We start from the raw sequence: 115,343 nt of genomic DNA, 5'->3' as shown, positions 1-115,343 counted from the left end.
ACCGTGTCGGCGATGTTCCACGGCCTGATCGTCGAGATCACCACGTTCCGCGCCGACGCCTACGACGGGGCGTCACGCAATCCCGAGGTCACCTTCGGCGACACACTGGACGGCGACCTGGTGCGCCGCGACTTCCGCTGCAACGCCATCGCCCTCGAACTCTCCGCAGACGGCGGCCACGAGCTCCGCGACCCGCTGAACGGGCTCGACGACCTCGTCGCCGGAGTGCTCGACACCCCGGCCGCCCCCGAGCAGTCCTTCCACGATGATCCGCTGCGCATGCTCCGCGCCTGCCGCTTCGCCTCCCAGCTGGGGTTCACCGTGGCCGACCGGGTGCGCACCGCCATGACCGACATGGCCGACCAGATCGGTCGGATCACCGCTGAACGGGTCGCTGCCGAGCTGAACAAGCTCATGCTCGGTGCGGAGCCGTGGACGGGCCTGGACATGATGGTCGACACCGGGCTCGCCGACCACGTCCTGCCGGAACTGCCTGCCCTGAAACTCACCCAGGACGAGCACCGCCAGCACAAGGACGTCTACGCCCACTCACTCCAGGTCCTGCGTAACGCGACGGAGCTGGAGGGGCGCATGGGAGACGCCTCGGAGGTCTCGGACGCCGACCGGCTCGTGCTGCGGTGGGCCGCACTGATGCACGACATCGGCAAACCCGACACCCGCGAATTCACCGACTCCGGTGCGGTGACGTTCCACCACCACGAGGTGGTCGGTGCCCGGATGACCCGTCGGCGCCTCAAGGCGCTGAAGTACCCGAAACGGCAGATCCAGGACATCGGTCAACTGGTATTCCTGCACATGCGTTTCCACGGTTACGGTGACGGTGCATGGACCGATTCGGCGGTGCGGCGCTATGTCGCCGACGCCGGCGACCTCCTCCCCCAGCTGCAGGTCATCGTCCGTGCCGACTGCACCACCCGGAACAAGCGCAAGGCCGCCCGCCTGCAGCGCGCGGTCGAGGACCTCGACACCCGCATCGTCGAACTCAAGGAACAGGAGGATCTCGACGCCGTCCGGCCCGACCTGGACGGCAACGAGATCATGACCATCCTCGACCTGCCGCCCGGACCCGCGGTCGGCAAGGCGTGGGCGTTCCTCAAGGAGCTACGCCTGGACCGTGGCCCCATGGAACGGGACGAGGCGATCGCCGAACTGAAACGCTGGTGGGAGAACCAGACGTGAGCCCTTCCGCCACGGCGGAGTTCAGGAAAGGGATCCAGGACAGCTGGACCGTGGCCCTGGGGCTCATCCCCCTGGGGCTGGCTTTCGGACTCCTGGTCACCCAGACAGGTTTCGCCTGGTGGTGGACGCCGGTGTTCAGCATCGTGCTCTACGCCGGGTCCATGGAGTTCCTGGCGATCACCCTGGTCACCGGTGGTGTCGCGCCTCTTTCCGCTGCGCTGTACGGCTTCCTGGTGAACTTCCGCCACGTGTTCTACGGATTGAGTTACCCCGTGGAGGCGGTGACCTCGCCGGCGGCGAAGGCCTACGGCATCTATTCGCTGACGGACGAGACCTACGCGATCCTGTCCACGAAGCAGAAGTCCGTGTGGACACAGCCGCGGGTCATGGCGGTGCAGATGTTCTGCCAGTCCGCCTGGGTGGTCTTCGGCGTTGTCGGTGCCCTGGTCGGCTCCGCGCTGCCGTTGGATCTGGTGGGCCTGGACTTCGCGTTGACCGCGCTGTTCGTGGTGCTGGCGATCGAGGCGTTGGACGTCAGCCGGGATGTGTGGCTCCCCGTTGTCGCCGTCGTCGCAGGGGCGGTCGGTTATGCGGTGAGCCGGGAGCAGATGCTGCTGATCGGTCTCTCGCTGTACTTCGTGTACCTGGTGGGACGGTTCCTGTGGCCGCCGAGGTCACAGCGGCCACAGGGGCCACAGGGGCCACAGGGGCCACGGGGATCACACGGAAAGGGGTCCGGCGATGAGTAGCGGCCTTCCCGCCGGTGTGGACCTGACCAACACCCTGCTGATCCTCGGCGGGGTCGGCCTGGTGACCCTGCTACTGCGCGCCCTGCCATTCGCGGCGATGCGCTACTTCCGCGAGTCGGCCCTGGTCGCGTGGCTGGGGATCGCCATGCCCGCCGGTGTGATGACGGTGCTGGTGATGTACACCCTGGTCAGCTCCACGGAGAATCCCGGGGGTGTCGGCGCGGCCGTGATCGCTGTGGTGGCGACCGCGGCACTGCACCTGTGGCGTCGCTCAGCGACGATGTCGATCCTGTTCGGCACGGTGATCTACATGCTGCTGGTGAATCTGGTGTTCTGAGACGCTCCGGGAATCCTAGCTCGTGACGTCCTCGAGCTTCGGGGTGATCTGCTCCAGCGCCCACAGCACGGAGTCCGGGGAACCGAGAGAGAACGCCTGGGACAGGTCATCGTCGGCGACGATGGCGTGGCCCTCCTTCACAGCGCCGAGACTCTTCCACGGGCCCAGGTCCTCGAGCTCCTCCTGGCTGATGCCGATCGGGAAGCCCACGACGACATCCGCGTCGGCGGTGTCGAGGTTCTCGTCGGAGAGCTGCGTGAAGAAGGTGTCCGGCGTCTTCTCCACGTTGCCGGTTTCGGTGAATCCGAGCGAGGTCAGCAGGTCCATGCGACCGTCGCCCTCGAAGTACGCGGCCCAGCCTTCACCGTATTTCGAGACAACGGAGACCGTCTTCTCGGCCCACTCCGGATGGTCGTCCCGGACGCGCGCGATGGCGTCGTCGACCTCCTGGTTGATCTCGTCGCCCTCGGCGGATTCGCCGAGCGCCGTGGCGATCATGTCGACCTGGGTGTCCCTGGCCACGGTGTAGCCTTCGTCGCCCTCGGGGGCGGAGATCGTCGGCGCGATCGCGGACAGCTGGTCGTAGGTCTCCTGGTCGCTCGCGGACTTCACGTTGAGGATGAGGTCAGGTTCGAGCGCTGCGATCTTCTCGACGTCGACGTCCTGGTTGCCGCCGCCGGAGAGGATCTCGGGTGAGTCATCGTAGGTCTCCTCGTTCCAGGGGCTCACGCCGTCGCCGCCGAACTCGAGGAAGTCGCTGGCACCGACCGGTTGGACGCCCAGGTTGAGGGCGATGTCGGCGTCGCCCCAGCCCAGTGCGACGATCCGTGTGGGCTGTTCGGGGATCTCGATGTCGCCGAACGTGGTGGGCACCGACACGGGGAAGGTGTCGGTCGCGGTCGAGGTGGCGGCACCGGAAGCGCCGCCGTCCGTACCCCCGTCGTCGGAGGTGCAGGCGGCCAGTGCAATTCCCGTTGCCAGGGCGGTCGTGGCGGCGCCGATGCGCAGGAGTGAGCGTCTCATGGAGGTAAAGGTACCGTAACCTCGGTCCGGGGAACAGCGCCGCGGCGTCGCGGGTATTAGACTCGTCTGCCATGGGTACCCCGTCTTTTATTTCCGAGCTCCGCGACAAGGTCGGCCACGCACCACTGTGGTTGCCGGGAGTCACCGCTGTCGTGGTCCGGGACGTGGCGGCGGACGCGCCGGTGTTCGCCACGCCGGACGTCCTGCTGGTCAAGCGGGCAGACGACGGCCGTTGGACGCCGGTGTGCGGCATCATCGACCCGGGTGAGGAGGTCGCGGAGGCGGCTGTGCGCGAGGTCGCCGAAGAAACGGGCCTGACGGTCGAGGTTGACGCGCTGATCGGCACGGGTGCGGTCGGCCCGGTCACCTATCCCAACGGGGACGTGTGCAGTTTCATGGACACCACGGTGCGGTGCGTCCTCACCCCGGACAGTGCCGGTGAACCGCGGGTCAATGACGAGGAGTCCGTTGAGGTCGGATGGTTCCCGGTTGCCCAGCTGCCGGCGATGGACCCGAGGTTCCGGCTGGTCATCGCCGACTGTGTCGCGCAGCTGAAGCATCCGGCGGGCTTCCGGCCACGGATGGGGTACGTGAAGCGGTCTCGCCCGGTCGCCGGCGACATCCGCGGGATATAGTCCTTCCGACCATGGAACCAGCAGGGGACGCGCCGGGCCGTCAACGTGCACTTCCCCGTGATGTCGCAGAGGCCCTCGACCGGATCCTGGACGGGGCGGTGGCGGATGACCTGGAGTCCAGCGTCCTGGATTTCAAGGAGGATCCTGCCCACACCCCGACGCGTCGCCCGGACGAGAAGGCCGCCGACATGCTGGTCAAGACCGCGTGCTGCTTCGCCAACGGTTCGGCGGGACGGGGTTTCATCGTCTTCGGCATCGCCGACCGGACACCGGGGCCCGATGCCTTCAACGGCACCGACCGCGACCCGGCGGAGATCGCACACCTGATCTTCACCGGTACGCGCCCCCACCTGACGGTGGACGCCTGGGACGCCTACGCGCATGGCGCACGGATCATCGTGATACGCGTCCCGGCAGGGCTCGCGGTGCACACCGGGCCCGACGAGATCGTCCGGCACCGCGTCGGGGACGCCTGCCTCCCGCTCGAGGGCGAGCCGAAGGAACTCCTCGCACGGGCCCGCGGAAACCCCGATTACACGGCGGAGCCGTCGTCGGTACCTCTGCAGGACTATGACGTGGAGGCATTGGCCGCCGGCCGTGAACTGCTGGCCACGGCACAACGCGCCGGCACGCTGCCCAACGGCGACGGCAGCACCGGTACAGGCCTGCTGGCGAAACTGGACCTGCTGACCGACGGGGGTGCCCCGACCGTCGCGGCAGAACTCCTCTTCCACCGGGCGCCGGGGGCCCGGCACCTGTACCGGGCCGGCGACACGGAGTCGGCGCACCCGCCGACCGAGACACTCCTGGACCTGCCGTTGGTGCTGTCGGCGACATCGTTGCGTGACCTGGTCAGGGCACATGACGACTCCTCGATCCCGGCGGCCGCCGCCGACGAGGCGATCACCAACGCCCTGGTGCACCGGGACTGGTCACGTCCTGAGCCGGTGGTGGTCTTCCAGTCCCCCCAGATGATCCGGGTCCACTCCCCCGGCGGTCTGCCTGGCGGAAACACCGCCGACCGACTGTTGTCCGGCCCCTCGCAGCCACGTAACCCGGCTCTGCTCAACGCGATGCAGCTGTTGGGGCTGGAACGGTGGTCCTCCCGCGGTTTCGACCGGATGTGGTTGGCGATGTTGTCGGCGGGGTTCGAGCCGCCGGTCGTCGACGCGAAAGAGGACGCGGTGGATGTGACCCTGTTCAACGGTGAGCCGGACATGGAGTTCGTCTCGTTGCTGAGCGCCGTGCGTGCCGAGTACGGCCGCGGCGTGGCCCGCGACGCGGCGACACTGGTGGTGCTTCGTCATCTGATGGCCGCCGGGACCGTCGATCTCGAGCTGGCGGCCCTGCTGCAGCAGGCCGGCGAGGCGGACGCCCGGTCGCTGATGACGTGGCTCGCGCAGCGTGGGGTAGTGCAGCGTACCGCCCGACGTCGCGACGAGTGGCGGTTCTCCGACCGGGTGGCGGCACTGGTGCCGGGGAGTGCAGCGGAGTAGTGAGCCCGTAGGAACCGGTCGCCTACCAGGTGTTCTCCGGAGACTTCGCGGCGTAGGTGGCCGCACGTCCCGAGCAGATCATCAGCTGGATCTGGTGGAAGATCATCAAGGGCACGATGATCAGGCCCGCGCCACCGCTGAAGAGCACGGCCGCGATCGGTAGGCCGGACGCCAGGGACTTCTTCGTCCCGCAGAACTGGATCGCCACCTGGTCCTTGTAGTCGAAGCCGAGGCGTCGTCCGGTCCAGGAGGTCAACCACAGCATCGCGTAGACGCCGACCACGGAGCCGATGCAGATACCGACGATGGCGATCCAGGACACCGAACTCCACACGCCCATCACGATGCCCTCGGAGAACGCCACGTAGACGACCAGTCCGATCGAGATCTTGTCGACGTAGCCGGTGGGTTTCGCCCCGGCGATCGTCGCCACCCCGGGGACGTTGCGCATTACCTGGCCCAGGATGAACGGGGCGAGCAGCTGCAGGGCGATGTCGACGAAGACGGAGGTGTCGATGTGCAGCCCGCCGTCGGTGCCGCTCATCAGCAGAAGGACCAGCAGTGGCGTCACGAAGACGCCGATGAGATTCGACGCCGACGCACTGACGATCGCGCCGGGGATGTTGCCCCGGGCGATGGAGGTGAAGGCGACTGAGGACTGCACCGTGGACGGGACCAGGGTGAGGAAGAGGATCCCCTGGTAGAGGTCGTCGCCGATCGCACCCTTGAGTGGCATCAGGGCCAGGCCGACGAGGGGGAAGACCACGAAAGTGAACGCCAGGATCAGGAGGTGCAGACGCCAGTGCTTCAGTCCGTTGAGTGCCTCACGGGTGGACAGGCGGGCGCCGTAGAGAAAGAACAGCAGGCCGATCGCGATCTTCACGACCCAGTCCATGACGTCGGCCAAACCGTCGCGGGCAGGGAAGACGAGCGCGAGGACGACGCCGAGGACGATCAGCACGATGAGAAGATCGGGGCGGTATCCCACGATACGGTTAATAAAGTTCCTCATAGTGAGACACTATAGTTGATGATGTTCCTCAGTCCACGGCGAGTCCGAGAACAATGTGAGAATCTCGTCCCGGCCGGCGTAGGACGGTGCGGCGCCTCGGCCGCGTACCGCCAGGCTCCCCGCCGCGGACGCCAGGTGTGCCGCCGCGACGAGGTCCTCGCCTTCCGCCAGGGCGGCGGCGAGCGTCCCGCAGAACGCGTCGCCCGCGCCGGTGGTGTCGACGACGTTGTCCGCGGGCACCGGGCCGATGTCCGTGCGTCCTTCCGCGGTGACCAGGACCGCCCCCTGGGCGCCGAGGGTGATGAGCACGGACATCGCGACGCCGGCATCTACTGCGGCGACAGCGGCGTCGGCGACGGCGGTGGCGTCCGACGTCGTGCTGAAGACCTCCGCCGCCTCAGACTCGTTGAGGATCAGCGGATCCGCTGTGGCAAGCAGGGCAGGGTCCCGGGTGGTCACCGGAGCCAGATTCAGGACGAACCGGGCTCCGAGACGCTGCGCCAGCTGTGGCAGGGCCGCGGAGTGCTCCGGGGTGAGTTCGCCCTGGGCCAGCAGCACGGCGGCGGCGGTGTCGGTGGTGTCGTGGGTGATGCCGTCCTGTGTCGCCGGGACGGTGTACTCGTTGGCTCCGGAGGTGACCACGATGATGTTCTCCCCGTCCGGATCGTTCATGATGAACGCCTGACCGGTGGGGGCGTCCTGCGGCGCGCGAGCGACGGCGGACACGTCGACACCGTAGTCGGTCAGGGTGGTCAGCGCGGCGTCGCCGTCTGCGTCCGCACCGACCGTGGCCTGGAAGATGACCGTGCCGTCGAGGTAACGGGCCGCAGCCACTGCCTGGTTGGCTCCCTTGCCGCCCAGGGCTTTGCCGTTCGGCGAGGCGATCGTCGTCTCCCCCGCCGTCGGAAACCGGTCGACCCGCACGAAAGTGTCGACGTTCAACGACCCGCAGACCACGACGACCGGGGTGGACTGTGCAGGAACAGACGCGGCGCTCATGGTGCTTCAGCCTAGTCGGCGGTGGTACCGAGCTCCCACAGTGCTGAGACCGGCATGCCCCAGAGGCGGTCACCGAACGGAACAGGGTCCTGCGCCGTCGACAGGACGATCCCGGCGATGAACCGGTCCCCCAGTTTGTCCCGTAGAAACGCCAGATGACCGAAGTACGAGGACCGCAGAGTCGATGACGCCTTGACCTCGATGGCGATGATCCGGCCGTCGCTGAGTTCCACGAGACAATCCACCTCACGGTCATTGCTGTTCCGGTAGGAGTACAACCGGAAATCGGCGTTCGACCAGGACTGCTGGCGTCGTAGCTCTGCGGCGACGAACCCCTCGAGCAGTTGCCCGAAGTATTCGGAATTCGTCGCCAACTGACCCTGGGTCACCCCCGACAGGTGCATCGCCAGAGCACTGTCCGGCAGGAAGACCTTCGGACGCCCGATTTCACGCCGGGCGAGGTTCGCCGTCCACGGTGGAAGCTCGTCGATGAGGTAGAGGCTACGCAACAGTGAGATGTAGCTGGTGAGCGTACTTTCGGGGATGCTTGTCTGCTTCGAGAGACGGGCCCGGACGAGTTCGCCAGCCTGATTCGCTGCGAGGAGCCGGAGCACTGATGACACGCGAGCCGGGTCCGTCAGCCGCATCAGTTCGGCGATATCGCGGTTGACCAGGCTGGACACATAGGCGTCGAGCCAGACCGAACGCATCCTCTCGGGCAGGACCCGGAGTTCCGGGAAGCTGCCGGCCGCGAGGACGGAAGCGTAGCCGTTTCTGTCCGTTGTGCTGGGGTGGGGTATGGCACCGTCCACCACCGCCGAGACGAAATCCTCCGAGACACCGGCGAGTTCACCCTGACTGAAGCCGCCGAGGTTCACCGAGACGCTTCTGCCCGCAACTTCACCGTGGATTTGCAGGCACCTCCACCGTGGATTTGCAGGCAGTGAAATGCCAGCTCAGAATAGAAAATAGCAACGTGATACGAACTGCACCGTGGATTTGCAGGCACCACCACCGTGGATTTGCAGGCAGCTACCGGGGTCGCAGCGACGCACGCCGCCACAACCCGGGGGTCTGAGGCCCCAGAGTCTGTTTGCTCGGGCTCGTCTCTTCGGGGAGTTAGGGCTAACGGGAGTCGCGTGCGGCCGCGGCCCGGCGGGCGGCGTCGAGGTCCAGTTCGACAGGCGTGACGCTGTCGTGGCCGCCGCAGCCGCCGTCACAGTCTCCGCCGCAGGAGCTGTCGGACGATGACCCCGACGAGCAGCAGCCTGCCGCGGCCCGCTGCTGTTCAGCCTGCTGAGCCTTCGCATGGTCGATCTTCGCCAGTGTCTGTGCCGCCAGCGCGGCACCCATGCCGATCAGGAACAGCGCACCCACCACCAGCAGTCCGGAGACGATCCAGAGCCATCCGCCCTGGAGCCCGACGGCGCCGGCGGCGATGAGCGCGACGCCCGCTCCCGTCCAGGTCGGGCCGGCGATACGGTGGCCGGTGTCCCACATCTCCCGGTTCTTGCGCACCTCCGGGACACGCAGCCCCACCCACCTGTTCCCCGGCAGTTTCGCGGTGACGGCAAGCACACCGGTGACCAGCACGGCAGCGCCCAGGATGAACAGCAGGACAGAGAGAACGATCATGCACACCAGTCTATTACAATGGCTGGACATGACTAACCCTCGGAGCGAATCTGGCGAGTCCACGTCCCACCGCTACACCCCGGAACTCGCCGGCGACATCGAAAATCGCTGGCAGAGGTACTGGCGTGACAACGGCACCTTCAATGCGCCGAACCCCGTCGGCGACCTTGCAGACGCAGGCGCACCGGAGACGCCCGCCACCGACATCCCCGAGAAGCTCTTCGTCCAGGACATGTTCCCCTACCCCTCCGGCGTGGGACTGCATGTCGGACACCCGCTGGGGTACATCGCCACCGACGTCTACGCACGCTTCAACCGCATGCTGGGGCGCAACGTCCTGCACACCCTCGGCTACGACGCCTTCGGCCTGCCTGCCGAGCAGTACGCCGTGCAGACCGGCACGCACCCGCGCACCACCACCAGCGCCAACATCGAGAACATGGAACGTCAGCTGGGACGGCTGGGCCTGGGGCACGACCGCCGCCGCGTGATCGCCACCACCGACACCGACTTCTACCGCTGGACACAGTGGATCTTCCTGCAGATCTACAATTCCTGGTTCGACACCGAGGCGGAGAAGGCGCGCCCGATCAGTGAACTGGAGGCGAAGTTCGCGGCCGAACGTCCCGACTGGGCTGACCTGACGCCTGCCGAACAGCAGGCCGAGCTCGACGAACACCGGCTGGTGTACCGCTCGAACAGCACGGTCAACTGGTGCCCCGGTCTCGGCACCGTCCTGGCCAACGAGGAGGTCACCGCCGACGGACGCTCCGAGCGCGGCAACTTCCCCGTCTTCCGTAAGCGGCTGTCCCAGTGGATGATGCGGATCACCGCCTACTCCGACCGGTTGCTGGACGATCTCGAGGACCTCGACTGGCCCGAGAAGGTCAAGTCCATGCAGCGCAACTGGATCGGACGGTCCCGCGGCGCCGAGGTCGACTTCGCCAGCGACGCCGGCCCGATCCGGGTATTCACCACCCGCCCCGACACGCTGTTCGGAGCGTCCTACATGGTGCTCGCTCCGGAGCATGAACTTGTCGACGCACTGGTCACGGATCTGCCTTATGATGCCGACACCGACGAACGCTGGTCCTACGGCGAGGCCACACCGGCCGCCGCCGTGGCGTCCTACCGTGGGGCGATCGCGGCGAAGACCGACCTGGAACGGCAGGAGAACAAGGAGAAGACCGGCGTCTTCACCGGGGCGTACGCCACCAACCCCGTCAACGGCGCGCAGGTCCCCGTCTTCATCGCCGATTACGTGCTCACCGGGTACGGCACCGGCGCGATCATGGCGGTGCCGGGCCACGATGAACGCGACCACGAGTTCGCCACCGTCTTCGGACTGCCGGTCACCGAGGTCGTCTCCGGCGGGGACGCCCCGATCGCCGAGGCCGCCTACACCGGGGACGGCGTGCTGGTGAACTCTGCCAATGAACGGGGGCTCGACCTCAACGGCATGAACAAGGCCGATGCGATCGAGACCACCATCGCCTGGCTCGCTGAGCAGGGCGTCGGTGAAGAGAAGATCCAGTACAAGCTGCGTGACTGGCTCTTCGCCCGCCAGCGCTACTGGGGCGAACCCTTCCCGGTCGTCTACGACGCCGACGGAGTCGCCCACGCGCTGCCGGAATCCATGCTGCCTGTCGAACTCCCCGAGGTCGAGGACTACAGGCCCGTCAGCTTCGACCCGGACGACGCCTCCTCCGAGCCACAGCCTCCGCTGGCCAAGGCCAGGGAGTGGGTCGAGGTCACCCTCGATCTCGGCGACGGCGAGCGGACCTACTGGCGCGACACCAACGTCATGCCGCAGTGGGCCGGCTCCTCCTGGTACCAGCTGCGCTACATCGACCCGACGAACAGCGACGCGCTCGTCGACATCGAGAACGAACGGTACTGGACCGGGCCGCGTGAGGGCGCTCCCTCGGGCGGTGTGGACCTCTATGTCGGTGGTGTGGAGCACGCCGTGCTGCACCTGCTCTACAGCCGTTTCTGGCACAAGGTGCTCTTCGATCTCGGCCATGTGAGCTCCTACGAGCCCTACCACCGGCTCTACAACCAGGGCTACATCCAGGCCTACGCCTACACCGACTCACGCGGGGTCTACGTGCCTGCCGCCGATGTCGAGGAGAAGGACGGCACCTTCTACTACAACGGCGAGGAGGTCACCCAGGAGTACGGCAAGATGGGCAAGTCCCTGAAGAACGCCGTCTCCCCCGACGAGATCTGCGACAACTACGGCGCAGACACTCTGCGGGTGTACGAGATTTCGATGGGACCGCTGGACACCTCCCGCCCCTGGGCGACGAAGGACGTCGTCGGCGCCCAGCGCTTCCTGCAGCGCGCATGGCGGCTGGTCGTGGACGAGGCCACCGGTGAGCCGGCGGTGTCGGACGCGGAACTGAGTGACGACGATCAGCGTGCACTGCACCGTACCGTCGCGGGCGTGCATGACGACTACGCGCACCTGCGGGACAACACCGCCGTCGCCAAGCTCATCGAGTACGTCAACCACCTGACGAAGGCTCACGCGGGGGCGTCGGTGCCCCGTGGCGCTGTGGAGCCACTGGTGCTGATGATGGCACCGGTCGCTCCGCACATCGCGGAGGAGCTCTGGTCACGCCTGGGCCACGAGGGTTCTCTGGCCCACGCACCCTTCCCCACCTGGGAAGAGAAGTGGCTGGTCGACGACACTGTCGAGCTGCCCGTCCAGGTGATGGGCAAGGTGCGTGGCCGGGTGACCGTGGCTGTGGACGCGGCGCGTGAGGATGTTGAGGCCGCGGCGCTGGCGGAGCCGAACGTGGCGGCACATGTCGAGGGCAAGACCGTCGCGAAGATCATCGTGGTCCCCGGCAAGATGGTGAACATCGTCGCGAAATAGGCGAAACGGGTGGGGCTCCTCCCCCACCCGGCACGTGACGGTGCTCAGTGCCCGATGATCAGCGGGACCGGCAGCGTGGTGAAGATGATGAGGAAGAAGGGGATCAGCCACCACAGTGTGCCCATGAACGGCTGCCACCACTGGTAGCGGCGCCATTTGCGGAGTACGACGAGGCCGGCGACGATCGGGCCGAACATGGAGATCACTGTCGGGATGATCCGGGTGACGGCGGTGTCCCCCACCGTCTGGTCGAGCACGATCCAGGCGACGATGGTGACGACGGGGAAGGCGACCGCCAACTGCCAGGCCTGGCGCACGGACGTACGCCGGTCAAGGTCCTCGAGGCGGTCGAGAGGATCGGGATTCTCTGAACTGTTGGGCTGAGCGGACATGATGTCTCCGAGTCTAGCCCGTGTGCCCCGCTGGCCGGCTACCGCTGGACTCTAGACCGGGCTGACGAGAACCGGCGCAGGTGAGTGCGCGAGAAGCTGGTTGGTGGACGGGCCGATGAAGACCCGGTTGAAGGCACCGAGGACGGAGGACCCGACCACGAGGATCTCGCCCTTCTTCCAGTGCACGTCGTCCATCGCGCCGCTCCACCCGGGACCGGAGCCCACTTCGGTCTCCACACGCAGGTCCGGGTGACGCTCCTCGGCACGCTCCCTGCCGCGGGCGAGGATGTCGAGCGCCTGGCCGCGCCAGCGTTCATCCGCTTCGGCGGCATCGGGAAACGGTGTGAGGGTGGGGTACATTGACGCGCCGGTGGGGCTGAAGGCCACGAGTCGGAGGGGGACGCCCCAGCGCGAGGCCAGGTCCGCCGCTTTCCGGAGGGCCTGGTGGGACTGCTCGTTGTCGACGTAGGCACAGCTGACGCGGGTGACGCCGTGCTTCGACAATGTCGGTGTACGCGGCACGGTGACCACAGGCAGGGGTGCGCAGTGCAACAGTGCATCCGCGGTCGACCCGGCCCGGAAGCGTCCGACGGGGCCACCGGAGGTCCCGAAGCGGGAACCGACGACGATGAGGTCCGCGCCGAACTCCTCGGCTGACCGGATCAGCGCCGTCGTCTCCGAGTGACTGTGGAGCAGCTCGTCGCTGTCGTCGATCATCGAGTCCGGCACTCCGGCCTCGATGAGGGCGGTGCGGGCCGCAGCGTGGCAGGCGGCCGACTCCGCGGCCGCCCACTCCTCGAACCGTTGCACGGCGGCGGCGTCGGAGGCGTCGACACGGTCGACGCCCTCAGGCCAGATCCGCGGGATGACGGTCACCGGTTTAACGGTGATCTCGGCGGTCCTGGAGAGCCAGGAGACGAATGCCGCGGTGTCGGTACCGGTGTTGGTGTCAGCGCCGTCGGGATCCCCGTCGGGCCGCCAGGCCAGCAGCACTCGCAGCGGAGTCACCGGCTACTTCTCCCCCATGCGACGGGAGTCGAAGACCTCCATGCCGGCCTCCAGGGTCGGGATGAACTCCTCCACCTTCTCCAGCTGCTCCGGGTCGAGGACGGCGAGGATGTTCGCCATCTGCTTGTCACGTTCCTCGCCGATCCGGGTCAGTTCGGTCTTGCCGAGGTCCGTGAGCTTCACACGCACACCGCGACGGTCGCTCACGTCGCGGACGCGGGAGACCAGGCCCAGCGACTCAAGGTGGTTGATCGCGTTGGAGGCGGTGGGCATCCGGATCGACTCCAGATCGGCGATCTGGCTGATGCGCAGAGCACCGTGGGTCTGGAGGTTCATCATGATGGAGAGCTGCGCGGTACTGATGCTGGACTGCGTGGTCTGGCGGAAGTACAGGAGGTACATCCGGGTGACGACGGGCCGCAGGCGCTTCGCGACTTCAGACGGGGTAGCGGTCATGCCCACCAATCTACCGTGCTTTGCTCCTGAAAGGTATACTCGCACCACTTTTAGGCCAGTGAAGTTCCTTAACCTGGCAGGTCAGAGGGATATCACCGACCTACAATTGGGGTGATCAGGACCCCGAGGTGCCCGAGATGAAGGACTCGAGATCGGCACGGCCCTTGTCGTCCGGCTGCTGGATCCGGGGGGACTTCATCAGGTAGGTCGACGCGGGGTCGACGGGTCCTCCGATTCCACGGTCCTTGGCGATCTTCGCGGCACGTACGGCGTCGATGATGATACCGGCGGAGTTCGGGGAGTCCCAGACCTCGAGCTTGTACTCCAGGCTGATGGGCGCGTCGCCGAAGGCACGGCCTTCCAGGCGGATGAAGGCCCACTTACGGTCGTCGAGCCACTGCACGTAGTCGGAGGGGCCGATGTGGACGTTGCGGTCGTCGATCTTGCCCGACAGGGATCCGGTGAGGTTCGATGTCACGGCCTGGGTCTTGGAGACCTTCTTCGATTCGAGACGGTCGCGTTCCAGCATGTTCTTGAAGTCCATGTTGCCGCCCACGTTGAGCTGGTAGGTCCGGTCGACGGTCACGCCGCGCTCCTCGAAGAGCCGGGCGAGGACGCGGTGGGTGATGGTCGCGCCGACCTGGCTCTTGATGTCGTCGCCGACGACGGGGACCCCGGCGTTCTCGAACTTCTTCGCCCACTCCGGGTCGGAGGCGATGAAGACCGGGAGGGCGTTGACGAAGGCCACCCCGGCGTCGATGGCGCACTGGGCGTAGAACTTGTCGGCCTCCTCCGACCCCACCGGCAGGTACGACACGAGGACGTCGGCGCCGGTCTCCCGCAGGTGGGCGACGACCTCATCATGGGTGGCGTCGGGTTCGGTCGACTCCTCGATGGTCTCCCGGTAGTACCTGCCCAGGCCGTCGGCGGTGTGACCACGGCGGACGGTGATCCCCAACTCGGGGAGGTCGCAGATCTTGATGGTGCAGTTCTGGCCGGACTCCGTCGCGACGGAGACGTCCTTGCCGACCTTGTCGGCGTCGACGTCGTAGGCGGCGACGAGCTCGATGTCGCGTACGTGGTAGTCGCCGAACCGGACGTGCATGAGGCCGGGGACGGTGTCGTCGTCCGGGGTGTCCTTGTAGAACTCCAGGCCCTGGAGCAGTGAGGTGGCGCAGTTGCCGATGCCGGCGATGGCCAGCTTGATGGAGGTGTTGTCCTGTGAACTCATGGCTCCGGACGTTAGCCCTCCGTGAACTGAAAAACACGTCCTGACGTGGGGTGGAAAGCAACTTAACCGGTCAACGTCCGGTCTTGACCGATTCACCCGGGGCGGGAATCCGGATAGAATGGCCCGCATCATGTCGACCCCAGTGCAGCCCGTCCACACCGTCTCCCATGACCTGGACCGTCAGCGGACCCTGCGTGCGCTACGGCAGGGCGACCGGCGACGTTCCGACGTCTGTGACGCCGACCGCGGCCTGATGTCCTCGGCAGAGGTGCTGGGTTACCGTGTCGACCGCCCCTGCCCTGTCTGTGGCGCTTCGGATCTCCGGGAAAGCCTGTGGATCCACGGTGCGGCAATGGGGGAAAAATCGGGAACGGCGCGTAGTCTTTCGGAGATTGGCGCTATCCTCGCTACCCTGTTTCCTGACGGCGTCGGACGGTCTGCTACGGAACGTCCCGGCGCAGCCCCTGTCGGAGAATCCGGGAGCGGGGTGGCTGTCCACACGGTGGAGGTCTGCCTCCGCTGTGGATGGAACCATCTCATCAGGGAAGACATGTACGGTGCCGGTAGATCCAGTACGGAGAGAACAGCCACGTGACTAACGACTCGACCACCCCCAACGACTCCACGAAACGGCAGCGCACGCGCACGCGCAAGCCGGTGTGGCGTCGGCTCTTCGCCTCAGTGGCGGCAGTTCTGGCCGTGCTGATCGTGGTGCCGCTGGTGACGTTCTTCGCCGCCTACTCGGTGACCAAGGTTCCGCAGCCGGAGGAACTGGTCAACAACCAGATCTCCCAGATCTTCGCCAACGACGGCACCACCGAGCTGGCCCGTATCGTCCCGCCCGAGGGCAACCGGCAGAACGTCGACATCGAGGAGATCCCCGAGCATGTGCGCAACGCCGTCATCGCGGCGGAGGACCGGGACTTCTACGACAACCCCGGGTTCTCGATCACCGGTTTCGGACGTGCGGCCCTGGGGCAGCTCACCGGTGAGGACGCCGGCGGCGGATCGACCATCACCCAGCAGTACGTGAAGAACGCCGTCGTCGGTGACGAACGCAGCCTGGTCCGTAAGGGCAAGGAGCTGGTGATCTCGTCGAAGATGTCCCGTGAGTGGTCGAAAGACGAGATTCTCGAGGCCTACCTGAACACGATCTACTTCGGACGCAACGCCTACGGAATCTCCGCAGCCTCCCGCGCGTACTTCAACAAGCCGCTCCAGGAGCTGACTCCTGCCGAGGGTGCGGTGCTCGCCGCCTCGATCCAGCGGCCCAGCCAGCTCGACCCGTGGACCAACCGTCCCGAGGCCGAGCAGCGGTGGAACTACGTCTCCGACGGCCTGGTCGGCATGGGCACGATCAGCCAGCAGGAACGTGACGAGATGGTCTACCCGGAGGTCATTGATCCGGCACAGGTGGATTCAGGATCTGTGGCCGAGGGGACCAACGGCCTGATCAAGAGCCAGGTCCTCGCCGAGTTGAACGCCAACGGCATCACCGAGGAAGCCGTGAACACCGGTGGTCTGAAGATCACCACGACCATCGACGCCAACCACCAGCGGGCCATGGTGGAGAATGTCCACAATGCGATGGACGCCCAGGCGGACACGGTCCGGTCTGCCGGCGTGGCGATCGACCCCAAGACCGGTGGCGTCCGCGCCTACTACGGTGGCGACGATCCCACCGGGCTGGACTGGGCCAATGCCGGTCTCCAGACCGGCTCCACCTTCAAGATCTTCACGATGGCCGCGGCGGTCGAGCAGGGCATCCCGACCTCGACCCCCTACGACTCCTCCCCCGTCACCACCGGTGCGACCGAGGTGAACAACGTCGAGGGTGAGTCCTGTGGCACCTGTTCGATGGCCGAGGCGCTCAAGCGCTCGCTGAACACCTCCTTCATCCGCGTCGCCCGTGACCTCAACGGTGGTCCCCAGGACGTCGCCGACATGGCACACCGCCTCGGCGTCGCCGAGGAACTCCCGGGCATCGGCGAGACCCTGCGTGAGAACGGCGGCACCCCGTACGAGGGCATCACCCTCGGCCAGTACCAGTCCCGGCCGATCGACATGGCTTCCGCGCTGGCGACGCTGACCAACCAGGGCCGTTACATCCCCGCCCACTTCGTCTGGAAGGTCGAGACCTCCGAGGGCGAGATGCTGATGGACAACACGGGGATGGAATCCACCCAGGTCGTCCAGCCGGAGGTCGCCGACGAGGTGATCGCGGCCATGGGGCCGATCGCCGCCTACTCCAACGGCCACTCGTTGGCCGGCGGACGCCCGAGTGCTGCGAAGACCGGTACCGCCCAGTTGGGCGACACCGGGCAGAACAAGGACGCCTGGATGATCGGTTCCACCCCGCAGCTGGCGACCGCCGTGTGGATCGGAGACACCGACGGTCAGCCGCTGATGGACGGTCGGTACGGCGGTTCGATGTACGGTTCACAGTCGCCGTCGGACATCTGGCAGGGCTTCATGAACGAGGCACTCGTCAACGACGAGGTCGAGCAGTTCGCCAGTTCGGTTCCCGTCGTCCAGGACCCGCAGGCAGGAAACGCCTCCAGCAGCGGCTCCGCGGAGATGCAGGGTGGCGGTGCCGGCGGTGGCGCCGGTGGCGGCGCTGCCGGAGGAGGCGAGGACAGTGACAGCGGCGCGTCGAACGATGTCCCCGACACCGGGGCTGACACCGGTAACGGCACAGGGCAGAACCCCGACATCGGACGGATGATCGACGACTTCCTCAACAACCTCTGATCTGCGGCGGACATGTCCAGTACAGAGCTGCTGATCACGATGGGCAGCGTCTTCATCGGGTTCCTGCTGTTCGGCGGATCCTTCGCCAGTTTCATGGCGAAGCGTCGCCCTGCGGTGATCTGGGGTCTGTTCGGTGCGGCGATCGTCTTCATCACCGTGGTCCCCGTCGTCGTCGCCGTGTTCTGGGCGACGGCGGGGCCTGCGTCCGGATAACTTGGGTACACCGCGTCCGGCGTGTATCCTGATCAGGTTGCTGACGCAACGAACCCTCCTGCCGTAACCACTCCCGGATACGGCCGAAAAAACACTAGACCACAGGAGGTGATGAGGTCCGTGCGTCAATACGAGATGATGATTATCATCGACCCGTCACAGGATGAGCGCACCGTTTCCCCGTCCCTGGACAAGTTCCTGGAGACGGTCCGCAAGGACAACGGTACGGTCGACAAGGTTGACATCTGGGGCAAGCGTCGCCTGGAGTACCCGATCAACAAGCAGGACGAGGGCATCTACGCCGTCGTCGATCTGAACTGTGAGTCGGCCACCGTCCAGGAGCTCGACCGCGTTCTGAACCTGAACGACATCATCATGCGCACGAAGGTGCTGCGCAAGGACGCCAAGTAAGCGTCCTCGCGGCATCTGCATCAACGTCGAACCGACACTGACACCGACTGACAGGAGAAACTGACATGGCACAGGGAGACACCCCGATCACCGTCGTCGGAAATCTCGTCGCGGACCCCGAGCTGAGGTACACCCCCAGCGGTTCCGCCGTCGCGAACTTCCGTGTGGCGTCCACGCCGCGCCGGTTTGATTCCCAGTCGAATCAGTGGGTGGACGGCGAAGCACTGTTCCTCCAATGCAATGTGTGGCGGCAGGCGGCCGAGAACGTGGCGAACTCGCTCACCAAGGGTGACCGGGTGATTGTCACGGGTCGACTGCGGCAGCGCTCCTTCGAGACCCGTGAGGGCGAGAAGCGCACCGTGTTCGAGGTCGAGGCCGATGAGGTCGGCCCGTCCCTGAAGTACGCCACGACCCAGATCACCAAGACCCCCCGCCAGGGTGGGAACTTCGGTGGTCAGCAGGCCCCGCAGGGCGGCGGCCAGGCCGGTAACCAGGGAGGCTTCGGTGGTAACCGTGGCCAGGGTGGTTTCGGTGGTCAGCAGGGAAACCAGGGTGGTCAGCCCAACCAGGGTTACGGCGGTAACGCCGGTAACCAGGGTGGGTTCGGCGGGCGTAACGCCGCGCCGGACGATGACCCGTGGAACTCAGCTCCGCAGTCCGGTTTCGACGGCGGCGACGAACCGCCGTTCTGATCTGCCGTGTGAGTAACCCCCGGATCCCTCGGGATCTACCGAAACCATGAAAGGCTACGGATCATGAAGCTGATCCTCACCGCCGCCGTCGACAACCTCGGTGTCCCCGGTGACATCGTCGAGGTCAAGGCCGGCTACGGACGCAACTTCCTGCTGCCGCGCGGCTACGCCATCACCGCCACCCGTGGCGCTGAGCGTCAGGTGGAGAACATCCGCCGTGCCCAGCAGGACAAGGTCATTCGCGACCTCGACCACGCCCGCGAGGTCAAGGGCGAGATCGACCGCCTGAACAACGTCACGGTCTCCGTGCGCACCTCGGAGCAGGGCAAGCTGTTCGGCTCCGTCACTGCCGAGGACGTCGCCGCCGCCGTGAAGGCTGCCGGCGGTCGCGAGCTCGACAAGCGCACCATCGTCCTCAACCAGGGTGACGTCAAGGCGACCGGTTCCTACAATGTCGACGTGAAGCTGCACCCGCAGGTTGTCGCGTCGCTGAACTTCAAGGTCGTCGCAGAGAAGTAGTTCTCTCCTCGCCTCCCCCGTCGCAGGAACCCGCGACGGTTCTTCGGACACCCCCGGCCTAGACACCCGGGGTCCGGCCTAGACAACCGGTGTGTCCGCAGGCCGGGTATCCACGCGTCGGCGGCGAAGAACGCCACCATCTGTAAGACAACAGCATCGCCAGACAGGCCCGCCCCGGTCGTTCCGACCGGTCGGCGGGCCTGTGGCATTTCCGGGGGACGTGGGTTCCTGCACACCGTTGTGCACAGTGGCTCAACGCCCTGTGGACAGTTGTGGACAACTCGGGATAACTTTCTCTGATATGCGAGAATTATGCGCATATTTAGTTATGGCGTGACCTCGGATAACGCTGCACGGCCGTCATCTGGCCTGCGCGGACACAAGTTGTCCACGGCGGATTGCCGTTTATATTCTTCATCTTTACCCCTCTGACCTGGGAATTCGTCGATAACGGCAGGTCAGGGCATTCTCTGTCCACACGTTATCCACAAGTGGAACTGCGCAGATGCCGATTGGCGCACATTTCCTCCACAGTTCACCCACACGGCCTGTGGATAACTCCCGGGTGCGAGCGCCTCGAGTAAGGTTGTCCGGAGGCCGATGAAGTCCGAGGAGGGGGCTAGAATCATGGACATGAGCACACCGGAACGGGCACGCGACAGCTTCGCCGACGACATGGGGGACGCGCCCCTGCCGCCGGAGCCTGACCAGTGGGACAGCGGCGCTTTCGTGCCGGCTCAGCAGAACCCTCAGGGTGGTGCCGGCGGACGGGGAGGCTACAAGCGGCGGGACAACGCCACCGCTGCCGGAGGTGCATTCGCTGAACCGCGGCAGATGCCGCAGAACACCGAGGCTGAGATGGGCGTGCTCGGTGGCATGATGCTGAGCAAGGACGCCATCGCAGACGTCGTGGAACGCCTCCGTCCGGACGACTTCTACCGCCCGGCGCACCGGACGATCTACGAGACCATGCTCGAGCTCTACGGCGAGGGTATGGAGGTGGACCCGGTGATCCTCGCGGGGCGGTTGGACAACAACGCCATCCTCGACAGCGTGGGTGGGGCCCCGTACCTGCACGAGTTGTCCTCCAAGGTCCCGACCGCGGCCAACGCCGGCTACTACGCCGATCTCGTCGCCGAGAAGGCCGTCCTGCGTCGTCTGGTGTCCGCAGGGACCAGGATCGTGCAGTACGGCTACTCCGGCCTGGAGGGGAACGAACTTGAGAGCGTCGTCGACCGGGCGCAGCAGGAGATGTTCAACATCACCAACGAGTCTGCGTCGGAGGACTACATGGTCCTCCAGGACCTGCTGGAGTCCACCATGGACGAGCTGGACGCCCTCGAGAACGGTGACGGGCAGGGTGAGGGCGTTCTGACCGGGTTCAGCGAACTCGACGAGATGACCAACGGTCTGCGCGGCGGTCAGATGATCATCGTCGCCGCCCGTCCCGGCGTGGGCAAGTCCACGCTGGCCATGGACTTCATGCGTTCGGTGTCGGTCCAGCAGAACCGCGCCTCGGTGCTGTTCTCCCTGGAGATGAGTAAGTCGGAGGTGATGATGCGTGTCTTCTCCGCGGAAGCGGAGGTGCCGCTGTCGGTGATGCGTGGCGGCAAGATGGTCGATTCGCAGTGGGACAAACTGACCCAGCGGGTCACGGCCATCGAGAATGCGCCCATCTACATCGATGATTCGCCCAACCTGACGATGACGGAGATCCGCGCCAAGGCCCGACGGCTCAAGCAGAAGCACGATCTCGGTCTGATCGTCGTCGACTACCTGCAGCTGATGAGCTCGGGCAAGAAGGTGGAGTCGCGTCAGCAGGAGGTCTCCGAGTTCTCCCGTCAGCTGAAGCTCCTCGCCAAGGAGGTTGACGTGCCCCTGGTGGCGATCTCGCAGCTGAACCGTGGTGTGGAGTCTCGTGGTGACGACGCCCTCCCGCGTGTGTCGGACCTGCGTGAGTCCGGTTCCCTGGAGCAGGACGCCGACATCGTCCTGCTCATCAACCGCCCGGACGCCCAGAACCGGGACCATGAGCGTGCCGGGGAGGCCGACCTGATCCTGGCCAAGCACCGTGGCGGACCCATCGGCACGGTCCAGGTCGCCCACCAGCTGCACTACTCGAAGTTCTCGGACCTCAGCAGGGGAGTGTGACTACTCCTCGAACTGTTCGGCCAGGGTGGCGAGGATCCCGCGGAGGTCGGCAGCCTGCTCGTCGCTGAGCACGTCGAACATCATGCGGCGCACCGAGGTCACGTGGGAGGGTGCCGCATCCCGGATGGTCTCGAGACCGTGGTCGGTGAGCACGACGAAAGCTCCACGGCCGTCGGAGTTGCAGGTCTCCTTGCCGAGGAGTCCCCGGTTCATCATGCGGGTGATCTGGTGAGACAGGCGGGAACGGTCCCAGGTGAGCCGGTCGGCGAGCACCGCCATACGCATCCTGTGCCCGTCAGCCTCGGAGAGGTTCACGAGGACCTCGTAGTCGGGCATGGACAGGCCGGTGTCGCGCTGGAGGTCCCGTGCCAGGGCGGAGTCCATGCGCCGGGCCACGGACAGCCAGGATCGCCAGAGGCACTGTTCGGACTCGGTGAGCCAGGGGGTCGTCTTGCCGTTCGTCATGTTTCCCATTCAACCACAGTAATGAGGTAGTTGACACATCAACTACCCGCGTCTACTCTGGCTCCCGTATCGCACCACACCAAGGAGAACATCATCATGAGCAGCATCAACGACTACAGCGGCACCTACACCATCGACCCGGCACACTCCGAGATCGGCTTCACCGCGCGCCACGCCATGGTCACCAGGGTCCGTGGATCCTTCACTGACTTCACCGGATCAGCCTCCACCGGCAACGGCCTGGAGAATGCGTCGATCACCGTGGAGATCCAGGCAGGATCCATCGACACCAGGAACGCCGACCGTGACGGCCACGTGAAGTCGGCCGACTTCTTCGACGTCGAGACGTACCCCATGATCACCTTCGCCTCGACCGAGGTCCGTGCCGACGGCGATGACACCCTGGTCGTCACCGGCGACCTGACCATCAAGGACGTCACCAGGTCGGTCACCATCGAGTTCGAGTTCGACGGGGAGGTCACCGACCCCTGGGGCAACAGCCGCATCGGTTTCGAGGGCTCCACGGAGATCAACCGCACGGACTTCGGGCTGACGTGGAACGCTCCGCTGAAGAGCGACGGCGTGCTGGTGTCGGAGAAGATCAAGCTCAACTTCGATATTTCGGCGACGAAGAACGCCTGACCACCTGACTATTCCGGTCAGGTGTTCTAGCATCACGGACATGACTTCAGTTGTGTCCACAGGGGAGCAACGCCTTTTCGGTGCCCTCGTCTTCGCCGGGGGAGCCCTCGGCGCGTTCCTGCGGTGGGTCTTCACCGTGGACACCGGCGTCGCGGGGTCGCTCTGGCCCCTCCTGGTGGTCAACCAGGTCGGGGCCTTCGCCATGGGGATTCTCGTCGGAGCGCTGCCGTTCGTACGGGACACCGGACGGGACGGTTCACCCGGCCGTAGGAACAGGATCCGCGTCTCCCTCGGCACCGGGCTGCTCGGGGGGTTCACGTCGTACTCCGCGATCGCCGCTGCCACCGTGCAGGATGCCGGCGGCGTGCTCGGCCCTGTCGTCTACGTCGTGGGGACGGTCGTACTGGGGCTGCTCCTCGCACGTGCCGGCATCTGGTGCGGCGAGCGACTCGTTCCCGGTGGCCGGGGCGTCGAGGGGGAGGACGCATGACCGGCGACATCTCGTTGGTGGCGGCACTTCTGGTCGCCCTCGGGGGTGGCGCCGGTGCATGGCTCCGCTGGCGCGTCGACTCGGCGATCACACAGCGCACCCGGAGTGACCTGCTCGTCAGCCTGCTGGTGATCAACACCGTCGGTTCGCTGGTCCTCGGCGTGCTCTACGGGCTGATGGACAGCTGGTGGTTGATCGCCCTCGTCGGCACCGGCCTCTGCGGCGGCTTCACCACGTTCTCCAGCGCTTCGGCGGATGCGGTCCTGCTGTTCCGCCGCGACCGGGCGCTACCAGCGCTCATCTCCGTGGTCGGGATGGCGCTGCTGGCGGTGGCCGCCTTCGCCCTCGGCCACTGGCTGGTCAACTGGTGATCAGCTCTTCTTCGCCGAGATCCACACGTCAATCTCCGCGTGGACCGGTTCATTGCCTGCGTCGTCGATCAGTGCGATGGCGAGCGTCACCAGTTGCCCGCCGGTCTCGCGGGTGATGGTGGAGAAGTCGGGGAAGTCTGCGGTGGCGGTCACGGTCAGTCCACCGGTCGACTTCGTGGGGTAGTCTGCGCGCATCCCGCGGGGCAGCCAGCGGTGGGAGGTGGGGACCGTGGACTCGCAGAGCATGCCCATGGCTGCCTCAGCCCCGTTGAGTGCGGCGATGACGTGGAACGTGCCGATGTGGTTGCGCACGCCCCACCAGTCGCCGATACGTACGACCGCGCGGCCCGGTTCCGCGACTCGGATGCGGGGGAAGACCGTCCGGAAATAGGGGGCCTTCAGACTGAATCCCAGGGAGAACAGCCCGCGGCCCGGTGCGCTGCCGTTGAGCTTCTTCCACAATGTGTAGGTGCCGGTGGCGGAGCCGTGTCCGGAAGCATGAGTAGTCATGTATCCAGACATTATCCCAGCAGGTCCGCCGCCACAGGCGAACGACGGTAGCGGCGACGCATGTCGGCGAACACCGGTACCGTGGGTAGCGGTAACAGCAACGGTGGAATACCTGCCGTCCCCGACGACGTTGTACGGGGTGCGGAACGAGAGCAAACCAGCAAGCGAACCAACAGTCAGGAAGGTGCGGCCATGGCCACCACGACGATCACCAGCGAGAACTTCCAGGACACCATCCAGGGCGACGGCATTGTGCTGCTCGATTTCTGGGCGGAATGGTGCGGGCCCTGTAAGCGGTTCAGCCCGGTCTACGAGAACGTGTCCGAGAAGTACCCGGACTACACGTTCGGCAAGATCGACACCGAAGCCAACCAGGACATCGCTGCCGCACTGCAGATCCAGTCCATCCCCACCCTGATGGCGTTCCGTGACGGCATCCTCGTCTACCGTGAGGCCGGCGCACTGCCGCCGAAGGCCCTCACCGACCTCATCACCGAGGTCGAGGGCCTGGACATGGACGACGTCCGCAAGAAGGTCGCCGAGCAGAACGGCTAGGGGCGGCGACCGGGGGACTGCCCAGGGGTGGCGTCTCAGATGGTGTGGGCGTCGATCACGGCGCGGTAGCGCACCTCTGAGCCCAGGACGCGCCGGTAGGCGTCGTTGACACCGTCGGCGGCGACGAGCTCGATGTCGGCGGTGATGCCGTGCCCGGCGCAGAAGTCGATCATCTCCTGGGTCTCGGTGATACCGCCGATATTTGATCCGGCGACGCTGCGTCGACGACCGGTGAGCTGGTTGGCCCGGATGTTCATGCCTTCCGGGGGAAGGCCGAGCATCACCAGGGTCCCGTCCGGTGCCAGCATGCTGACGTACCGGTGGATGGGCAGCGCAGCCGAGACGGTGTTGAGGATCAGGTCGAATTCATCAGCGTGGGCCTTGTGGAAGGTGTCTGCGGCGTCCCCGCCGGTCGCCACGTAGGACGAGGCACCGAACCGGAGCCCGTCCTGCTCCTTCGACAGACCGTGGGAGAAGACCGTCACCTCGGCACCGAGTGCGGTGGCGATCTTCACTGCGACATGGCCGAGGCCACCCATGCCGACCACGGCGACGCGGGAGCCCGGGCCGACACCCCAGTGCTTCAGGGGCGAGTACGTGGTGATCCCGGCGCACAGCAGCGGTGTCATCGCCGCCATCGTCTCGCCGTCCAGGCCGCCGGCGACCTCCGGCATCCGGATGAGGAAGTCCTCCCGGCAGACGATGTGGGTCGAGTATCCGCCTTGGGTGATCGACCCGTCGTGCCGGTCGACACTGTTGTATGTACCGGTCATGCCGTTGAGGCAGTAGTTCTCCTCCCCGGCGGCGCAGGAGGCGCACTCGCCGCAGGAGTCGACCATGCAGCCGATACCGACGACGTCGCCGACGGCGTAGCGGGTGACCTCTGCACCGGTGTCCAGGACGGTACCGATGATCTCGTGGCCGGGCGCCATCGGGAAGTTGTCGTGGGGCCAGTCGCCGTTGACGGTGTGGATGTCTGAGTGGCAGATTCCGGACCAGCGGATGTCGACGAGACAGTCGTCGGGGCGCAGATCGCGGCGGGTCACGGTACCTTTCGTCAGGTCAGCGCCGGCGGAGGGGGCTTCGATACAGGCAGCGGTGGTAGTCATGGTCTCCGATGGTAACCGTCCTCCCCGCAGCGGCGGGACGCGCGAGCAGAAAACCCTTTATGCTGGGAACAGACCGGACAAGACATTGTTAGGAGCACCGCCATGGCGAACCCTTTCTCCAAGGGCTGGAAGTACCTGATGCAGTCCCTCGACACCACCATCGAGGAGAACGCGGACCCGAAGGTCCAGATTCAGCAGGCGACCGAAGCCGCCAAGAAACAGCACCGTGAGGTCACGGAGTCTGCCGCCCGCATCATCGGAAACCGCAATAAACTGGAGATGACGCTGAACCGTCTGGTCAAGGACCAGGAGAAGCTGCAGAACAATGCCCGCACGGCACTGCAGCAGGCTGACAAGGCGAGCTCCGAGGGGGATTCCGCCGCGGCAACCGAGTACACCAACACCGCCGAGATCTTCGCGACGCAGCTTGTCACCGTCGAGCAGGAGATCGAGGACACCAAGAAGATGCATGCCCAGGCGACCCAGGCCGCAGAGCAGGCACAACAGCAGCAGCGGCAGTCGGAGGCCCGGCTCAAGGAGCAGATGGGCCAGATCGACCAGCTGCGCGCCCAGGTGGACCAGGCGAAGATGCAGGAGAGCTCCAACGAGGCGCTGGAGTCCATGCAGGGTATCCAGGCGGATGACAGTGTCCCGACCCTCGACAGCGTCCGCGACAAGATCGAGGCCCGTTACGCCACAGCACTCGGCGCCCAGGAACTCACCGAGAACAGCGTGCGCGGCAGGATGGCCGAGATCGAGACCAGCGGGCGGGACATGGCGGCCTCGTCCCGGCTGGAACAGATCCGCGCGGAGCTGGCCGGTGGCGGTGCCGCCGGTGCCACCGGTGAGATCACTGCCGGACAGGAGGGCGTTGCGGACGACGGTGCGGGGGATGCCGAGGCCTCACCCGAACCGTCGTCTGACGCCGGGTCCGGGAGCGACAAGCCGGGGGCGTCGTCCGGCCAGTAGGCCCCGTAGGTTCTGTGTCCTGGAGAGTTGCGCCGGGCCCCCGCGCCCTCTACGATGGCAAGGCTTGAGCACGGGAGCGTGGTGTTCCGCCGAGGGCGGCCCCGGGCACTCCGGATACTTGTGACAAGGCCTCCGTACGGAGGTCTTTTTGGTTGCCTTCATCCCGAGCCAATCGCTGCGACGTGTCATTCGCCGTTGCAGCCCACCGGTGACGACGTCTCCACGGCTGACCCGTGCCCTAATGTCGCCTTGCATCTTTGGGAGGACCTCCATGCCAGACACCAGAACCACGTCCGACTCTCGCCCGGACACCTCAGGCGTCAACGTCGGCCTGTTGATCGGCATTCTCGTTGCCGCGGCGTTCGTCGCGATTCTCAACGAGACCGCGCTGTCGAATGCGCTGCCCAGCCTCATGCGCGAATTCGAGGTGGGGGAGGACGTGGCCCAGTGGCTGACCACGGTCTTCATGTTGACCATGGCCGTGGTCATCCCCACGACCGGTTACCTGATGCAGCGGCTGACGCTCCGGACGATCTACATCGCGGCACTGTCGCTGTTCCTGGCCGGAACCGTACTGGCCGCCGTGGCACCGATCTTCGCGGCGCTGCTGGCCGGTCGCGTACTGCAGGCCGCAGGTACGGCGCTGATCATGCCGTTGCTGATGACCACGATCATGATCCTCATCCCGGTGGAGCGGCGTGGGTCCGTCTTCGGCCTGGTCACGATCGTGATCGCGGTGGGCCCGGCCCTCGGGCCCACATTCGCGGGTCTGGTTCTCGAGCTCGCGAGCTGGCGCTGGATCTTCCTGGTCATGATCCCCCTGGCCCTGCTGGCGCTCGTGATGGGTGTCTGGCAGATCCGCAACTTCGAGGAGCCGAGTCGCCCTCCGTTCGACCCGGTGTCCGTGCTGCTGTCTGCGGTAGGCTTCGCCGCGGCGATCTACGGTCTCTCCGGTCTCTCCACGGCTGCCGAGGAATTTCCGACGGCGGCGGTCGTGTGCCTGGTCATCGGTGCCGTCGTGCTGGTCGTCTTCTTCCGGCGCCAGGGCACCTTGATGCGTGCCCAGGCGGCCGGTGAACACCGCGCGCCCCTGATGAACACCACCCCACTGAAGATCCGTGAGTTCTCCTGGTCGCTGGGCCTGATGCTGCTGTCGTTCGGTTCACTGTTCGGTTTCATCATCATCATGCCGATCTTCGGTCAGAACGTCCTGGGCCTCTCCGAGCTGCAGACCGGCCTGGTCACCCTCCCCGGCGGCATCATCATGGGGGCGATGGGCCCGATCGTCGGACGGCTGTACGACGCCCACGGGACGCGACCGCTGATCATTCCCGGTGGCGCGCTGCTGGTGGTCGCCATGGGTCTGCTGCTCATGCTCGACGAGAACAAGACCTTCTGGTACCTCGCCGGGATCGCCGTGGTGCTGAACATCGGTCTGTCACTGCTGATGACGCCGTTGATGTCGAATGCGCTCGCTGCGGTCCCGAATGAGATCTCCTCGCACGGTTCGGCGATCCTCAACACGCTGCAGCAGCTCGCCGGCGCCGCCGGAACCGCGTTGTTCATCGCCGTCATGGGTATCGGTTCGGCGAACTCCACTGCCGGGACGCCCACCGGTGCACTGGTGGACGGTGTCCACGTCGCCTTCTACCTGGGGTCCGGCATCGCCGTGCTCGTGTTCGTGCTGACCCTGGTGCTGCGGATCGATGCGCGGAGCATGACCGCCACCGCCGATGAAGATCAGCGGGATGAACAGAACGCCTGACCGGCGGGTACTGACCGTCGTCATTACGCTGCTCGTGGCACTGGTCGCGGTCGGTGTGGCGGTGGTGTGGTGGTACGGACAGTCGTACCTGGAGCGCGCCGGGGGACTGCGTGAGTCCGAGGCCCGTACCCACTGCGGTGACGAGGTCCGGTGGGAGACCGGGTACGGCGGGGACGCCGAACTGGATCTGTGGGGGGCCAGGACCGACCAGGACGGTGAACGGTGGGTCATTGACGGCCAGGTGTTCGCGGAACACCTGGACGGGGTCGAGGTGACGCAGGGCGCGCGTACGGACGGGGAGCAGTTCCGTTGCCTGGTCTCCGCGGACCGGGTCGTCGTGGAGATGGTGGACTGACCCGGGAGGTCAGCCCCGACCGCCGACGTAGCCGAAAGCGCGGAGTCCGGCGTCGCGGTAGTTCTTCAACGCCCGCAGGTAGTGCGGGTCGGACGTGACCACGATCGCGGTCCCGCCCCGCTCCCTGATCATCTCGGCGGTGTACTTCACGTTCTGCAGGGTGTTGCCGGCCTCTTCCTCGAGGATGATCTCGTTGCCGACACCCATGTCTGTCAGGGCGTCCTTCATCGCGGCGGCTTCCGAAGGACAGTCCTCACGGGTCTGTCCACCGGTGACGATCACCGGGTTCTCCGGGTGCTCGGCGAGGAGTTCAGCAGCGGCGTGCAGCCGGTCGGTGAGCACCTGCGGTGCGGAGCAGTCCTCCTGCAGTTGTGCGCCGAGGACCACGACGGGTGCTGTCTCGATGCGCCGGAGAATCGAGTGCGCCAGGGGAGTGCGGACGAATTCGGAGTCCGTGATGTTGTAGACCTGCTGTTTGGCTGCGGCGACGAGGTCATCGACGACGGAGACGGAACCGGACACGGCGCCTGACCCTGAGATGCTTCCACTGGAACCGAGGGAACCCGAGGAAGATCCTGGCGTATCTGCCGTGGCTGGTGGGGCAGTCGCGACGCCGGTTGCCAGCGATCCGGCGAGGACAACGGCGGACAGGCGACGTCGCCGTTCCCGGGTGGACAACGACGGGCGAATCGGCACAGGTCACTCCAGTTGGTTCGGCTCTTCTCGACGCAGTGGCGCGGAGTAGTGATAGCAGCATAACCGACTCCGGTAGGCGCGGGAAGCCCCCGGGAACTGTGGGCCTGGTCTACTTGGTCGAGCTGCCCTCAGCGGGGGTCACGGGCCTCCCGCGACGACGCCACGTCATCGACGATCTCGACGATGTGCTCGAGACCGGTGATCATCGTCCCGTAGACGGGCCAGTGGCTCGTCGGCAGGTTCTCGTCGTCCGAGAGTGCCTCGGTGAGCTGCTTCAGCCGATCCGACAGCGACTCCACTTCGGCGTCCGGATCCGCCACCGCACGGCCCGCGTCCCGGGAGATCGAGGCCCATTCCTCACGGAAGCGGGTGTCCCACTCGCCCTCTGCGTAGGAGGCCTCGCGCAGCGTCCTGGCGAGGTTGCGAAGGTGGGATGCGCCCTCGTCGGCACGTCGCAGGATGTCCTCCCAGCTGGCCTCCCCCGGATCCGGCGTCTCCTGGTCGCGCGCCCGCGCCCGTCGCAGCCGCGAGAGGTACGACCGTGGGTTGGCCCGACGGCTCTCCCGGGCGAACCGCACCACCGACCAGGCCGAGTTCAGTTCCTCACTGATCGAGTCAGTTTCGTCGATCCACGCGTCCGCCCGGTCGGTGTCCCAGGAGGAGGCGAACTCCTCACCCATGTTCTCCAGGACCGATCCCATCCTGCGGTTCACGTTGTCGACGTACCGGGACGCCTGTCTGTCCCGCAACGGGGGAAGGACCAGCAGGTTCACCACGATTCCGACCACGATCCCCACCCCGATCTCCATCATGCGGTCGCCGAACTGCTGCTGTTGCTCGGAGAAACCGTCACTGAGGATGAAGATGGACATCGTGGCGACGGTGACGCCTTCGTCGCGGATCCACCGGACCCTCGCCAACACCATTCCCACGAGCAGGGCCAGGGCGTACGTCCACAGGGAGACCCCCAGGAACGTGCCGACGAAGAAAGCGACCCCGATGCCCAGGAGAGAGGCGATGGTCGACTGCACACCACGCGAAAGGGTGCGGTACGCCGTGGCGTCGATCGTCAGCAGGGCGACCCAGGGGGCGAGGAAGGGGAAGCTGGTGTTGAGGAACGTCACGGAGATCCACCACGCGCCCGTGGCGGCGATCACGCATTTGGCGATCTGCAGCCCCGCGGTGGACCCTTCCGGGCTCCTGACCGTATCCCAGAGGCGGCCGAGGAACCCGTGGTCGTCGTTCCGTGTCCGGGTGTTCAGGACCGTCCCCCTTCGTCGGTCCGGATCATCCGTTCAGCTCCGCGGAACCGAGTTCGTCGGGCGCCTCGAAGCGCAGGACGGCGGCGATACCGCCGGACAGCGGGGTATCGGTCAACGCCACGTCGGCGTCGACCTGGGCGCTGCTGACGACGGCTTCACTCTCCCCACGGGTGGGGACGTCGTAGTTGAGCAGCAGGGTCTCGACCGCGCCCATGCCGGCAGCCTGGATCACGGCGTGCACGCCTTCTGCACTCCGGCCGCGGGCCCGGGCTTCCTCGAAGCGCTCGGCCTGGGCGAGTGCCGCACCAGCGGCGATCTCGCTGGCGATGGCGCCGACCGCCTGGTCCAGCGCTTCCCCGGCGTTGTCGCCGCTGGTGTCGGCGAGTCCACCCTCGTCCGTCTCCTGGACGATCTCGGCCAGCGCCGCGGACAGTTCCTCCTTCACCGCGGTGCGTCCCTGGGTTTCACCGGCGAGGACGAGGACATCAGGTGACCAGGTGCGGGCGGTGGCGTCCAGGTGTTCGGCGATGCCACGGGCGTTCTGCTTGACCGCCTCGTCTGCCCGGCGTTGGATCTGGTTGTGGGACAGTGCACCTTCGCGGGGCTTGCGGACCGGTTCCTCACTGCGGTTCTCGACGACCTCCTCGCCGGATTCGTCCAGGTTCTTGTCCCGGGTGGCGACGAGCCGACGGACCACGGCACCGGTCTGGTCGACCACGGCCAGCAGGACGCGGACCGCGCCGGCGCGTTCCCGCACGTAGCCGGACAGTTCGGGGATGTCGCCGAAGGCGGAGCCGTCCCCGGTTCCCGGGCGGGCGTCCCACGGTTCGTTGAGGAGCACGCCGCCGGCGTGGGCGACGAGCACGCGTCCGTCGGTCTGGATCTCGGTGATGTTGCGCACGGACAGTGCGTCGTCCACAGCCGACAGGAGCTGCTCGTCGGCGCCTGCCTCGGCGAGCTGCTCACGCTGTGCGTTCCACCTCAGCCGGATCTGGTTCTCCGCGTCCTCGGAGGGGCTGTGTCCCTCCAGGTAGACGGTGACGAAAGGTCCGTCAGCCTCGCTGATGTCCCGGACGGTGTCGAGTTTCATCGTACTGTTCCTTTCTGGGGAGCCGGGTGTGCTTACGGTGTGTGGATGCTTACGGGGTCATCTGTCCGCCGTTGACGTGGATCGTCGATCCGACGACGAAACTGGATTCCGGCGACGTCAGGAAGACATAGGCCGGGGCGAGTTCGACGGGCTGGCCCGCCCGCCCCAACGGGGTGTTGTGACCGAACTCGGGCAGTGCCTCCTTGGGCTGGCCGTCCGAGACCTGCAGGGGCGTCCACACGGGGCCGGGTGCCACGGCGTTGACGCGGATGCCCTCCGGAGCCAGTTGAGTCGCCAGCCCCTTGGTGAAGTTGTTGATCGCCGCCTTGGTCGACGCGTAGTCCATCAGGTGGTCCGAGGGGTCGTAGGCCTGGATGGAGGTCGAGTTCACGATCGTCGCGCCGGCGTCGAGATGGGGCAGGGCGGCTCTGGTCACCCGCACCATGGCGTGGAGGTTCACCTCGTAGGTCTGCTTCCACTGTTCGTCGGTGATGTCGGCGAACCGTGGCACCGAGATCTGACGTCCTGCGTTGTTGACCAGGGCGTCGAGTCCGCCGAGTTCCTTGACGGCCTGCTCCACGAGGTCCGCGCAGTACCGTTCATCGGAGAGGTCGCCGGGCAGCAGGACGGCACGACGGCCCTCCGCCTCGATGAGGTCGGCGACGCGACGGGCGTCGCGTTCCTCGTCGGGAAGGTAGGCCAGTGCGACGTCGGCACCTTCGCGGGCGAAGGCGAGCGCGGTGGCCGCGCCGATGCCGGAGTCCGCGCCGGTGACCAGAGCCCGCCGTCCTTCCAGGCGTCCGGTGCCGCGGTAGCTGGTGGCCCCGATGTCAGCCTCGGGGATCAGCTCGGCGTCCAGACCCGGTTCAGGCTGGTGCTGCTCGGGCGGTTCGATCCTCGCGAAGCGGGTGACGGGGTTGGTGAACGTCAGTTGGTCGGTCATGGCTCGTGCTCCCATCTGCATGTCGCGTATCGGGAAAGTGCCACGACTCTACCAGCGTTGTGACCAGCAGGTATGCGGGCCACCCTGAGGGGTGGCCCAAAGTGTGGGTGCCGGGGTCAGATGACCAGGTGGACCAGCAGGATCACGCCGAGGGCGACGACGGAGAGCACCGTCTCCATCAACGACCACGTCTTCAGCGTCTGCGGCACGGTCATGCCGAAGTACTCCTTGACCAACCAGAAGCCGGCGTCGTTGACGTGGGAGAAGAACACCGACCCGGCGCCGATCGCCAGCACCATCAGGGCGACTTCGGTCGAGCCCATGCCCGCGGCGACCGGTGCCATGATGCCGGCGGCGGTCACGGTGGCCACCGTCGCTGAGCCGGTGGCCAGTCGGATGAACACCGCGACCAGCCATCCGGCGATCAGCGGGGAGACCGGCGCGCTCTGCACCCACTCGCCGACGACGTCGGCCACGCCGGTGTTGACCAGGGTCTGCTTGAAACCGCCGCCGGCACCGACGATGAGGATCACCCCGGCGATGGGCCCGAAGGCGCCACCGATCTGGTCGGAGACCTCCTGCCGCGTACGACCCACACCGAAACCGAGGAAGACCATCGCCAGCAGAACCGTCGCGAGCAGGGCGACGATGGGCTCGCCCAGGAACTCGAAGGTCTTGTACACTACCGAGTCCTCGGACACCTGCAGTGATTCCACGACGGTGCGCGACAGCATCATCACCACCGGGAGCAGCACCACGGCGAGCCCCCGTCCGACCGAGGGCCGGTCGGCCCCTGTGCCCCCTGCGCCCCCGGTGTTCTCGGTGATGTCCTGACCGGAGATGGAGGTGGGTGCCTCGATAGGTACCCACCGGGCCATGAACTTCGCCGACAGCGGGCCGGCGATCGCCACGACGGGGACGGACACCAGCAGGCCCAGGGCCAGGGTGAGGCCGAGGTTCGCGCCCAGGGCGTCCACGGCGATCAGGGGACCGGGGTGCGGGGGCACCAGGGCATGCAGGGCGGAGAGACCCGCCAGGGCCGGAATACCCAGCAGCATGACCGGCAACTGCGACCGGCGGGCGGCCAGCATGACCACCGGGATCAGCAGGACGATGCCGACCTCGAAGAACAGGGGGATCCCCAACAGCATGGCCAGTCCGGCGATGACCCAGGGCCGTAGGCCCGGGGCGGTGCGGTCGAGGAAGGCGTCGACGATACTGTCGGCGGCGCCGGACTTCACGAGGAACTGCCCGATCACCGCGCCGAGCGCGATGAGGACACCGACGTCGCCGACGGTGCCGCCGAACCCTTCGGTGAAGCTACCGAAGGCCTCCACCAGGGGAGTGCCGGCGACCAGCGCGAGGACCGCCGAGCCGATCATCAGGGACAGGAACGGGTTGAGCTTCGCCCAGACGATCAACCCGATGATCAGGGCGATGCCGATGACCGCGGCGACCACCAGCTGGGTTTCACCGGCGGTCCCGGTCAGTGTGGACGTCATTGCGGCTGCCCCTCGTGGGCGAGCACGGCGAGTGCGTCAATGGCCAGGATCTCGGTGGCGAGCGACTCGGGGGACTCGGTGGCGTCGACCGTGATGCCCTTCTCGTCGGCGTCGAGACCCTCGAGGGTGTCGAGTTGGGAGCGCAGCAGGGACGCCGGCATGAAGTGACCCTTGCGGACCTCCATGCGGGCGGCGAGAACGTCCTCCGGGGCGTCCAACAGCACGAAGAACTCGTCGCCGACGGCCTCACGCAGGACGTCGCGGTAGGACTTCTTCAGCGCGGAACAGGTCACGATGGTGGAGTGACCCTCCTGTGCCTGTGCAGTCATCCAGTTCCGCAGCTCCTGCAGCCAGGGCCACCGGTCGTCGTCGTTGAGCGGTTGGCCGGAGCCCATCTTCTTCTTGTTCGCCTCGGGGTGGAATACGTCGGCCTCGGCGTAGGGCACACCGGTACGCTGTTCGAGCTGTTCGGCGATGGTGGTCTTCCCGCTGCCGCTCACACCCATGATGACGAGGTGGACGGGGCGGGGCCGGGTTGTGTCGGACATGGCACTCGTTTCTGGTTGGACGGGTGGTCTTGCGGAGACTGTACTCCTGCGACCCTCCGCGGGGAAGGTTCCGAGTATGTCTGCCTCTGTGTTTTCGTGTGGGTTCTTCTCTTCTTCTCAGTGAGTCACGACAGGCGGAGTAGATTTGGCTGGAAATGTAGCTGGAAGAATGTACCGTCGGAGGAGAAGAAGTCTATGCGGATCCTGGGCACGGTGGCGGGCAGGGCAGTGCAGGTGGGGAGGCACGGGCTGTCGGCACTTGCCGGTGCAGCCGTCGCAGTGGCGCTCGCGGTATCTCCGGCGCAGGGGCAGACCCTGCCGTGGGCGGGGCAGGCACCACGGGTAGAAGCCGGCGACGTCGACCCCTTCTACAACACCGCCGACCTGGTCCCGGGTGTGCCCGGGACGGTACTGCGGACCGCGTCCGCCCCCTATGCGCCGGCACCGTCCGGCCCGGACGGACACCAGTTCGCCGTGCCTGACAGGGTGCAGAAGATGATGTACTCCACCACGGACATGAGCGGTGCGCCCGTCGCGGTCAGCGGCTACGCCGTCGAACCGACGGTGCCGTGGACCGGGCCGGGGGAGCGTCCCACCCTGGTCGTGGGACGGGGCACGGTCGGCCAAGGGGACCAGTGCGCCCCCTCGCGGAACTGGCCCCTGGACGACCAGCCGGACCCCCTGGACTCCGGGCGCACCGTCGCCCTGGAGGGCGCGTACGACTGGGTGTTCGCCAGTCAGGGCGTCCGGGTGGTGGTGACCGACTATGTGGGAATGGGCACACCGGGGATGCACACCTACATGAACCGGGCGGAACAGGCCCACGCGATGATCGACGCGGCCCGTGCGGCCCGCACCCTCGTCGAAGACCGCGGAGACGATTTCGGCTCCGTCGGCTTCTACGGGCACTCCCAGGGCGGTGGAGCGTCGACCGCAGCGGTCGAGGCGGTCGCCGACTATGCCCCGGAGCTGGACGTGGCCGGCGCCTACGCCTCCGCTCCACCCGCTGACCTGGAGGCGGTGCAGCGCACCATCGACGGGTCGAACCTCGTCGGCGCGATCGGCTTCACCATCAACGGCCTCAACGTCCGGTACCCGGCGTTGGCCGCCGAACTCGACACGCACCTCTCCGACCACGGTCGTGACGTCCTCGATGACCTGGCCGGCATGTGCACCGACGAGATCGGCGACACCTACGGTTACCAGACCACCGACCAGTGGACGGCGGACGGCCGTCGGCTCGATGACCTCCTCGGCGAGATCCCCGTAGGTGTGCGGGCCATGAACGAACAGCGCATCGGGACCGGGACGCCGGCCGCTCCGACGATGATCGTCTCGGGCCGCCACGACAAGACGGTGGCCTACGGTCAGGCCCGTGAGCTCGCCGCGACGTGGTGCTCGACCGGGGCGCCCGTGGTCTACCGCGACGACATCCTCCCCGAGATCAGTGACCAGAACCACTTCCTCCAGGCGGTCTCCGGAAGCGCCTTCGGCATCCCGTTCCTGCTCGACCGGTTCCACGGGCGTCCGGTGGCCGGCACCTGCGACTTCCCGGCGTGAATCCCCGTACACCAGTACAAAGGACACCATGACCCACCACACACCATCCACCACCGACATTGCGGCACTGTCACTGGCAGACCGCGCCGGGCTCGGCTCCGGCAAGAACTTCTGGCAGACCAAGGGCGTCGGCGACGTTCCCTCCGTCACATTGACCGACGGGCCGCACGGGCTGCGCAAACAGACCGGCGGAGTGGACCACCTGGGGCTGGCCGGCAGTGTCCCGGCCACCTGCTTCCCGCCCGCCGCCGGCCTCAGCCAGAGCTGGGACCCCGACCTCGTGGAGCGCATCGGCGCCGCCCTCGCGGAGGAGGCGCAGGCGGAGGACGTGCAGGTTCTCCTCGGGCCGGGAGTGAACGTCAAAAGGTCCCCACTGGGTGGACGCAACTTCGAGTACTACTCCGAGGATCCGCACCTGGCGGGGGTGCTCGGCACCGCCTGGGTCACCGGATTGCAGGACGGGGGCGTCGGCGCGAGTCTGAAGCACTTCGCGCTCAACAACCAGGAGCACGACAGGATGCGGGCGAGTTCCGATGTTGATCCCCGTCCGATGCGTGAAATCTACCTGCGTGCCTTCCGCAGGATCGTCGAGGACGCCGCACCGTGGACGGTGATGTGCTCCTACAATGCCGTCAACGGAGTGCCTGTCCGACACAGTCGTGAACTGCTCACCGACATCCTGCGCGGCGAGTGGGGCTTCGACGGTGTGGTCGTCAGCGACTGGGGCGCGGTCGGCGGGCGGCTACGCTCGGTCGCTGCAGGCCTTGACCTGCAGATGCCGTCGGACGGCGGGGCGGCGGACGCCGAGGTGGTGACAGCGGTCAGCAACGGACAGCTCGACGAAGAGGTGGTGACCGTCGCAGCGGAGCGGGTGGCGGCACTGGCCCGGCGGGCTACTGCGGCACGCCGGGAGGTCTCCTTCGACGACGAGACCGCGGAGAAGCACCATGACCTCGCCCGTGAGGCAGCGGCGAGGTCGATCGTCCTGCTGAAGAACGACGACGCCGACGGACGGCACATCCTGCCGATCGCCGCCTCTGGGGTGACCGGTTCCGTGGCCGTGATCGGTCCTTTCGCCGAGACCCCGCGTTACCAGGGCGGAGGAAGCTCCCATGTGAACCCCACCCGCGTCGACTCGCCGCTGGAGTTACTGAAGGAACGCCTGGCGGCACCGGTGACCTATGCCGCAGGTTTCACCACTGAAGGATCGGGGCGTGACAGTGGACTGCTCGCTGAAGCGGTGGAGGACGCCGCGAACGCGGATATCGCCGTGGTGTTCCTGGGCCTGTCGCCGGATCAGGAGTCCGAGGGTTTCGACCGGACCGACCTGTCGTTGCCGCCGGAGCAGCTCGGGCTGTTGCGTGCGGTACGTGCGGTGCAGGACCGGGTGGCCGTGGTGCTCTCCCACGGTGGCGCGCTGGATCTCGGGGAGGTGTCTGACCTCGCTCCGGCGGTCCTGGACGCCAACCTGCTCGGCCAGGGCGGCGGGGCCGGGATCGCCGACGTGCTGACCGGCGAGGTGAATCCGTCGGGCAAACTCACCGAGACCCTGTCTGCACGATTGGCCGACACCCCGGCCTACCTGGATTTCCCCGGTGAGCACGGGCACGTCCGTTACGGCGAAGGCCTGTTCGTCGGTTACCGCTGGTACGACGCACGCAATCTGCGTGTCACCTACCCGTTCGGGCACGGCCTGTCCTACACGACCTTCGAGTACGACGATGTCTTCGGACAGCCGGACGACGACGGCGACGGCATCACGGTCACGGTCGGGGTGACCAACACCGGTCACCGGGTCGGACGGGAGGTGGTGCAGGCGTATGTGTCTGTGCCGGACTCGGACCAGGTCAGGGCTCCCAAGGTGTTGGCCGGGTTCGGGTCGGTGACGCTGGAGCCCGGTGAGCGTGAGGAGATCGAGATCCACCTGGACCGGCGTGACCTGGAGTACTGGGATGTGCGGGTGAACCGTTTCGTCCTGGAGCCGGGACGCTACGTGGTCCACGTGGGGGCCTCCAGCAGGGATCTCCGGGAGTCGGTGGAGGTTGACCTGGAGGGCGAGGAGGTGCATGTTCCGCTGACCCTGGAGTCGACGCTCGGCGAGGCACTGGCGGTACCGGAGGTGGTGGAGTCGCTCGGCGATGTCCTCGGCGGTATGACCGGGGGTGATGGTGAGCGCGGCAGTGAGGGTGGAGACGGTCTGGGTGTCGACGTGGCGAAGATGATGGAGAGCATCCCGCTCGACCGGATCATCACGTTCAGCGGGGGAGCGGTGACCCGCGAACAGCTGCAGGAACTGCTGGAGAAGGTCAACGGGTAGGGAGACAGCCCGCGACGGGCGTCGCCTTCCAATGAGGGTCTCAAGGAGCCGGCCTCACGCCGGATCCTTGAGACCCTCGGTTGGTTCTGCATCCGGGAGTCGGCGGAGATATCCGGAAGTGTTTCAAAACTAAATCTTGACACGAGTGAGACTGACATCACATAATACTCGGCAGTATTGAAGTTCATATCGAGAGAGGCGTGACATGGAAGAGTTCGCAGGACAAGTTGCCGTCATCACCGGAGCAGGCGGAGGACTCGGCAGGGCCCATGCCCTCGACCTCGCGAAGCGCGGTGTGAAGGTCGTGGTCAACGACCTCGGCAACGCTGATGCCGTCGTCGACGAGATCACCGCAGCCGGCGGGGAGGCCATCGCCAATGCCGCCGACGTCTCCGATGTTGATGCTGCCGCCGCGATGATCGGTGCTGCAGTGCAGCAGTGGGGTCGTATCGACATCCTCATCAACAACGCGGGCATCCTCCGTGACAAGAGCTTCGCCAAGATGGATCTCGCCGACTTCCGCAAGGTCGTGGACGTCCACCTCATGGGATCGGTCAACTGCACGAAGGCCGCGTGGCCCCACATGGTCGACCAGGGCTACGGGCGCGTCCTCATGACCACCTCGGCCTCGGGCATCTACGGCAACTTCGGTCAGTCCAACTACGGTGCCGCCAAGTCGGGCCTGGTGGGACTTACCAACGTCCTCGCCATCGAAGGTGAGCGCAAGGGCATCAGGGTCAACGCGCTGGCGCCGACCGCGGCCACACAGATGACCGACGGCCTCATCGACGAGGACGCTGCCGCCAAGCTCGGCCCGGAGACGGTGACCCCGGGGGCGGTCTTCCTGGTATCTCAGGACGCCCCCAACGGCGTGATCCTGGGTGCCGGCGCCGGGGTCTTCGCGGTGTCCCGCATGCTCGAGGCCGAGCCGGTCGCCTTGCCTGCCGAGGAGCTCAGCGCTGAGGGGGTCGCCGCCCACTGGGACGAGATCTCAGACCTCAGCAACACCCATTCCCTCGGCTCAGCCTTCGACCAGACATCGCTGTACGTGCGGACCTTGACGGAAACTGCGGTAACCACGGAGTCGGGGAGGTGAGTGCGATGTCGAACAAGAACGCTCTTTCTGCCACGAAGTCCCTCCACGCGATCGCCACCCGCAAGGCGATGCTCCGGCTGCTGCCGATCCTGTGCCTGGCCTACTTCATGTCCTATGTGGACCGCACGAATATCGCGATGGCGAAGACCCACCTGCAGGCGGATGTCGGCATCAGTGTGGCAGCCTTCGGCCTCGGCGCAGGCCTGTTCTTCATCACCTACGCCTTCCTCGAGGTGCCGAGCAACCTCATCATGTACCGCGTCGGCCCCCGGCGATGGATCTTCCGCATTGCGGTGAGTTGGGGAACCGTCACTGCCTTGATGATGTTCGTGAACAACGACATCACCTTCTACCTGCTCAGAATCCTGCTCGGCGCTGCTGAGGCCGGCCTCTTCCCGGCCATGATGTTCATGATCACGCAGTGGTTCGCCCAGAAGGACCGGGCGACGGCGATCGGTTACACCTACCTCGCCGCCACCCTCGGCATCTTCTTCGGCGGCCCCATGGGTGGGGCATTGATGGGGATGCAGGACACTCTGGGGCTCCACGGATGGCAGTGGATGTTCCTGGTAGAGGGAGCTCTGACCGTTCTCGTCGGGTTCGTCATCCTGGTCATGCTGCCGGACAAGCCGCAGTCCGCCGCCTGGCTCAGCCAGGAGGAGGCAGACGTCCTCACTGACGCCGCGACCGGTGGCAATGAGGCCCATGAACGGCACTCGCTCAAGGGCAACGTCAAGGTGGCCTTCGGCCGACCCTTCATCCTCCTTGTCGGCCTTATCTACTTTCTCAACCAGGTCACCAACAACGGTGTGACGTTCAACGTCCCCTCCATCGTGGAGGAGATGAATGTCAGCAGCACATTCGTGATCGGACTCCTCAGTGGTGTGACCGGCATCGGCGGCACCATCGGTGTGCTCCTCATCCCCAGGATCGCGAAGCGCTACACGAACGAATCCGCGATCATCGGCTACCTTGCCATCGGATGCGCTGTCACTGCCGCGCTGTTCCTCATGACGTCCTCTCCGCTCCTGCGTATCGTCCTCATCGGTCTCCTGGCCCTCTGCTTCACCGGTACCCTGCCGCTGTTCTGGTCCGTGGCGATGCCACGAATGACCGGGCTGATGGCTGCCGCCGGCCTGGCCTTCATCAACACCGTCGGACTGACCGGGGGATTCGTCGGCCCGTACGTCTTCGGGCTGGCGGAGACGGCGACCGGCACGCCCACGACCGGTTTCTGGATCATCATCGGTGTCTCCGTCATCGGCGGGCTTCTGGCTATCGCCCTGGGGAAGGCACTGAAGAGAGAGGACCGCGTGATGGCGAAGGAGGCCGCGGCAGCGGCCTCCACCCGGTCTACTTTCCGCCGTGCGGACGTCAATGACAGCTATGTCGAAAAGGCCAATGAACTCAAGGAGAAGCAGTGACTGAACAGTATGCAGAGCCCGAACTCGGCTTCCCGTTGTCAGGGATCCCTGGTTTCTACGCGGAGGAGATGCCGGAGACAGTTGTGGCGGAGGCTGCCGGGCAGACACTGACCTGGCAGGAGCTGGACCAGCAGAGCAACCGGGTTGCCCGCGGACTGAAGGAGAAAGGCTCAGAGCGGGGACGTATCGTGTCACTGTTGATCCCGAACTCCACCGCTCTGATCGTGGCGATCTTCGCCTGCTACAAGGCCGGTGCCAGCCCGCAGGTGCTGTCACCACGGATGACGCCCCATGAGCTGAGTGCGATCCTTGAACTCGGTGAGCCCGCCGCCGTCATCGTCGCGGACGACGGGAGTGGACCCGAGTTCCCGGGCACCGTCACACTGCAAGAACTGGGGGACGGGCACGGTGACGATGCCCTGGACCCGGAGGTGGCGGTTGCCTGGAAAGCCCCCGTCTCCGGCGGGTCGACCGGTAGACCGAAGATCATCCTCTCTGGACGGGAGGCTGTCACCTCCGACATCGACCCGACGTTCTGGGGCGTCGGACAGAGAGAAAGGTCGCTGATCACCGCGCCACTGTTCCACAATGCTCCGTTGAACACGGCCCTGTGCACGATCTTCCGCGGCGGCACCGTCTCGTTGCTCAGCAGATTCGATGCCGAAGGAACGTTGGCGGAGATCGACCGGTTCGGTGCTACCTGGATCTACCTGGTTCCCACGATGATGCGCCGGATCATGGCACTGCCCGAGGACGTCCGCACCTCGTACTCGCTGGAATCCGTGCATTCCTTCTGGCACTGCGCGGAACCCTGCCCCGCCTGGCTGAAGCGGGAGTGGATCGACTGGGTCGGAGCCGAGCGACTCTGGGAGCTCTATGCCGGTACCGAGGCCGAGGCCGGGTGCACCGTCCGCGGCGATGAATGGCTTGAGCACGAGGGTTCGATCGGTAAGGTCACCTGGGGACGGATCATCCTGTTGGACAGCGACGGGAACGAGATCACCGAACCAGACGTCACCGGTGAGGTGTTCATGCGCCCGCCCGAGGGGATGCCGCCGACGTACCGTTACATCGGGGCGGAGCCGAGGACCCGTCGAGGCTGGTCCTCACTCGGTGACATGGGGCACTTCGACAGTGACGGCTACCTCTACCTTCATGACCGGAGTTCCGACATGGTCACCGTCGGTGGCGTGAACATCTACCCTGCGGAGGTCGAGGCAGCATTGATGGAGCACCCGCAGGTGCTCATCGCCGTGGTTATCGGGCTCCCCGATCCGGACACGGGCAACCGGTTGCATGCCATCATCAACACCACCGGCGGTGATGGAGTCACGGACGAGGAACTGGCGTTGTTCCTCGCTGACCGCTTGTCGCGGAATAAACTTCCCAGGACCTACGAGAGAGTCAGCGAACCGCTACGGGACGACGCGGGCAAAGTTCGCCGCCCGGCCCTGCGAGCGGCGCGTCTCAGCACCGCAGACACCACAGGCACCACAGACCATTCCAGAAAGGCATCAACGGCATCATGACCAACGCAGAACTTTTCGACATTTCGGGGCAGACAGTCCTGGTCACCGGCGGAGCGCGGGGCATCGGGCTGATGATCGCCGAAGGGCTCCTCCGCGCCGGGGCCACCGTCCTGGTGTCCACCCGCAAGGCGGACGCCGCGCAGGAGGCGCAGCGGGAACTCTCGCAGTACGGGGAGGTCCACGCCATCGCCGCCGACATCTCGACCGAAGAGGGATGCCGGGAGCTCGCCGAGCAGGTCAAGAACCACACCGATCACCTCGACGGGCTGGTCAACAACGCCGGTGCGACCTGGGGCGCCACCTTCGACGAGTTCCCGCCGTCCGCCTGGGACAAGGTACTCGGCGTGAACGTCAAGACGCCCTTCGTGCTCGCCCAGCTCCTGCGTCCGCTGCTCGAGGCCGGTGCAGGCACCGCTCCGTCCCGCATCATCAACATCGGCTCCATCGACGGCCTCGCCGTTCCCAACTACGAGAACTACTCGTACTCGGCGTCGAAGGCGGCGGTCCACCACATGACCAGGCACATGGCGTCTACCCTGGCGCCGTCGATCCTGGTCAACGCCATCGCCCCGGGGCCGTTCCCCACCAAGATGATGAAGTGGGCCATCGACGAGCACGGCGACGAGATGAGCAGGGCCAACCCCCTCGGACGGCTGGGACGGCCCGAGGACGCCGTCGGACTCGTGACATTCCTGCTGGCGCCGGCGAGTTCCTTCATCACCGGTACGACCATCCCGCTCGACGGTGGACTGACCTCCACGATGTCCGTTGCCATGCACGATCCGACCAACTCACAGAACTGAACCGAGGAGAACCGAGAACATGAGAGAAGCAGTGGTGGTTTCCACCGCACGCACCCCCATCGGCCGCGCCTACAAGGGTGCATTCAGTGACACCCAGGGCCAGGAACTCGCCGCACACGCGATCGCTGCCGCGGTGGAGCGGGCGGGCCTCGACCCGTCTGACGTGGAGGAGGTCATCCTCGGCTGCGCCATGCAGGAAGGCTCGACCGGGTACAACGTCGCACGTCAGGCCGCCCTGCGTGCCGAGCTTCCGGTCTCCGTGCCGGGCATGACCGTCGACCGCCAGTGCGCGTCCGGCCTGATGGCCGTGGCGACGGCGGCGAAGGAGATCATCGTCGACGGCCTGCAGGTCGCTGTCGGCGGCGGCGTGGAGTCGATCAGCCTCGTGCAGAATGAGCACCGCAACAGCTACCGCGTCGTCGACCCGTGGCTCAAGGAGAACGGGCACGACGTCTACATCCCCATGCTGGAGACCGCCGAGAACGTGGCGGAGCGCTTCTCCGTCTCGCGTGCGGCCCAGGACGAGTACGCCCTGGAGTCCCAGCGCCGGACCGCCGCCGCCCAGGAGGCCGGACTGTTCGACGATGAGATCGTCCCCCTCGGCGGTCTCTCCCTCGACGAAGGCAACCGGCCGTCCACCACGGCCGAGGGCCTGGCGAAGCTGAAGGCGGTCCTGCCGGACCGTCCCGGGCACGACGCCACCATCTCCGCAGGCAACGCCTCCCAGCTCTCGGACGGTGCGGCCGCCGTCGTCCTGATGGAGAAGGACGAGGCCACGCGACGGGGCCTGGAGCCCCTGGGCACCTACCGCGGAATCGCCGTGGCCGGGTGTGAGCCGGACGAGATGGGCATCGGGCCGATCTACGCCGTGCCGAAGCTGCTGGAGCAGCACGGGCTCACCGTCGACGACATCGATCTGTGGGAGCTCAACGAAGCTTTCGCCTCCCAGGCGGTGTACTGCCGGGACCAGTTGGGTATCGACCCGGAGAAATACAACGTCAACGGCGGCGCCATCGCCATCGGCCACCCCTACGGCATGAGCGGCGCCCGCATGGTCGGCCACGTGCTGCGTGAAGGCAGGCGGCGCGGGGCCCGGTACGTGGTCGTCACGATGTGCATCGGCGGCGGAATGGGAGCGGCCGGGCTGTTCGAACTGTGACTGTATAGTCTGTATAGACTGTAAGTCATGACAGTGGACTCCTTCGGCGCCGATATGACAGCCCATGATCAGGCGCGTCATCAGATTCTCGACGCCGCAGCCGAAGTCTTCCAGCTCAGAGGTTTCGACCGCGCCACCATCGACGACATCGCCGAGGAGATCGGTGCGACGAAGGGGCGGGTCTACTACTACTACCGCTCGAAGTTCGACATCTACCTCGCGGTCTACGAGGAGGGGATGAAGATCGTCCGGCAGGTGGTGGAGCCGTTCTCCACAGGCGTGGGCACCGGTGCCGAACGGCTCACCGCCATGAGCGAGGCGCACCTGGCGAACCTCATGCAGAACCTCGGCTACCACAATGCCATTCACCAGGGTGTCCCCGGACAGCGTTTCGCCGCGCTCAAAGAGCGCCAACGCGAGGTGCTCGAGACGATCAACGGACTCCGCGAGGAGTACGAGGTGATGTTCCGGCAGGTGCTGGAGGACGGTGTCGCCGACGCGAGTATCCGCGACGGTGACCGGCGGCTGATGACCCGTGTCCTGTTGAGCAGCCTGAACAGCACCGCGATGTGGTTCCGCCCCCGCGAGGGGCAGGACGAGGCCGAGATCCGGGCCCTTGCCGCCACGATCGTCGCCCAGGTGGTCGGCGGCATCACGAGGCAGTAAGATTCTTCTGAAAATACATAGTTTTCTCTGTCGATAATCCCGGTCCCCACAGTGGGGTCCGGGATTACTCGTTCTGTCATTCCAGGTCACAGACTTCCGGATTGATTCGTGCCACGCGCGAAAATAAGACCTTCCCACTGTCACGCCGGGCCGACGCTACGGTGTCGTCAACTGACTGACGACCCGGAGGCGGAATGCGGGACACGAAACGAAAAATAGGGGCGACGCTCCTCGTCCTGGCACTCGGTGGCGGTGCGGCACCGGCCTGCGCCGGCACAGCCGACGACCCGCCCGGAGAGACGACACATTCCGCGCCGGTCACCGCACCGGCCCAGATCCCCACCGTCCAGGACGACGCGTCCTTCTTCGCGCTTCCCGACGGAGACGACGCCGAGGACCTGCAGCGACTCGCCCCCGGTGCGCCGCTGAAGCAACGCACCGTCCCGGCTGAGATCGGGGAGATCGAGGGGATCGACGCCCCGTTGCAGGCCACCCAGGTGCAGTACCGCACCACCGACACCCTCGGTGAGCCCTCCGTGGCCGTGACCAGTGTGATCCACCCGCCGTCCTCCGTCGAGCCGTCCGGCAACACCGTGATGTACGCCAGCTTCTACGACTCCATGCGCCCCGAGGACGGACCGTCCCGCGTCCTGTCCGGGAACGTCACCGAAGGTGGCGCCGTCGTGCTGGCGGAACTCGCCTTCATCGCGCCCCTGCTCGCCGCCGGACATACCGTGGTCATGCCCGATATCCAGGGCGAGGGGGAGATCTTCGCCACCGGCCCGGAGTACGGGCAGATCATCCTCGACGGCCTCCGCGCGTCCCACCGGACTCCCGGAGCCGGGGTCCCGCCTGACGCTCCGACCGCGCTCGTCGGTTACTCCGGCGGATCGATCGGCGCCGGTTGGGCGTCGATCCTGGCGGAAAGCTACGCACCGGACGTCGCCGACAACATCGTCGGGGTGGCACAGGGCGGCACCATGGTGCGCCCCGAACACAACCTCGTCTACGCGGGGGAGGGCAGCGGCTGGTCCGGTGTCGTCGGTATGGCGATGGTGGGGCTGGCGCGTGCCTACGGTGTCGACCTGGACCCCTATCTCACGGACGTCGGCCGACAGGTCTTCGCCGACATGGACCGCGTCGCCATCGGTGACGCCTCCGACTCCTACGATCACCTGCGGTGGGAGGAGATCATCCTGCCGGAGTACCCGGACCCGGATTCCATTCCCGAGGTGCGTCACCTTCTGGACGACACGAACATGGGGTTGCGGGACACCCCGCCGTACCCTCAGCTGCTGGTACAGGCCGGAGGCGGCGAAGCGGAGAACACCCCGCCGCATCCGGTCCTCGGTGACGGCGACGGTGTGATGCTGCTCGGCGACGCCCGCTCGCTGGCCCGGAAATACTGTGAGGACGGGACGGACGTGGACTACCGGGAGATACCGGCCGGTGGCCACGCGTTGGCAGGGGCCGCGTGGGCAGCGCAGATGGTGCCGTGGATCAACGCCCGCTTCGCCGGCGAGGAGCCGACGAGTACCTGCGGGCAGATCCCCGAGGGCAACCCGCTGCAGTGAGGTGCCCGCTCAGCTGCCGTGGCTCGAGCGGAAGCCGCGCAGCCGCAACGAGTTGGAGACCACGAACACCGAGGAGAACGCCATGGCCACACCCGCGAGCATCGGGTTGAGCAGTCCGACTGCCGCCACCGGGATCAACGCGACGTTGTAGGCGAAGGCCCAGAACAGGTTGCCGCGGATCGTGCCGAGGGTACGACGCGACAGGCGGATGGCGTCGACGGCGGAGCGCAGGTCGTCATTCATCAGGGTGATGTCCGACGCCTCGATGGCCACATCCGTCCCGGCGCCCATCGCCAAACCGAGTTCCGCGGACGCCAGGGCCGCGGCATCGTTGACACCGTCACCGACCATGGCCACGTTCCGGCCCTCGGCCTGGAGCGTGCCGATGTGGTCGACCTTCTCGTCCGGCATCACCCCGGCGATGACGTTCTCCGGGGCGATCCCGACCTCGGCGGCGACGGCACGGGCGGCACCTTCGTTGTCGCCGGTGAGGAGCATCGGTGTCAGACCGAGCTCCTTGAGTCCGGCCACGGCCTCGGCGGAGGTCGGTTTCACCGTGTCCCGCACGGTGATCACCCCGGCGGCGCTCCCGTCGATTTCGACGACGACCGGAGTGCCACCGGCGTCCTGCGCCGCGTCGAAGGCCTGTTGCAGGTCATCGGGCAGGTGTGTGCCGGGACGACCCACGGTCACGGTGGACCCGTCGACCGTCCCGGTGACGCCCCGCCCCGCGGTGGTGGCGAAATCGGTGGCCTGCGGAATCGAGCCACGCTGCTCGGCCTCGCGCACGATCGCCCGGGCGATCGGATGCTCGGAGCCTGCCTCCACGGCGGCGGCGGAAGCGAGCACGTCGGGGGTCGCGTCGCTGACGGACATCACTCCCGAGGTGACCGTGCCCGTCTTGTCCATGACGACGGTGTCGACACGGCGGGTGGACTCCAGCACCTCAGGCCCCTTGATGAGCAGGCCGAGCTGGGCACCGCGCCCGGTGCCGACCAGCAGTGCCGTCGGCGTGGCCAGGCCCAGGGCGCACGGGCACGCGATGATCAGCACCGCGACAGCGGCGGTGAATGCGGGCGCCACTCCACTGCCGGTGGCGATGTGGATGACCAGGGTCGCCACGGCGATGAGGATGACGACGGGGACGAAGACCTGCGAGATACGGTCCACCAGTCGCTGCACCGGTGCCTTCTTGGCCTGCGCGTCGGTGACCAGCTTCGCCATCTGGGACAGGGTGCTGTCCTCGCCGGTGCGGGTCACGCGGACGAGCAGCCGTCCCGAGGTGTTGATGGTCGCCCCGGTGACAGTGGACCCGTCCGTCACTTCGACCGGCACCGATTCGCCGGTGAGCATCGACTCGTCCACGGCGGAGCTGCCGTCGGTGACCACGCCGTCGGCCGCGATCTTCTCGCCCGGGCGCACCACGATCACGTCGTCGACCTGCAGCTCCTTGACGGGAACGCGGGTCTCGGTGCCGTCGCGCAGCACCGTGGCGTCCTTCGCCCCCATGTTCAGCAGGGTGCGCAGCGCCTCGGAGGAGCGGCCCTTCGCGCGGGTCTCGAACCAGCGGCCCAGCAGCAGGAAGGTGATGACCACCGCGGCGGTTTCGAGGTAGATCTCGTCCATCGTGGAGTCGGACGGCAGCAGGTGCATCTCCATGGTCATGCCGGGCATGCCTGCGTTACCCAGGAACAGCGCCCACAGCGACCACAGGTAGGCGGCGGTCGTCCCCATGCTGACCAGGGTGTCCATCGTGAAGGCGCCGTGACGCAGATTCGCCAGCGTGGCCCGGTGGAACGGTGCCCCGCCCCAGAAGTACACCGGGGTGACGGCGGTGAGTACCGCCCACTGCCAGTTCTCGAACTGCAGTGCCGGAATCATGCTCACCAGGACGACCGGCACGGTGATCAGCGCGGAGATGATCGTGCGCTTCTTCAGGTCGGCGGCCTCGCTGTCGCGGGCGGCGTCGACCCGCGACTGGCCGCTGTCCTGCCCACCGGACGAACCGGTATCGCCGGTGCTGTCGGTACTTGCATCGCCGGTGTCGTCGGCCATGGCGAAGGCGTCGTATCCGGCGCCTCGCACGGTGTCGATGAGGGCACCGGTGTCGGCCTTGGCCGGGTCGTAACGGACCGAGGCGGATTCGGTGGCGAAGTTCACCGTGGCCTCCACCCCGTCGAGCTTGTTGAGCTTGCGCTCCACACGGTTCGAGCAGGACGTGCAGGTCATGCCGGTGACGCCGAGGTCCAGGTCGATCAGGCCGACGGGTTCGGCGGGCGTGGTGGTCATGGTCAGCTCCTGATGGTGTAACCGGCCTCAGCGACGGCGTCGGCGACGGAGGAGTCGTCGACGTCCTCGCCGGTGACGGTGACGATTCCGGTGGACAGTTCGGCGTCGACCGAGGAGACGCCGGCGATCTCACCGATCTCCTCTTCGACGGAGGCCTTGCAGTGCCCGCAGGTCATGCCTTCGACGGTGTAGTTCTTGGTGATGGTGGCCATGATGCTCTCCTTCGTCGCTTCTTTCTCTCTGACGGTGCCGACTGTATACCCCTATGGGGTATGTCGCAAGGGGCAGGTCCGGCGTTCGGGGAGTGGCAGACCTGTCGGCCGGGTGGCAGGGACGATGGTCGATTTCGGGCTGCTATTCGCCCGTTACCCCTGCCCACGCAACCGATAACTCTGCCAACGCCACAGTCTGCCTGGAGAGCTGCGCGTGTCTCGCGCCTGGATCTCCGGGGATGCGGGAATACCGTCCTGCCCGCCAGGGTTGTCCCGGAGGTGACTACAACGACTTCCACGACCACGACCACAACGACGTCTCTCTTCGACCCGCTGGACACCGGCGCGCTCCACCTGAAGAACCGGGTGACCATGGCCGCGCTGACCCGTCAGCGTGCGGACGAGGACGGCGTACCCACCGACCTGCACGTGGAGTACTACCGGCAGCGCGCATCGGCCGGCCTGGTGCTGACTGAGGGCACCTTCCCCGCGTTCAGTAACCGTTCCTTCCCGGGGCAGGCCGGTATCGCCAACGACGAGCAGCAGGCCGGCTGGGCGCAGGTCGCCGACGCCGTGCACGCGGAGGGCGGGACGCTGGCCATGCAGATCATGCACGGTGGACGTACGTCCCACCCCGACCTGCTGCGCGGCGGAGAGCCGGAGGCGCCCAGTGCGATCGGCACTGGCGGGCCGGTACGGGGTTTCTCCGGGAAACTCGACGGCGTGGTGCCGAGAGCGTTGGAGACCGACGAGATCCCGCGGATCATCCAGGAGTTCGTGGACGGAGCGCGCCGGGCTGTCGACGCAGGCATTGACGCGGTGGAGATCCACGGTGCGAACGGTTACCTGCTGCACGAGTTCACGGCGGCGTCGTCGAACCACCGCGAGGACATCTACGGTGGTTCCCCGGAAAACCGGGCGCGTCTCACCGTCGAGGTGGTCCGGGCCGTGGCTGCCGAGATCGGAGCGGATCGCACGGCACTGCGGATCTCCCCGGAGCACGGTGTGCAGGGTGTTCCGGAGGACGACCGGGAGGGCGTCCTGGCCACCTACGGTGCCCTCATCGACGGCATCCGGGACCTCGGCTTGGCGTATCTTTCGGTGCTGCACGCGGACATCGACGGCGACCTGGTCGCGACCCTGCGTGAGAATTTTGCCGGGACATTCCTGCTCAACAGTGGTTTCGGCCACGTCACCGAGCTGGACGAGGCGCGGCACATCGTGGAGGACGATCTGGCGGATGCTGCAGTGGTCGGTCGTCAACTCATCGCCAACCCGGATCTGGTGCGTCGTTGGCAGGACGGACTGGAACTGAACCGGCCGGATTCCTCGACGTTCTACGTCGGCGGGGCCCACGGATACACGGACTACCCCTTCGCGGAGTAGGACGGAGGTCTGGTTCAAGGTGTGCTGCGTCGTCCAGCGCGTTCCGAGAATTCGTCGAGCAGATCGAGGAGATCGAGGACCTCGGGGCTGCGCCAGGCTCGGCGCCCCTTGACCGGTGACGGTGAGCGGCAGTGCGGGGGGCAAAGTCTCGTAGTATCTGCTCCCCGAGAACGACCTGGAGTACGTCTATGTCACGATTCGTTTCCGTAGCGGAGTGTGGCGAACGGAGCACTGCTTTTCGTACCTGTGTATTGCGCTGTGGGGATGATCTGGCAGAGGAGTCAGTCCGGTGGCAGACCCGCCGGTCGTTCTGGACCCCGAAAGCGACCGGGACCTCTGCCATCCAGCCCGTACCTCTGTCATCCGAGGGGTGGTGCGAACACCGCAGCGGTCCCGCAGGTGAACCCCCTACATCCCCCCACCGCACCTGTCGCGATACCGTGACCGTCCTACAGCGGCAGCCGCCGCACGATGAACTGCGGCAGATTCTTCAGGATCAGCATGATCGGGCGGAACAGCGGGTGGATCCAGATGACCGGTTTGCCGTTGTCCACCCCGGCGGCGACAGCCTTGGCAGCGTCGGTCTTGTCCACGGTGAGCGGGGCGTCGTCCAGCGCGGCGGTCATGTTCGTGCGGACCTGGCCGGGGCGCACCGTCAGGACCTTCACCCCGGTGCCACGCAGGGCCTCACCGAGCATCCGGTAGAAGCCGTCCACGCCGGCCTTGGTGGAGCCGTAGACGAAGTTCGAGCGGCGCACCATCTCACCGGCGACGGAGGAGAACACCACGATCTGGCCGTGGCCCTGGGCCTTCATCCGGTTGGACAGCAGCACGCCGACGGAGACCGCACCGGTGTAGTTGACCTGGGCGGCCAGCACGGCCTGCTTCTGGTCGGTCCACTGCACCTCGTTGTCGCCGAGCACGCCGAAAGCGACGACGGCGAGGTCGATGTCGCCACCGGCCCAGATCTCGTCGAAGACCTCCGGGTGGGAGTCGAAGTCGGTGGCGTCGAAGCCGACCGTCTCCACGGTGGAGGCACCGGCGGACTCCATGCGGCCGACAGCGGAGGAGAGGTCCTCACCCGGACGGGTGGCCAGCACCACGCGTGCCGGACCACGGGTCAGGAACTCCTCGACCACGGCGAGCCCCATGTCGGAGGCGCCGCCGAGCAGCAGGATGGACTGGGGTTTACCCACGGCATTGATCATTGGAAGACTCTCCTAGTTGAGCTCGAGGCGGCGGGACATGTCGGAGGCGAAGACACCGGTGGGGTCGATGGACCGTCGGGTGTCCAGCCAGCCGGACAGGCCGGGGTACATCTTGTGGAAGTTCTCGGCGGAGGTCCGCGACTCCTTGGCCAGGTAGAGACGTCCGCCGAACTCCATGACGCGCTGGTCGAGCTTGTCGAGGAACTCGCCGAGACCCGGGCGTATCGGGAAGTCCACGCACACGTTCCACCCCGGCATGGGGTAGCTCAGCGGTGCACGGTTGCCCTCGCCGAAGAGCTTGAAGACGTTGAGCGCGGAGTAGTGGCCGGACGCCTGGATGTCGCGGATGATGTCCTTGAACGCTTCCACGGCCTCGGTCGGCACCACGAACTGGTACTGCAGGAAGCCCTTGGAGCCGTAGCCGCGGTTCCACTCTCCGATGAGGTCGAGCGGCTGGTAGAACTGCGTGAGGTTCTTGATCTGGTTCTTCGCCGGGGCGCCCATCGTGTAGTACGCCAGGCCGACCGCCGAGAGGGTCAGCTTGTTCAGGGTGAAGGACGGGAAGATGTCCGGCACGGTCATCAGCTGCGGTGCGTTGAACTTCAGCGGGTCCGCCGCCAGTTTCGGCGCGTACTCCTTGAGCTGGTCCAGGGTGGCCAGGGACCCGCGGGAGATCGTCGCCCGGCCCAGTTTCGGGGCGGGGGAGATGCAGTCGAACCACGCCGAGGAGTAGGTGTAGTTGACCTCGGAACCGTCGGAGTGCGCGGCGATGGTCTCGTCGAGCGTGTCCGTGCGGTCGGTGTCCGCCAGGAAGTAGGCGGTCTCGGTCTTCGTCATCCGGATGGTGGCGCGCAGGATGATGCCGGTCAGCCCCATCCCGCCGACGGTGGCCCAGAACAGGGTGCCGTCGGGGTCGTCCGTGGAGCCTTCCGGTTCCAGGTGCAGGACGCGGCCGTCGGCGACGAGCAGTTCCATGGAGACCACGTGGTCGCCGAAGGATCCGGCGGAGTGGTGGTTCTTGCCGTGGATGTCCGGGCCGATGGCACCACCGATGGTGACCTGGCGGGTGCCGGGCAGGACGGGGACCCAGAGGCCGGACGGCAGCGCGGCCTTCATCAGCTGGTCGAGGGTGACGCCGGCGTCCACGTCGACCAGGGCGGTGTCCGGGTCGATGGAGTGGATGCGGTTGAGCTGCTGCATGTCGATCACGAGGCCGCCGCCGTTCATGGCGGGGTCGCCGTAGGACCGGCCCATGCCGCGGGCGATGACGCCGCGCTTGAGGTGGTCGGGCTTGTCGGCGTTGTCGTCGGCGACCTGGGCGACGGCGGCGGAGATGATGTCGACATCAGGGGTGGCGAGGACCTCGGCCGAGGTGGGCGCGGTTCGTCCCCACCCGGTGAGCGTCCGGGTGTGCGTCTTCAGTTCCATGGGGACCACCCTACCGCCGGGGGAGGCTGATTCATGTCATAGTTGGGGCATGGGACGGGTCAGAGGTACGCAGGATGTGGCGTGGGTCGCACACGAGTGGGAGTCTCTGCGGGGGATGCGCTCGCGTGGCGAGATCGGTGAGGAGTCCTACCTGCGCAGGTGTGAGGAACTCTCGGATTGTCTGGGAACTTCCCGTGAAGACGAGGAGTTGGCGTACCGGATCGACCTGCTGCGTTGCCTGGAGGGGGAGGCGTTGGACCGGCGGGACACCGTCGACCTGTTGCCGGGGCTGTGGGCGATCCACCGGGAGGACCCGGAACGCTTCCCGGCGAATCCTGATGCGGGACTGGTCGCCGGTGACACAGGTGACAGAGGCGACAGGGGTGACACGGGTGACACGGGTGACACGGGTGACGCCGACCTGCCGAATATCTTCGATCTGCTGTGGCAGGAGATCGTCCTGAGCGCCGCGCAGCGTCCGGACATGGACCTTGTGGATCTGGAGGATCTGAGCGACCAGGCTGTCGGGGCGCTGCGGGAGCTGGGACGGACCGAGACTGATATCGCCGAGACCCGGGTGCGTGTCCTGCTGGCACTGGGCCGGTTGGACGAGGCGCAGGAGCTGCTCGACGATCTGCCGGAGCCGTCGTTGCCGGAGGAGATGACCTGGGCGGAGGCGCACCGTTTCCAGCGTGACCTGGACGTCCGGGGCATGGTGGCGCTACAGCGTGGCGACCTGGAGTCGGTGGTCGGGATCGTCGCGGCGATGGAGAACGCCCCGGAGGCCCATGTCCAGCCGACGGTGATGCTTGCCGAGTCGTTGATCCCGCTCTCCGGTGTCGTCGCGCCGGAGGTCTCGGCGGCGCGGGCGGCTTTCGTCGCTGACCGGGCGGTGGGCTCGCCGGAGTTGTCGGACGCACTGTTGCAGGTCGCCGAGTATCTGGCGGTGTCGGGGCGGGCGTCACTGGCGCTGGGGCTGCTTGACCGGATGCTGCCGGTCATGGCGCTGCACCGGAGTGACCCCTCCGCGGACGTCCACCTGCTGGAGGGGATGCACACGGTTCTCACCGCGGCGGTGGAGGCCGGTCACGGTGCGGTGCGTCCGTTGTTCGCCGGGTTGCCGGCGGTGGCGGACTGGCTGGCGTTGGCGGGGGAGCAGGCCGGCGGCGGGACGGTCGCGGGTCTCGCCCGGTGGACCGGGGAACGGGCACGCTCCGCAGCGGCCGCGCTGGACCGGCGCAACGGCAATGATGTCGAGTCGAGCATCGGGTTGGCCCTGCACCGGGCACCGTCCGGTGCGCCGTCGGCGCCGGATGTCCCGGTGCCGGAGTCCCACGCCCTGTCGGTGACCCCGGTGATGCCGACGCGTCTGCCGTCCTGGGTGGAGGACGCCTGGCTGCATCTGCCGCGTGAGGTCGCCGACTGGCGTGGCGAGGTCAGTGGGGCGGTGTCTCCCGAGATCCCGGTGGCTGGCCCGGTGGACCTCTCGACGCTCGACACGGGTGACACTGTTGCCGCACTGATGATGTACTCGATGCTCGGACTGTCGGAGGCGGTGGAGGTCACGGTCGACCGGTTGACTGAGATCCGCGACGGACGTGTGGGCCTGGGCCCGCACGAGGCCCTCGTCGAGGAGCTCCTGCGCAGGTACGACGTGCAGGACGACGGTATCGACGAGGATGACGACGATATCGAGGACGTCCCGGCGGAGGACGACGAAGCGGCAGGTCCGCCGGTGCTGGACGAGCTCGACGAGATGCTCCGGGAACGGCAGCGCACCCAGGACGACGCGGAGGACGCCGGCGCCGACCCCGCCACCATTCTCGCTAACCGGGTGGAGACGGTCGCAGGGTTCTGGCAGGGCTCCGGTCCGCTCGTCCGACGCGTCATCGAACAGGACGTCCTGATGGGCGGGGTGTACCCCGACAGGGAGTCGCTGCGACTGGCGTTGCGCGCACTACGCCAAGTCACCCGGCTGGTGCCGCGGTCGATCCCGGAGGTCGGCTCGGCACTGCTCGCCGGCATCACCGAGCTCGCCGCCGACGACCCGGCGGTGGACGCGCTGGTGGCACAGGTCGCGCACTACGTCGCCGGAGTCGCCCTGAGCCTGCCGGTCCCACCACCCGGGCCGGTGGCGATGCTCGGGGACGAAGCTGCACCGGAGTTGCTGGACGAACTGCTCTCCCTGGGTGTCGCCCTGTCCGGGCACGGTGCATTCCATGAGGCACTGGCGGTGTATGAACGGTGCCTGCGCATCGTGTCAGGCGAATCGGGGGAGGAGCCGACGATGTCGGACGACGAGGGGGCGCTGATGCGCATCCACCTCATGGCGGCGCGTGGCGAGACCCTGGCGAAGCTGGGAAACCACCGGGCCGCGGCGGCGGCTTTCGCCGAGGCGGCGGACAGTGCCCAGTTCCGGGAACAGTGGGAAGTCGCCGCGGAATACCATGTGACCTGCGTCTCCGCGCTCCTTGACGACCGGGACTTCCCACGGGCTGCGTTCGTCCTGGAGGGCTTCGACGACATCGAAGGACTCGACTGGACACGCTTCCCCCATGCCGCTTTCCGTCGTGAGGCGGAGGCCACCCGCCTGGCGACGGCCCTGGTGGGGGAGAACTTCGCCCGGGACTGGCCGGGCCAGGTCGAGCGGCTGAAGGAGGCCTACCAACGGTTTCATCTGGTGGCGACGTCGGTCGAGGCGGAACTGTCCTCGGAGGAGCTGGGGCTGCGCGCCGCCGGTGACCTCGTCGACCATGTGTTGAACATCAACCGGGGTCTGGTGCACACCGACCGGGTGGACGAGGCGCTGGCGTTGACGGCGTGGGCAGCCGGCGTGGCGAAGGAAGCGGAAGGGACGCTCACCCGTGCAGGGACGGACGTCTCACCGGGCGTCACGGTGGAGTCGGCACGTCTCGAGGCGCTGACGGAGGAGGCGCTGCTGCTGCATGTGGCGGGGCGCGACAACGAGGCGTTGCTGATCTTCGAGTCGGTGGCCCAACAGGCGCGCCGGGTCGACGCCGACTGGCTCATCGCCGCGGTGACACGGCGCCTCGAGGCGGCGGCGCGCTACGGCGGCGATCCGGTGGTCCGTGACCGTTACGCCGCCCTGCTCGGTGACGTGCGGGGCTGACGGTCCCGACGGGTCCGTCCACTGGTCCGTCTGGCGGTCTGTCGGGCGGTCTGTCTACAGGTCCATGACCTCGCGGATCGTCTCGGGGAGCTCGGCGACGCAGGTGATGGTGGGCCCGTCATAGTCGCGCAGTTCCTGGTTGACGATGCGTCGACTCGTGGAGTCGAGCACCGGGAGCTCCTGGGCGAGCAGTCGTACCATGAACTCATTCAGTGGTGCCTCGGCGTGCGAGGCGGCCTCGTAGCTCTTGTCCGCCGACGTGCCGCCCACCACGCTGGTCTCCGCCCGCGACCCTTTCGTCCCGGCAGGTTGGCCGGCGGTGGCCTTGGCGATGTTGCGCCGCATCTGGGTCTTGGCGCGGTCTTTTCCGAACATGGCGTCCAGCGTACAACGGTGGTGTCCGGGTGCTGTTCTACACTCGGTGTCGTACGTGACTCCCGTACCGGGGTGCACGCCGAAACGGCAAGGAGGACCACGATGGCCAAGAAAACCAGAGCAAGCAGGGCAGGCAGCAGGGCACTCACGCAGAAGGAGTTCCGGATCATCGCCGCCACGACGCTGGGGTACTACCTGCTGCGCGACGTGGTGAAGCGGAAGTGGCCGCGTCGTGTCGGCCAGACGGTGGTACTCGCCACCGGTGTCGGTCTCGTCCTCGCCGACGAGTGGGACGCACTGTCGGACGAGGACCGTCAGGAGATCACCGAGGGCCTGGCGCAGGCACGTGAAGCGGTGGGCTCCGGTCCGGTGCCGGGAACGGTGGTGCTGGCGGCCGGTGCCACAGCGGCCGTGGGTGCCGGTGTGTGGCTGAACGGGCGCGTGGACGCCGCCGGCGCAGCGGTCGTGAGCGGTGTCGGGGGACGGGTCCCGCTGATCGGTGGAGTGTTCCGCGCCCTGCCGTCGACGATCTACGGCGCGGCGCAGCTCGGCGTACTCTACGTCGTGAACGAGCGGGTGCGCGCATGACCGACCCGAGCGCCCCGTCAGCCGCGGGAACCCAGTCCCAGCAGGCGGGGGCGACCCGCGCCCAGGATCCGCCGGTGATGGTCGCCGCCACCGTCGGCGACGTCACCGCGGTGTGGCAGGTCGAGGTCGACGCCCGGGTTCTGCTCGGTGACTTCAGCGGTGCCTGGCTCATCGATTCCGACGGCGTGCACGGTTTCGCTGCCGACGCCGACTGGATTGACGGGCGGGATGACCGTGAGACAGTCCTGTCACTCATTCTCGGTAGACCGGTCATCGTGTCGTCGGGTGAGGTAGCCGGACTGCCGGACGGGGTACAGGTGGTGGATCTCGAGGCGACGGTGGAGAACGCCCGTGCAGCCGTCGAACGCAACCGGGAAGACTTCGCCGAGGCGAACCCGGGCAAACAGCAACCCCCCTGGGGAGAGATCGAGTTCGAGGAGCAGGACGGGCTGCCGCCGCAGGGTCTGGACGGGGACGCCGCCGAGGCGGTGATGCGGTGCATGTCCACCGCCCGTGGGGTCCGCCGTCTCGCGCAGGGCTGGAATGCCGTCGAGAAACTCCGGGTGCAGCGGCTCGGCGGGGAGTTGCGGGCCCTGCCTCTCGTCCTCGCCTGAAGCGCGGCGGGATCACGGCAGTATCGCTGCAACCTCGCTACCCTTGGTGGCATGAACGCACGGCATGCTTCCCGGACGGACCGCTCCCGCGGCCCGGCGACCGGTGACGGCCTTGCCGCGGTACTCCGGCTCCCACTGCTGGACGAGGAGGCGGGCGCCACGGCGGGTGCGGACGCCGTCCCGCCGGCCACGTTGCTGGTCCTCGCTGAATACCACCGGCAGTCCACGGGCTTCTACACACGTGCCCTGGGTCTCAACGACCAGTTGTCGGTCGCCGAGACCGTCCGTGCGGTGCTCATCGCCTTCGACTGGCCGGGCGCTGCGCGGATGCTCGACGGCTCCTCGGACGGTCCGACATGGTCGCTGCAGTCACGCCGTCGCGACCGTCTCCGCGTCTACAGCCGCACCGCCGGGCCGATCGGCACCCCGCTGGACGAGGCGCTGGGGCGTGACGGCACAGCCTCCCTGCTCGTCGACGACCTCGTCATCACCCTGACCACCGCCGGTGCGATGACCAGGGATGAACACACTCCGGACGCTGTCTGCCTCGCCGGTGAGTTCATTCCCGAATTCCGGGGAGAGCCGGACGGCCACGGCCGGACGCCAGCGCCGAAAGCCCTCGTGTTCGCCGGGGCAACCGGGGACAGCGTCGGTGATGTCGAGGATGTCGAGGATGTCGAGATCCCGCGGGACGTCGACCTTGCCGCCGTGAATGTCGCGCTGACCGGAGAGGAGACCGTCGAGCAGATCCTCGCCGGACTCGCCCCGGAACTCCGGGAACTTTTGCTCGACGGCGACCTCTACGAGTTCACCCCGCTGTTGCAGGCACTTGACCTGGGGCGTCCTGCGCAGGTGCCGGACAGTGCGCGTGCCGTCCTGGACGGTATCCCCGCTGAGACGACCCCGCTCGGGCGGGCCGCAGCCTGGTCCCGGATCGTGGCACTGTCGACGCTGTCGGACCGGGCCACCGCGGACGAGATCTCGGAGATGCTGATGGCGGCACTCGGTTTCACCCGGGCCGACGCCGGCATCGCCCCGGGAGGCGGGCGCCTGTCCGCCGACCCGTTGAGTGCCTCCGAGATACGTGGACTGTCCTCGGCGACGGGGAGGAGCCTGGCGTCCTGCGGTGCCGGGGCGTGGGAGGCGAACGGGGCCGCCGACTCCGTGGTGACCCCCCTGGTGCCGCGCCGCAGCCTGCTTGAGCGGCTCGAGATGTACCGCTATCTTCTGCAACGGCACGACAGGGACGCGGGCGGCTGAGAAGTCGGTGCATCGTCACCGCGACACCCGCCCGACACCACGGTGTGTCGCCGGTGTTTCGTAATTGGCGGATATGCCAGTAGCGTATGTCCGATAAGTCTCCGCGATTTCGCCCCCGGGCCCGGGATCGAGACCACGACCGAGACCACGACCGAGACCGGGACCGAGACCGGGACCGAGACCAAGACCGACACCAGTGCAGAGAGGACGCCCGTCGTGACCGACGCCATCGCCGAACAACCGGGCTCCGCAGCAGACGACAGACACCACGGGCCGACAGCCCCGCAGCGACAGTCAACCTCGGAGCGCTACTGGCGGCTGGCCCGGCAGTTCCTGAAGTTCGGGATCGTCGGCGCGTCGGGTGTCGTCGTCAACAACGCCGTCGTCGTCGTGGCAAACAAGACCACCCAGTGGCTCTGGGACTTCGACGGACACGAGGCCTTCGCCAACCTGCTCGGCACGCAGTTCCACATCCGCTGGTACCACGTGTTTGCGGTGCTGGCGTTCGTCGTGGCGAACCTGTGGAACTTCAACCTCAACCGGCGGTGGACGTTCAGGACATCCGGGAAGTCGTCCTGGTTCCGCGAACTCGTCCCGTTCATGATGGTCGGCATCGGAGGGTTGCTGGTGACTCTGGCTGTGCAGACCGCGCTGATCAACCCCGAGTCTCCGGTGGCCTTGTCGCGGGAGATCTGGGACGGCTCCAGTGGGCTCCGGGACCCCATCTACTGGGGCAATCTCATCGGTGTCTGCGTCGCGATCCCGGTGAACTTCCTGTTCAACAAGATGTGGACCTTCCGCGCCGCACGTGACCACCATGTGCCTGTCCATCTGACACCGCTTCCCGAGGGGGACGAGAAGTGACGGGACACGCGACGGACGTACCGGATGCCGCACAGGACACCGGGACGATCGAGCGGTTGACGCTGAAGACCCAGCTGTTCCGGTTCATCATGACCGGCGTGGTCGGCGCCGTCGTCGACTTCGGCAGCACCTACCTGCTGTTCCTCGCGGGGCTGGGGGACGGGGCGTCGAAGACGGTCGGTTTCATCCTCGGTACCCTCACCGCCTACCTGATCAACCGCCGGTGGACGTTCCAGGCCACCCCGTCGGTGAAACGCTTCCTGATCACGATGGCGTCCTACCTGGCCACCTACGCGGTCCAGGTCAGCCTGTACAAGCTGAGCATCCCGTGGCTCGAGGGCATGGACCTGGACCAGTTCTGGGTCCGTGCGATCAGCTTCGTCATCGCGCAGGGCACGGCGACGGTGCTGAACTTCATCATCCAGCGGTGGGTCATCTTCCGTAGCTGAGTCGGCGTCGAGCCCACAGGGCGGAATGCGAGTCTGAGCGCCGCGAGTTCATCAACTCGCGGCGCTCAGACTCGCATTCCGCCCCTCTGCCGCAGCGCCTACGGCCGGTAGAACTTCTCTGCGCGTCCCTTCGCCTGCAGGGACAGCCACTCACGGAAGCCCTTGAGGTCGCGCTTCTGCACCAGGAAGAACCAGCCGAAACGTGCGTACTCCTGTGGCAGCAGACGGCGCATCCCCGGCTGGTTCATCAGGAAGCCCCGGTTGCGGTAGGTGAAGTAGCGCTTCGTCGCATTGTCGGGGTACTGGGTGTGCATCCGCCCGCCGAGGATCGGCTTGAACTCGTCGGCACCGTCGGGGTGCAGGTACGACGTGGTCAGGCAGGTGCCGAAGGGGAGGTCGGAGCGCACGAGACGGCGGTGGTACTCGACTTCGTCGCCGCGGATGAAGAGACGGTAGTCGGGGACGCCGATGACCTTCATCGCCTCGGCGCTGAGGAGGGCGCCGTTGAAGAGGCTGGCGATGCCGGGCAGGAAGTCACCCTGCAGTTCGTGCAGGTAGCGATGCCACACCACTCCCTGTCGCAGGGGGAAGGCGAGCCGTCTGGGCTCGTCGATGTTGCAGACGGCGGGGGACACCTCGGCGAGGCCGTGGGCTTCGGCGACGTCGTAGAGGTTCTCCAGGACGTGCTCGTCGGCCGGGCGTCCGTCGTCGTCGGCGCACCACACGGCGTCGATGCCGAGAGACAGCGCAGTGAGGAAGCCGAGGGCGAAGCCACCGGCGCCACCGAGGTTGGTCTGCGAGGGGACGTAGACGGCACGGTCGCCGGCGAGTTCCTCGAGCAGGACGCGGACCTCGTCCTGGCAGCCGTTGTCGACGACGATGACCTTGTCCACGGGGTGGGTCTGGGCGCAGACGACGGCCAGGGAGTTGCGGAGGAGCGCGACCCGCTGGTGGGTGACGATGACCGCGGCGGTGGAACCGTCGCGGTGGAGGCGGGCTGCTGACTGCACGGGTGTCTGCATGGATGTCATTGTGCCACGCGCGGCTGCGCGCCCAGGTGTCGGCGGCGCCGAGCAAAAATAGCTAACCTGGTTGATATATTTTTCGATCCGAGATTCCGCGCACCGGATGACCCCGGTGCGCAGACGGGAAGTGATCACATGGCCAGTTCCTCAGGCCCCACCCGCATCGCCGTCATCGGCGCGGGAATCAGCGGGCTCACCGCGGCCTACGAGCTTTCCCGCCACGCGTCCGTCACGGTGTACGAGGCGGACGGCAGGGCCGGCGGTCACGCCGACACCACCACCGTCGCCACCGACGCCGGGGAGGTGAACGTCGACACCGGGTTCATCGTGCACAACGACCGCACCTATCCGGTGCTGCTGCGTATGTTCGCCGAGCTGGGTATCCGGACCCGTCCGACGGAGATGTCCCTGTCCGTCCGCGCCGACGACGCCCACGGCGGCGAGGGGCTGGAGTACGCCGGCGCCCGCGGCGTCGTCGGGCTGTTCGGGGACCGTCGGAACCTGCGGCGTCCGGCGTATCTCAGGATGCTCGGTGAGATCCTGCGCTTCCACCGTCGGGCACGGCGGCTGCTGGCAGAGGACGGGACAGTCGCCGACGAGACGCTGGAGGAATTTCTGCACCGCGGACGGTTCTCGGCGTACTTCGTGCGGCATTTCATGACACCACTGGTCGCCACCGTGTGGTCCTGTGACCCGGCGACCGCGGGCAGGTACCCGGCGCGCTACCTCTTCACGTTCCTGGAACACCACGGCATGCTGCGGGTGTTCGGTTCGCCGCACTGGCGCACCGTCGTCGGCGGGTCGCATGAGTACGTACGACGTATCACCGACGTGGTCACCGCGCGCGGCGGCGAGGTTGTGACGGGCGTGGCGGTCACCCGGGTCAGTGAGCATGAGGGTGGGGTCGGCGTCACCACCGCGGACGGGACGTCGCGGATTTTCGATGCCGTGGTCGTCGCCACCCACCCCGACCAGGCGCTGGCGATGCTGGCGGCACCGACTCCCGCGCAGCAGGAGATCCTCTCGGCGATGCCGTATTCACGGAATCAGGTGCAGTTGCACACCGACACCAGCCTGCTGCCGCAGACACCCGGGGCCCGCGGGTCGTGGAACCACCTGGAACGTGGCAGTGGTGCGGTGGTCGTGACCTACGACATGACCCGGTTGATGCGTCTTCCGGAGGTCGACGGGGCCCGCTACCTGGTCACCCTGAACGCCGCTGATCTGGTGGATCCGGCGACGGTGATCACCACACGGGACTACTCCCACCCCATCTTCACGCCGACGTCCGTGGCGGCGTCGTGCCGGTCGGCGGAGCTGGACTCGGACCGGATCGTCTTCGCCGGTGCATGGCAGGGCTGGGGTTTCCACGAGGACGGCGCCCGGTCGGGGCTGTCCGCAGCGCGCCGACTGGTGCCCCTGGACGAGTCGGCCCTGGCGGCGGAACCGGTGAACCGTGTCCTGCGCACCACGGTGAAACATGCCCGGACGACACCGGTCGAGCACCGTTTCGCCCACCGCTCCTGGATGTGGCTGGTGGACCTCGACCACCTGCCGGATCATGGCGTGGCGTCGTGGTGGCGTGGGGTGTTCCTGGCGCGTGACCACCTCGGCGGCGGGAGTATCCGCGACGGTGTGGTCGGACTGCTCAGAGAGCGCGGCATCACCGCGCCGGTGGGCCGCATCCGGATGGCGGCGATGCCACGGGCGTGGGGCACCGGCTTCAATCCGTTGTCGGTGTTCTGGTGTGATTCGCCGGAGGGTGAACCACTGGTCACCGTGCTGGAGGTGCACAACACCTACGGGGACAGCCACGCCTATGTCGTCCGGCCGGACGAGGCGGGTAGAGCACAGGCGGACAAGGAACTCTATGTCTCGCCCTTCCACGGCGTCGACGGCGATTACGCGATCCGGGTGCCGCGCCCCGACGACGGACGGGTGCAGGTGGGCATCGCCCTGCGCGTCGGCGACTACTCGTTCGCCGCGTCCGTCCGCGGCGCACCGGTGCACGACGGTGCTCCCCGGTGGCTCGACACGGTCCGTGCCGCCCCGGCGGCACTGGTCACCGCCGTGCTCATCCGCGTCCACGGCATCTGGCTGTGGGCACGGGGACTGCCGGTGCAACCCCGGCCACACACCACTCGACACACCACTCGAACGGAGGTCCCCTCGTGAGACCGTCAGTGAACGTCACCGCACCGGGGCTCGTCCCCGAGGCCCCGCAGGCACCGGTGGCCGCCTATGTCACCAGGAAGCTCCTGGTCCGGGCGGCAAGGACCGCCGGTATCACCGTCGCCCACGTCGGCGACCCGCACGTCGGCCACGCCGACCTGAGGATCCTGCGTCCCGACGCGTTCTACGCCCGCCTCGGCGCCCGGGGCCTGATCGGATTCGGGGAGGCCTACACCGCCGGCGACTGGGAGGCCGACGACCTCGCCGGCACGCTCACCGCCCTCTGCCGGAAGTTCACCACCCTGGTCCCGGGGTGGATGCAACGTTTCCGTGCTGTGTACCTGCGCCGACGGCCACGGGCGCACCGCAACACCGTGGACGGGGCGCGGGCGAACATCAGCCACCACTACGACCTGTCCAATGACTTCTTCGCGACCTTCCTCGACCCGGGGATGAGCTACTCCTCGGCGTTGTTCGCCTCGTCGGGCATGAGCCTCCGGGAGGCTCAGAACGCCAAGATGGACCGGGTGCTCGACCGCGCCGGGGTCGGCGCCGGCACCCGCCTGCTGGAGATCGGTACCGGCTGGGGTGAACTGGCGATCCGGGCGGCCGGACGTGGGGCCCACGTCCACTCGGTGACCCTGTCGTCCGAGCAGGCTGACCTGGCACGGGAACGTGCGGTACAGGCCGGGGTGGCCGGGCTGGTGGACATCGGGATCCGTGACTACCGCGAGGTGGAGGGGCAGTATGACGCGGTGGTCTCCGTGGAGATGATCGAGGCGGTCGGCCACGAGTACTGGGACGCCTACATGACCACCCTCCGGGACCGGCTGGTCCCCGGCGGTACCGCGGTGATCCAGGCGATCACCATGGACCACCACCGCATGACGGCCTCGAAGGACAATGCGACGTGGATCACCAGCTACATCTTCCCCGGCGGGTGCATCCCCTCGGTGGAGGCGCTGGACGATGCCGCGGGGCGCGCCGGGTTGCAGCCGGGGGAGCGTCGGTTCTTCGGCCCCGACTACGCCGAGACGCTGCGACGGTGGGACGAGGCGTTCCACCGGGAGAGCGGCAGGATCGGACGACTCGGCTTCGACAACACTTTCCGCCGTCTGTGGCATTTCTACCTGGCGTACTGCCAGGCAGGCTTCGCCGCCGGCTACATCACTGTCGGCCAGCTGGAGTTCCACCGGCCGCATCATCACCAGGAGAACCAGTCATGACCAGCACAGTCACATCCACCGGGTACGTCACGGCCGCCGAGCGACTCGTCGCGGTGGTCACCCAGGCCACCGGTGTCACCGCCGGTGACCTGCCCGTCCAGATCCGGGCCTGGGACGGCAGCACCGCCGGGCCGGACGGGGTCGACTGCCCGACACTGGTGGTGAAGGATCCGCAGGCACTGACGAGGCTGCTGTGGTCGCCGGGCGAACTGGGGCTGGCCCAGGCGTACGTCACCGGCGAGATCGACGCTGAGCCCGGCGACGCTCTCGCCGAGGGCTTCGCCCGGCTCACCGCGCTGGCCCGACGCCCGGAGGTTCGCGTCCGGCTGACGCCGTCCTCGCTGGTCAACGTCCTGCGCGGGGTGAAGGACCTGGGCGTGGTGGGTCGACGACCCGCTCCGCCGGCATCGCAGGCACACCTGCGGGGACGGGTGCACACCCGTGACCGTGACCGGTCGGTGATCGCCCACCACTACGACCTCTCCAATGAGTTCTACGCCCAGATCCTCGACGAGACGATGTCGTACTCCTGCGCCTACTTCGGCGACGGCCCCGACAGCACCCCAGGTACCCCAGATACCACTCTGGAGGACGCCCAGCGGGCCAAACTGGACCTGGTGTGCCGGGCACTCGACCTCACCGAGGGCCAGCACCTGCTCGACGTCGGCTGCGGCTGGGGATCCACCGCCGTCCACGCTGCCGAGAACTATCGCGTGCAGGTCACGGCGGTGACGATCTCACGCGAACAACGTGACTGGGTGCACCGTCTCGTCCGGGACCGCGGCCTGCAGGACCGGGTCACCGTCCTGCTGCAGGACTACCGTGACATCACCGGTGAGTTCGACGCCGTCTCCTCGATCGAGATGGGCGAGCATGTGGGGCAGCGCAACTACCCGTCGTTCATCCGGACGCTCCACGACCGCGTCCGACCCGGCGGACGGGTGCTCATCCAGCAGATGTCGCGCCGGGGGCGTCATCCCGGTGGTGGGCCGTTCATCGAGGCGTTCATCGCCCCGGACATGCACATGCGTCCGCTCGGGGAGACCGTGTCGATGCTGGAGGACGGTGGCCTGGAGGTCCGCGCGGTCCGTGGCATGAGGGACGACTACGCGCGCACGGTGGACCACTGGATCGACCGGTTCCACGCCCACCGCGACCGGATCATCGGTCTGGTCGGTGAGGAGGTCTTCCGGGTCTGGCACCTGTACCTCGTCGGCGGTGGCATGGCTTTCCGGCAGGGGCGGATGGGCGTCGACCAGATCCTGTCCGTCCGCCCACCGGCGCGACCGCACGAGGTGGTGTGACATGGGTGTCGACTGGTTGATCGTGGCCGCAACCTGTGCGGTGATGACCGTCCTGGTGATGACGGTGGTCGCCGTGGTGATCCGACGGCACGGCAAGGTCGCCGTGATGGACGTGCTGTGGGGGCCGTTGATCCTGCTGAACTCCGTGACCGCTGCTGTCACCGGACTGGTCGCCGGTGCCACCGGCCCAGTGGTGTGGGTGATGTTGGCGGTTGTCGTGGTCTGGGCGGGACGGCTCTCCCGCCATCTGGTGACACGGTTCGGCAGTGACAGGGAAGACCCGCGCTACGAGGACCTGATGCGGAAACCGGCGGCGGGTCTGTTGACCTCGGTGCTGCTGCCGCAGGGGTCGGTGGCGTGGCTGGTGTCCGTTCCGGTCCAGGTCGCGGCGGTGGGCGATGCCGGTGGTGTGGGCGGTGTGACGCCGGTGATCGTCGTCCTCGGTATCGTCGTCGCCGTGGCGGGCCTGGTGTTCGAGTCGGTCGCCGACCGTCAGCTGGACGACTTCCGCGCGGAAGGGGTCTCCGGCCGGTTGATGGACCGCGGGCTGTGGTCCTGGAGCCGGCACCCGAACTACTTCGGTGAGTCGCTGGTGTGGTGGGGGATCTGGATGGCGGCTGCGGCGTCCGGCGTGGGGGTCCTGGCCGCGGTGCTGTCGCTGGTGTCCCCGGTGGCGATGACCGTGACCCTGGTGTGGGGGACGGGGGCACGGTTGCTGGAGAAGCGCATGGCCGGACGGGACGGGTGGGAGGACTACACGCGCCGGACGTCCATGTTCATTCCGCTGCCGCCGCGGCGATGATGTTGCGCTTCATCAGCGGGAACACCGCCGCGTGGAACGGGGCGACGACCCACCAGTAGGCCCGACCGCGCAGGCCCCGCGGCAGGAAGACCGCGTCCTGCCGGTAGACGGTGGTTGCTGCGTCCTTGCCGTCCCCGCCGACCCGGAGGATCAGCCACGCCTGACCGCTGACCTTCATCTCCGCACGCAGCACCAGCAGGTTGGGGCGGTCGATGCGTTCCACCCGCCACCAGTCGACGCGGTCGCCGGTGGCGAGGTGCCGGGGGTCACGACGCCCTCCCAGCCCCGGGCCGCCGACCAGCCGGTCCATGATTCCGCGAACGTTCCACAGCAGGGGTGTGGAGTACCAGCCGTTACGGCCCCCGATGGACTCCACGACCCGCCACACCTGCTCCACCGTCGCCGTCGTCCGCGCGTCACGGCTGTCGGTGTACACCGTCTCACCTGACCAGTCCGGGTCGGTGGGCAACTCCCCACCGACGTCGGTGGACTGCCACGACCGGTCCCAGGACGTCGGGACCTCACCGGTGGCTTCTCGCTGCAGGGCCCGACGTACCGCCGTCGGATAGTCGGCCAGGCCGTCCGGAGGGTCGGGCAGGACGTCCCGGATCCGGTGACCGTCGGTGGCCACCGCGTCCTCCGCCATGGACTGCGCCAGCGGGACCGCCAGCGAGCGGGGTACCGGGGTGACCAGGCCGATCCACCCACCGGACAGCTGGTCCATCGGCAACGGGACAGGAACGGCGGTGATCAGGCGTCGCAGCCCGCGGATCCGGCCGTAGATCCGCAGCAGATCCGAGAACCGGTAGGTCTGCCCGCACCCGACGTCGAACTGGTCGTTGACCCCGTCGAGGGTGTCGGCTCCGGCGGCGTGGACGAGATAGTGCAGGACGTCCCGCACGCTGATGGGCTCGATGCGGTTGTTGATCCATTGCGGTGCGACCATCACCGGCAGGCGTTCAGTGAGATGCCGGATGATCTCGAAGGACGCCGAGCCGGAGCCGATCACGGTGGCCGCACGCAGCACCACGGCAGGGACGTCGCCCTCGAGCAGGATGCGGGCCACACGTTCGCGTGAGCGCATGTGCCGGGACAGGTCCTCCAGGTCCCGGTTCGGCGGGTGCATGCCGGAGAGGTAGATGATTCGCGAGACACCGGCCGCCGCGGCAGCCTCGGCGAGGTTCATTGCGGCATCGCTTTCGGCGTCCTCGAAACTGGTTCCGATGCTGTCACCCATGGAGTGCACCAGGTAGTAGATGACCTCGATACCGTCGACTGCCTCGGCCAAGGAGGAGGGGTCCGACAGGTCGGCACGTACGGTGTCGACGTCGTCGTACCAGTCGAAGCGGGCCAGCCCGTCGGGGTGGCGGGAGGCGGCGCGGACGCGGTGCCCCGCAGTGAGGAGCTCAGGGATGAGGCGTCCGCCGATGTAGCCCGAGGCGCCGGTGACGAGGATGTCCATGGCACCAGCGTAGGCACCTCAGTCGTCGTGTGCGGCGTCGTCCGGGGCGATGGCCTCGGCCAGTGCGTCGAGGAACCTGATGATCGACCGACGGTCTCCGGCGGGGACGTCGCGGGCGGCCTGCAGCATCTTCCCGTGCATCGGGGACAGCCAGTCCTCCACCTCCTCGTGGGAGAGGTCGGTGGCCACGATGGTCACCGAGCGACGGTCGTCAGGGTGCGGGGCACGCCGGACGTGGCCGGATTCGGTCAGTCGGTTGAGGAGCTTCGCCGTTGCCGCCGTGGAGATGTGCAGCACCTCCGCCAGGGCCTTGGCGGTCAGAGGATGCCCGGAGCGTTCACCGGCGATGATGTGGCGCACGGCCTCGGTGTCGGTGGCGTTCAGCCCCATGTCGGAGCCGACGTGGCGGCGCATCTCCTGGTCGGCAGCCCGGAACCGCCGTACGGCGTGCAGAAGCGCCACGGCGGGATCGGATCCGTCGTACCAGTAGTCCGTTGACATGTGGTCATCATAACCGCTGACAACGGCTAGCCAAGTTAGCTATTATGGTGACGATCCTGACTGGACGAGACACGAGGAGCGGAACATGGGGCGCACCAGTACGACCGGAGATGCATCAGTCCCCGTGCCCCTCACGGTGCCGCTCGTCGTCCTCGCCAGCGGATTCATCGCGACTGCCGTCGCTTTCCTCGGCGCCGGAGTTGTCGGCGGCACTCCGGTCGCCGAGGCTGCCGGCGGCTGGCTCGGGCAGGACGCCACCCCCTTGGCCCCGGCGACACCGGCGTTCCGGGTCTGGTCGTTGATCTACCTGGGTCTGCTGGCGTATTCGGTCTGGCAGATGCTGCCGACCCAACGTCGGTCGTCACGGCAACGCAGGCTGCGTCCGTGGGCGGTGGCGTCGATGCTGCTGAATGCAGCGTGGATCTGGTCGGTGCAACTCGATCAGCTGACGGTGAGCCTGGTGGTGATCGTGGTGCTGTTGGGTGTGCTCGTGCGCATTCTGGTGCTGATGATCGAGACTCCGGCAGAAACCAGGGTGGGTGTGGTCCTCGCCGACGGCACATTCGGACTGTATCTGGGCTGGGTCACGGTGGCCACGGTCGCCAACGTCGCTGCTGTACTCGCGGCGAACGGCGTGGACGGGCTCGGGCCGCCGTCCGGCCCGTGGGACGACGTGGCTGCCGCGGTGGTGCTGGCGGGGGCTGCCGCCGTGGGTGTGGCGACGGCATGGCGTAGTGGAGGGCGCCTGATGCCCGCGGCCGGGCTGGCGTGGGGACTGGCGTGGATCGGCGTCGCCCGGCTCGACGGCGCCTGGGAGTCGGGCATTACCTCGGCAGCGGCTTTTCTTGCCGCCGCGGTGGTGGTGTCGGTGGCGGCTGTGTGGCGCTTCCGGCGCTCCTGACCGTCAGGATTCCTGGGGGCTCAGGGTTGCCAGGATCCCGGGATTCTCAGGGTCCCGGTGTCAGGGAGTGTCCGGCAGGTCCAGTGATTTCCAGATGCGCCCCACCGTCGAGGGCGACAGGCCTGTGTACCGTGCCAGTTCACGCCTGGTCCAGGTGGTCGGGCTTCTTCTGCCTGCCGATGATCGTCCCGCCATGATCTCCTTGATCTGCTCGACGCTCATTGACGGTGGGCGCCCTGAGCGTGGTTCATCGGCAAGGCCGTCGAGCCGACGGTTGATGAACCGGCTGCGCCATTTGCCGACCGTCGGACGTGAGACATTCAGCTCGGCAGCCACATGGACGTTCGTCGCGCCCGCGGCGCAGGCGAGGACGATGCGCGCACGAAGGGCGAGGGCGCTGTCGGATGCGGGGTCATTCGCCCAGACGGAGAGAACCGCGTGTTCCTTGTCGGACAGGGCGAGATGAGTCTTGGGTCGTCCTCGGCCGGGGTTGTGAGGGGTATCGGAGAGACCTGCCATATAGCTATCTTAGCTAGCGATGACTGCGAATGTATCATTACCGGTCACTTTCGGAACAGGTGCGAGTTATAGCTAGCCAAGGGAGCGATATGTCTGCTTCATGACGTACAGTGACAGGGTGAAGATGTCCGGAACGTACGACAACACTGCACCTGCTGACCCCGATGCCCTGCTGCTCCTGTCGTTCGGCGGGCCAGAGCAGGAGGCTGACGTCATTCCTTTCCTTGAGAATGTCACCACCGGCCGTGGAATACCTCGAGAGCGTCTCAAGGATGTCGGAGAGCACTATTACGCACTCGATGGGCGTAGTCCACTGAATGACCTGAACCGTGAGATTATCGCCGGGATCCGGGCTGAATTGGACTCCCGGGGGTCAGGGATTCCGATCTACTTCGGTAACAGGAACTGGCATCCGTTCGTCGAGGATGCGGTCGAGACGATGGCCCGCGACGGGGTTCGATCCGCCCTCGTCTTCGCCACGTCCGCGTGGGGCGGGTACTCGGGGTGCCGTCAGTACCACGAGGACATCGCCCGCGCCCGGCAGGCTGTCGTGGACGCGGGGCTGACCCCGCCACGCCTGCGCCGTCTACCCCAGTTCCATGACCACCCGCTGTTCATCGACGCATTCGCGCGTGCCGTGGACACTGCCAGGGCAACCCTCGACGAGGCTGAGCGGGCCGACCTCGTCTTCACCGCACACTCCATTCCGCTGCGTGCCGACGCCGAGGCCGGCCCACCGGAGTGCGGTGGGCACCTGTACTCACGCCAGGTCCGTGACAGTGCCGAACTGATCCGCGACCGGAGTTCTTTCGGAGTGGCGGTCGGGGAGGGCACTGTGTCGTGCGCGCCCTCCGAGCCTTCCGGGGTTGAAGCTGACGTGGTCTGGCAGTCCCGGTCCGGCCCGCCGTCCGTGCCCTGGCTGGAGCCGGACATCTGCGACCATCTGCGGGCGCGCGTCGACCGGGGTAACACGCGCCCGGTGGTGCTGTGTCCCGTCGGCTTCCTCTCGGACCACGTCGAAGTGCTCTGGGATCTGGACACAGAGGCCCGCGACACCGCGGATGAGCTCGGGATAGAGCTGGTCAGGGCTGCGACCCCGGGGCCTACGTCCGATTTCGCCGCGATGGTGGTCGACCTGGTTCAGGGAGTGGCATGGGACGGGCTCGGCGGCGTGCCCAATTTCGGCTCCGCTCTCGACGGTGCGTCGTGTGCGGCGGGGTGCTGTGGCGGCTGACGTACCGGACTGTTGGCTCACGCCAGGATGTCGGTGAGTTTCGTCACGATCTCCGTCCCGACCTTCTCGAACAGCAGGCGGGCGGGGAGGTCCGCCAGTTTCGCGGCACCGTGGAACGCGATGTCAGCGGTGTAGGTGATTTCGGTGCCGTCCGGAGTGTCCCGGAATGTCATGGTGTCGGTGCTTGTGGCGGTGTCGTTACGGCCGATGAACTGCAGCCGGTCGCGGTCTGCGTGGGTGAGTTCGTACACCAGTTCGGTGCTGATACCCAGAAGTTTCGACGTGTTGTGCCACCGGCTGCCGACGTCAACCGGCCCGTCGTCGAGGCGTCGGCAGGTCTGGGTGCCGGGTTCCCATTCTTCGGCGTTGCTGAAGTCCTTGAGATAGTCGACGACCGTGTTCCGGTCGGCGGATACGGTGAAAGTTCTCGATACAGTGGGCATTCATCAATAGTACCTAACCTGGTTAGTTGAATATCCTGTTCAGTACGGTCGCCGGCAGGGGCGGTGCAGCGGGTGTGCGGTGGTATGGTGACACGAATGGGACGACGAACAGTGATCACCTTTGTTGACGACATTGACCAGGAAGAACTCGCTCCTGACGAGGTCCGGACGGTGAAGTTCGGCTACCGTGGCGCCGACTACGTTCTGGACCTGTCTGAGCTGAACGCGGCGATCCTGGACGAGGAACTCGAACCGTACCTGGGGGCTGCCCGGAAGCTGCCGAAGAGCGTCTCTGCCGGAACAGGACGGTCCTCCTCCGCATCGTCTTCTGCGTCCTCTGCGTCTACTTCGGCCTCCAACGCCGCACGTAACCGTCGCATCCGCCAGTGGGCGAATGACAACGGTCGTGAGGTCTCCGCCCGCGGCAAGATCGCCGCTGACGTGATCAGTGACTACGAGGCTGCGCACCCCGAAGACAAGTAGTGGACCGGTAGCCGGACCCGTAATCCACACTGATCCACATATAGTGCCGTCACCTCTTGTCGGAAGGGCCGGGTAGGCGTACTTTCTGGCTATGCGTAAAGCGCAGGGCCTTCATCCGGTCCGTCGGGACGCCTTCACGGCACAGGCACCACGTCCCCTCCGAACCACCGACACCGATTCCAGACGCCCCTGGTGGCAGGTCATGTGCCTGTCTGGTGTCGACTACTTCTCCACACTCGGATACCAGCCCGGTATCGCCGTCGCTGCGGCAGGGGCACTGGCCCCCGTCGCGACGCTGATACTCGTGCTCGTCACTCTCCTCGGCGCGGTGCCGGTGTACCGGCGGATCGCCGCCGAGTCCCCGGACGGTCTCGGCTCGATCGGGATGCTTGCCGGCATGGTCCGGGGATGGCGCGGCAAGCTGCTGATCCTCGTTCTCCTCGGCTTCGCTGCCTGCGACTTCATGATCACCGTCACGCTGTCGGCGTCGGATGCGGCGACCCACCTGCTCAGTTCCTCCAGCAGCCCCTGGCTGATGCCGGTGACGCTGGGACTGGTGGCACTGCTGGCGGCGGTCTTCCTGAAGGGTTTCACCGACGCTGTCCGCGTCTCTGTCCTGCTCGTGGTGGTGTACCTGGGTCTGACCACCGCGGTGGTGGTCCGGGGTCTGTGGCGCATCCTCACCGAATCCGGCCATGTCGCCGACTGGACTGCGGCGGTCACCACGCAGCACACCAGCATCTGGATGATGTTGGCTGTCGCAGTTCTCGTGTTTCCGAAACTGGCGCTCGGCATGTCCGGATTCGAGACAGGAGTGTCGGTGATGCCGCTGATCCGGCCGGCGTCCGGCACCGTCGGAGAGGAGGCGCGTGCCTCCCGGATCAGGTCAGGGCGTCGCCTGGTGCTGGTCAGCGCCCTGATCATGAGTTGTTTCCTCATCGGTTCATCGCTGTGCGTGACCATGCTGGTACCCGGCGACCAGCTCGCTGCCGGCGGTGAGGCGAACGGCCGGGCACTGGCGTGGCTCGCCCACGAGGAGTTCGGTCGGGTGGTGGGCAACATCTACGACGCGTCCACCATCGCCGTGCTGTGGTTCGCGGGAGCCTCGGCAATGGCCGGCCTGCTGGCGCTGATTCCGCGGTACCTGCCGGCGTACGGCATGGCGCCGACGTGGGCGCGACGGTCACGGCCGATGGTGCTCGTGCTGGCCGCCGTGGCGGTGGCCCTGGTCCTGGTCTTCCGCGCGGACGTGGACGCCCAGTCCGGTGCCTACGCCACGGGCGTCCTGGTACTCCTCGGGTCCGGTGCTCTCGCGGTGACACTGCACTCCCTGCGGCGGGGGAACCGTCGCTCAGGCACCCTGTTTGCCCTGGTGACCGTGATTCTGGGGTACACCCTGGTGGCCAACATCATTGAACGCCCGGAAGGGCTGCGGGTGGCGGTGTGGTTCATCCTGGGCATCATCGTTGTCTCGGCAGTGTCCCGGGCGGGACGGTCGCTGGAGTTGCGCGGTGCCGAGATCCGGTACGACGCTGCTGCCCAGCACATCCTGCAGGCCGCGGTGGCGGGGTCGGGGGAGCTGCACCTGGTGGCGTCCTGTGCGAGGGAGGCCCCGGACGTGGCGACGCGGGAGCGGGGTCTCCGACGGTCCAACCACCTTTCCGGTGACCGGCCGCTGGTCTTCCTGGAGGTCACCGTCGGCGACGCCAGTGACTTCGCCTCGCCCCTGGTCGTCACCGGCCATGCCGTCGACGGGATACCCGTACTCCACGTCTCTGCGACGACCGTGCCGAATGCCGTCGCCGCCGTCGCACTGGACGCCCGTGACCACTTCGACGTCATCCCGGACATCTACTTCGAATGGGGGACAGGTTCCCCGGTGCGGGAAATACTGCGGTACCTGGCGGTGGGCAGGGGGCACAATGCGGCGGTCACGCGTGAAGTCCTTCGGCGGGCCGAACCAGAGGAGGGACGCCGGCCGCGGGTGCATGTGGGGTAAGGGGTGACTACCGGGCGGATCCGTCGACGGCCAGCACGACCACCGGGTCGCTCGTCGGTGCCGACGAACCTCCGGCCGGTTCCTCGGTGACGGCCATCGCGGCGGCCCCCGCCCCGACCGTTCCGTTGCCACCGCCGACGCTGATGACCCCGTCGGAACCGGTGAACAGGCCCGCCGAGGTGGGCTCACCGGCGTCGTCGAGGGCCCACAACTGGTAGACGCGGTTGTCGTCGACCCCGGGCAGGTCGCGGGCGATGACTGTCATCTCCCCACCGGCGGCGACGACCGCCAGGGACCCCTGTCCACCGTCACCGACGCGCTCCGAGGCCACCGACGCGCCCGGGGAGGTGAGCATCCGGGTGATTTCCCGGGTGGTGTCCTCGGCGCGCACCGAGGTGTTGTGCTGGGAGATCGCAACCATCAGCGATGGCACGGCGACGGCGAGGGAGACCGCGGCGACTGCCGTCATCAACCAGGCCGTCCTGCGGTAGCGGCGGTGGTCCCGCAGTTGTGCGACCGTTGGGATCGAAGCCGCCTGCGCATCAGGTGCACCGGCACCGTCCTCGGCGAGGCGGCGCATGACCGCCTCCTTCACCTCCGGCGGCGGGGCGGTCTCGTGCACCGCCGCCAGCTGCGCGGCGACCTCCCGGTAGTGGCGCAGCGCGGCCGCGGCGTCCGGGTCGGACGCCGCGAGCGCCTCGGCCTCCCGCACGTCCTGCGCGGAGTCCAGGGCGTCGAGCGCCAGCCCGACGAGAAGTTCATCGGTTCGGTCAACGGCTCGGTCACGGTCCGGTCCGGTCATCTCAACTCGTCTCCAAACAGGTGCGCATACGCGACAGGGCCGACCGGATACGGCTCTTCACCGTGGACAGCGGAGCGGTGAGGTGGCGCGCCACCTCGGAGTACGTCCGCCCACCGAAGTAGGCGGCGACCAATGACTCGTTCTCCAGGTCCGTGAGCTCGCCCAGGCAGTGACGTACCCGGTCGGACTCCTCGCGCCGGAGCAGGTCGGTGTCCACCCCGCCCGAGCCGACGGCGGCGTCCGGCACGTCGACGTCCCGGAACTCGTGGTGGGTACGGTGCTCGCGGTCGCGGCGGGAGGACTCCGAACGTACCCCGTCGACGGCACGACGGTGCGCGATCATCGCCGCCCAGGCGTAGACGGTGCCGCGGGCGGGGTCGTAGGACGACGACCTCGTCCACAACTCCAGCATCACCTCCTGGGTCGTCTCGGCGGCGATGCCCTCGTTGCGAAGGACGCGCCGGCAGATGCCGTGGACCACGGGGGACACCTCGTCGTAGAGCAGACCGAAGGACCCCCGGTCGCCGGCGGCGGCACGCTCGACCAGTGCGGTCAGCTGCGCGTGGTCCCGACGTCCGGGATCGGGGGTCTGCTGGGTCATGAGGTCGATCATAGGGATGGATCAGTCGACGAGAGCATCCTTGAGCGACTGGATCGTCCCGGCCACGGTGGAGATATGTCCGGCCAGGCCCTCGGCCAGCTCGTCGGCGTCGAGCTCGCCGTCGGTGATCCCGGCGAAGAACTCGCCGGCCTGCGGACGGTAGCCGTCGAGGTTCTCCAGTGCCTCGTCCGCTGCGGCGTTGTCGTCGGTGGCCAGGGCGTTGGCGTAGTCCACGAAGTAGCCGATGTGCTCGCGCCACAGCGCCAGGAACTCCTCGCCCTTCTCCTCACCGGCGACGGAGCCGACCGCCTCCGACAGGGCCATGGAGTTGTGGTCCAGGGTGTCGGCCGCCGCGGCGAACGCCTCGGAGTCGGTGCCGCCCTCGGTGGTGTAGGCGGTGAACACGGCGACCCCGGCGAGGTACACGTGCTCCTGCAGTCCGGTGGCCAGGGTGACGCGCAGGGTCGCTGCATCGTCGGTGGCGCCGGCGGCCCCGCCCTCGACGTCGTTGCCCTCGGCGAGTCCCGAGGCCAGCGTGGCGATGAAGTCGCCACCGTGGGACGCCGCGGCGTGCAGGTCCCCGTAGGCGGCGGTGTCACCGGCGGCGAGGGCGTCGATGGCCTGCGAGAGACTGTCGACGTGGTGCTGCAGGCCCTCGGTGGCCTCACCGGCGTCGATGACCCCCTGCGACAGTCCGGAGAACGCCTCGCCGGCATCCATCGTGTACTGCGTCAGGTCGTCCTGCGCGGCTGCCTTCGCGGCCTCGTCGCCCTTCTTGGCGGCGGTGGCGTAGTCCACGAAGTAGCCGATGTGGTCACGCCAGAGCTCCAGCACGGCGTCGCGCTGGTCCGGGTCGATCGCGGCGACCATGTCGGCCAACGCCACGGCGTTGGCGTCCAGGGCGTCGGACGCGGCGGCGAAGGCGTCGGAGTCCGCTCCCTCGGTGTAGGCGGTGGCCACGGCCATGCCCGCGAGGTAGACGTGTTCCTGCAGGTTGGCCGCCAGGTCGGCGTGCAGGGTGGCGGCGTCGGAGTCCGGGTCGCCGTCGATGCCGGCGGAGGCGACGATGCCGTCGGCGAGGGTCTGGCCGGTCATCGGCATGTGCGACGCTGCGGTCATCGCGTCGGCGAAGGGGTCGCCGGTGCTCACCGGGGTGATGTCCCCGCCGGAACCGTGGCCGGAATGCCCGTCCATGGTGGAGTCGGTCATTGCGGACGTGCTGGAGGCGCTGGGCGTGCTGCTGGAACTTCCTGAAGCCATCGAGTCGTCGGACCCGTCGGAGCCGTCCGAACAGGCGGCGAGGGTGAGGATCAGGGCGGCGGCGGAGCCGACGGCGACCGTCTTGGCGGTGTACTTGGTGGACATGGTGTGCACTCCTCGGTGTGTGGGCCTGACGTGAGGCCCGGGGTTGGTGTCACCCCTGAGTTCGGAGCCGTACGCGCCGCGGATTGGTCGGGTGGTGAAAAAGCTTCGGGAAAACTTCTCCGGAGTGCTGTCGGCCCGTGCCCTGATCGTCCTTGCTAGTACAACCGACCCAGGTCCTTCAGCACCCCGCGCACGTGTTCAGCCGCGTTCGGCCCCTCGTAGGCACCGACGATCTCGTCGACAGGACCACACGACCGGATCTGGCCGTGGTCGACCCACAGGGCCGAGTCGCACAGCTGCGCCAGGAACTCATTGGAGTGCGAGGCGAACACCAGGATGCCGGACTTCTCGACCAGGGCCTGAAGCCGGATCCGCGCCTTCTCCATGAAGCTCGCGTCCACGGCCCCGATGCCCTCGTCGAGTAGAAGAATCTCAGGCTCGATGGACGTCACCACACCCAGGGCGAGACGCACTCGCATACCGGTGGAGTAGGTGCGCAGCGGCATGGAGAGGTAGTCACCGAGTTCGGTGAAATCGGCGATCTCGTCCATCTTCTTCTCCATGGACTTCCGGCCCTCGCCGAGGAAGAGGCCACGGATGATGATGTTCTCGTAGCCGCTGATCTCCGGGTCCATTCCCACACCGAGGTCGAAGACCGGAGCAACGCGGCCTTCGACCACCGCGGAACCGCGGGTCGGCTCGTAGATCCCGGACAGCAGGCGCAGCAGGGTGGACTTGCCGGCACCGTTGTGACCGACGAGACCGATCCGGTCGCCTTCCTTGAGGTGCAGGTTGACATCCCGCAGTGCCTCGATGACGACGGTGTTGTCCGAGTTGCGTCCGATCGCCCCGCCGGCGGCCCCCAGGAACGCCTTCTTCAGTGAGCGTGACTTGGCGTCGAAGATGGGGAAGTCGACGCAGGCGTTGTAAGTGTCGATGGAAACCATGGTTGTTCTCCTTTAAACCCAGTAGCTCACACGTGACCGCCACTGGCGCATGAACACCATGGCGAACAGGGTGCCGAGCACGGTGAGGACACCGACGATGATCCAGGAGTGCATTTCGACGGGCTCGTCGATCATCGGGCCGCGTACGACACTGAGGTAGTGGAAGAGGGGGTTGATCTCTGCGAGGCGTGCACGGTCGGCGACGGCGCCACCCTGCTCGAGCAGTGTCTTGGTCGTCCACACGATCGGGGTCATGTAGAACAGCAGCTGGACCAGCGATTCCAGCAGCGGTGCGACGTCACGGAAGCGGGTGGCGATGATGCCGAAGAACATCGACACCCACACGCCGTTGGCCACCAGCAGTGCCAGACCCGGCACGGCGAGCAGAACCTCCCAGCCGACGGGAATCTGGAAGACGGCCAACAGGACCACCCAGATGACCAGGTTGTGGCACAGGATCAGGAACTGCTTCCACACCAGCCGGTAGACGTGCACGCTCAAAGCGCTCGGCAGCTGTTTGATCAGCCCCTCGTTGGCGATGAACACCTGGGAGCCCTCGATGATGCACCCCGAGATGAAGCTCCACATGATCAGGCCCACGGCGACGTGCGGCAGGAACTCCTTCAGGTCCATCTGGAAGAGCATGGAGTACAACAGGCCCAGCGCCACGGCCATCACGCCGGTGGCGAGAGTGATCCACAACGGGCCCAGGACGCTGCGTCGGTAGCGCTGTTTGATGTCCTGCCAGCCCAGCGTGAGCCACAACTCCCGCTGCCCGAAGCCGCGCTTCAGGTCGTCCCACGCGGCACCGAGGGTCTGGGACGTTGAGGACGGCGCGCCACCTTCCGTCGGAGCGGCGACGAAGCTCTCGTACTCCGGTGACGTGGCCACCGGCCGGGGATTTTCTGAATCGGACACGAGGATACGGTACTCCGGAACCGTGTGGTGTGCGGTAATCAGCGCCGGTGCCACTCATGTCCATGTGCCGATGTAGTATCGGTGACGTTGACGGAACGGCGCGGTCGTTTCCTGAATTTTAGTATCGTGACCTGCAAAAATATTCTCAGGTCGCCAGTGTGGTGAGATGCGGAAAGGGGCAGTCGGGAGTGTTCGACATCGCGAGGGTGCGAGGCCTCTATGAATCGCTGTCCGAGGGGTGGACCTACCTCAACGCGGGCCGCCGCGCGCAGGTGCCGGAGAAGGTCAGCTCGGCGGTGTCGAGGGCGTTCCGGGCATCACCCCTGCAGGGGCCGGACGGTGGAGCCCGTGGTGACCACTACGTCTCTGCGGCCCGCGAGGCGGTTGCCGACCTCGTCGGGGCGTCGCCGGACTGCGTCGTGCTGGGCCCCAGCCGGGCCACCTTGCTGGGCATCCTGGCCACGGCCGTGCCCGCGAAACTGCGTATGGGCCGTGAGGTCGTCCTCAGCCGCGTGGACGAGCCGTCCAACATCACCCCGTGGAAACTCGCGGCGGACCTCTACGGAGCGTCGGTGCGGTGGGCGGAGGCTGACCTCACCACCGGTGCGCTGCCCGCCTGGCAGTTCACGAGTCTGATCAGTCTCGACACTTCCATCGTTGCGGTGCCTGCGGCGAATGCCCACCTGGGTACGGTCACCGACATCCGGGCCATCGCCGACATCATGCGGGCGAAGTCCCGGGCCTGGCTCGTGGTGGATGCGGGGGCCTACGCCCCCTACCGGAAGATCGACATGGACGCGTGGGACGCAGATGTCGTCGCCCTGGACATGGCGCCTCTCGGCGGCCCGGAGGTCGGTGCGCTGGTATTCCGTGATCCGGCGCTGCTGGCTGAACTCCACCTGGTCGAACTGCGCCGTGGACGTCATGCTGCCCCGGATTCGCAGGAGCTGACGGCACGCCGCGTCGCCGAGCTCGAGCGGGACGGTAATGCCCCGGGCATGCTCGGGGGCGTTCCCGCCGCCGTGAACCACCTGGCAGGCCTGGATGAAGAGGCGACCGGCACCCGGCGGGAGCGTCTCGCTACGTCCCTGCAGTCCAGCGAGGAGTACCTCGGGCGGCTTGCCGGCTACCTGGTCGACGGTCTCCGGGATCTGGAGAACGTCCATGTCGTCGGCGTGGACGGGGAGATCGACACCGAGCCGGAGCACGACCACAACAGCTGGGGAAGTCCCGCCGAGAATCGAGGACAGCATTTCGGCCCGGTCGACCGGCTGCCGCGTGTCAGCTTCCTCGTGCAGGGCATCGAAGCCTCCGTGGTCGGGGAGCGGTTGTTGAGCAACGGCGTCGTGGCACAGACCGTGGGGCTGGAGGAAAGTGCCCTGTTCGATCAGATGGGCGTCGCAGAGATGGGTGGGGCGATCTGCGTGGCTCTCGCACCGCACAACACGCACATGGACATCGACCACCTGGTCCGCGTGGTCGGCGGGATCGTCTAGCTGGAGACCTCGAAGATCGCCTTGCCGGTGATCTCCCCGTCCAGCAGCGACCGGTGGGCTTCGGCGGCATCCTGGATCGGGAAAACCCGGTCCACATGGTGGCAGATCCTGCCGTCCTCCAGCATGGGCCACACGTTCTTCACCGTCTCCGCCACGATCCGTGCCTTGTCGTCCCGATCTCGGTAACGCAGGCCCGTGGCAGAGATGTTCCCCCGTTTGGCCAGGAGCTTGCCGATGTTCAGCTCACCCTTCACCCCGCCCTGCATGCCGATGATCACCAGATGGCCGTCCGGGGCCAGTGCCGACACATTGCCGTCAAGGTATTTCGCGCCGATGATGTCCAGGATCACGTCCGCACCGCCGAGTTCCTTGACGACTTTGACGAAGTCTTCCTCGTGGTAGTTGATCAGGATGTCCGCACCGTAACGGCGGCACACATCCAGTTTCTCGGGGCTTCCCGCCGTCACCGCCACACGGACCCCCAGTGCGTGCGCCAACTGGGTGGCGAAGATTCCGATGCCGCCGCCACCACCGTGGATCAACAGGGTGTCGCCCTCTCGCAGGTGGGCCGTCATCATCAGGTTTGACCAGATCGTGCAGGCGGCCTCGATGACGCTGGCGGTCTCGGAGAGCCCGAAACCGTCCGGGACAGGCGTCAACTGGCCCGAGGGGACGATGGTGTACTCGGCGTACGCGCCCCCGGAGAGCAGTGCGCCGACCTCGTCACCCTCCCGGTACGGGGTCCCGTCGGGGCGGACGCAACCGTTCGGGTCGACGATCACGCCGGCCGCTTCGAGGCCGAGGATCTCAGACACGCCCTTCGGCGGCGGGTAGTGCCCTTTCGCCTGCAGGGTGTCAGCACGATTCAGGCCCGCAGCAACGACCTGGATCAGGACCTCACCGTCCTGTGGCGTCGGGATGTGGGTCTCCTGCCATTGCAGGGACCGGGGGTCGTCGGGGTCAGTCTGGATGATGGCCTTCATGTTCCCGTTCATGGCCCCAGCCTAGCGATCTAGAAAGAAGCAGGGGCGGGCACCGGCAATCGCAGCGTGGTGGGTTAGAATCAGGACGCGCTGAACGCATATCTGCGCGTGCAGCATTGGAGACGTGGCAGAGCGGCCGAATGCACTGGTCTTGAAAACCAGCGACGAGCGATCGTCCAGGGGTTCAAATCCCCTCGTCTCCGCCAGAGTTTCAATCGTGTTCTACGTTTGGTGCAGTGGGAAAGGGGCTATATGTTCCCCGCTGCGCCCAGAGCGCCTCGAGCCACTCGGCCGCCGCGGTGTCCACGTAGCAGGCAGCCGTGCTGATGTTCTCGATGAACGTTGCATTGTCGAGGTGGTGAGCCGGCTCGACAATGCGAACACCGGTTCCGCACGCCGTTGAGATAGTCCATTGCCGCATACAGCTCACCGCGGTCACGCTTGCTGCGTACCCTTCCGGTGAAACCATGGGCAATCACCGGCCATACTGTGGCCTGATACTGGGTGCTCAGGAGGAACCGCCAGGTACCGAACATGAGTTCTGCGACGACTTTTCCACCGGGAGCCTCTGGCCCACCGGCGGTGGATACCGCCTTATCGAGGTTTCTGATCATCTGCCGGTTGAACCCATAGTGCTGGACATCGAGATACCAGGGGATTTGACCGGCTCGGTCGGTGGAGGACAGTTCACGGTGGATGACGTTGCGGATCAGAACTTCGACATGCAGGATCAGCTCAGACATGTGCGTTGAGCGCTGTGCGTTGTACATGTAGAGCTTGACGGTATCGGCCGAATGGGCCCGGTATCTGTGCAGACGCTCGGGCGAGATCCATGCCTCCAGCTGGTCTGCAGTGAGCCGGTTCATCTGAGAGAGGGTAGCACCGTGAGGTTGACACAGTGGGAGAGGTTGGGGCACTGTACTAAGTGAAAGCCCCGGGACGATCCCTGGTTTTGACTGGACTGCACGGTCTGGAATACGAACTAGATCGCCGGGGCTACTGAATTTCCGGGGGCCAATCCAGCCAGGCAGAAATACCTACGCCACGACATCCACGACGTCGCCGACCTGCAGGGTGTTGAAGAAGGCGACGGCATCGTCGTGCAGCAGGTGGATGCACCCGTGGGAAAGCACGCCGGGATCGCCCTCATGGAAGGCGATGCCGATGTCGTTGGGATAGGACGTACCCGCCGAGAAGAACACCGAGAACGGCATCGGGGCATCGTAGGCGCTGGACCACCAGTCGGCGTCCTTCCTGGTGACCTTGGTCGTGCCGGCGGGGGTCTCGTAGCCGGCACGTCCGGTGCTGGCGGGTACGGGGCCGCGGGTGATGGTGCCCGCACCGTCCTGCAGCCAGGCCGTCTGGTTCCCCAGACTGATGCAGGCCTTCGCCTCCACCGCGCAGGGTGCGTTCCGGGGCTGTGGTGTTGCAGGCGGCTGGCTCGGGGTCTGACCCGGTGACGGTGCGAGCCCGTCGGGGAGCAGGTCATCCGCCCAGTCCGGCAGATCCTGCAGATTCGGCATGTCGGGCAGGCTCACGTCGGATCCCGGCACCTCCGGAAGGTTCAGCGTGGGGGCGGCGTTCGCGGGTGAGGCGAAAGTCAGGGCCAGCGCCGCAGAGCCGGCGAACAACGTCAGGATTCGGCCGATGCTCTTCATCGGGACGCACCTCCAGAAGTAGGTCAGTGTGACCCAGGTTACCCTTGCGCGGTGCGCAGGGATGTCACGGATTACGCTCCCGCGCGTCGCGGGCGCGGCAAAAGGCCAGGTCGCCGAATTCGGAGACGTAATCCGTGACCGCCCCGGTCTGCGCTACCCTGCGCTACCCTGCGCTACTCCCCGCTACTCCAACACCGTGATCTGTTCGACGACCGGAAGTCGCATCCTGCCGCCGTTCGGCCGCTCGACGACCAGCTCCGTCCCCACGGACGCCGACGCCAGCCGGGTCCAGGGCACCCGGTCGCGCTGCACCTCGCGCCGGGAGACGTCGAAGATCCACAGTGCGTGGTCCACCAGCACGGTCGTTCCGGCGTGCTCGTCCCCGGCCAGGCGGAGCAGGTAGACATGGCCGTCCAGTTCGTCATGCCTCAGTCCGTCCAGGTCCGGGGCGTCGGTGATTGATTCCACCGTCGTCGTCAGGACGGTGATCCGGTTGACCAGGCCGAAGCGGTGCACGGTTCCCTCGGCGGACAGGACGCTGAGGGGCTGGCCGACCGCACACCGTCGGATTCCACCGTGTCGCCACACCACAGGTTGCGGCGCGTCCGTCTCCGGGCCACGGCGGGCGGGGCGCACCGCCGCCCACCACGGGTCCAGGGTGACACGGTAGGACGGTTGCTCGGTCTCGACGAGATACCGGCCCGGGGAGTCGGCGGTGAGAAGCGACGGACGTTCCGCCGTCAGCGCCGTGAGCGTGTCCACCACTTCCTCGTCGGTGGAGTTCCAGCCGATGCCCCGTGATTCCAGCACGCCGTAGAGCTGGGGCAGCGTCAGGTCGGGTTGGCTCTCCCATGCCCGGGCGAGTGCCTCCAGGACGTGGGGGATTCTCAGAGGGTCTTTCACTCTTTTCATGGTAGCTGTCCGTGTCCGTGTGGCGATGCGCGTATTACAGACGGATTGCGGCGCGGTACAGACCTACGCAGGTGTACACAGACGGGAAACTGATCTGAAACCAGTTTGTAATAAATGTCCCACTAGATAGGAAAACAACGAGCGCATGATGGGAATTCGCAGCTGTATCGATATGGGACTCCTGGAGGGATAAGATACAAAGACAACCACAGATCGAGACGGATCCCGATACGACGATAAAAGGTGTCCTGCATCACATGACGTCACCGGCACCAGCATCTCTAAGCCAAGCCTAATTTTGTGCCACCTCCGCAGGACCGTATCAGTAGGGCAAAAGCACCCCTACCGACGAAAGGCCACCACCCCTGGCCACGGAGAACCGCACTGCACGACCCGACGACCGGAGGATGACCACCCCGTGAACAACCAGCTGAAGAACTACCCGGCGCCCCAGGGGCTCTACCACCCGGCCCACGAGCACGATGCCTGTGGCGTCGCCTTCGTTGCCGACATGCACGGCCGGGCCACGCACGACATCGTCGAGAAGGGCATCCAGGCCCTGGTCAACCTCGACCACCGTGGTGCCGCGGGGGCCGAGAAGAACACCGGTGACGGCGCCGGCATCCTGATGCAGGTCCCGGACCGTTTCTACCGCGAGGTGCTCGCACACCAGGGCATCGACCTGCCCGCTCCCGGCGCCTATGCCACGGGTATCGCCTTCCTCCCGGCCGCCCGCATGGCCGCATTGGACGCGATGCGTGCCGTCGAGTCGATCATCAGCGAGGAGAACCTCGACCTGCTCGCCTGGCGGGAGGTCCCCGTCGACGATTCCGCGTTGGGTGCCATGGCCCGTGACGCCGAACCGATCTTCTACCAGCTGTTCATCGCCGGACGGGACACAGAGGGCAATGAGCTCTCCGGTATCGAGCTGGACCGTCGGGTCTGGTTCGTGCGCAAGCGCGCCGAGCGTGAACTCGGCTCGAAGGGGCCGGGCGAGGGTGCCGGTTCGGACACGGTCTACTTCCCGTCGCTGTCCTCACGGACCATCGTCTTCAAGGGCATGCTCACCACCCCTCAGCTGCGGGACTTCTACCTTGACCTGCAGGACGACCGGGTCGAGTCGGCCCTGGCGGTCGTCCACTCCCGGTTCTCCACGAACACCTTCCCCTCCTGGCCCCTGGCCCACCCGTTCCGCCTGCTCGCACACAACGGCGAGATCAACACGGTGCGCGGCAACGAGAACTGGATGCGTGCCCGCGAGTCCCAGATCCGTTCGGAGACCCTCGGCGACATCGAGCGCGTCCTGCCGGTCTGTGACCCCTCGGGCTCGGACACCGGACGGTTCGACGAGGCACTGGAGCTTCTCCACCTCGCCGGCCGTTCGCTCCCACACGCCGTGATGATGATGGTCCCCCAGGCATGGGAACGTAACCCCTCCGTCGACCCGGACGTCCGCGCGTTCTACGAGTACCACTCCTCCCTGATGGAGGCGTGGGACGGCCCGGCCGCCCTGGTGTTCACCGACGGCACCGTCATCGGCTCGGTCCTGGACCGCAACGGTCTGCGCCCCGGACGTATCTGGGTGACCAAGGACGGGCTGGTCATCGGCGGGTCCGAGGCCGGGCTGCTGCCCGTCCCGCCGGAGGACATCGTCCAGCGTCGGCGCATCGAACCCGGCCGTATGTTCCTCGTCGACACGGCGCAGGGCCGCATCATCCCCGATGACGAAGTCAAGTCGCGGTTGGCCGACAAGCCCTACCGCGAGTGGGTCGACAACAACATCGTGCGCTTCGCCGACCTGCCCCCGGTCGAGTACGAGGCGATGAGCCACGAGCGTGTCGTCCTGCGCCAGCGTGTCTTCGGCATGACGGAGGAGGACGTCGACGTCCTCATCCAGCCGCTCGCTGTCACCGGCGCCGAACAGCTGGGCTCCATGGGCACCGACACACCCATCGCCGCCCTGTCGGACCGCCCCCGCATGCTCTTCGACTTCTTCGCCCAGCGCTTCGCGCAGGTCACCAACCCGCCGTTGGACTCCATCCGCGAGAAGATGGTGACCAGCATGTTCACCCAGCTGGGACGCCAGGTCGACGTCACCACCGAGGTTCCCGAGGCCGCACACCGCATCCACCTGGAGACCCCGGTACTGCTCAACTCCACGCTGGCCACCCTGCGCCAGGCAGGGGAGCATGAGGGATTCGAGGACTTCCGCTCCGCCGTGGTCTCCGGGCTCTACCCGGTTGCCCACGGGGGACGCGGCATGCGGCAGGCCATCGAGCGCATCCGGCGTGAGACCTCCCGTGCCATCGAGGACGGCGCGACCCTGATCATCCTGTCTGACCGCGAGTCCGACGAGCGGATGGCGCCGATCCCCTCACTGCTGCTCACCAGCGCGGTGCACCAGCACCTCGTCGCCGAGCGCACACGTACCCGGGCCTCGCTGATCATCGAGGCCGGGGACGCCCGTGAGGTCCACCATCTCGCGATGCTGCTCACCTTCGGCGCTGACGCGATCAACCCCTACATGGCGTTCGAGACCATCGACGAACTTTCCAAGCGCGGCCAGCTCGGCTCGCTGACCACCGACGAAGGCTGCCAGAACTTCATCGACGGCGCCACCGCGAGCGTGCAGAAGATCATGTCGAAGATGGGCATCGCCACCGTCGCCTCCTACCGTGGCGCGCAGCTGGCGGACGTCACCGGCCTGCACCAGCAACTCCTGGACGACTACTTCACCGGCTGCCTCAGCCCCATCTCCGGCATCGGACTGGACGAACTCGCCGCCGACGTGGCCGTGCGGCACCGCTTCGCCTTCCTCCCCCGACCCGAGGAAGCCGCGCACCGCGAACTCGAGATCGGCGGTGAGTACAAGTGGCGCCGTGAGGGCGAGTACCACCTGTTCAACCCCGAGACCGTGTTCAAGCTGCAGCACGCCACCCGCACCGGGCAGTACCGCATCTTCAAGGAGTACTCCGACAAGGTCGACAACCAGTCGAAGCGGCTGGCGACCCTGCGTGGACTGTTCGAGCTGCACAGCGACCGCCCGTCGATCCCCGTCGACGAGGTCGAGCCCGTCTCCGCGATCGTCAAGCGCTTCTCCACTGGCGCGATGAGCTACGGCTCGATCTCCGCCGAGGCCCACGAGACCCTCGCCATCGCGATGAACCGGCTCAAGGGCATGTCGAACTCCGGTGAGGGCGGCGAGGACCCCGACCGCTTCGAACCCGAGGCGGACGGCACCTGGCGCCGGTCGGCGATCAAGCAGGTCGCGTCCGGACGTTTCGGCGTGACCAGCCACTACCTGAACAACTGCACCGACATCCAGATCAAGATGGCCCAGGGCGCCAAGCCCGGCGAGGGCGGCCAGCTGCCCCCGCACAAGGTCTACCCCTGGATCGCCGAGGTCCGTGTGACGACGCCCGGCGTCGGGCTGATCTCCCCGCCCCCTCACCACGACATCTACTCCATCGAGGATCTCGCCCAGCTGATCCACGACCTGAAGAACGCCAACCCGGACGCCCGCATCCACGTCAAGCTCGTCGCCGAGCAGGGCGTGGGCACCGTCGCCGCCGGTGTGTCCAAGGCCCACGCCGACGTCGTCCTGATCTCCGGACACGACGGCGGCACCGGCGCGTCCCCGCTGAACTCGCTGAAGCACGCCGGTGGGCCCTGGGAGCTCGGCCTGGCCGAAACCCAGCAGACCCTGCTGATGAACGGCCTGCGCGACCGCATCACCGTGCAGTGCGACGGCCAGATGAAGACCGGACGCGACGTCATGGTCGCCGCCCTGCTCGGCGCCGAGGAGTTCGGTTTCGCCACCGCGCCGCTGGTCGTCGAGGGCTGCATCATGATGCGCGTCTGCCACCTGGACACCTGCCCGGTGGGTGTGGCGACCCAGAACCCCGACCTGCGCAAGAAGTTCACCGGTCAGGCCGACCACGTCGTCAACTTCTTCACCTTCATCGCCCAGGAGGTCCGCGAGTACCTCGCCGAACTCGGTTTCCGCACCCTTGAGGAGGCCGTGGGGCACTCCGAGTGCCTGCGCGCCGGTGCGGTCGACCCCGGGCACAAGACCGCCGGGTCGCTCGACCTTTCGCCGATCTTCGCCCGTCCCGACAGCCCGTTCATGCACCAGGACCTGTACAAGACCAAGGACCAGGACCACAGTCTGGACGCGGCCCTCGACAACCGCATCCGTGAGGACGCCGAGGAGACCATCCGTCGCGCCGCCGCAGGCGAAGGTACCGCCATCGAGCTGAGCTACCCGATCACCAACGTCAACCGCTCGGTCGGCACGATGACCGGCTCCCTGGTCAGCCGCGTCGCCGGACGCGACGGCCTGCCCGACGGCACCGTGAACCTCACCTTCACCGGCTCCGCCGGAAACTCCTTCGGCGCCTTCGTCCCCAAGGGCATGACCCTGACCCTCGTCGGCGACGCCAACGACTACGTCGCCAAGGGCCTGTCCGGCGGCACCATCGCCATCCGGCCCCACGACCGCGACGGCGCGGTCGGCGAACACCAGACCATCGCCGGCAACGTCCTGGGCTTCGGTGGCGTCTCCGGCGAGATGTTCATCCGCGGTGCCGTCGGCGAACGCTTCTGCGTGCGCAACTCCGGTGTCACCGCCGTCGTCGAGGGGATGGGGAACCACGGCTGCGAGTACATGACCGGCGGGCGCGTGATCAACCTCGGCCCCGTCGGCGAGAACTTCGGTGCCGGCATGTCGGGCGGCATCGCCTACCTCATGGATGACGGCAGCGGCGTCGACGGCATGGCCCGGCGCATCAACCCCGGCCTCGTCGACGTCGAGGAGGTCGCCGACGACGAGCTCGACTGGCTCGTCGACACCATCGAGCGCCACCGGCGCCTCACCGGATCCACCGTCGACGTGGACCCCCGGTCACTGATCAAGGTCATGCCGCGCGACTACCGGCGCGTCCTGCAGACCATCGAACAGGCCCGCGACGCGGGACTCGACGCGGACGGCATCGCCGCCGCCATCATGGAGGGAGTCAAGTAATGGCTGATCCGCACGGATTCATGAAATACCCCCGCGAGGAAGCGGCCCACCGCCCCGTCCCGCTGCGCCTGCTCGACTGGAAGGAGGTCTACGAACCCTTCGCCGACTCGAAGGTGCAGACCCAGGCCGCCCGCTGCATGGACTGCGGCATTCCCTTCTGCCACGACGGATGCCCACTGGGCAACATCATCCCCGAGTGGAATGACCTGGTCCGCCAGGGACGGTGGAAGGAGGCCTACGACCGCCTGCACGCCACGAACAACTTCCCCGAGTTCACCGGGCGCATCTGCCCCGCCCCCTGCGAGGGCGCCTGCGTGCTGGGCATCGAAGGGATCGGCGCCGGTGCCGGAGTCGGCGACCCGGTGGCGATCAAGACCGTCGAACTGCAGATCGTCGAGCACGCCTTCGAGGAAGGCTGGGTGCGACCGGTGAAGGCCAGTTTCTCCACCGGCCAGTCTGTCGCCGTCGTCGGGTCCGGCCCCGCCGGCCTGGCTGCCGCCCAGCAGCTCACCCGCGCCGGGCACGACGTCACCGTCTTCGAACGCGACGACCGGATCGGCGGCCTGCTGCGCTACGGGGTGCCGGACTACAAGCTGGAGAACCGCTGGATCGACCGGCGTCTGGCCCAGATGGAGGCCGAGGGCACCACCTTCCGCACCAGCATCTCGCCGTCCGCCTCCGACCTCGCCGGATTCGACGCCGTCGTGCTGGCCGTCGGGGCGACCGTCCCCCGGGACGTCTCCATCCCGGGCCGCGACCTGGAGGGCGTCCACCAGGCGATGGAGTACCTTCCGATGGCCAACCGCGTCGTCGCCGGCGACCTCGACACCCCTCAGATCGACGCGAAAGGCAAGAACGTCGTGATCATCGGTGGCGGCGACACCGGCACCGACTGCTTCGGCACCGCCCTGCGTCAGGGCGCGGCCTCCGTCCGCCAGTTCGACTACAACCCGGCACCGGACCCGTACCGCACCGAGGACAACCCCTGGCCGGTGTGGCCGAAGATCTGGCGCGTGGCGTCCGCCCACGAGGAGGGCGAGTACCGCATCAGCGGCAACGAGTCCGCCGACGAGATCGTCGCACTCGGCCTCGCCGAGCGTGAGGTCGGCAGCACGCTGGGCCACCGCGACCACCGCATCAACACCGTGGAGCTCACCGGCACCGACGGCCATGTCACCGCACTGCGCGCGGCAACGTGTGAACGTACCCCGGAAGGCATGGTCAACCTCCCTGACACCGAGGTCGACATGGACGCCGATCTCGTCCTGCTGGCCGTCGGCTTCTCCTCCGTCGACACCGAGGGCATCGTCTCGGAACTGGGCCTCCCGGTCGACGGACGCGGGCGCCTCAAGCGCGACGACGACTACCGCACCTGGTGGGCCGAGTCCTCCACCGTGCGTGACACCGGCTTCGACGCCCCGGTGTTCGCCACCGGGGACGCCGGCCGTGGCGCCTCACTGATCGTCTGGGCGATCTCCGAGGGACGCGCCTGTGCGGCCGCCGTCGACCGTGCACTGATGGGTGAGAGTGCCCTCCCGCGGCCCGTCGCCCCGACGGACATGCCGTTGAGTGTGTGAGTGTGCGGGGAGAGTACATTGAAGCCCCATGACCGGCGGCGCTCTCCTCAGTATTCTTGTCGCGTGGCTGCTCGCCATCGCCTCGCCCGGCCCGGATCTGGTGCAGATCCTGCGGCTCGGCGCCGTCCGGCGTAACGGCGTCGCCTGCGCCCTCGGCATCATGAGCGGCAACACCCTGTGGATCGTCGCCAGTATGGTCGGCCTGTCCGCCCTCATCGACGCCGTCCCCTGGGTCCTCACGGCCCTGTTCCTGGTCGGTGGCGCCTTCCTGGCGTGGATGGGCCAGGCGGCGCTGCGCGGCGGCCTGGCGGAACGCCGCTCCGCCGGCACCGCCGTGTCGGCCACCACCGCCGAGCGGGTCTCCACCTTCGGCGCCTGGCGTCTCGGCCTGATGACGAACCTGGCGAACCCTAAGGCCCTGGTGTTCTTCGGCGCGGTGTTCGCCGGTTTCGTCCCGCCGGACACCGGGTGGGGGATGCGCCTGCTGATCCTGGCGGTCATGCTGGTCACCGGTATCGCCTGGTTCGTGGCTGTGGCCGTGATGGTGTCCGTCCCAGCCCTGTCGCGTCGGCTGCAGGCGGCAGGGCCGTGGATCGACATCGTCGCCGGGATGGTGTTCCTCGTCCTCGGTGTGATTCTGGTGGGGGAGGGGCTGCTGGAGCTGTGACGCCCTCAGGTGTCCGTCGACTCCGCTTCCGGATCGCGGCTCTGTCGTTTGCCGGCTCCGGCGTCCGAGAAGGAGAAGACGGCGTCTGCCAGAGCTCCCACGACGAAGAGCGGGAGGCCGACCTTCAGCAGGGTCGGCATCAGGTCAGTGCCCTTCACCGCCGAGTAAATGGTCAGGGAAATAATGATGACGACGATCGATACTGTCCATCTGAGCGCGAGGTTCCTTGATACCGTCATCGGCACACGGTAACTCCACGGCCTCTCCGTCGTCGATGCGCCACGGCAGAGGCCTATAAGGATCGCAGCATGACCTCCGCCGACCAGTAATATCCGGCCCGTCGGGAGGGGGACTTCCCTGGCACCGTCCGGAGTCGTAGGATGGTCGGCATGCCTGAGCGAGAAGAGCACAAGGTACCGGCGCAGGATGTCCCCGTGCGCGGGGACGACATCCGACTTGGCCAGTTCATCAAACTGGCGAACCTGGTCGATTCCGGCGGCGCAGCCAAAGAGGCTGTCGCCGCCGGTCGTGTGACGGTCAACGGTGAGGCTGACACCCGCCGTGGCCGGCACCTGCGTTCCGGGGATGAGGTGGTCGTCCTTGACGAGGATGCCACTCCGGTCGCCGCCGCCCGGGTCGTCACCGAGAGTGACGGCGGCGACGGCGGCGACGGTGCTAGTGACGATGACGACTTCTTCGACGAAGCAACTGCCGATGACGATTTCGACCCCGACAAGTGGAGGAACCTCTGATGCCCGCTCTCGTAGCGGAGCCAGGAATGCCGATCTGGATCGACCTGGCTACCACTGACCTGGAGAAGGCGAAGACCTTCTACACCGAGCTCCTTGACTGGGAGTTCGACACACAGTGCGACGGCTATCTCGTCGCCAAGAAGAACGGAATGCCCGTCGCGGGTCTCGGCGAGGTCCCCGACGACAAGTCGTCGCTGTGGGGCATGCTGCTCTACGCCCCCGACATCGACCACGTCCATGACGAGGCCGTCAAGGCCGGGGCTACCAGCATCCTGTCTCCGCGGGACGTCGGACGCCGTGGACGGATGGCCGTCATCGTCGACCCGTCGGGCGCGACGGTGGGGCTCAAGCAGCCGTCGGGTGACGAGCCTTTCTTCGCCGCCGGCGAGCCGGGTACCCCGGTGTGGCACGAGCTGCTCGTCGGCGAGGAATTCGACGCGACGATGAAGTTCTACCACGACCTTGCCGGATGGGACATCCGTCAGCACAGCGACACGGACAAGTTCCGCTACGCCACCGGCGAGTACAACGGTGCACCGTTGTGCGGCATGTGGGACACCAGCGAGCTGGACGAGAACCCGTCCATGTGGACGCTCTACCTCGGCTGCGTCGACGTGGACCGTGCGGCGAAGAAGGTCAAGAAGCTCGGCGGAAAGCTGGTACGCGCCCCGTGGAACTCTGAACTGGGCCGTCTGTGCACCCTCGTCGACCCGACGGGAGCGCTGGTGAACCTCTGTGAGATCGCAGAGCCGACGCCGGAGAGCCTCGAAGACATCCATGAGCCCGACATCATGGCGCCGGGGGCTCCGCAGCCCTGAGTATCAGCCCTGACCGGGCGCCACGGTCGGTGGCATGTCACCGATTACGCCGCGGCACGAGAGCGCCCTGACCTGGTTCAGTAAAAGTCCAGCTCAGGGCGCTCCCGTCTGCTGTCGTCGCCTGAGGTGGCGTAATCCGTGACGCCAGTGGGCGTCCCGAGGGGTCAGAGCTGTGCGGCGAGCATCGGTGCTGCGCCGACCGGGTCGATGCCGGCCTCTTCCAGGGCACGCAGCGCACCCTCGGGGTCGGAGGCGAACCGGGACGCTGTCTCGTGGTCGACACCCAGCTTCTCGGCGGCCGCCACGGTCGCGGCGGGATCGGCGGCGAGCTTGGCGGCGGTCTCCGCGTCGACACCCGCGGCCTCGAGGGTCGTACGCAGGGCCTCCGGATCGGCGGCGGGCGCGTCCGCCGGAGCCTCTTCCTCAGGTGCGGAGTTCTCGGCCGGTGTACCGGCGTCCTGCGACTTCACCTGTGCGAGCAGGGCATCGGTGTCGACGGTGCCGTTGGCGACCTGTGCGGCGTAGTCGGTGGCACCGAAGGCGGTCATCAGGCGCAGGATGCTGTCGAGGGAGACGTCGCCGCCACCGATCAACCCGGCGAGCTGCGAGATGTCGATTCCGCCGTCGGCGGGCGCGCCCTGTTCATCGACGAGCGATCCGACGAGGTCGCCGACCTGGTTGGCGATGTCACCGCCGTCGGCGCCGAGGCCGAGGGCGCCCAGCACCAGTGCGGCGATGGCGGCGATCGGCATGGTCTGGCCGGCGTCGCGTGCCTCGATACCGGAGGACGCGAGGACGGAGCCCAGGGCCTCACCGAGGCCGGACTCCTGCGCAGCGGCGAGGACGGCGTCAGGACCGACGGCGCCTCCCACCAGACCGAGCAGGCTGACCAGGAGATCCGTGCTCAGCGGCTGGTCGAGACCCGGCTCGCCACCGGCGGCCTGCTGGTGCTCGGTGTCGTTGGCGTTCTCGGCCTGGCCGAGGGCGGCGTCGGTGATGGGCTTCAGGGCGTCGACGATGTTGCCTGCCGCGCTACCGTCCGACGGTGCGCCGGTCAGTGCCTGCAGCTGCTCGTCGGTGCCGTAGTAGGTGTTCATGTCGACGTTGGTGTAGATGCCGTCGACCTGGCCCTCGGAGGAGTACTGCCAGAAGGTGACCTCGTTCCAGCCGCCGGGGATCTCGTTCGGCAGGGTCGGGTTGTAGTAGGCCAGCCAGAGCGGATACTCGGAGAACTCCGTGGTGTTGGCCATGTCGTTGATCCAGAAGTTCTGGTACGTGTAGATGATCGGGTCACGACCGGTCTGGATCTTGATCTCGTCGATCCAGTCGCGGACCCAGTTCTGGAGCTCCTCCGGGCCGAGTCCGCCGGACTCCTCGAGGTCGAGTGTCGGGGGCAGGGACGGCTGGACGCCGGTGGCCAGGGTCGCCGCGTAGTGTTGCGCCTCGGAGCGGGGGTCGGTGGAGCCCGGCTTGGCGTAGTGGTAGCTTCCGGGGGTCACACCAGCCGCGGAGGCCTTGGCCGAGTCCGAGGTGAAGTAGGGGTTCACGTAGCCGGTACCTTCGCTGGCCTTGATGAAGGCGAAGCTCTGGCCGGACGCGGCGACGCTCTGCCAGTCGATGGCGGAGCCACCGGGGTGCTGGTGGCTTGCCACGTCGACGCCGTCGAGTGCCCAGGTGGGCACGGGCAGGACATCGGTGGCGACCAGAGCGGCGACCGTTGCGGCTGAACCGAAGAGGGTTACTGCGGTGAGTCGGGCGGGAACGGTGGTGCGCGCGGAGCGACGCCAGGGAAGAGACAGCATGCGCAACACGATACACACTATTCACAACAATCACACGAGTAACACGCGCACCGCGTGTCGCGCCTTTTGACTTTTTCCGCTGTATCGGTATCGCGGAAACCCGGTGGCGAGGCAGGGACAGGACCGGGCGGGACGGACACCTGAGGGTGGCGCAGACCCGAAAAAACACCCGGAGGTTTCTGTCCCGGCACCCGGTGACGTCTGCTCTGACACGAAGAAACCCCTCCCCGCACCTGGTGCGGGGAGGGGCGGCGCGAGAAGAGGACTACAGGTTGGCGGCGAGGATGTTCGCGGCCCAGGCCGGGTTGATCCCGGTGGCACGGGCCATGCCCAGGGCCTGTTCCGGGTTGTTCGCCGCCCAGACCGCAGTGTCCCGCGGGACGCCGAGACGCTCACCGGCGGCAATGGTGGCCTCCGGGTCGGCCAGGAGACGGGCGACCACGGCGGGATTCACGCCGGCTGCGGTGGCGACGGCGGCGGTCCGACCGGGATCGGCGATGGCGGCCTTCTGTGCGCCGGACTGGCTGACGCTGCTGTTCAACGCCGGGGCTGAAGGAGCCGAGGAACCAGCCGAGGAACCGGTGGCGGCCCCGGCGGTCGGTGCGGCGATCGCGGTGAGGACTCCTGCGGACAGGGCGATCGTGGCCGCCATCGTGCTGGCACGACGGAAGCGGGTGGGACGGGAGGCCCCGCCGGTAGAGGATGTGCTGGGATGACTGGAGAGAATGGTCATGGCGCCGATGATAGCCGGAACCGTCCCATGAGCAACTGCTACCGTCCGTGCGGATACCACCCGGGGTTCCCCGCGTGGTAGTTGGACGGCTGCACCGGCGGAGGCATCGGTACCACCGGCGGGGCGACAGGACGCGGCGTCGGGATGCGCTGGTAGATCGACACGGCAGGGTAGCGCCCGACGGCGGCGAGGGCACGGGCCTCCTTCGTCGAGATGATGATCGCGGTGACCAGCAGCGCTGCACCCAGTCCCCAGGAGCCCACGAGGTGGACGACGGTGGCGGCCGTGGAGTCCAGCTGGAGGTTCCATCCGGCATGGACGAAAAACCCGGCGAGCCCGGAGGCCAGGATCCAGCTCAGTCGTCGCTTCCAGGTCAGCCCGGCAGCGTAGACGGCCATACCGATGCCGAAGCCCACCAAGCCGGTGCAGATGGCGTGCAGCAACGGACCCGCGACCAGGCGGATCAGCCACATCCAGGACACGCCCGCCAGGTCAGAAGTCGGGTGGTAGACACCCAGCATGACGGCGTATCCGGCGTTCTCGAACGCCTCGAAACCGAAGCCCACCAACATGCCGGCGACGAGTCCGTGCCAGGGCCGGTTCCACCAGGCCCGTCCCACGTGCAGCAGGAGCCAGACCCCGAGGGCCTTGGCGAGCTCCTCTGGGTACGCCCCGCCCAGCGACAGCGCCAGTTCGTCGATCCCCCAGCTGTAGGACACGTCAATGAGCTGCTGGCTGACGGTGAAGGCACCGATGGCGAACGACCCGGACATTCCCCACAGGACCGCGGCTCCCGCGAGCAACCAGGGAGTTCCCCGGTAGATCAGCAGCCGGGACAGGATGAACCAGGCCACCGCCACGAAGATCACCGCGTACAGTGAGGCGAGCGCGACGGGGCCGGGGCCCGGGAAGAGCAGGAAGACCGCCGGTGTCAGGGCCGACACGACGAGACTGATCACAGTGATGAGCAGGAACGACCATCCGAAGACGTCCCAGGTGGGGCGCAGTCGTGGACGCTGGTTCGGCGGGTAGGAGTCATGGTGGGCCCGCGGGACGTCGAGGACACGCCATCCCTGGTCCGGGCGGGAGCGGTGGTCATGCGGCATGGACGGCACCCCACAGTTGTTCGGCGGTCACGGTCACGGACGCCTTATCCGCTCCGGTCACGGCGACGGTGTAGAGCACGCCGTCGGGACCGTCGATCGTGAAGGACGCGGCGACGGTGTAGACCCCCGGCGTGGACTCCGGGGTCGCCGGGATCCCGGGGCTCTCTGGCGGCATGTCGCCGTACTGCACGGGCTGGGTGTCGCCGGGCATCCCGGGCTCCCGGAGATCGGGGAGGTCGGGCAGGTCGGCGAACGGCGAACTCAGCCCGATGACCGGTGACATGAGGAACTCGCCGGTTCGTGCCGACAGCGACGGATGCAGGACGTCCTCCGCAGCCGCAGGACGGAACGGGACGTCGGACACGTCGGAGGCGAGGATGGCACGTAGTCCGCGCCCGGCCGACAGCGGCGCGTCCTCCACCCCGGCCATCGACACGATGTCGAGGTCCACGGCGCCCGTACCGTAACCGCTGGTGCACTCGGCCTCCAGAGTCCCGGGAAGCAGCGCCTCGCCGGTGGCCACACACCGCTGGTCCAGGCCAGCCAGGTCAAGCGGGCTGGCCTCCCAGGCAGTGAGGGTGTCCGCGGCGGCATCATTGAGCAGGTAGGGTTCCGCGTCTCCCGTGTCCTCGGCATCATTCATCGGGACGGCGAGCGGAGCGACCAGTAGTACCAGGGCGACGCCGACCAGGATGAACCACCGTGCGGTTCGGTGGCCTCCGACTGCCGCGGGACGGTACACGCCGTCCGGGTCAGCGTCGGGCGGCATCGAGGACGGGGGCCCGGGCGTCGGACGTCCCCACCCGTCGGCCCCCGGGTCCGGGGTGATCGGTGCTACCGGCATTCCCGGGACGTTACCAGACCCACCAGACCTACCCGGCCTACCAGATGGTCACGCGCTGCTCCTCAGGCAGCCACATCCCGTTGTCGGAGGAGACGTCGAAGGCCTCGTAGAACTCGGCGACGTTCGACGCGACGACGTTGCAGCGGAACTCGCCGGGGGAGTGCGGGTCGATCGCCACGTACTGTGCGGCCATCTGCGGACGGATCGCGGTGCGCCACACCGTCGCCCACCGCAGGAAGAAACGCTGCAGGACGGTGAACTCCGTCCCGTCCCCGTCATCGCCGTCGATTCCTTCCACCGGAGCGGTGGGCGCGGAGTCCACCGTCTCCCCACGGTCGGCGAGCCACTTCTTCAGGGCGACGACGGCGATGCCGAGCCCGCCGAGATCGCCGATGTTTTCGCCGAGGGTGAAGGACCCGTTGACCTTGTGGTCGGTCTGGCCGCGCTGGGCCAGGCCGGTCGGCACGAGTCCGTCGTACTGGGTGACCAGCTTGTCGGTGAGCGCGGTGAACGCGGCACGGTCATCCTCGGTCCACCAGGAGTTGAGGTTGCCGTCGCCGTCGAACTTGGAGCCCTGGTCGTCGAAACCGTGGCCGATCTCGTGCCCGATGACCGCGCCGATCGCCCCGAAGTTGCCGGCCATGTCGGCCTCCGGGTCGAAGAAGGGGGGACGCAGGATCGCCGCGGGGAAAGTGATGTCGTTGCGCACCGGATTGTAGAAGGCGTTGACGGTCTGCGGGGTGGTGAACCACAGGTCGCCGTCGCTGGGCTTACCGAGCTTGGCGACCTCGAACTCGTGGTTGAAGTCCGAGGCGGCCCGGTAGTTCGCCAGCAGGTTCTCACCGTGGTGGGCGTTGTCACCGAAGACCAGGGCGGAGAAGTCACGCCAGACATCGGGATAGCCGATCCGCGCCCGGAAAGTGCCCAGTTTCTCCAGGGCACGCTCCCGGGTCGCCGGCGTCATCCACGACAGCTCGCTGATCCGGTCCCGGTAGGCCGCGAGCAGGTAGTCAACGAGCTCCAGCATCAGCTTCTTGTACTCCGGCGGGAAGTGCTCGGCCACGAATTCCTGGCCGACCTCCTCGCCGACGGCCCCCTCGACCATCATCACCGCGCGCTTCCACCGGTCGCGCTGCTCGGTGGATCCGGAGAGCGTGCGCCCGTAGAAGTCGAAGTTCGCTTCCGAGAACGCCCGCGGCAGTTTGCTGGCACGGCCGGTGAGGACCCGCCAGTACGCCCACAGCTTCCACTCGTCCAGATCGCGTCCGTTGGCCGCGCCGGGCACCAGGGCGGCGACATGCTCCAGGTAGGACGGCTGGCTGACGATCACCTGCGGGGCGACGTCCGGCGTGATACCCACCCCGTGGAGCCAGGCGGTGAAGGGGAAACCGGACGGCAGGTCGTCCTGCGCCGTGGGGTTGTGGGTCTTCTCCGCGTCGCGGGAGGCGACGGTGTCCCAGTGCCCCTTCGCCAGGGCGGTCTCGAACTCCATGAGCGCATCGGCGGCGGTTGCGGCATCCACGTCCGCGAAACGTCCGGGTCGGGGCTGCTCCCCGGTCTCCTCGACGAGTGTCAGGAACCGTTCGATGAACGCCCGGTACTCCCTGCGGATCTCCGCGTGCTGGTCTTCGCGGTAGTAGGCCTCGTCCGGCAGACCGAGACCCGTCTGGACCAGGTAGGCTACCTCGTCACCGCTGCCGCCGGCGTCCTTCTCCGTCCAGAAGCCGACCACCCCGCCGACACCGTGACGGTCCAGCTGCGCCAGCGTGGCGACCAGGGCATCCAGGTCGGCCGCGTCCCGCACGGGGTCGAGATCCGGGGAGAGGACGGAGAGGCCGGCCTGTTCGATGCCGTGCTCACCGTTCTCGTCCATGTAGGAGCTGAACAGCGCACCGATGCGGGTGGACGGGTCCGCCGCCTCGACGATGGCCTTGACGTCCAGTTCCGCACGGTCGCGCAGTTCGTGGAACTTGCCGTCGACCGCGCGGTCGGCCGGGATCTCGTGGGACCCCAGCCACGCGCCGCTCACGTACCGGTAGAGGTCGTCCGCCGCGGCAGGGACGGCGCCCGGGGAATGCTCGGTGATGTTGTCGGGGATTGCCGGGTCAGTCGTGTCAGTCGTTTCAGCCATGGCCACCACTGTAGGCATCCGTCAGCGGAGGTGCGGGTGGAAGTCCCACACGGCCAGGTCCGGGTAACCGGGTATCGTCGACCACCGCCGATTGAGCCGGCTCACGACAACGTCGCGGAGCTGCGCGACGATACGGGTGTCCACACCACCGGGACCGATACAGAAGTCCGTGTACCGGAACAGCGCCCACCCCCACTGTGTCGCCGCATTGCCTTTCCATCGGTCGCGGATGAAACCGCGGGTGTCGGCGGTGTCGGTGACTGCATGGTAGTGGAAGCTGTCGATCTCGATGAGCACCCGTGCTTCGGGAATGACCACGTCGAACCGGTAGGGACCGACGAGGGCGTTCGTCAGTACCGTGACCGGCAGGCCTTCGACCGCCTGGTGCACCAGGCGCAGCGCCGTCCTCTCCAGTTTGCTGGCGGTGCCGGTCGGCAGCCTGTCGAGCAGGTTCTCGGCGTGGGACTTGCCGGACGTCAGGCCGGCGAGATCCTCGGCGAGGAGGTCATTGCCCTTTGTGCCGCTGTACATCCTGGTCAGGAACCGTCTCAGCTCGTCGTCGCTGGAGGTCGGTGCAGAGGAGCGGTGGACGTCGACGGCCGCCTGCAGTGGTGTGGAGACCCTGACACCGTGCTGGTGGCGATGGCGGCGGAGGTCACGGACGCGGAGCAGGAGACGGTCACGCCGACCGGCACGTCCGTCACGAGGCATCAGGCCCCGCGCCGGCCACACCATCGGCTTTTCGTCGTAGAGGAACAGTGCGGTCGGACCGGTGTAGACGACCGCCGGGACGAGGTGCGCCAGTGCCTGCAGTGTCAACAGATCGTCCGGCGCTGACGAGGTGTACACACCTCTGCTGATCCTGTGCAGCTCTCCGCGGTGGACCGCGGCCCGGATCTGCGCTTCGGTGTAACCGACCTCGATGAGTTCAGCGGTCAACCAGACCGACCGTGACGACAGTGATTCGACCCCCATGTGAATATCCCCTCCGGGGGCCACTGTAGTCGTTGGCGGACGGTCCGGAGACACAACGACGGTTTCTGTCCGGATCCGGGAGCGAAGTGGGCACTTCGCCGTCGATCTCAGACAGAAACCGTCGTTACGGGGTGTACGCCCCTCAGCTCAGGCGCATCGGTCCCGGTGACCAGAGGCCGGACCGGTTCTCGGTCTCGATGTCGAGGTCGACTGTCTTGGGCTCCTCGCCGGTGCTGGAGGCGAACGGGGTGAGCTTGGTGACGACACCCCAGTCGCGCTGCCAGTCGTTGTCGAGGTAGGTCGACATCTCGGTGCCGTGGGTGACCATCTGGGTCAGCCCACCGGCGCCGCCGCCGTAGTAGTCCATCACGGGAGCATGGGCCTTCTTCGCGTCGTGCTCCGGGGAGATCTGGTACTCCGGAACCTCGGCGACACCGGCGTAGTGGCTGAACGGGCGCTGTGCCGGGAACTGCAGCGGGACGGACCAGTCGAGCAGCGTCGGTGCGTCGCCGATGACGTCGTCCAGCGGTGCCAGGGTGGGGACGCGCGGCGGGGTGAAGGCCAGCCACTGGTCCGGGGTGACGTTCAGGTCGGCGGCGTGGATGCGGACGACGTCGGCGTCCTCCGGGATCTGGTCCATGGGGAAGCGCAGGTTGCGCCACTGCGGCGCGGTGCCGATGTCGAGGGGCTCGAGTTCGCCCATGACCTCGAAGTCATCGGAGCCAGAGCCGGAACCCTCTCCGGTGCTGCGACCGTACTGCAGTTTCAGCTCCTGGCCGTACTGGCGGACCCCGTTCATGTCGAGGTGCGACACCTCACCGGCGGCGGAGATGATCAGCAGCGGCGAATCGTCGCTGCGTTCCGGCAGCGTGTACCAGGACGTGGTGGTCTCGGCCTGGAGCTGCAGGCCGTCGGTGTAGGAGCCGATGACGGGGACCTGGTTGCGGTCGATGTCGAACGGCAGCTGGGCGTAGGAGCCGTTGGCGCCCTCGCGGGCGTTCAGGCCGCCGCCGGGGCCGGTGTCGGTGATGTCCTCGTCCTCGTTCGAGCCGTAGGCGTTGGTGTCGACGGCGGAGGTCTGCGGCGAGGATCCTGCGTCGGAGCTGTCGGAGCTCTCCTGGATACGGTTGGGGATGTTGTTCTCCCCGAACCCGCGGGAGTTGTCGCCGACCAGGGAGTCGGCGAAGTCGGTGCCGTCGGCGGTCTGCAGGAAGGAGTCGTTGGTGTCCGACTCGACGAGGGCGTCCCCGGCCATGCCGCTGGTGTTCCCGGCCAGTGCCGTCAGGTTGCCCTTGCCGACGGAGTAGGACGGCCACTGGGAGATGAAGCCCTTACCCAACGACGCCAGGTTGAACAGCACGACGATGGCGGTGAGTACCGCGATCGGCGCGGCGGCCACGCCGGTGAAGCGCTGCGCCTGGGCGGCTTCGCGACGGTCGACTTCCTTGAGTTCTGCGTCGGTGGTGGCGTTGGCCTCACGGATGTCGTTGAGGAAGCCGATGACCACGCCGATGAACATCACGATGACGGCGAGCACCATCATGCCGGTGGAGATCTCGAAGCCGGCGAGCTGGATGGGCTTGTCGTACCAGGGCACGCCGAAGCTGGAGATGTACCACCAGCCGTTGGTCCCGGCGAGGGTGAAGGCGAACAGCAGCAGACAGGCGCCGAGGAAGACGATGCGGTTACGCGCGGAGCGCATGGCCATGGTCGACGCGGCGACGGCAGCCAGGGCAGCGAGACCGGCGGCGATGCCGGCGTACACACCGAAGTGGTGGGTCCACTTGGTCGGTGTGAAGGTCATGAAGAACATGGTGCCGACGACCACGAGGGTCATGCGCAGCGCCGGGCCGTGGGCGGTGCCGGGGACGCGGCGGTTGCGCAGCATCGAGGCGACGACGACGGCCAGGCACAGCAGCATCATCAGCACGGAGAACCGCCGGGGGAAGGACCCGTCGACGGTCTGTTTCAGCAGCTCGGTGTAGCGCTGGGGCTCCTCGTACCAGGACAGGGACGGGCCGACGGGGCCGCGTACGCCGATGGACTCCATCACGGTGCTCAGTGTCTGGTCGCCGAAGACGCAGATCAGCACGGCGGTGCCGGCGGCGAAGAACGGCATGATCTGGGCGACGACGGCGCCGGTGACCCGTTTCTTCGAGCTGCCCCGTCCGGCGTTGAGCAGCGGAAGTCGTCGGATGACGATCCGGACGAGTCCCGACAGCGCGACGAGGATCGAGGCGACGGCCATCAGGCCGGTAGGGCCGGCGGCGAGCGACAGGGAGGCGACGATGACGCCGACCGCGGCGGGCAGCAGGCGTCCGGTGGCGATCGCACGCTCCATGCAGACCCAGGTCAGCAGGGCGCCGAGGGCGATGACCGGCTCGGGACGCAGACCGTTGTTGAAGGTCATCGCGAAGACGAGGAACACCGCCGCGGCGGTCCAGTGCGCCACCTGGCGCTGGGCGATCTTCGCGCCCAGACGCGGCAGCACCTCCCGCGAGAGGAGCATCCACGTCAGCAGGCTGGCGATCAGGACGGGCAGCCGCATCCACACCGAGGCGGTGGAGACGTGCGTCATCAACGCCAGCAGGTCGTAGTAGGGGGCGCCGAACGGGGACTCCGGGACACCGAACCACCGGTAGTAGTTCGCCATGTAGCCGGATTCCTGGCTGGCGCGGGCCATGGTCAGCAGGTATCCGTCGTCGGCGGTGTTCGCGCCGATGAAGTACCAGACCACGAGGACGCCGCCGACGACGCCGTCGAGCCAGCGTGGTCGCCACCAGTTGGCGGGCAGGAACCGACGCCGGGTGCGTGTGCGCCCGTCGAGGATGTCCATGCGGTGCAGGGCCCACAGGGAGACGACCATGAACAGCACACCGAGGACCATCGCGGCGATCTTGATGCCGCTGGGGGTGGAGGTGTACCGCGAGTCGACGGTGACGTCCACCCGCAGGCCTGCGTCGACGGCGGCCTGGGTGTTCTCGGGGGTGTCGGTCATCTCGGTGAAGATGCCGGTGAGCATGGGGCGGATGTCGTCGCCGAACCCGCCCTCCAGCGGGTTACCGTCCTCGTCGGTGGCGTCGGGGATCCAGGCGCGCGTTTCCTCGTAGTCCGAGGTGATGCGCAGCTGGGCGCCGTCCGGGAGGCTCTCGAGGGTGTCGGTGTCGACCGACAGTGCCACCGAGTTGCGCACCACGACGTCCAGGCCGTCCGGGGTGGAACGGACGAACATGCCGCGCAGCGTCGCCTCCTCCGCGCCCTCCGGCACGGTGGACAGGACGGTGGTCTGGTTGCCGTTGAGGTCACGCACCTCGGACAACGGCAGGGTGATGTCCAGGTTCTCCGGATGGTAGGACATCAGCGGCGCGTCGACGCTACGGAGGTCTCCACCCTGGGGCCAGGAGAAGCTGGACTGTTCCTGCTTGACCGGGAGCAGCGGGGTCAGGCAGAACAGGATGAGTGCCGCGATGCCCGACAGGACGGCGATCGCCTTGAGCCGGTCGACACCGGCCGCTGTCGTGCGATCGGGGTTCGTCTCAGGGGCCTGTTCGGACACCTCGTCGGTGGCATCGTGTTCGACTCGTGACATAGCAGCACATGTTACGGCAGGAGTCTGGTGAGGACTAAGCCGTGGCAGGCCGTGTCTGTCACAGCCGGTCACAGTCGGTCACAGTCGGTCTCTACCGTTGGCGCACCGCGACGACGAAGGGGCCGATCTGTTCCAGGTCCCACCCCTCCGAGAAGGCCGACGCGTGGAAGGACATCGTGGTGAACCGCACATTCGGGTCATTCGGGTAGATGTCCTCGGACAGGCGGTAGGAGAATCGGCCGTCCGGATCGCCGTCCCCACCCTCTCCACCGGTGGCGTCGGCGGCCTGGCCACGCAGGACCAGGGCATCCGGGCCTGCCCACCCCTGCTCGTCGGACGCCGTGTCCATTGCGTCCGTGAGCTCCGTGGGGTCGGTGATCTCAGTCCACTTCTCGATCTCGGCGTTACGGTCCTCGAACCGTCCGAGCGGGTTGGCGTAGTGCGCGGTCATCGCCTGGTAGGAGTGGTACGGGTAGTAGGCCATGAAGCTCTGTTCGTCGGTGAGGACGACGGTGCCGGCGCGCTGCCCCCCGAGGCCCAGGGTCTCGTCGATGTAGGAGTCGACGTCGGCGTAGTAGACGGTGGAGTCGGCGGGGAAGAGGTCGCCGCGCTGGGCCTCGCCGTCGGTGTCCGTGTAGGCGAGGTCGATGTGCTGGCGCAGGTGCAGCGGGATGTTGATGACGTGGGTTGCCGCGGCGAAGGTCAGCAGGATCGCCAGGACGGCGGTCACCTTCGGTGCGGCGTCCGGCCCGACGAACTGGGGGTAGGCGCGTCGGATGCCGTTGATGCGCAGGTCGTTGAGCGCCATCATGCCGCCGGTGACCAGGAGCAGGGAGATCGGCAGTTCCATGCGGAAGCCCAGCAGCGTGGTGCCCGTCAAGGTCGTCAGCATGGACGCGAGTACCCAGAGGTAGCAGACCACCAGCCCGGCGAGCAGTGCCCTGACCTGGCTACGCTTCCACCTCAGCACCATCCACACGATGCAGAGGAGGCCGAGTGCGCCGACGAGGTTCACGTGGAAGAAGGGGACGGGGACTTCCGTACCGGACTGCGGCAGGTAGTGCTGGGCGCGCCCGCTGGCGCCGCTCTCCGAGGTGAGCAGCGCCAGGCCGTACGGTGCCCAGCCGACCAGGGCGATGACGATGGACCCCACCCCGATCACGGCCAGCCGGATCAGCGGCTGGATCGCGCGGGTGCGCCAGGCGACGACGACGGCGATGACGACGACAGTCAGCGCGGAGATCCCGGTGTAGAGCGTGTACAGGTTCGCCGACAGTCCGAGGAAGACCACCAGGCCGGCTATGCCGAGTCGGGAACCACGCACGGCACGACCGGCCAGCACGACGGCGGCAGGCATGCCGAAGGCCACGATGGCGGCGTAGGGCTCCTCCGGGGCGGTGTAGAGGACGACGGCAGTGGTCACCATCGCGATGACCGTTCCCAGGGGCAGCGATCCGGTGAGACGTCGCCAGACCGGGACCAGCACCGATCCGGTCGCGGCGAGGGTGATCAACGACCAGGGCTGGAACGCGGCCCACCCGGCGAGGCCGAGGACGTTGGCGAAGAGACCTCCGGTGAGGAACCACAGGCGGGGGTAGAAGCTCGGCTCACCGAGGTAGGCCATGTCCTCGAAGCCCGGCTGTTCGGTCATCCGGGTGAAGAACTGGGTACGGAACGCCTGGTCGACGCTGATGCCGTCGAGGTAGAGACGCGTCGCCGCCAGGGGTATGGCAAGGGCGGCGATGACCAGGCCCGCCGGGGCGAGCCAGCACAGCACGGTGGTTCCGGCCCGACGCCACCGCGGCCAGTCGGTGAAAGGGGTCCGGGAGTGCAGGACCGCGTAGAGCACCAGAGCCACGACGACGAGGACGATCACTCCACCGGCGCTGGCCAGGGCCTTGGTCACGTTCGACGATGCATAGGCCGGCAGGTTCGTGCGTGACAGGACGAACCACGCCGCGAGTGTGACGACGGCGGCGAGGACCCCGGAGCCCACGACCTGCCCACAGAAGGAGAGGAACCCGCGACCGGAACGGTCGGGGCGGGATGCGGCGTCGGTACCGGTGAGGCCGGTGGAGGGGGCGGTCATGTCGGCATTTTCTCACAGTCGGCGTGAATACCGGGTGAAGGGTGACTGGGAGGTGGCTGGCCGGGTGCCGACCCTGCCGGCACCCCCACCGGTGCGGGGGCGCAGTTAGCGGTTGAGCAGGATGCCGCGGATCCCGGAGTGGAAGCCGTCACGCAGATTCACGCGCTGGTACTCCGTCAGCGTGTACTCGTGGAGCGTCTCGCAGGCGAACTGGAGCAGCGGACGGTCCACCTCGGGCGGCAGGCCACCGCCGCAGAGCACGTGGGCGCCGTCCTGCTGTTCCGTGGTGGCGGCGTGCTGGAACCACCAGACGGCGTACTGCTCACCGATGTCGAAGGGGTTCTGCTGGCCGCCGGACTGCCACACCTCGGTGGGCAGCGGGACGTAACGGCTGCGGAGACGCCGCCGGGGCGCCATCATCGCCGGGGTGGGGCGGGACGTGGCGAGGTCGGCCGGCGAGGCGGGGGACGTGGAGGTGTCGGAACCGCCGGTGGCTGTGGCGGCTCCGGTGTCTCCGGGAGCCCCGTCGTCCCCGTCGTCCTCGTCGTCCTCGCCGTCTGCGGCAGGTGAGACGGGGTTCTCGTGGGAGACTGCCGCCGGGGCGTGGTCGGTGGACTGGGAGAGCGACGGGCCGCGGGCCGGCATGGAGGCAGGGGACGGTGCTGCGTCGGTCGCGTCGTCGGCGCCCGTACCGGTCTCGGTGTCGCCCTGGCTGCCGGCGTCTTCCGTGGCGGGAGTGGCGGGCCTGCGACGGACGTCCGGGACGGCACACGTCCCGGAGAGATCTTCGACGGGCTCGGCGTCCCCGATGGGTTTGTGCTGGGCCCCGGCTGCCCCGGTCTTCAGGGGTCCTTCGAGGATCTGCAGGCGCATGCAGTCGGCGAAGTCCTCCCGCGGATCGAGGATGGTGGTCGAGTCGCAGGAATAGCGCAGGTTTGCCGACATCGAGTCCCACCCGAAGCCGTAGAGATGCACCCGGACCCCGCGGGAGACGGCCTCCTCCACCCCGGGAAGCATGTCGGCGTCGCCGGAGACCAGGACGATGTCGGTGACCTCGCGGGACATGGCACTGATGACCATGTCGGCGACGAGACGGGTGTCGACCGCTTTCTGGGTACGACGGTCGCCCCATTCAATGAGCTGGCCGGACCGTAGCTGGACTCCGTTGCAGGACCGCAGGGCACGTTGGTACCGGTGCGGGCCGGAATCGGGGAGACCGTCGTACCAGTTCTGCCGGTAGACGGGTTGTCTCAGTTGATCGACGACGCGGCTCTCCAGCACATTGACGACCTCGGGCAGGTCAATCTCGAGTTGTGCGCGGGCGCCGGTCTCCCAGGCGTTGTAGAAGCTGGCGAGCAGGTAAGAGGTGTCGACGTAGATCAGGGTTCGTTCGAGCATCGGAGAGTCCTCACTAAAAGTTTGTCGGTTGTTCCCCCTAGTGTGCATCAGGTGTGCGGCCCATGGAGAGGTGTGCTGGTCATTCGGTGGGCAGGTGGCAGCGGGTCGTGGTGCCCTTGTCAGAAAAACCGTCCTGTGCGATGGTTGGTTACAGGAGTAACTAACCAGTAAACCTAGGCACGGGAAGAAGGTGGGCCGTGGACGAGACGACGTCGCCGCTGTTCCGGCAGATCGCCGAACTCGTCGAGGACTCCGTCGTCGACGGATCCCTTCGGGAGGGCGACCGCGCCCCCTCGACCAATGAGCTCGCCGCCTTCCACGGCATCAACCCCGCCACCGCGCGAAAAGGACTGACACTGCTCGCAGAGCGTGGCGTGCTGGCCAAGAGACGCGGCCTGGGCATGTTCGTCGAGGACGGGGCCCGGGCGCGGATCACGGCACGTCGCCGGGAAGCCTTCGCCGCCGACTTCCTTGCACCCCTGGTGGACGAGGCGATCAAACTCGACCTGCCCCGGGACGACGTCCACCGGCTGATCGACCAGGTCGCAGAAAGCAGAGGACTGTACTCATGACCATCACCCTCACCGACGCAGAAATGTCCTACCCGTGGGTCACCGCCGGAGGGGCAGGCCGCCGACGAACACGACCGGTGGTGGGGCCGCTCACGCTGGAACTCGACCACGGCGTCGTCGGCCTGGTCGGACGCAACGGTGCAGGGAAGACCACCCTGCTCGGGCTGCTTGCCGGCCAGCTCAAACCGTCCGTCGGGACGGTCACCAGTGGTGGACGTGACGCCTTCGACGATGCCGTCGTCCTGGAGAACACCAGCTTCACCGGGGTCGACATCGACTACGCACCGTCCTGGACGGTCCAGGGGATCCTGGACCTCTTCGCCCGGAGATACCCGCACTGGAACTCGGACGAGGCGGCCCGCCTACGGGACGCCTTCGGTCTGGTGGAGACGTCCACCTACGGTGCACTCTCCCGCGGCCAGCGCACCGCGGTCGGCATCATCGTCGGCCTCGCCTCCCACACGCCGGTCACGTTGTTCGACGAACCCTACGTGGGGCTGGACGCACAGACGCGGCGGCTGTTCTACCGCGAGTTGATGGACTCGGTGGAGGCCGATCCCCGCCTCGTGGTGATCTCGACCCACCACCTGCCGGACCTGGAACGCATCGTCGACCGGGTGCTGGTGCTTGAGCGGGGACAACTGATGCACGACATCGACGCCGATGACCTTTCCGGCCGCTTCTACCGGATCACCGGCTCGCAGGCCCGTGTGGACGCCCTGATCTCCGACGCGCCGGGCGTCACTGTGCTCGAACGGCGCGACATGGCCGGGGCGAGCCGGGCAGTCGTGGATCTGGGGAGCGACCGCACTGGTGGTGACGTTCTCCCTCGACAGCTGTCCGACCTCGCCGCCGAGCCGGTTGATTTGGAGGAGGCCGTGGTCCAGCTGACGGGAGGGGAGACGCCGTGAGCCACCCGCCCCTGACCTCCACGACGATGCGCTCACCGTGGGAGCGTCTACGTGCCGACCGTCCGCCGAGCACCACACTGGTCTTCCTGCTGCTCATCGTGGTGCTGGCGTTCCTCACATCCTCCACGCTGGTGCAGTTCCACCGCGGGTGGCAGCCATGGCCGGCCGTCACCGGAGGGATCTTCTTCCCTGCGTTGTCGGTCCTCATGCTGCTGCCGAACCCGGCACGGTACCGGGTAGTGGAGCTGTCCATGCGGCAGTGGATGGTCGACCACGGCATGCTCGTCGCCCTTGTGGCGGTCATCCACCTCGCCTGGCCGGTGTGGGCCGTGGTCCGACCGGTGGACGACGCGGAACAGGTCCCGGTGTGGATGCCGGTCCTGCCCGCCTTGGCCATCTCCGGCGTGTTGGCCCTGGTGTTCTGGCACCACCGCCACGTCCTGTCTGGACGGGCGGTCGGCACCGGGGTGCGCTTCACAGGTACGCCACTGCACTACCGCGTGTTTCTCGCTCGGCGTGGGCCCGTCGCCTGGCGGACTGTGTACCAGCCGGTGGGGCTGACCGCGCTGGTGACGGTACTTGTGATCCTCGTCTGGAGGACCTACGAGGGTGACAACCAGGCTCCCGCCGTCGTCACGAGTTCCTTCCTGGTCGCCTCACTGATCACAGCACCGGTCGTCGCCGCCGGTCGCACGACTGCGATGGCCGTCGGGCTGTCACGACGGGCCTGGGTGCTCCATACCCTTGCCGCAATCTCCGTACCGCAGCTAGTGCTGGCCCTGCCGTTTTCCTATCAGCTGGCAGAAGTGAATCCCCACGTCTCCACCGAGCCCGTCCGTCTCGCCATCTACGTCGGTGTCGTCCTGACCAGCGCAGTCGCAGCAGCGGCCTTCGCCGTCAGCGTGTCCTACGAAGACTGGGGCACTGCGATCGCCTGGCTGATCGGTTTCGGGTTCGTCTTCGGGATCGTCGGTGGCTTCGGGTTCGGGACGTCCGATGCCTTGTGGCCGAACCTCATTGCACTGGCAGGGAATGTCCTACTTGCCTGGTGTCTCGTCTCCTACGCCAGGGGAAAAGCACTCCTCGGACAACCGGACTGGACCATGACAAGCATCATCGGTGGGCCAAGGATGCGACGCAACCGACTCGGAAGCTGACCAGGAAGCTGACCAAGAACCTGACAGGGAGACACCACCATGAAGACACCACACGGAACCACCCTCCCGGACCCGCTTGTCCGGGTGGACAACCTCGACCGGTCCTTCGGCAGTCGCCGCGTCCTCCGGGGACTCACGGTCGACCTGCCGCGGGAAGGCATCGTCGGGCTCGTCGGACGCAACGGCGTCGGGAAGACCACCCTGATGGGAATCCTCGCGGGGCAACTCCGCGAGACCGGCGGGACGGTCACTGTTGCCGACAGACCACCGTTCGACAATGCCGCGGTCATGAACCAGGTGTGTTTCACCGGCGTCGATGTCCTCTACCCGCCCCAATGGTCTGTCGACACGGTGTTCTCCGTCGCAGCCGCGCGGTACCCGTACTGGGATGACGGTCTGGCCAGCGACCTTCAAGGACGGTTCGGGGTGACACGGTTCGGCAGGATGTCGTCATTGTCGACCGGGCAGCGGTCACTGGTGAGCATCATTGTCGGACTGGCGTCCCGCGCCCCGTTGACCCTGCTGGACGAACCGTACTCGGGGTTGGACGTCCAGAACCGACGCCTCTTCTACGAGGTGCTCGCCGAGGTCCAGGAGAATGACCCCCGCTGTATCGTCCTGTCGACCCATCAGCTCGCGGACGCCGGACGCATCGTCGACCGGCTGCTCATCCTCGGCGCCGGCGGCTACCTCTCCCATGACATCGACGGCGCCGATCTCGGCGACCGCGTCGTCCGCCTCACCGGGAGCACCTCGAGAATGACCGACGTGCTGGACGAGGTGAGGGGCATGCCCGACATACGTCTGACCGCCATGCGGGACGTCGCCGGCAGCATGTCTGTGGACGTCGACCTGAACGGTGGGACGCTGCCACACTGGGACGGGGTCACCCGAGAACGTCTCGGCACGGAGGACGCTGTGATCGCCTTGACCGGGGAGCCGGAATCATGAGTGGCGTGGCGTTCAGCACTCGTCTGCAGATGTATCCGAAAGCGGATCAACTCCTGATTATCCTGATGCTACTGGTGGAGATGCCGATACTTCAGCTCGATGGCGGAGTAGCCGCAGTGGGATTCACTGCTTTTTTCAGCGGAATTGCTCTGTGGATGGCTGTGCCATCTATCTCCAGGTACCGCGCTTTCGGGATACCGGTACGTCTCTGGATCACCGACACATTTGTTGCGGTCCATGTTGTCGTCCTCCTTTTCCTCGGACTATGGACTTCCACCGGGGCCGGACCGTGGGGGCTGGTCGGCATCTTGATCGCCGACCTTGCTGTTCTGCTTCGTCTATCTGTCACTGTATGGCCTGTAGTGCGCGGCGATGACATGGTAGGTAGAGGCGGATTTCGTAGACCGACCCCGTCATTTCAGTTGCCGCGTGTCCCGGGGCCACTGCCATTGCGATTGGGTTACTTCCCGGTGTCAGTGCTGGCGCTTTCAGTGTCGGTGGTGATTCTTCTGCTGACCTGGTTTGCAAGCATGTTCCTCGAAGACATTACCGTGATAGGCCCGGCTTTCGCGGTAACTGCCATGGCGGTTCCGATTGCATTGAACGTTCTCTCCAGTGGGTATCGTGGATGGACGACGGTCGGAGCTCCGGCTTCCCGCTGGTTAACTCACGCGCATGTCTGCGCGGTACTCCTTGTCACCGTGATCGCCGTTACATGGGTCCTGACAGCGACTTTCACCGGGCTGGACAGCGGATGGCATGAGACTTCAGCACCGGGAAATCGCGCCGTACTTGTCGCCGCCATGCTGTTCTTGTTGGCCGCACTTATCGTCCGGGGAAGTATGGCGGGGAACGGCGGCGTTGTTGGCCTGCTGTTCATGCCGTTGTTTGGGTTCTCCTGGTTGGCCCGGCCTGAACTCGCTGAATCGCCCCGGCAGGTGTTGCTGGTTATTTCAGGGCTCCTTGTGCTTACAGTCGTTACGCTGCGGAGCAGTTGCAGGAAAGCGAGGAAGGGGGACGTTCTACACCGACCGGGACCGTTCATTGGACGAGACGGTACCTACTACCAACGACAAGGAGCACTGTGATGGCCACATTCTCGCTACGTGACGTAAAGAAACGCTATGGCACGTCCCTCGCGCTTGACGGCGTGACCTGCGATATCCCACAGGGGCGGGTGCACGGGCTGGTCGGCCCCAACGGTGCCGGGAAGACAACGCTGCTGCGTGCCCTGGCCGGACAGATTCCCGTCGAAGGCGAAGTCATGTTGGGAGGTGAGCCGGTCCGGGACAACCAACCCGTCCTCGACCGCATCATCCTCGCCGGAGCGGACGTCCCCTACCCCGGTCAGATGAAAGTCAGGACCCTGCTCGCCCTTGCCGCAGCACGGTGGGGCACCTGGGACAGCGCCTATGCACGCCGCCTGCAGCACATCTTCCGACTTGACCTCGAGGTACGGTTCGACGCCCTCTCGCGTGGCCAGAAGACACTGGTGGGCGTGGTCATGGGACTGGCGGCGCGGACAGAGATGACGTTGCTCGACGAGCCCTACCTGGGGCTGGACGTCCAGAACCGGGATATCCTCTACCGTGAACTCCTCGACGAGATCGACCGGGACGCCGAGGGGGCGCGAACGTTCATCATCTCCACCCACCAGGTGGAGGATGCGTCGTTACTCCTCGATTCGGTGATCTTCATCGATGACGGACGCATAACCGAGGTCATCGATGTCGACGATCTGGTGTCATCCACCGTGGTGGCCACCGGGACGACGAGTGCCGTCGAAGAGCTTCTCGCTGGCGTGACGTGTTCCGTCCTGCGGGACGAGTCAGTGGCAGGCTCCCGTCGTGTCGTTCTGGGTCTTGGATCAGACACATCCGGGCTCTTTCGGGCCGCCGACGGACTGGACGTCCAGATCCAGAATGCCGATCTCCCCGAGACGGTGCTCGTACGGGGGTGCCCCCATGAATGAGGCAACCGGAACGTCACACATCGGCGGGATCTCGGCACGCACCCATCTCGCAGTCTGCCTGGCTCAGTTCAGGACTGAGGCGGCCAGCCGGTGGATTCCAGTGGGGCTGTTGCTGATCGTGCACATCGTGATCGTCGACGACATGAGCGGAACCCGACTGACCCTGACGGCGGTTCTGTTCGGCCTCGTCGGTGCGCCGACGACCTCGGCATTCACGATGCCCGGTACTCACCTTCGCGCTTTGGGACTGGGGCGGAGAGCCCAGCAGATACATGTCATTGCGTCGATCATGGCAGGGACGGTCCTCTATCTGGTGTGCATCGGCGTGATGTGGAGTGTGTGGCTGTTCCGTGGCATCGACGTCGGCCCCCGGTACTGGTTGGCTGGTGCGATCGTCGTGATCATGTCGCTCGTCAGCATCCTGGTGGGCCTCGGGAGGATCCGACGGGGAGGTGTGGAAGGTTCGAGCTCTCTGATCGGTAACGACGAATGGGCCCGACTGGCACAGCGGCCTCGTGGTCATCTGCTGGTGATGCAGCATATGGCACGGTGCGGAACCGTCAGTACCATCGTGGCCTTCTTCCTGGTGATGGTGCCCGGGCAGGTGCTCGCACGGGCGCTCTTCGACATCGACCCGGGAACAATCGGCGTCGTCCTGACGATCGTTCTCGTCTTGACGACGGTCTTCTCCCGGGTGGTGCACGCTGAGAGAGCGGCCGAGGTGTGGACGGTGTACGGCGGTGCCCCGAAAACCTGGCAGCGTGCGGTGATGAAAAGTATGTGGATCATCCCGGTCGCGTACCTGGCGGTGTACCTGGTGGCCTGGCTTCTTGAACGTGGTCTCGACACGATCGGGTGGCGGCGTGAGATGCCGATGCTGCAGCCTACGGGAGGTGGTGACTGGGTGACGGTGGTCTCGATCATCCTTTCGTACGGGCTGATGACGGCAGCGATGACGACGAGTGTCCTTTCCATCACTGTGACGGAAAGATTCGCGGGCAAACGGTTGGTCGCGTCGGTCGTCCTGGCCGTCAATGCGGGGCTACTGGTCTGGCTCACCTCCAGCTTCGGTGCAGCGCTACACGGGTGGACCGTGGCTCTCTGTTCTCTTGCGGTGATTGTGTGGACGGCTGGTGTAGTGGCGGCGTTCCATCGGTCCCGGAGTGCGGTCGAGGTTGGTCGGCGGAGTGGAGTAGAGAGCTACTTCGGGCTCACCGTGCGACAGTGACGTTGTGACCTGGTGTTTTGTGTCGTGTGTGTGGGGTGTGTAGATTAATGCGAGTCAGAGCGACCGACACCGTACAGAGTGCGGGAGGACAACGGCGCTGACGGACTACGTAAGGCTTCGTTGCTTCCTGAGGGCGCGAGGGACGCGGGATCGGATTTGCGAATCTGGTTGGGTCGTCGTAGGATTCAGGGCCTGCCATGCAAGAGATGTGCTGACCGGGTGGTCGGTGTGTTGGTTGTGTGTGCGTGTGTTGTTTGAGAACTCAATAGCGTAACAAACCAAGTATTTTTTGTCGCACCGG

104 protein-coding genes, 1 tRNA gene and 1 pseudogene (1 of these 106 running past the window's edge) are annotated in these 115,343 nt (G+C 67.0%); 59 read left to right on the top strand and 47 right to left on the bottom strand.

Features of this window, described 5'->3' with window-relative positions:
• The 3 genes in view from FS507_RS07395 to FS507_RS07385 are tightly spaced (each overlapping or abutting the next) and all read left to right on the top strand, a layout consistent with a single transcriptional unit that may run on beyond the window.
• Positions 1–1,200, top strand: partial view of a CCA tRNA nucleotidyltransferase gene (locus FS507_RS07395; RefSeq protein WP_145942243.1) — the 3' portion only. The gene continues 255 nt to the left of window position 1, outside the view; only the last 1,200 of its 1,455 coding nucleotides appear in the window; its start codon lies off the left edge, out of view; it ends in the stop codon at positions 1,198–1,200.
• Entirely contained in the window at positions 1,197–1,949 is a 753-nt protein-coding gene (locus tag FS507_RS07390; protein ID WP_145942152.1) for an AzlC family ABC transporter permease, read from the top strand. The genes FS507_RS07395 and FS507_RS07390 overlap by 4 nt, the downstream gene beginning before the upstream one ends.
• Positions 1,942–2,286 carry a branched-chain amino acid transporter permease gene (locus FS507_RS07385; RefSeq protein ID WP_145942151.1) on the top strand — a complete coding sequence of 115 codons (345 nt, stop codon included), beginning with the start codon at positions 1,942–1,944 and terminating at the stop codon, positions 2,284–2,286. Before FS507_RS07390 ends, FS507_RS07385 begins: the two co-directional genes overlap by 8 nt.
• 15 nt (positions 2,287–2,301) lie before the next feature.
• Here the strand turns inward: FS507_RS07385 and FS507_RS07380 are convergent, their stop codons facing one another.
• Positions 2,302–3,309 carry an iron-siderophore ABC transporter substrate-binding protein gene (locus FS507_RS07380; protein WP_145942150.1) on the bottom strand — a complete coding sequence of 336 codons (1,008 nt, stop codon included), beginning with the start codon at positions 3,307–3,309 and terminating at the stop codon, positions 2,302–2,304.
• A 71-nt stretch (positions 3,310–3,380) separates the two neighbouring features.
• On the opposite strand from FS507_RS07380, the gene FS507_RS07375 reads away from it, so the two are divergent.
• Both FS507_RS07375 and FS507_RS07370 read left to right on the top strand, forming a co-directional pair.
• Positions 3,381–3,944, top strand: coding sequence for an NUDIX hydrolase (locus FS507_RS07375; RefSeq protein ID WP_145942149.1), 564 nt, complete (start codon positions 3,381–3,383; stop codon positions 3,942–3,944).
• A gap of 11 nt (positions 3,945–3,955) precedes the next feature.
• Positions 3,956–5,440, top strand: a complete 1,485-nt coding sequence (locus tag FS507_RS07370; protein ID WP_145942148.1) for an RNA-binding domain-containing protein — start codon at positions 3,956–3,958, stop codon at positions 5,438–5,440.
• 22 nt (positions 5,441–5,462) lie between these two features.
• Here the strand turns inward: FS507_RS07370 and FS507_RS07365 are convergent, their stop codons facing one another.
• The 4 genes from FS507_RS07365 to FS507_RS07350 form a co-directional block, all read right to left on the bottom strand.
• Entirely contained in the window at positions 5,463–6,452 is a 990-nt protein-coding gene (locus FS507_RS07365; protein WP_145942147.1) for a bile acid:sodium symporter family protein, read from the bottom strand.
• Between the two features lie 9 nt (positions 6,453–6,461).
• Positions 6,462–7,451: a ribokinase gene (locus FS507_RS07360; RefSeq protein ID WP_145942146.1), complete on the bottom strand. Its 990-nt coding sequence runs from the start codon at positions 7,449–7,451 to the stop codon at positions 6,462–6,464.
• An 11-nt stretch (positions 7,452–7,462) separates the two neighbouring features.
• Complete coding sequence (locus tag FS507_RS07355; protein ID WP_145942145.1) at positions 7,463–8,329, bottom strand: ATP-binding protein; 867 nt, start codon at positions 8,327–8,329, stop codon at positions 7,463–7,465.
• Between the two features lie 247 nt (positions 8,330–8,576).
• Complete coding sequence (locus FS507_RS07350) at positions 8,577–9,086, bottom strand: SdpI family protein (protein ID WP_145942144.1); 510 nt, start codon at positions 9,084–9,086, stop codon at positions 8,577–8,579.
• A 28-nt stretch (positions 9,087–9,114) separates the two neighbouring features.
• On the opposite strand from FS507_RS07350, the gene leuS reads away from it, so the two are divergent.
• Positions 9,115–11,967, top strand: a complete 2,853-nt coding sequence (gene leuS / locus FS507_RS07345) for a leucine--tRNA ligase (protein ID WP_145942143.1) — start codon at positions 9,115–9,117, stop codon at positions 11,965–11,967.
• A 44-nt stretch (positions 11,968–12,011) separates the two neighbouring features.
• Here the strand turns inward: leuS and FS507_RS07340 are convergent, their stop codons facing one another.
• From FS507_RS07340 to FS507_RS07325, 4 genes are all read right to left on the bottom strand, one after another.
• Positions 12,012–12,359, bottom strand: coding sequence for a hypothetical protein (locus FS507_RS07340; protein WP_145942142.1), 348 nt, complete (start codon positions 12,357–12,359; stop codon positions 12,012–12,014).
• A gap of 51 nt (positions 12,360–12,410) precedes the next feature.
• The gene (locus FS507_RS07335; RefSeq protein WP_145942141.1) at positions 12,411–13,367 is read right to left on the bottom strand and encodes a universal stress protein; all 957 of its coding nucleotides are present in this window, start codon (positions 13,365–13,367) and stop codon (positions 12,411–12,413) included.
• Positions 13,368–13,370: 3 nt separating this feature from the next.
• The gene (locus FS507_RS07330) at positions 13,371–13,823 is read right to left on the bottom strand and encodes a MarR family winged helix-turn-helix transcriptional regulator (RefSeq protein ID WP_075812012.1); all 453 of its coding nucleotides are present in this window, start codon (positions 13,821–13,823) and stop codon (positions 13,371–13,373) included.
• 115 nt (positions 13,824–13,938) lie between these two features.
• A complete protein-coding gene (locus FS507_RS07325) occupies positions 13,939–15,054 on the bottom strand; it encodes an inositol-3-phosphate synthase (protein WP_145942140.1) in 1,116 nt (371 codons plus the stop codon).
• Positions 15,055–15,184: 130 nt separating this feature from the next.
• On the opposite strand from FS507_RS07325, the gene FS507_RS07320 reads away from it, so the two are divergent.
• The 7 genes from FS507_RS07320 (at position 15,185) to dnaB (ending at position 21,791) form a co-directional block, all read left to right on the top strand.
• Positions 15,185–15,649, top strand: coding sequence for a DUF5318 family protein (locus FS507_RS07320; protein ID WP_145942139.1), 465 nt, complete (start codon positions 15,185–15,187; stop codon positions 15,647–15,649).
• Positions 15,646–17,805, top strand: coding sequence for a transglycosylase domain-containing protein (locus FS507_RS07315; protein ID WP_186314596.1), 2,160 nt, complete (start codon positions 15,646–15,648; stop codon positions 17,803–17,805). The genes FS507_RS07320 and FS507_RS07315 overlap by 4 nt, the downstream gene beginning before the upstream one ends.
• 12 nt (positions 17,806–17,817) lie before the next feature.
• Complete coding sequence (locus tag FS507_RS07310) at positions 17,818–18,018, top strand: hypothetical protein (RefSeq protein WP_145942137.1); 201 nt, start codon at positions 17,818–17,820, stop codon at positions 18,016–18,018.
• A 111-nt stretch (positions 18,019–18,129) separates the two neighbouring features.
• Positions 18,130–18,429 carry a 30S ribosomal protein S6 gene (gene rpsF / locus FS507_RS07305; RefSeq protein ID WP_038550660.1) on the top strand — a complete coding sequence of 100 codons (300 nt, stop codon included), beginning with the start codon at positions 18,130–18,132 and terminating at the stop codon, positions 18,427–18,429.
• Between the two features lie 65 nt (positions 18,430–18,494).
• On the top strand, positions 18,495–19,121 hold the full coding sequence (locus FS507_RS07300) for a single-stranded DNA-binding protein (protein ID WP_145942136.1): 627 nt from the start codon (positions 18,495–18,497) through the stop codon (positions 19,119–19,121).
• A 63-nt stretch (positions 19,122–19,184) separates the two neighbouring features.
• Positions 19,185–19,640 (top strand): 50S ribosomal protein L9, encoded by a 456-nt coding sequence (gene rplI, locus FS507_RS07295; protein WP_145942135.1) that lies wholly within the window; start codon positions 19,185–19,187, stop codon positions 19,638–19,640.
• Positions 19,641–20,273: 633 nt separating this feature from the next.
• The gene (gene dnaB, locus FS507_RS07290; protein ID WP_145942134.1) at positions 20,274–21,791 is read left to right on the top strand and encodes a replicative DNA helicase; all 1,518 of its coding nucleotides are present in this window, start codon (positions 20,274–20,276) and stop codon (positions 21,789–21,791) included.
• Here the strand turns inward: dnaB and FS507_RS07285 are convergent, their stop codons facing one another.
• The gene (locus tag FS507_RS07285; protein WP_145942133.1) at positions 21,792–22,265 is read right to left on the bottom strand and encodes a MarR family winged helix-turn-helix transcriptional regulator; all 474 of its coding nucleotides are present in this window, start codon (positions 22,263–22,265) and stop codon (positions 21,792–21,794) included.
• A gap of 87 nt (positions 22,266–22,352) precedes the next feature.
• Between FS507_RS07285 and FS507_RS07280 the strand changes: the two genes are divergently transcribed.
• The 3 genes from FS507_RS07280 to FS507_RS07270 are packed head-to-tail and all read left to right on the top strand — an operon-like array spanning position 22,353 to position 23,759.
• On the top strand, positions 22,353–22,898 hold the full coding sequence (locus FS507_RS07280) for a YceI family protein (RefSeq protein WP_145942132.1): 546 nt from the start codon (positions 22,353–22,355) through the stop codon (positions 22,896–22,898).
• Positions 22,899–22,938: 40 nt separating this feature from the next.
• Positions 22,939–23,388 carry a fluoride efflux transporter FluC gene (locus tag FS507_RS07275; protein WP_145942131.1) on the top strand — a complete coding sequence of 150 codons (450 nt, stop codon included), beginning with the start codon at positions 22,939–22,941 and terminating at the stop codon, positions 23,386–23,388.
• Positions 23,385–23,759, top strand: coding sequence for a fluoride efflux transporter FluC (locus FS507_RS07270; protein WP_145942130.1), 375 nt, complete (start codon positions 23,385–23,387; stop codon positions 23,757–23,759). Before FS507_RS07275 ends, FS507_RS07270 begins: the two co-directional genes overlap by 4 nt.
• Here the strand turns inward: FS507_RS07270 and FS507_RS07265 are convergent, their stop codons facing one another.
• A complete protein-coding gene (locus tag FS507_RS07265; protein ID WP_145942129.1) occupies positions 23,760–24,269 on the bottom strand; it encodes a hotdog fold domain-containing protein in 510 nt (169 codons plus the stop codon).
• A 192-nt stretch (positions 24,270–24,461) separates the two neighbouring features.
• On the opposite strand from FS507_RS07265, the gene trxA reads away from it, so the two are divergent.
• Complete coding sequence (gene trxA, locus FS507_RS07260; RefSeq protein WP_038550651.1) at positions 24,462–24,824, top strand: thioredoxin; 363 nt, start codon at positions 24,462–24,464, stop codon at positions 24,822–24,824.
• Positions 24,825–24,859: 35 nt separating this feature from the next.
• On the opposite strand, the gene FS507_RS07255 is transcribed toward trxA, so the two are convergent.
• Positions 24,860–25,933 carry an NAD(P)-dependent alcohol dehydrogenase gene (locus FS507_RS07255; RefSeq protein WP_145942128.1) on the bottom strand — a complete coding sequence of 358 codons (1,074 nt, stop codon included), beginning with the start codon at positions 25,931–25,933 and terminating at the stop codon, positions 24,860–24,862.
• Between the two features lie 102 nt (positions 25,934–26,035).
• Here FS507_RS07255 and FS507_RS07250 point away from each other — a divergent pair, with 102 nt between their 5' ends.
• The 3 genes from FS507_RS07250 to FS507_RS07240 all read left to right on the top strand — a co-directional run bounded on the left by FS507_RS07250 (position 26,036) and on the right by FS507_RS07240 (position 29,022).
• Positions 26,036–26,902: a PspA/IM30 family protein gene (locus FS507_RS07250; RefSeq protein ID WP_145942127.1), complete on the top strand. Its 867-nt coding sequence runs from the start codon at positions 26,036–26,038 to the stop codon at positions 26,900–26,902.
• A 271-nt stretch (positions 26,903–27,173) separates the two neighbouring features.
• The gene (locus tag FS507_RS07245; protein WP_186314595.1) at positions 27,174–28,667 is read left to right on the top strand and encodes an MDR family MFS transporter; all 1,494 of its coding nucleotides are present in this window, start codon (positions 27,174–27,176) and stop codon (positions 28,665–28,667) included.
• Complete coding sequence (locus FS507_RS07240; protein ID WP_145942126.1) at positions 28,651–29,022, top strand: hypothetical protein; 372 nt, start codon at positions 28,651–28,653, stop codon at positions 29,020–29,022. Before FS507_RS07245 ends, FS507_RS07240 begins: the two co-directional genes overlap by 17 nt.
• Positions 29,023–29,031: 9 nt before the next feature.
• Here the strand turns inward: FS507_RS07240 and FS507_RS07235 are convergent, their stop codons facing one another.
• The 6 genes from FS507_RS07235 to FS507_RS07210 form a co-directional block, all read right to left on the bottom strand.
• On the bottom strand, positions 29,032–29,718 hold the full coding sequence (locus tag FS507_RS07235) for a YdcF family protein (RefSeq protein ID WP_145942125.1): 687 nt from the start codon (positions 29,716–29,718) through the stop codon (positions 29,032–29,034).
• Positions 29,719–29,846: 128 nt separating this feature from the next.
• Positions 29,847–30,887 carry an FUSC family protein gene (locus FS507_RS07230; protein WP_260853223.1) on the bottom strand — a complete coding sequence of 347 codons (1,041 nt, stop codon included), beginning with the start codon at positions 30,885–30,887 and terminating at the stop codon, positions 29,847–29,849.
• A 118-nt stretch (positions 30,888–31,005) separates the two neighbouring features.
• A complete protein-coding gene (locus FS507_RS07225; RefSeq protein WP_145942123.1) occupies positions 31,006–32,070 on the bottom strand; it encodes a baeRF2 domain-containing protein in 1,065 nt (354 codons plus the stop codon).
• A gap of 49 nt (positions 32,071–32,119) precedes the next feature.
• Positions 32,120–33,013: an SDR family oxidoreductase gene (locus FS507_RS07220; RefSeq protein WP_145942122.1), complete on the bottom strand. Its 894-nt coding sequence runs from the start codon at positions 33,011–33,013 to the stop codon at positions 32,120–32,122.
• Positions 33,014–33,129: 116 nt separating this feature from the next.
• Positions 33,130–34,515, bottom strand: a complete 1,386-nt coding sequence (locus FS507_RS07215; protein ID WP_145942121.1) for a GntP family permease — start codon at positions 34,513–34,515, stop codon at positions 33,130–33,132.
• Entirely contained in the window at positions 34,512–35,063 is a 552-nt protein-coding gene (locus tag FS507_RS07210; protein ID WP_145942120.1) for a gluconokinase, read from the bottom strand. Before FS507_RS07210 ends, FS507_RS07215 begins: the two co-directional genes overlap by 4 nt.
• Positions 35,064–35,258: 195 nt before the next feature.
• Here FS507_RS07210 and FS507_RS07205 point away from each other — a divergent pair, with 195 nt between their 5' ends.
• The 9 genes from FS507_RS07205 to FS507_RS07165 all read left to right on the top strand — a co-directional run bounded on the left by FS507_RS07205 (position 35,259) and on the right by FS507_RS07165 (position 47,191).
• The gene (locus FS507_RS07205; RefSeq protein WP_145942119.1) at positions 35,259–36,623 is read left to right on the top strand and encodes a lipase family protein; all 1,365 of its coding nucleotides are present in this window, start codon (positions 35,259–35,261) and stop codon (positions 36,621–36,623) included.
• 28 nt (positions 36,624–36,651) lie between these two features.
• Positions 36,652–38,940 (top strand): glycoside hydrolase family 3 C-terminal domain-containing protein, encoded by a 2,289-nt coding sequence (locus FS507_RS07200; RefSeq protein WP_145942118.1) that lies wholly within the window; start codon positions 36,652–36,654, stop codon positions 38,938–38,940.
• Between the two features lie 205 nt (positions 38,941–39,145).
• Positions 39,146–40,036 carry an SDR family NAD(P)-dependent oxidoreductase gene (locus tag FS507_RS07195; protein WP_145942117.1) on the top strand — a complete coding sequence of 297 codons (891 nt, stop codon included), beginning with the start codon at positions 39,146–39,148 and terminating at the stop codon, positions 40,034–40,036.
• Positions 40,037–40,041: 5 nt separating this feature from the next.
• Positions 40,042–41,460, top strand: coding sequence for an MFS transporter (locus FS507_RS07190; protein WP_260853208.1), 1,419 nt, complete (start codon positions 40,042–40,044; stop codon positions 41,458–41,460).
• Positions 41,457–42,989, top strand: a complete 1,533-nt coding sequence (locus tag FS507_RS07185; RefSeq protein WP_260853207.1) for an AMP-binding protein — start codon at positions 41,457–41,459, stop codon at positions 42,987–42,989. Before FS507_RS07190 ends, FS507_RS07185 begins: the two co-directional genes overlap by 4 nt.
• Positions 42,986–43,792 (top strand): SDR family oxidoreductase, encoded by an 807-nt coding sequence (locus FS507_RS07180; protein WP_145942116.1) that lies wholly within the window; start codon positions 42,986–42,988, stop codon positions 43,790–43,792. The genes FS507_RS07185 and FS507_RS07180 overlap by 4 nt, the downstream gene beginning before the upstream one ends.
• A 19-nt stretch (positions 43,793–43,811) precedes the next feature.
• Positions 43,812–44,951 carry an acetyl-CoA C-acyltransferase gene (locus FS507_RS07175; protein WP_145942115.1) on the top strand — a complete coding sequence of 380 codons (1,140 nt, stop codon included), beginning with the start codon at positions 43,812–43,814 and terminating at the stop codon, positions 44,949–44,951.
• 27 nt (positions 44,952–44,978) lie between these two features.
• Positions 44,979–45,617, top strand: coding sequence for a TetR/AcrR family transcriptional regulator (locus FS507_RS07170; RefSeq protein ID WP_145942114.1), 639 nt, complete (start codon positions 44,979–44,981; stop codon positions 45,615–45,617).
• A gap of 194 nt (positions 45,618–45,811) precedes the next feature.
• Positions 45,812–47,191 (top strand): lipase family protein, encoded by a 1,380-nt coding sequence (locus tag FS507_RS07165; RefSeq protein WP_145942113.1) that lies wholly within the window; start codon positions 45,812–45,814, stop codon positions 47,189–47,191.
• A 9-nt stretch (positions 47,192–47,200) separates the two neighbouring features.
• Here FS507_RS07165 and FS507_RS07160 read toward each other — a convergent pair whose 3' ends face one another.
• The gene (locus FS507_RS07160; protein WP_145942112.1) at positions 47,201–49,480 is read right to left on the bottom strand and encodes a heavy metal translocating P-type ATPase; all 2,280 of its coding nucleotides are present in this window, start codon (positions 49,478–49,480) and stop codon (positions 47,201–47,203) included.
• A 2-nt stretch (positions 49,481–49,482) separates the two neighbouring features.
• A complete protein-coding gene (locus FS507_RS07155; protein WP_145942111.1) occupies positions 49,483–49,692 on the bottom strand; it encodes a heavy-metal-associated domain-containing protein in 210 nt (69 codons plus the stop codon).
• 279 nt (positions 49,693–49,971) lie between these two features.
• Here FS507_RS07155 and FS507_RS07150 point away from each other — a divergent pair, with 279 nt between their 5' ends.
• On the top strand, positions 49,972–51,078 hold the full coding sequence (locus FS507_RS07150; protein WP_145942110.1) for an alkene reductase: 1,107 nt from the start codon (positions 49,972–49,974) through the stop codon (positions 51,076–51,078).
• A gap of 449 nt (positions 51,079–51,527) precedes the next feature.
• Here FS507_RS07150 and FS507_RS07145 read toward each other — a convergent pair whose 3' ends face one another.
• Positions 51,528–52,286 (bottom strand): decaprenylphospho-beta-D-erythro-pentofuranosid-2-ulose 2-reductase, encoded by a 759-nt coding sequence (locus FS507_RS07145; protein WP_145942109.1) that lies wholly within the window; start codon positions 52,284–52,286, stop codon positions 51,528–51,530.
• 12 nt (positions 52,287–52,298) lie between these two features.
• Positions 52,299–53,714, bottom strand: coding sequence for an FAD-binding oxidoreductase (locus FS507_RS07140; RefSeq protein ID WP_145942108.1), 1,416 nt, complete (start codon positions 53,712–53,714; stop codon positions 52,299–52,301).
• A 49-nt stretch (positions 53,715–53,763) separates the two neighbouring features.
• On the opposite strand from FS507_RS07140, the gene FS507_RS07135 reads away from it, so the two are divergent.
• Positions 53,764–56,844, top strand: a complete 3,081-nt coding sequence (locus FS507_RS07135) for a hypothetical protein (RefSeq protein WP_145942107.1) — start codon at positions 53,764–53,766, stop codon at positions 56,842–56,844.
• 54 nt (positions 56,845–56,898) lie between these two features.
• On the opposite strand, the gene FS507_RS07130 is transcribed toward FS507_RS07135, so the two are convergent.
• The gene (locus FS507_RS07130) at positions 56,899–57,219 is read right to left on the bottom strand and encodes a hypothetical protein (RefSeq protein WP_145942106.1); all 321 of its coding nucleotides are present in this window, start codon (positions 57,217–57,219) and stop codon (positions 56,899–56,901) included.
• 102 nt (positions 57,220–57,321) lie between these two features.
• On the opposite strand from FS507_RS07130, the gene FS507_RS07125 reads away from it, so the two are divergent.
• The 5 genes from FS507_RS07125 to FS507_RS07100 all read left to right on the top strand — a co-directional run bounded on the left by FS507_RS07125 (position 57,322) and on the right by FS507_RS07100 (position 60,994).
• The gene (locus tag FS507_RS07125) at positions 57,322–57,807 is read left to right on the top strand and encodes a hypothetical protein (protein ID WP_145942105.1); all 486 of its coding nucleotides are present in this window, start codon (positions 57,322–57,324) and stop codon (positions 57,805–57,807) included.
• Complete coding sequence (locus tag FS507_RS07120; protein ID WP_145942104.1) at positions 57,804–58,421, top strand: N-acetylglucosamine-6-phosphate deacetylase; 618 nt, start codon at positions 57,804–57,806, stop codon at positions 58,419–58,421. The genes FS507_RS07125 and FS507_RS07120 overlap by 4 nt, the downstream gene beginning before the upstream one ends.
• Before the next feature lie 51 nt (positions 58,422–58,472).
• On the top strand, positions 58,473–59,681 hold the full coding sequence (locus tag FS507_RS07115) for a hypothetical protein (RefSeq protein ID WP_260853206.1): 1,209 nt from the start codon (positions 58,473–58,475) through the stop codon (positions 59,679–59,681).
• 216 nt (positions 59,682–59,897) lie between these two features.
• A complete protein-coding gene (locus FS507_RS07105; RefSeq protein ID WP_145942103.1) occupies positions 59,898–60,545 on the top strand; it encodes a GtrA family protein in 648 nt (215 codons plus the stop codon).
• Entirely contained in the window at positions 60,542–60,994 is a 453-nt protein-coding gene (locus FS507_RS07100; protein WP_260853205.1) for a GtrA family protein, read from the top strand. Before FS507_RS07105 ends, FS507_RS07100 begins: the two co-directional genes overlap by 4 nt.
• Before the next feature lie 98 nt (positions 60,995–61,092).
• Here FS507_RS07100 and glfT1 read toward each other — a convergent pair whose 3' ends face one another.
• Positions 61,093–62,016 (bottom strand): galactofuranosyltransferase GlfT1, encoded by a 924-nt coding sequence (gene glfT1, locus FS507_RS07095; RefSeq protein WP_145942102.1) that lies wholly within the window; start codon positions 62,014–62,016, stop codon positions 61,093–61,095.
• A gap of 138 nt (positions 62,017–62,154) precedes the next feature.
• Here glfT1 and FS507_RS18455 point away from each other — a divergent pair.
• The 5 genes and pseudogenes from FS507_RS18455 to FS507_RS07075 form a co-directional block, all read left to right on the top strand.
• Positions 62,155–63,432, top strand: a pseudogene (locus FS507_RS18455) (NAD(P)/FAD-dependent oxidoreductase); the annotation flags it as partial.
• Positions 63,433–64,194, top strand: coding sequence for a DUF1365 domain-containing protein (locus tag FS507_RS18450; RefSeq protein ID WP_260853222.1), 762 nt, complete (start codon positions 63,433–63,435; stop codon positions 64,192–64,194).
• Positions 64,191–65,417 (top strand): SAM-dependent methyltransferase, encoded by a 1,227-nt coding sequence (locus FS507_RS07085; RefSeq protein WP_145942100.1) that lies wholly within the window; start codon positions 64,191–64,193, stop codon positions 65,415–65,417. Before FS507_RS18450 ends, FS507_RS07085 begins: the two co-directional genes overlap by 4 nt.
• Positions 65,414–66,721, top strand: a complete 1,308-nt coding sequence (locus tag FS507_RS07080; RefSeq protein ID WP_145942099.1) for an SAM-dependent methyltransferase — start codon at positions 65,414–65,416, stop codon at positions 66,719–66,721. The genes FS507_RS07085 and FS507_RS07080 overlap by 4 nt, the downstream gene beginning before the upstream one ends.
• A 1-nt stretch (position 66,722) precedes the next feature.
• Positions 66,723–67,523 (top strand): DUF1295 domain-containing protein, encoded by an 801-nt coding sequence (locus FS507_RS07075; protein ID WP_145942098.1) that lies wholly within the window; start codon positions 66,723–66,725, stop codon positions 67,521–67,523.
• Here FS507_RS07075 and FS507_RS07070 read toward each other — a convergent pair.
• Together FS507_RS07070 and FS507_RS07065 are read right to left on the bottom strand one after the other, a co-directional pair.
• The gene (locus tag FS507_RS07070; protein WP_145942097.1) at positions 67,498–68,985 is read right to left on the bottom strand and encodes an SDR family oxidoreductase; all 1,488 of its coding nucleotides are present in this window, start codon (positions 68,983–68,985) and stop codon (positions 67,498–67,500) included. The two genes, FS507_RS07075 and FS507_RS07070, sit on opposite strands and share 26 nt — an antisense overlap.
• Before the next feature lie 18 nt (positions 68,986–69,003).
• The gene (locus tag FS507_RS07065; protein WP_145942096.1) at positions 69,004–69,486 is read right to left on the bottom strand and encodes a MarR family winged helix-turn-helix transcriptional regulator; all 483 of its coding nucleotides are present in this window, start codon (positions 69,484–69,486) and stop codon (positions 69,004–69,006) included.
• A gap of 85 nt (positions 69,487–69,571) precedes the next feature.
• Here FS507_RS07065 and FS507_RS07060 point away from each other — a divergent pair, with 85 nt between their 5' ends.
• Positions 69,572–70,387 carry a tryptophan-rich sensory protein gene (locus FS507_RS07060; RefSeq protein ID WP_145942095.1) on the top strand — a complete coding sequence of 272 codons (816 nt, stop codon included), beginning with the start codon at positions 69,572–69,574 and terminating at the stop codon, positions 70,385–70,387.
• 60 nt (positions 70,388–70,447) lie between these two features.
• Here FS507_RS07060 and FS507_RS07055 read toward each other — a convergent pair whose 3' ends face one another.
• Positions 70,448–70,906 carry a helix-turn-helix domain-containing protein gene (locus FS507_RS07055; protein ID WP_145942094.1) on the bottom strand — a complete coding sequence of 153 codons (459 nt, stop codon included), beginning with the start codon at positions 70,904–70,906 and terminating at the stop codon, positions 70,448–70,450.
• Positions 70,907–71,030: 124 nt separating this feature from the next.
• Here FS507_RS07055 and FS507_RS07050 point away from each other — a divergent pair, with 124 nt between their 5' ends.
• The gene (locus FS507_RS07050; RefSeq protein ID WP_145942093.1) at positions 71,031–72,140 is read left to right on the top strand and encodes a ferrochelatase; all 1,110 of its coding nucleotides are present in this window, start codon (positions 71,031–71,033) and stop codon (positions 72,138–72,140) included.
• Positions 72,141–72,157: 17 nt separating this feature from the next.
• Here the strand turns inward: FS507_RS07050 and FS507_RS07045 are convergent, their stop codons facing one another.
• Positions 72,158–72,583 carry an SRPBCC family protein gene (locus FS507_RS07045; RefSeq protein WP_145942092.1) on the bottom strand — a complete coding sequence of 142 codons (426 nt, stop codon included), beginning with the start codon at positions 72,581–72,583 and terminating at the stop codon, positions 72,158–72,160.
• A 96-nt stretch (positions 72,584–72,679) separates the two neighbouring features.
• Here FS507_RS07045 and FS507_RS07040 point away from each other — a divergent pair, with 96 nt between their 5' ends.
• Entirely contained in the window at positions 72,680–73,066 is a 387-nt protein-coding gene (locus tag FS507_RS07040) for a histone-like nucleoid-structuring protein Lsr2 (RefSeq protein ID WP_145942091.1), read from the top strand.
• 91 nt (positions 73,067–73,157) lie between these two features.
• Entirely contained in the window at positions 73,158–75,065 is a 1,908-nt protein-coding gene (locus FS507_RS07035) for an amino acid transporter (RefSeq protein WP_145942090.1), read from the top strand.
• Between the two features lie 7 nt (positions 75,066–75,072).
• On the opposite strand, the gene FS507_RS07030 is transcribed toward FS507_RS07035, so the two are convergent.
• The 5 genes from FS507_RS07030 to wzm form a co-directional block, all read right to left on the bottom strand.
• Positions 75,073–75,867, bottom strand: coding sequence for an anti-sigma factor (locus FS507_RS07030; RefSeq protein ID WP_145942089.1), 795 nt, complete (start codon positions 75,865–75,867; stop codon positions 75,073–75,075).
• 1 nt (position 75,868) lies between these two features.
• Complete coding sequence (locus FS507_RS07025) at positions 75,869–76,468, bottom strand: sigma-70 family RNA polymerase sigma factor (RefSeq protein WP_186314594.1); 600 nt, start codon at positions 76,466–76,468, stop codon at positions 75,869–75,871.
• 21 nt (positions 76,469–76,489) lie between these two features.
• The gene (locus FS507_RS07020) at positions 76,490–77,833 is read right to left on the bottom strand and encodes a hypothetical protein (RefSeq protein ID WP_145942087.1); all 1,344 of its coding nucleotides are present in this window, start codon (positions 77,831–77,833) and stop codon (positions 76,490–76,492) included.
• 155 nt (positions 77,834–77,988) lie between these two features.
• Positions 77,989–78,780: a galactan export ABC transporter ATP-binding subunit Wzt/RfbE gene (gene wzt / locus FS507_RS07015; RefSeq protein ID WP_145942086.1), complete on the bottom strand. Its 792-nt coding sequence runs from the start codon at positions 78,778–78,780 to the stop codon at positions 77,989–77,991.
• Positions 78,781–78,792: 12 nt separating this feature from the next.
• Complete coding sequence (gene wzm, locus FS507_RS07010; protein ID WP_145942237.1) at positions 78,793–79,671, bottom strand: galactan export ABC transporter permease subunit Wzm/RfbD; 879 nt, start codon at positions 79,669–79,671, stop codon at positions 78,793–78,795.
• Between the two features lie 215 nt (positions 79,672–79,886).
• Here wzm and FS507_RS07005 point away from each other — a divergent pair, with 215 nt between their 5' ends.
• A complete protein-coding gene (locus FS507_RS07005) occupies positions 79,887–81,194 on the top strand; it encodes an aminotransferase class V-fold PLP-dependent enzyme (RefSeq protein ID WP_145942085.1) in 1,308 nt (435 codons plus the stop codon).
• On the opposite strand, the gene FS507_RS07000 is transcribed toward FS507_RS07005, so the two are convergent.
• Positions 81,191–82,177, bottom strand: a complete 987-nt coding sequence (locus FS507_RS07000; RefSeq protein WP_145942236.1) for an NAD(P)H-quinone oxidoreductase — start codon at positions 82,175–82,177, stop codon at positions 81,191–81,193. The genes FS507_RS07005 and FS507_RS07000 overlap by 4 nt on opposite strands.
• 118 nt (positions 82,178–82,295) lie before the next feature.
• Here FS507_RS07000 and FS507_RS06995 point away from each other — a divergent pair.
• Positions 82,296–82,383, top strand: a tRNA-Ser gene (locus FS507_RS06995).
• Between the two features lie 42 nt (positions 82,384–82,425).
• On the opposite strand, the gene FS507_RS06990 is transcribed toward FS507_RS06995, so the two are convergent.
• From FS507_RS06990 to FS507_RS06980, 3 genes are all read right to left on the bottom strand, one after another.
• Entirely contained in the window at positions 82,426–83,043 is a 618-nt protein-coding gene (locus tag FS507_RS06990) for an Abi family protein (protein WP_145942084.1), read from the bottom strand.
• A 171-nt stretch (positions 83,044–83,214) separates the two neighbouring features.
• Positions 83,215–83,835 carry a L,D-transpeptidase gene (locus tag FS507_RS06985; protein WP_145942083.1) on the bottom strand — a complete coding sequence of 207 codons (621 nt, stop codon included), beginning with the start codon at positions 83,833–83,835 and terminating at the stop codon, positions 83,215–83,217.
• A 183-nt stretch (positions 83,836–84,018) separates the two neighbouring features.
• On the bottom strand, positions 84,019–84,738 hold the full coding sequence (locus FS507_RS06980; protein ID WP_145942082.1) for a hypothetical protein: 720 nt from the start codon (positions 84,736–84,738) through the stop codon (positions 84,019–84,021).
• Between the two features lie 439 nt (positions 84,739–85,177).
• Here FS507_RS06980 and gltB point away from each other — a divergent pair, with 439 nt between their 5' ends.
• Genes gltB through FS507_RS06965 form a run of 3 tightly spaced genes read left to right on the top strand, consistent with a single transcriptional unit; the run spans position 85,178 to position 92,014 of the window.
• Entirely contained in the window at positions 85,178–89,770 is a 4,593-nt protein-coding gene (gene gltB, locus FS507_RS06975; protein ID WP_145942235.1) for a glutamate synthase large subunit, read from the top strand.
• Positions 89,770–91,347 (top strand): glutamate synthase subunit beta, encoded by a 1,578-nt coding sequence (locus tag FS507_RS06970; RefSeq protein WP_145942081.1) that lies wholly within the window; start codon positions 89,770–89,772, stop codon positions 91,345–91,347. Before gltB ends, FS507_RS06970 begins: the two co-directional genes overlap by 1 nt.
• Before the next feature lie 28 nt (positions 91,348–91,375).
• On the top strand, positions 91,376–92,014 hold the full coding sequence (locus tag FS507_RS06965; RefSeq protein WP_145942080.1) for a LysE family transporter: 639 nt from the start codon (positions 91,376–91,378) through the stop codon (positions 92,012–92,014).
• A gap of 5 nt (positions 92,015–92,019) precedes the next feature.
• On the opposite strand, the gene FS507_RS06960 is transcribed toward FS507_RS06965, so the two are convergent.
• Positions 92,020–92,253, bottom strand: coding sequence for a hypothetical protein (locus FS507_RS06960; RefSeq protein ID WP_145942079.1), 234 nt, complete (start codon positions 92,251–92,253; stop codon positions 92,020–92,022).
• A gap of 150 nt (positions 92,254–92,403) precedes the next feature.
• On the opposite strand from FS507_RS06960, the gene FS507_RS06955 reads away from it, so the two are divergent.
• Positions 92,404–92,766: an RNA-binding S4 domain-containing protein gene (locus tag FS507_RS06955; RefSeq protein WP_145942078.1), complete on the top strand. Its 363-nt coding sequence runs from the start codon at positions 92,404–92,406 to the stop codon at positions 92,764–92,766.
• A complete protein-coding gene (locus tag FS507_RS06950; RefSeq protein WP_145942077.1) occupies positions 92,766–93,584 on the top strand; it encodes a VOC family protein in 819 nt (272 codons plus the stop codon). The genes FS507_RS06955 and FS507_RS06950 overlap by 1 nt, the downstream gene beginning before the upstream one ends.
• 164 nt (positions 93,585–93,748) lie before the next feature.
• Here FS507_RS06950 and FS507_RS06945 read toward each other — a convergent pair whose 3' ends face one another.
• The 9 genes from FS507_RS06945 to FS507_RS06905 all read right to left on the bottom strand — a co-directional run bounded on the left by FS507_RS06945 (position 93,749) and on the right by FS507_RS06905 (position 108,251).
• Entirely contained in the window at positions 93,749–95,386 is a 1,638-nt protein-coding gene (locus FS507_RS06945) for a glycoside hydrolase family 25 protein (protein ID WP_145942076.1), read from the bottom strand.
• A 265-nt stretch (positions 95,387–95,651) separates the two neighbouring features.
• On the bottom strand, positions 95,652–96,119 hold the full coding sequence (locus FS507_RS06940) for a hypothetical protein (RefSeq protein WP_145942075.1): 468 nt from the start codon (positions 96,117–96,119) through the stop codon (positions 95,652–95,654).
• A 38-nt stretch (positions 96,120–96,157) separates the two neighbouring features.
• Positions 96,158–97,225 carry a PrsW family intramembrane metalloprotease gene (locus FS507_RS06935; RefSeq protein WP_145942074.1) on the bottom strand — a complete coding sequence of 356 codons (1,068 nt, stop codon included), beginning with the start codon at positions 97,223–97,225 and terminating at the stop codon, positions 96,158–96,160.
• A complete protein-coding gene (locus FS507_RS06930; protein ID WP_145942073.1) occupies positions 97,215–98,069 on the bottom strand; it encodes a hypothetical protein in 855 nt (284 codons plus the stop codon). Before FS507_RS06930 ends, FS507_RS06935 begins: the two co-directional genes overlap by 11 nt.
• Positions 98,070–98,106: 37 nt before the next feature.
• Positions 98,107–100,200: a M13 family metallopeptidase gene (locus FS507_RS06925; protein WP_145942072.1), complete on the bottom strand. Its 2,094-nt coding sequence runs from the start codon at positions 100,198–100,200 to the stop codon at positions 98,107–98,109.
• A 21-nt stretch (positions 100,201–100,221) separates the two neighbouring features.
• A complete protein-coding gene (locus FS507_RS06920; protein WP_145942071.1) occupies positions 100,222–101,175 on the bottom strand; it encodes a type IV toxin-antitoxin system AbiEi family antitoxin domain-containing protein in 954 nt (317 codons plus the stop codon).
• A gap of 142 nt (positions 101,176–101,317) precedes the next feature.
• On the bottom strand, positions 101,318–104,764 hold the full coding sequence (locus FS507_RS06915; protein WP_145942070.1) for an arabinosyltransferase domain-containing protein: 3,447 nt from the start codon (positions 104,762–104,764) through the stop codon (positions 101,318–101,320).
• A gap of 91 nt (positions 104,765–104,855) precedes the next feature.
• A complete protein-coding gene (locus FS507_RS06910) occupies positions 104,856–106,853 on the bottom strand; it encodes a galactan 5-O-arabinofuranosyltransferase (RefSeq protein ID WP_145942069.1) in 1,998 nt (665 codons plus the stop codon).
• Positions 106,854–106,958: 105 nt separating this feature from the next.
• Entirely contained in the window at positions 106,959–108,251 is a 1,293-nt protein-coding gene (locus FS507_RS06905; protein WP_145942068.1) for an NYN domain-containing protein, read from the bottom strand.
• Positions 108,252–108,448: 197 nt separating this feature from the next.
• Between FS507_RS06905 and FS507_RS06900 the strand changes: the two genes are divergently transcribed.
• Genes FS507_RS06900 through FS507_RS06870 form a run of 7 tightly spaced genes read left to right on the top strand, consistent with a single transcriptional unit; the run spans position 108,449 to position 115,042 of the window.
• Positions 108,449–108,823 (top strand): GntR family transcriptional regulator, encoded by a 375-nt coding sequence (locus FS507_RS06900; protein ID WP_075812671.1) that lies wholly within the window; start codon positions 108,449–108,451, stop codon positions 108,821–108,823.
• A complete protein-coding gene (locus FS507_RS06895) occupies positions 108,820–109,734 on the top strand; it encodes an ATP-binding cassette domain-containing protein (protein ID WP_145942067.1) in 915 nt (304 codons plus the stop codon). The genes FS507_RS06900 and FS507_RS06895 overlap by 4 nt, the downstream gene beginning before the upstream one ends.
• The gene (locus FS507_RS06890; RefSeq protein ID WP_145942066.1) at positions 109,731–110,891 is read left to right on the top strand and encodes a hypothetical protein; all 1,161 of its coding nucleotides are present in this window, start codon (positions 109,731–109,733) and stop codon (positions 110,889–110,891) included. Before FS507_RS06895 ends, FS507_RS06890 begins: the two co-directional genes overlap by 4 nt.
• Before the next feature lie 39 nt (positions 110,892–110,930).
• On the top strand, positions 110,931–111,842 hold the full coding sequence (locus FS507_RS06885; protein ID WP_145942065.1) for an ATP-binding cassette domain-containing protein: 912 nt from the start codon (positions 110,931–110,933) through the stop codon (positions 111,840–111,842).
• A 5-nt stretch (positions 111,843–111,847) separates the two neighbouring features.
• Positions 111,848–112,930 carry a hypothetical protein gene (locus FS507_RS06880; RefSeq protein WP_145942064.1) on the top strand — a complete coding sequence of 361 codons (1,083 nt, stop codon included), beginning with the start codon at positions 111,848–111,850 and terminating at the stop codon, positions 112,928–112,930.
• Positions 112,930–113,814: an ATP-binding cassette domain-containing protein gene (locus tag FS507_RS06875; protein WP_145942063.1), complete on the top strand. Its 885-nt coding sequence runs from the start codon at positions 112,930–112,932 to the stop codon at positions 113,812–113,814. The genes FS507_RS06880 and FS507_RS06875 overlap by 1 nt, the downstream gene beginning before the upstream one ends.
• Complete coding sequence (locus FS507_RS06870) at positions 113,807–115,042, top strand: hypothetical protein (RefSeq protein WP_145942062.1); 1,236 nt, start codon at positions 113,807–113,809, stop codon at positions 115,040–115,042. Before FS507_RS06875 ends, FS507_RS06870 begins: the two co-directional genes overlap by 8 nt.
• Positions 115,043–115,343: the final 301 nt, after the last annotated feature.

This window comes from Corynebacterium glyciniphilum AJ 3170 (genome assembly GCF_007673095.1).
GTDB lineage: Bacteria > Actinomycetota > Actinomycetes > Mycobacteriales > Mycobacteriaceae > Corynebacterium.
This window is presented reverse-complemented; position numbering and strand designations above follow the sequence as displayed.

Bases quoted from the DNA above. Each gene is read 5' to 3' on its own strand.
- FS507_RS07170 (WP_145942114.1), top strand. From the start codon at position 44,979: ATGACAGTGGACTCCTTCGGCGCCGATATGACAGCCCATGATCAGGCG.
- FS507_RS07055 (WP_145942094.1), bottom strand. From the start codon at position 70,906: ATGGCAGGTCTCTCCGATACCCCTCACAACCCCGGCCGAGGACGACCC.
- FS507_RS07310 (WP_145942137.1), top strand. From the start codon at position 17,818: ATGTCCAGTACAGAGCTGCTGATCACGATGGGCAGCGTCTTCATCGGG.
- FS507_RS06960 (WP_145942079.1), bottom strand. From the start codon at position 92,253: ATGACGGTATCAAGGAACCTCGCGCTCAGATGGACAGTATCGATCGTC.
- FS507_RS06895 (WP_145942067.1), top strand. From the start codon at position 108,820: ATGACCATCACCCTCACCGACGCAGAAATGTCCTACCCGTGGGTCACC.
- FS507_RS07070 (WP_145942097.1), bottom strand. From the start codon at position 68,985: ATGGACATCCTCGTCACCGGCGCCTCGGGCTACATCGGCGGACGCCTC.
- FS507_RS07000 (WP_145942236.1), bottom strand. From the start codon at position 82,177: ATGAAGGCCATCATCCAGACTGACCCCGACGACCCCCGGTCCCTGCAA.
- rpsF (WP_038550660.1), top strand. From the start codon at position 18,130: ATGAGGTCCGTGCGTCAATACGAGATGATGATTATCATCGACCCGTCA.
- FS507_RS07330 (WP_075812012.1), bottom strand. From the start codon at position 13,823: ATGACCGCTACCCCGTCTGAAGTCGCGAAGCGCCTGCGGCCCGTCGTC.
- FS507_RS07155 (WP_145942111.1), bottom strand. From the start codon at position 49,692: ATGGCCACCATCACCAAGAACTACACCGTCGAAGGCATGACCTGCGGG.
- FS507_RS07040 (WP_145942091.1), top strand. From the start codon at position 72,680: ATGGGACGACGAACAGTGATCACCTTTGTTGACGACATTGACCAGGAA.
- FS507_RS07135 (WP_145942107.1), top strand. From the start codon at position 53,764: ATGGGACGGGTCAGAGGTACGCAGGATGTGGCGTGGGTCGCACACGAG.
- FS507_RS07250 (WP_145942127.1), top strand. From the start codon at position 26,036: ATGGCGAACCCTTTCTCCAAGGGCTGGAAGTACCTGATGCAGTCCCTC.
- FS507_RS07190 (WP_260853208.1), top strand. From the start codon at position 40,042: ATGTCGAACAAGAACGCTCTTTCTGCCACGAAGTCCCTCCACGCGATC.
- FS507_RS06955 (WP_145942078.1), top strand. From the start codon at position 92,404: ATGCCTGAGCGAGAAGAGCACAAGGTACCGGCGCAGGATGTCCCCGTG.
- FS507_RS07340 (WP_145942142.1), bottom strand. From the start codon at position 12,359: ATGTCCGCTCAGCCCAACAGTTCAGAGAATCCCGATCCTCTCGACCGC.
- FS507_RS07225 (WP_145942123.1), bottom strand. From the start codon at position 32,070: ATGAAACTCGACACCGTCCGGGACATCAGCGAGGCTGACGGACCTTTC.
- FS507_RS06930 (WP_145942073.1), bottom strand. From the start codon at position 98,069: ATGCCGGTAGCACCGATCACCCCGGACCCGGGGGCCGACGGGTGGGGA.
- FS507_RS07050 (WP_145942093.1), top strand. From the start codon at position 71,031: ATGTCCGGAACGTACGACAACACTGCACCTGCTGACCCCGATGCCCTG.
- FS507_RS07325 (WP_145942140.1), bottom strand. From the start codon at position 15,054: ATGAGTTCACAGGACAACACCTCCATCAAGCTGGCCATCGCCGGCATC.
- FS507_RS06950 (WP_145942077.1), top strand. From the start codon at position 92,766: ATGCCCGCTCTCGTAGCGGAGCCAGGAATGCCGATCTGGATCGACCTG.
- FS507_RS07175 (WP_145942115.1), top strand. From the start codon at position 43,812: ATGAGAGAAGCAGTGGTGGTTTCCACCGCACGCACCCCCATCGGCCGC.
- FS507_RS07365 (WP_145942147.1), bottom strand. From the start codon at position 6,452: ATGAGGAACTTTATTAACCGTATCGTGGGATACCGCCCCGATCTTCTC.
- FS507_RS07020 (WP_145942087.1), bottom strand. From the start codon at position 77,833: ATGTCCACCAAGTACACCGCCAAGACGGTCGCCGTCGGCTCCGCCGCC.
- FS507_RS06885 (WP_145942065.1), top strand. From the start codon at position 110,931: ATGAAGACACCACACGGAACCACCCTCCCGGACCCGCTTGTCCGGGTG.
- FS507_RS07300 (WP_145942136.1), top strand. From the start codon at position 18,495: ATGGCACAGGGAGACACCCCGATCACCGTCGTCGGAAATCTCGTCGCG.
- FS507_RS07240 (WP_145942126.1), top strand. From the start codon at position 28,651: ATGAACAGAACGCCTGACCGGCGGGTACTGACCGTCGTCATTACGCTG.
- FS507_RS07375 (WP_145942149.1), top strand. From the start codon at position 3,381: ATGGGTACCCCGTCTTTTATTTCCGAGCTCCGCGACAAGGTCGGCCAC.
- FS507_RS06875 (WP_145942063.1), top strand. From the start codon at position 112,930: ATGGCCACATTCTCGCTACGTGACGTAAAGAAACGCTATGGCACGTCC.
- FS507_RS07145 (WP_145942109.1), bottom strand. From the start codon at position 52,286: ATGATCAATGCCGTGGGTAAACCCCAGTCCATCCTGCTGCTCGGCGGC.
- FS507_RS06905 (WP_145942068.1), bottom strand. From the start codon at position 108,251: ATGCTCGAACGAACCCTGATCTACGTCGACACCTCTTACCTGCTCGCC.
- FS507_RS06925 (WP_145942072.1), bottom strand. From the start codon at position 100,200: ATGGCTGAAACGACTGACACGACTGACCCGGCAATCCCCGACAACATC.
- FS507_RS07045 (WP_145942092.1), bottom strand. From the start codon at position 72,583: ATGCCCACTGTATCGAGAACTTTCACCGTATCCGCCGACCGGAACACG.
- FS507_RS07245 (WP_186314595.1), top strand. From the start codon at position 27,174: ATGCCAGACACCAGAACCACGTCCGACTCTCGCCCGGACACCTCAGGC.
- FS507_RS07220 (WP_145942122.1), bottom strand. From the start codon at position 33,013: ATGACCGACCAACTGACGTTCACCAACCCCGTCACCCGCTTCGCGAGG.
- FS507_RS07130 (WP_145942106.1), bottom strand. From the start codon at position 57,219: ATGTTCGGAAAAGACCGCGCCAAGACCCAGATGCGGCGCAACATCGCC.
- FS507_RS06985 (WP_145942083.1), bottom strand. From the start codon at position 83,835: ATGAAGAGCATCGGCCGAATCCTGACGTTGTTCGCCGGCTCTGCGGCG.
- FS507_RS07200 (WP_145942118.1), top strand. From the start codon at position 36,652: ATGACCCACCACACACCATCCACCACCGACATTGCGGCACTGTCACTG.
- FS507_RS07205 (WP_145942119.1), top strand. From the start codon at position 35,259: ATGCGGATCCTGGGCACGGTGGCGGGCAGGGCAGTGCAGGTGGGGAGG.
- FS507_RS06970 (WP_145942081.1), top strand. From the start codon at position 89,770: ATGGCTGATCCGCACGGATTCATGAAATACCCCCGCGAGGAAGCGGCC.
- leuS (WP_145942143.1), top strand. From the start codon at position 9,115: ATGACTAACCCTCGGAGCGAATCTGGCGAGTCCACGTCCCACCGCTAC.
- FS507_RS07265 (WP_145942129.1), bottom strand. From the start codon at position 24,269: ATGACTACTCATGCTTCCGGACACGGCTCCGCCACCGGCACCTACACA.
- trxA (WP_038550651.1), top strand. From the start codon at position 24,462: ATGGCCACCACGACGATCACCAGCGAGAACTTCCAGGACACCATCCAG.
- FS507_RS07380 (WP_145942150.1), bottom strand. From the start codon at position 3,309: ATGAGACGCTCACTCCTGCGCATCGGCGCCGCCACGACCGCCCTGGCA.
- FS507_RS07115 (WP_260853206.1), top strand. From the start codon at position 58,473: ATGAACGCACGGCATGCTTCCCGGACGGACCGCTCCCGCGGCCCGGCG.
- FS507_RS07075 (WP_145942098.1), top strand. From the start codon at position 66,723: ATGGGTGTCGACTGGTTGATCGTGGCCGCAACCTGTGCGGTGATGACC.
- FS507_RS07180 (WP_145942116.1), top strand. From the start codon at position 42,986: ATGACCAACGCAGAACTTTTCGACATTTCGGGGCAGACAGTCCTGGTC.
- FS507_RS07065 (WP_145942096.1), bottom strand. From the start codon at position 69,486: ATGTCAACGGACTACTGGTACGACGGATCCGATCCCGCCGTGGCGCTT.
- FS507_RS07125 (WP_145942105.1), top strand. From the start codon at position 57,322: ATGGCCAAGAAAACCAGAGCAAGCAGGGCAGGCAGCAGGGCACTCACG.
- FS507_RS07195 (WP_145942117.1), top strand. From the start codon at position 39,146: ATGGAAGAGTTCGCAGGACAAGTTGCCGTCATCACCGGAGCAGGCGGA.
- FS507_RS07025 (WP_186314594.1), bottom strand. From the start codon at position 76,468: ATGACCCAGCAGACCCCCGATCCCGGACGTCGGGACCACGCGCAGCTG.
- FS507_RS06940 (WP_145942075.1), bottom strand. From the start codon at position 96,119: ATGACCATTCTCTCCAGTCATCCCAGCACATCCTCTACCGGCGGGGCC.
- FS507_RS07370 (WP_145942148.1), top strand. From the start codon at position 3,956: ATGGAACCAGCAGGGGACGCGCCGGGCCGTCAACGTGCACTTCCCCGT.
- FS507_RS06920 (WP_145942071.1), bottom strand. From the start codon at position 101,175: ATGGGGGTCGAATCACTGTCGTCACGGTCGGTCTGGTTGACCGCTGAA.
- glfT1 (WP_145942102.1), bottom strand. From the start codon at position 62,016: ATGCAGACACCCGTGCAGTCAGCAGCCCGCCTCCACCGCGACGGTTCC.
- FS507_RS07060 (WP_145942095.1), top strand. From the start codon at position 69,572: ATGGGGCGCACCAGTACGACCGGAGATGCATCAGTCCCCGTGCCCCTC.
- FS507_RS06945 (WP_145942076.1), bottom strand. From the start codon at position 95,386: ATGCTGTCTCTTCCCTGGCGTCGCTCCGCGCGCACCACCGTTCCCGCC.
- rplI (WP_145942135.1), top strand. From the start codon at position 19,185: ATGAAGCTGATCCTCACCGCCGCCGTCGACAACCTCGGTGTCCCCGGT.
- FS507_RS07035 (WP_145942090.1), top strand. From the start codon at position 73,158: ATGCGTAAAGCGCAGGGCCTTCATCCGGTCCGTCGGGACGCCTTCACG.
- FS507_RS07030 (WP_145942089.1), bottom strand. From the start codon at position 75,867: ATGACCGGACCGGACCGTGACCGAGCCGTTGACCGAACCGATGAACTT.
- FS507_RS07140 (WP_145942108.1), bottom strand. From the start codon at position 53,714: ATGGAACTGAAGACGCACACCCGGACGCTCACCGGGTGGGGACGAACC.
- FS507_RS07285 (WP_145942133.1), bottom strand. From the start codon at position 22,265: ATGGGAAACATGACGAACGGCAAGACGACCCCCTGGCTCACCGAGTCC.
- FS507_RS07280 (WP_145942132.1), top strand. From the start codon at position 22,353: ATGAGCAGCATCAACGACTACAGCGGCACCTACACCATCGACCCGGCA.
- FS507_RS07385 (WP_145942151.1), top strand. From the start codon at position 1,942: ATGAGTAGCGGCCTTCCCGCCGGTGTGGACCTGACCAACACCCTGCTG.
- dnaB (WP_145942134.1), top strand. From the start codon at position 20,274: ATGAGCACACCGGAACGGGCACGCGACAGCTTCGCCGACGACATGGGG.
- FS507_RS07320 (WP_145942139.1), top strand. From the start codon at position 15,185: ATGTCGACCCCAGTGCAGCCCGTCCACACCGTCTCCCATGACCTGGAC.
- FS507_RS06910 (WP_145942069.1), bottom strand. From the start codon at position 106,853: ATGACCGCCCCCTCCACCGGCCTCACCGGTACCGACGCCGCATCCCGC.
- FS507_RS06935 (WP_145942074.1), bottom strand. From the start codon at position 97,225: ATGCCGCATGACCACCGCTCCCGCCCGGACCAGGGATGGCGTGTCCTC.
- FS507_RS07120 (WP_145942104.1), top strand. From the start codon at position 57,804: ATGACCGACCCGAGCGCCCCGTCAGCCGCGGGAACCCAGTCCCAGCAG.
- FS507_RS07275 (WP_145942131.1), top strand. From the start codon at position 22,939: ATGACTTCAGTTGTGTCCACAGGGGAGCAACGCCTTTTCGGTGCCCTC.
- FS507_RS06965 (WP_145942080.1), top strand. From the start codon at position 91,376: ATGACCGGCGGCGCTCTCCTCAGTATTCTTGTCGCGTGGCTGCTCGCC.
- FS507_RS07080 (WP_145942099.1), top strand. From the start codon at position 65,414: ATGACCAGCACAGTCACATCCACCGGGTACGTCACGGCCGCCGAGCGA.
- FS507_RS06870 (WP_145942062.1), top strand. From the start codon at position 113,807: ATGAATGAGGCAACCGGAACGTCACACATCGGCGGGATCTCGGCACGC.
- FS507_RS07350 (WP_145942144.1), bottom strand. From the start codon at position 9,086: ATGATCGTTCTCTCTGTCCTGCTGTTCATCCTGGGCGCTGCCGTGCTG.
- wzt (WP_145942086.1), bottom strand. From the start codon at position 78,780: ATGGTTTCCATCGACACTTACAACGCCTGCGTCGACTTCCCCATCTTC.
- FS507_RS07215 (WP_145942121.1), bottom strand. From the start codon at position 34,515: ATGACGTCCACACTGACCGGGACCGCCGGTGAAACCCAGCTGGTGGTC.
- FS507_RS06915 (WP_145942070.1), bottom strand. From the start codon at position 104,764: ATGTCACGAGTCGAACACGATGCCACCGACGAGGTGTCCGAACAGGCC.
- FS507_RS06990 (WP_145942084.1), bottom strand. From the start codon at position 83,043: ATGAACCGGCTCACTGCAGACCAGCTGGAGGCATGGATCTCGCCCGAG.
- FS507_RS07270 (WP_145942130.1), top strand. From the start codon at position 23,385: ATGACCGGCGACATCTCGTTGGTGGCGGCACTTCTGGTCGCCCTCGGG.
- FS507_RS07165 (WP_145942113.1), top strand. From the start codon at position 45,812: ATGCGGGACACGAAACGAAAAATAGGGGCGACGCTCCTCGTCCTGGCA.
- FS507_RS07360 (WP_145942146.1), bottom strand. From the start codon at position 7,451: ATGAGCGCCGCGTCTGTTCCTGCACAGTCCACCCCGGTCGTCGTGGTC.
- FS507_RS07160 (WP_145942112.1), bottom strand. From the start codon at position 49,480: ATGACCACCACGCCCGCCGAACCCGTCGGCCTGATCGACCTGGACCTC.
- FS507_RS07255 (WP_145942128.1), bottom strand. From the start codon at position 25,933: ATGACTACCACCGCTGCCTGTATCGAAGCCCCCTCCGCCGGCGCTGAC.
- FS507_RS07210 (WP_145942120.1), bottom strand. From the start codon at position 35,063: ATGTCCGACACAACCCGGCCCCGCCCCGTCCACCTCGTCATCATGGGT.